We start from the raw sequence: 111997 nt of genomic DNA, 5'->3' as shown, positions 1-111997 counted from the left end.
AGGTGGTGTTGGTGGCGGGGTCCGTGACCTGGTCGACCCTCACGCTGTAGCCGGTTATCCTGCCTGTGCCCAGGCTTCCGTCCGAGGTATCCCATATCCCCTTGTAGTCGCTGGTGTCGCCGGGAGCCAGGTACCAGACCTCGTGGCTCTTCAGGTTAGCGGTGTACCACATGTTGGGCCACGCCTTATCCTGCTCGTAGATGTTAGTGAGGTCCTTATAGATGTCCAGGCTAAGGGCTATAGCTCTATGATAATCTGGTATATCCGTCCTGGCGCCCGCCAGGTCTCCCCCAACGTTCACAATAAGGTTGCCGAGGCTGAAGTTCTGGGGGTCTAGGCTGAGCTGCCTTATCATGCTGCACGGCGTGTACCGGGAGAACAGGTAGACGTTGGTTCCATTATCGTACGTAAGATACTGCTTGTAGGCCGCCAACAGGTTAGAGAGGAGGGTGGAGTCGTTGAGGTACACCGCTATCTGAGCCGCCTCCCCCTGCTCCGTGTTCCAGTACCAACACTGGCCCTCCGGGGTCCCCCAGGTCTCCCTGAACAGCCCCAGGCTGGGGTCGTAGAGCCTCTGCACCAGGGTCTCGGCCATCCTATACCAGAGGTGGGGGGAGGCGTCGATGACGTCCCAGGACACGGCTGAATCCCCCGCGCCAGCCGCAATAATAGCCGGGGCGAGGACTGTTGCAAGTGCTGCGAGCAGGATAAACCTAGGCTCCACGTCCCCACACCCTACCTCCTAGGCGGGCTTCGGAGCTTGGGGATCCCCCGGCTAATGGTGTGCCGCCCGTCCCCATCCACTATATATTAGGCCACGCAGGATTTGATATAGCAGTATGCCTTCTATCCCAAGTTCCATTAAACTGTTTCCCCGTACTCTAGCCTGGGTTTGAGGCCTGCTGTAAGTGTGAAAGCTTAAATTCTGCTGAGTATTACGTTCTAGGGTTGGCCTGTGTAGTATCGTGTGGTGGTTGGTGATGGAGCGCCAATACCTCTAGCTTCTCCGGACCTCTCGTCTCCTAGCCTCAGCGCAGTCTCCTCCCTCGTGGAGGCTGCCCGTAGGAGGCTCCATATCCTCGCCGGGCGCGGGCTCGGGTGGCACCTCCACTCGAGCCTCACGGCCCTGCCTATACTGGCCGTGCTATACGCATATTGGGTCCCCCGGGGCCGTGTGGAGGGTGTTGACAGGCAGGTGATACTCAGCAAAGGCCACGCCAGCCTAGGCTTCTACACCCTTCTCGAGGAGATGGGGGTGTTGGAGGAGGGCTCTGTTGAGGAGCTGTTCGCAAAGCCCGGCTCACCCCTCCAAGCCCACCCCGAGGCGGGGAGGACGCCGCTCACCATAGTGTCCAACGGCAGCCTGGGACAGGCGTTGAGCGTTTCCAACGGCCTCGTGATAGGGTCGAGGCTTAAGGGGAGGAGGGTTGAGGTGGCCGTGGTGCTTGGCGATGGGGAGCTTGATGAGGGGCAGGTGTGGGAGGCTGCCGCCACAGCCGCGGCCATGAGGCTCTGGGAGGTGGTGGCTATAGTGGATAGGAACAGGGTTCAGCATACTGGGGAGACGGAGGCTATCAAGCCTAAGGAGCCTCTGGAGGACAGGTGGAGGAGCTTCGGGTGGAAGGCTGTTACGGTTGGGGGGAGGGTGGAGGAGATAGCGGGGGCCCTAGACTCCAGGGCGGGGGACAGGCCCACCGCCATAATAGTTGAGGCTGTAGACGCCTAAAGGTAGCCCCCCGGGCCCTGTGGAGAGGGTGTGGTAGAGTGGCTGGCGCTCCCGCCCTCCAGATGGCGAGCTATAGGAGAGCCCTGGGCAGGCTCCTGGCTAGGCTCGCCTCCGAGCTGGAGGACCTGGTGGTGCTCGACGCTGACACGCTGCGGAGCACTGGGGCTATTGAGGTGTATGGGTCTGCGCCGGGGAGGGTTTTGAACATGGGTATCAGCGAGCAGGACCTTATTGGAACAGCCGCGGGGATAGCCCTAGCAGGCCTCAGGCCCGTGGTTACCGGTTTCGGCGCCTTCCTCATGAGGGGTTGGGAGCAGATAAGGAACACGGTGGACAGGGACGGGCTCAACGTTAAGATAGTGGCCACCCACACAGGCCTATCCCCCCACCTAGACGGGTCGAGCCACCAGGTACTCGAGGACCTAGCCCTCATGCGGAGCCTCGCGCGCACCGCCGTCTTCTCCCCAGCCGACGACGTGGCCACAGTCGAGACTGTGGAGTGGCTTGTTAGGAGGTATAGGGGGCCGGCCTACGTAAGGCTGGGGAGGGACAACGCCTTCAGAGTCTACGGAGAAGGAGGGTTCGCCTTCCGGCCTGGAGGGGGCGAGGTCCTCGTGGAGCCTGGGGAGGCGGTCACACTGCTGGCTACAGGGCCTATGGTGGGGGTCTCCCTGGCCGCGGCCGCCCTGCTGAGGTCTGAGGGGCTCAGGGTCGGCGTTGTGGACGTCTACAGCATAAAACCCGCGCCCAAGAGGCTGGTGCTCGAGGCTGCCGAGAGGTCTAGGCTGCTCGTGACTGTGGAGGAGCATAGAACGGCGGGCGGGCTTGGCGATGTGGTCTCATCAATCCTAGCCGAGGAGGGGGCCTGTGCCCGGCAGGCCAGGATAGGGGTGCCCCCGGGCGTCTACGGCTCCTCCTCCAGGGACTACATGTCGCTCCTCAAGCACCTGGGGCTCGACCCGGAGAGCGTGGCTAGGAGGGTTAGAAGGCTCGCGGCCGCCCTCTAGTGTGTGGAGGTGGACTCTCAGTGGCCGGTTTCAAGGGTGTAAAGCTAGCCCTCAAGAGTGAGGAGCGCAGGGAGACAGTTGTAGAGGTGGGGGGTGTAAGGATAGGCGGGGGCGCCAAGGCTGTTATAGCGGGGCCCTGCAGCGTCGAGTCCTGGGAGCAGGTTAGGGAGGCGGCGCTCGCCGTGAAGGAGGCTGGCGCCCACATGCTCAGGGGGGGCGCCTTCAAGCCGAGGACAAGCCCCTACAGCTTCCAGGGCCTCGGGGTGGAGGGCCTCAAGCTACTGAGGAGGGCCGGAGACGAGGCCGGGCTCCCGGTTGTGACCGAGGTCCTCGACCCGAGGCACGTCGAGACCGTCGCCCGCTACGCGGACATGCTGCAGATAGGGGCTAGGAACATGCAGAACTTCCCCCTACTCAGGGAGGTGGGCAGGTCTGGGAAGCCGGTGCTGCTGAAGAGGGGGTTCGGCAACACTCTCGAGGAGCTCCTGGCGGCTGCGGAGTACATCCTGCTCGAGGGCAACTGGCAGGTGGTCCTAGTCGAGAGGGGTATAAGGACGTTCGAGACGTCCACAAGGTTCACCCTAGACGTGGCCGCAGTAGCGGTGCTGAAGGAGGCCACCCACCTCCCCGTTATAGTGGATCCGAGCCACCCCGCCGGGAGGAGAAGCCTGGTGCCAGCCCTCGCCAAAGCCGGTCTGGCCGCCGGGGCTGACGGGCTGATAGTCGAGGTCCACCCGAACCCTGAGGAGGCTCTGAGCGACGCTAAACAGCAGCTCACGCCCGAGGAGTTAGCCAGGCTCATGGGTGAGCTTAGGTGGCACAGGCTGCTGTAGAGTGGAGGAGGTTCAGGCTCTCCACAGTGGAGGAGACCGCTGTGGCCGCGGGCGAGGGCGCCCTCGCCGAGGCCCCAAAGGCGGCGGAGGGGGCCACAGCCTACATAGTGCGCGAGGAGGCCCTCGCCGCGGAGGCGTCGAGGCTAGCCCGGATACTGGAGAGCGGGGGTGTCGAGGTCCTCGGCTCCACGGCGGGGGGCGGGGAGCCTGTCAAGAGTCTCGGCTGGGTGGAGAGGCTCTGGCTCAGCATGCTGGAGGCCGGGGTGGAGAGGTCCACCACGGTGTACATAATGGGCGGGGGCGCGCTGCTGGACGCCGCGGGCTTCGCCGCCTCAACGTTCATGAGAGGCCTCCCCACGGTCAACATACCGTCAACAACCCTCGCAGCCTTCGACGCGGCTGTGGGCGGCAAGACGGGGGTGAACCTGGTTGGCAAGAACATGGTGGGCACCTTCCACAACCCCAGGGCGGTTATAGTTGAGCCGGGCATAGTGGCGGGCCAGCCGGGCGAAGGCTATAGAGACGGCTTCGCAGAGCTGGTGAAGCACGTAGCCCTATCGGGTGAAAGGGAGCTGGCGGCGAGCCTCCTCATCCAAGCCCTCGACAGGAGGCCAGGCCCCCTAGCCAGGCTAGCCCTCTGGAGCCTCGGCTACAAGATGCAGGTGGTGGCCAGGGACCCCAGGGAGGGGGGTCTGAGGAGGATACTAAACCTCGGCCACACAATAGGCCACGCCCTGGAGGCGGCCTCACTCTACACGCTGAGCCACGGCAAGTCTGTGTCCATAGGACTAGCCGGGGAGCTGGAGCTCAGCAGGAGGCTGGCAGGCCTACCCCGCCGGGAGGCTGAGGAGGTCCTGGGCATGCTGTCCACCATAGGCCTACCGCTAGAGCCTCCCCCCGGCCTCGCCAGGGAGGCAGCGGGGCTAGTTGGGCTTGACAAGAAGAGGGAGGGGGGCGGCGTTATCATGCCCATCCTCGAGCGGCTCGGCAGGCCCAGACTCTCCAGGGTCCCCGTGGAGACGGTCTCGCGCCTCATGGTCGAGCTGTGGGGCGGGGGGTGAGAGGGGTGGCTGTGGACGGGAGGATATGCACCGTGGTCCCCGTGGAGAGCGTGGGGGAGGCCGCCAGGCTAGCCCTCTCACTCCCCACAGGCTGCGTAGAGCTGAGGCTCGACTTCTACCGGGGAGACCCTAGGGAGGCTTATATGGAGCTCTCCACCATTCTCAACAGGCCGGCAAGGGTGGTGGCCACACTCAGGAGCAGGGGCCACGGGGGGCTCGACAGGAGGCCGAGGGGGGAGAGGGCCTCCCTGCTCTCCAGGCTCGAGGACCTCGCCCCCAAGGGGTGGCTCGTGGATTTTGAGGTTGAGGACCTCGCCGCCTCCGGCGGCTGCTCGGGCTGCATAGCCAGCAGCCACCCCCAAAGGCCTCCAACCCCCTCCGAGGCTCTCGAAGCCTCTGCCGAGGCCGAGAGGCGGGGGGCCTCCATATACAAGCTGGTATACCCCGGCCTAGAGCCTTGGGAGCAGGCTGCGTCGGCCTGGATAGTGGCCGAGGCCCGGGGGTTCGCCACCTCCTTCACCCTAGGCCCGGGGACGCTGGCTTCGAGGCTCACAGCCCTCGCCCTCGGAGCCCCCCTAGTCTTCGGCTCCCACCCCCAGGCCCCCCTAGAGGGGGTGCCGCCGAGCCCGGAGATACTGGGGATGTACCTGAAGATGGGGTTGGGCGGGTCTTGATCAGGCTAGCTCTATTCGGCTCGGGAGTCGGCTCCAGCCTGAGCCCGGCTATCTACACCGGGTTCGCCAGGGGGAGGGGGCTCAGGCTGGAGTATAGGGTCTACGAGGCCGGCCCGGGGGGGCTAGCCCCAGCCCTAGAGGCCGCCGGAGACCTGCACGGCTTCAACGTTACAAAGCCCCTGAAGAGGGAGGCCCTCCGCCTCGCCGCCCGGCTAGACCAGCACGCCAGGGCTATAGGGGCTGTGAACACTATGGTCGCGGGGGAAGAGGGCTGGGAGGGGTTCAACACGGACTGGAGGGGCTTCCTAGACTCGCTCAGGCTATACACCGCCTCACCCCCCGACAAGGCCCTAGTCATAGGCGCCGGGGGCGCGGGCAGGGCCGCGGCCTACGCCCTCGCCACCTGGGGCGCGGGCAGGGTTCTCATAGCTAGCAGGACAGGGGCGACCGCCAGGAAGGCCGCCGAGGACCTGGGGGGGCTGGGGGCCGAGGTTGAGGCCGTCTCCCCGGGAGGCCTGGAGGCCGCTGCCTCTGAGGCGGAGGTGGTTGTGAACGCCACCCCCCTAGGCTGGGATGGAGTGTCCACACCTATTACCAGGGGGTTTAGGGAGGGTTGTATAGCCGTGGACATGGTCTACAGGCCCCTCACAACACCCTTCCTCAGGCTCGCGGCGGCAAGCGGCTGCACCCCCGTGGACGGCCTCTGGATGCTGGTGCTGCAGGCTAGGGAGAACATAGCCATATGGCTGGGCGCGGAGGCCGACCCCATGGAGCTCAGGATGCACGCCCTGGAGGCGCTGTCCCGGGGGTGAATGGTTTGCCGCGGGGGAGGGCCAGCGGGGGGCTCACCATAGTTAACGCGATAGGCCACGGCAGGCTCGGCGGCGCAGCCGGGCTGGGGCTGTGGGTTGAGAGCCGGGTCAGGGAGGCGCCCGGCCTCTGGACAGGTGTGAGCAGGACCCCGTGGGGGGAGAGGAGGCTGCCCCCGAGGGTGCTAGAGGCCGCCTCACAGGCCGCCTGCAGTCTGGGGGCGTGCGTGGAGGGGCTTGAGGCAGAGGTCCACACCGGCTTCCCACCAGGTGTGGGGCTGAAGGGGAGCGCCGCCCTCCTGGCGTCGCTGGTCGAGGCGGCGCTGGCCCTGAAGGGGGTTAGAGCGCCTGCCTGGAGGGTGGCCCTGGCCGCAGCCAAGGTCAGCAGGGGGGCCGGGCTCAGCCTGACCGGGGCTCTCGACGACCACGCGGCCAGCCTGCTGGAGGCTCCAGTGGTCACAGACAACAGGGGGATGGCTATACTAAGGCTTCTCCCACGCGGCGGCTGCCGCCTCACAGCCGTCGTAGGAGTGCCCGGCGGCGAGAACCCGGTTGAAGCTCTAGACCCCGCCCCATTCAGGAGGCACTCCAGGCTCTACGACGCTGCCGCTAGGCTGGCGCTCGCGGGCGATTGGCTCCCAGCCATGGCAGTCAGCGGGGCTGCGGGGGCTATGGCCCTCGGCGTCGCCAGCTTGGTGTCAAGGCTCTACGAGGCCGGGGCTGCGGCGGCCGGGGTAACCGGGAAGGGGCCTGCGGTCTTCGCCCTGGCAGAGAGGCGTGGCGAGGCTGCCGAGGTCCTCAGAGGCGCGGGTTATGGGGTGTTGGAGGCGAGGTTCAAATGGTGTGGCTGAAGGCTCCAGACAAGGTTGTCATCCACCCCTCCAGCGTCGACGGCAGGGTGGAGGCCCCGCCGTCTAAAAGCTACACCCACAGGATGCTATTCCTAGCCCTTCTCGCCCGGGGGAGGAGCGTGGTCAGGAGGCCCCTCATATCCAACGACACCCTAGCGACTCTGAACGCGGTCTCCCTACTCGGGGGCTCAACCCGGGTCAAGGGGGGTGTGGCCGAGGTTGAGGGCGGCGAGGTGAGGGGGGGTGCCGTGATTTATGCGGCGGGCAGCGGGACCACCATTAGGATAGCTATGGGGGTGGCGGCCCACAGCGGCGAGGCCACCCTGCTATACGGGGACGAGAGCCTGAACAGGAGGCCGGTGAAACCCCTCTCCCAGGCTCTGAGGAGCTTGGGAGCCCGGGTCTGCGACACCGGTGGTAGACCGCCTGTGAAGGTCTCGGGCCCCCTAAAGGGGGATAGCGTTGAGGTTGACGCGGCTCTGAGCAGCCAGTTCGCCACGAGCCTACTAATAGCCGGGGCCCTCCTAGGCGAGTTCCAGCTCTACGCGGCGAGGCTATCGAGCAGGGGTTATGTCGACATAACGCTGGAGAGCCTCTCCATATTCGGGGTTAGGGTGGAGAGGGAGGGCTACAGGCTCTTCAGGCTGAAGGGGGTCCCGAGGCCTGTGGAGGCGGAGGTCCCCGGCGACTACAGCTCCGCCTCCTTCATGCTCGCCGCCGGGGCCATAGCGGGTAGAGTGGCGGTGGGTGGTCTGAGGCCGGGCGACCCCCAGCCGGATAGGAGGATAGTCGAGGTCCTGATGGCCATGGGGGCCAGGGTGAGGGTTGGGGGCGGGGTTGTTGAGGTGGAGTCGCCTGGGCAGCTGGAGCCTGTGGACATAGATCTCGACGACTCCCCAGACCTGGCCCCCGTTGTCGCAGTCCTAGCCGCCTACGCCCGGGGGGTGAGCAGGCTGAGGGGCCTCGAGAGGCTAAGGTATAAGGAGAGCGACAGGCTCTCGGCCATAGCCTGGAACCTCTCAAGACTGGGGGTGGAGGCCAGGGTGGTGGGCGGTGGCCTAGAGATCAGGGGAGGGGGTGTGGAGGGCGGGGTCGCGAGGTCCTGGGGAGACCATAGGATAGCGATGGCCATGGCCGTCGCAGGCCTAGGCGCCAGGAGGCCTGTAGTGGTGGAGGGGTTCTCCAGGGTCCCAGACTCGTACCCGAGCTTCCTCGAGGACCTGGAGGGGATTGGGGCTAGGGTTGAGGTGGTGAATGGGGGTGGCGTCTAGGGATAGCCTGGGCGAGGTGTTCAGAGTCTCCATATTCGGCGAGAGCCACGGCCCCGGGGTGGGGGCGCTGGTCACAGGGGCCCCTCCGGGGCTCGAGGTGGACGAGGAGTATATAAACAGGGAGCTGGAGAGGAGGAGGCCAGGAGGCCCTTACGCCAGCCCGAGGAGGGAGGCGGATAGGGTTGAGATACTGAGCGGCGTCTTCAGGGGGAGGACCACCGGCGCCCCCATACTGCTGTTCATAAGGAACGTGGACGTTAAGCCCGGGTTCTACGAGGAGTTCAGGTACAAGCCTAGGCCCGGCCACGCAGACTACGTCGCCTACGAGAGGTACCTGGGCCACCAAGACTACCGGGGCGGCGGCGTATTCAGCGGGAGGAGGACCGCCGCCCTCGTAGCCGCGGGGGCGATAGCCAAGCTGGTGCTCTCAAAGTACGGGGTCAGGGTCTACGCTTACGTCAAGTCCATAGGGGGCGTGGAGGCCAGGGTGGAGCCCAGGGATAGTGAGGAGTTTAGGAGAGCCATAGACAGCGACCCCCTCAAGTGCCCAGACCCCGAGGCCTCGGAGAGGATGAGGAGGCTGGTGGAGGAGGCCAGGAGGGAGGGGGACAGCCTAGGCAGCGTTGTGGAGGCAGCCGCCTTCAACGTCCCCCCAGGCCTAGGGGACCCCCCTCTCGGCGGCGTCGACTCCCTCCTCGCGAGGGCCGTGATAGCCATACCCGCGGCGAAGGCTATAGAGTTCGGGGACGGATTCGCCCTCGCCAGGATGAGGGGGAGCGAGGCCCACGACAGCCCCAGGGCCGCCGGGGGTAGGATAGTGCACGAGTCTAACAGGAGCGGGGGTATAGTTGGGGGGCTCACCAACGGCATGCCCATAGTCTTCAGAGTCGCCTTCAAACCACCCTCGAGCATACCAAAGCCCCGCAGGACGGTCGACCTCAGGAGCCTACAAGACACCCTGGTCTCGGGCAGGGGGAGGCACGACCCGGTTATAGGCCCCAGGGCGGCGCCCGTGGTCGAGGCTGTCACAGCCATAGTCCTAGCAGACCTCCTCCTACTCCGGGAGGCCCTCCTCCCAGGCTGGGTCGAGGACCTCAGGCCGTGGAGGCGGGGTGTCTCCGGTGGGGAGGATTGACGAGGCGAGGAGGCGGATAGACGAGCTTGACTCAAGGATAGTCGAGCTGCTGGAGGAGAGGCTGGAGCTGTGCAGGAGGGTGGGTGAGGAGAAGAGGAGGGCTGGCATGGGGCTGAGGGACGAGGCCAGGGAGGCCGAGGTCCTGGCTAGGTTGCCCCACAGGTGGAGACCCCTATACAGGATGGTTATAGAGGAGTGTCTCAGAGAGCAGGCGAGGGGGGGTTAGCGGGGTTGGCGCTGTGTGGAATCGGGTTCGTGGGCGCGGGGAGCGTTGCAAGGGCCCTAGCAAGGGCTGCGGCGGCCCGTGGGTGGAGGGTCTGCTTCTACGACATAGACGGTGGTAAGGCCGTGGAGGCGGCCTCACACTACGGTGGTCTGAGCTTCGGCAGCATGGAGGGCCTGGCCGCGGAGAGCGAGGCCATAGTTGTCGCCGTCCCGGGCCCCACCGCCGGGAGGGTTATGGTGGAGGCCGCGGAGTCCTCGCGCCCGGGCACGCTAGTGGTGGACACGGCCACGTTCAAGAGGGATGTGGTGGCCGGGGCTAGAGGTATGCCTCCGGGGGCGCTTGCAGCGCTCACCCACCCCCTATTCGGGGGGAGGATGTCGAGGCCTGAGAAGCACTACGTGGCAGTCATGCCCTTCCCCGGGCGGGAGGGCGTCGAGGAGGCTGAGAGGCTCTACAGGGAGATGGGCTTCAACACCGTAAGGATCGGCAGCTGGGAGGAGCACGACAGGCTGGCGGGCTACTCTATAGGCCTGGTCTACGCCCTGGCCGAGGCGCTGCACGCCGCCCTCAAGGGTGAGGGGCTAGCCCTTGACTCGCCCCTACCCTCAACAACCTACAGGGTCTTGAGCATGCTTGCCGAGTCCGTCCTCTCCGACACCCCTGAGCTGAGGGGGGAGATACTTTCAAGCCCCCACACCAGGGAGGCGGCGGCCAGGCTAGCTTCGGCCCTCCTGGAGGTAGCCCGGGGGGCGGGGCCTAGGGGGCGGGGGAGACCGAGGTACAGCCTGCTCTACAGGCTGCTGGAGGAGTGCTAGAGGGCCCTCACCCTAACCATGCCCTCGCGGGGCGGCTTCACAATCCTCATCACAACCAGGCTGTCAGTGAGGTTCGAGGCGTCCACCCACCCCCCGCCCTCGACGACCTCGCGTCCGTACTTCACGGGGGCCTCGTCGGAGACCTCGTAGGCCTCGAGAGCTACACTACCCCCCCGCGGGTCGACATGGAGCTCCCTGTAGCCGTAGAGCGGTATCCCCCCGAAGACCCTATCACCCACCCAGCCCGGGTCAACTCTTATGCTGAGCGGCGGCGGCCTGCCAGCCAGGAGGGCGTCTTGGCTGAGCACGGCGACCCCCCGTACAGAGGCGTCCGCCGCTGTGGCGTCATACCTCTCGAAGTTGGGCTGCGTCGACCAGGCTAGGAGCACCTTGTCCCCCAGAGCCTCCATAGAGGTGACCCTAGCCCCGAGGCTCCCCACAATCCGCATGTCACTGGGGGTCACGTAGACCAGTAGTGTGGGCGCGGGGGAGCGCCTCGAGGACCTCTGCACACTGCTGTGCAGCTCGTCTGTACCCCTGACTGTCGCCGCCGTGGGCGTGTTGAAAGGCACGAGAACCCCTCCGCCGAGGTAGAGTGCGTTAGTCCTTGTGGGGCTGTAGGGGTTGTCCCCGAAGTCTAGAACCCTGTAGAACCGGGGCTCCCCGCCGCCCTCCGGGTCGAACACTGTAAAGCCTCCCTTGTGGGCCACGTAAACCCTCGTGTGGAGCTGGAACACAGCCCCCTCCCTATAATGGTCGAGACCTCCTCCGTCCAGCCCCGCCTCCTCCGGGACCGCCTCCCCGGTGTAGACGGTCTCGCCGCTCTCTAGGTCGACGCACGTGAGACCCGGGTTGCCGCCCCAGCCGTGGTGTATCGAGAAGCAGGCCATATCCATGAAAACCTCCCCCTTCAAGACCGGGGTTGGGGAGAGCTTCCTCACACCCCCACGCCTCCCCGCCTCGAACACCCCACAGTTTATATGGCCGTCGCCCCGGGCGAGCAGTAGGGTGTCGCGGAGCGGGTTGTAGAGGACCTCGGACACCTCGCAGGCCCAGAGCCTCCTATCCCCCGCCCCCTCCTTCCACAGGAGCTTCACCTCACCCGTGTCAACATCCATCTCGTGGAGTATGCTGTACTTGTTCGTGAAGAGGACCTCAGCCAGCCTCCCCCGGCCCTTCCTCTCGAGAACCGCGGGGGCGTGGGCCCAGCCGCCGAAGTAGATCTTGCCGTCGACTGCCTCCACCGCGTTGTAAGTGTCGCCCCCGCTCCTGGGGGGAGGCCCTACCAGGCTGTAGTCGTAGGAGTCCCAGCTGCAGTCGCCCCTGAGGAGGGTGGAGACGGCTTCGAAGGCTAGAGTGTAGAAGAGGCTCCCCCTGTGGAGCCTCAGGGAGTATATCCCCCCTCCACCCCACTCGGGCCCTCTCCCCGGCTTAACCCTCTCTAGCATTGACAGGAGGCACTCTAGCCGGCCCAGGCCTTATCACCAACCCTTTAATCTGGAGACTAACCATATTTTTAAGGGTGCACCGGCTTGGCAGCCCCTGCTAGGCTACCGGTCTCGCGGACTCTAGCAGTCGTGGCTGGCGCGGCGGCACTACTGGTACTAGGGGCAGCCGCCCTTCTTATAACGGGGCTGGGCGGCGGGGAGCCTGAGGAACTTTTGATCGGCGGCGTTTTCTCACTATCCAGTGGAACATCGGTAGAGACTTGCGAGCAGGCTCTGGCGGGCGCCATGGCTGCTGTGGAGTGGCTGAATAGCAATGGCGGCGTCAATGTAGGAGGGTCAAAAGTCACCGTAAAACTGCTCCAGGAGGACGACAAGGGGGATCCGGCCAACGCTGTGAGGCTAATCGAGTACATGGCGAGGCAAAGGGGTGTAGGGATCATGCTTGCACCATGCGATCCGGGCATCCTGGTTGATGCTGTGGAGGCTGCCAGGGAGTACGGGGTGGTCTCCGTAGTCTATGGCGATGCCCCAGCCGGCGTGGCGAATCCTGAGGGTAAGACACTGCTTGTGGGGGCTCCCGCGGAAGAATACTTTACCCCTGTCCTGGAGATGGTGAGCATACTCGACATTCAGTCGAGGAACCTGGCTATAGTTTATCAGGACACCGAGTTCGCGGCTGCAGTGGCTGAGGCCACGAGAAACAGGGCAGTCGAGCAGGGTTTTGTGGTAGTGCTCTACTCGGCATACCCACCCCAGGCTAGTGAGGAGGACCTGGGCGCCCTCGCCCTCAGGCTGCAGGCTTCTAATCCAGATGTGATAATAGCCATAGGCGGATTCAGGGATGGAGTAGAGCTAGTAAGGGCTATGAGCAGCTATGGAGTGGAGGCGAAGTTCATAGCAATGGCTGTAGCCCCCTCGGTACCCGAGTTCTACGACGAGCTAGGCGCCCTATCCCAAGCCATACTCTACCCCACGCTCTGGGAGCTCGCCTCGAAACCCTACACCGCCGCAGAAGGCTACGAATGGTTCGGCCCGAGCAGGGAGGAGTTCTATAGTCTCTTCAGGGAGGCGATGGAGAGCCTAGGACACCCAGTATCAGAGCCAGGCTACCATGCCGCCATGGCAGCGCTGGCAGTGCTTGCAGTGGCTAAGGCTGCAGAAGACGCTGGCAGCCTAGATCCAGACGCCATCTACGAGTCCCTGAAGAACATAAAGATAATGACGTTCGCAGGCCCCTTCGACCTAGACCCCCAGACGGGGCTCCAGAATGAGAGGGAGGTCCTCGTGGGCCAGTGGATAAACGGGAGGAGATTTACCGTCTGGCCCGTGGGCCAGGCGTATGCAACCCCCGTCTACCCGCATCCAGGGTGGCCAGGTTAGGGTCTCTGAGCCTTCCAAGACTCATGGTTTTTCCATGACGACGATGTCGACCCAGAGGTCCCCGTGCCTCACCCTCCTCACCCCAACTATCCTCATCCCCGAGGCCCTCGCCGCTGTGGAGAGGGCTTTTGTCTCAGCCGTTATTATAGCCGCCCTCCCACCCCTCCTGAGAACCCTGGCCGCCGAGGGCATGAACTCCCTGTAGAGTACCCTGACGTCAACAGGGTCCCCGAGCCTTATACCGTAGGGCGGGTTGCTCACTATCCTGTCGACGCTCTCCTCCCCAAGTATCTCGTGCACCCGCCGCGCGTCCCATGTGTAGACTTCAACCCTCCCGCCTACCCTAGCCGTCTCGGCGTTGAGCCGGGCTCCCCAGGTGTGGCGGGGGTTAAGGTCTACACAGTACACCTTGGAGTCCTCGAAGAGGAGGGCGGCCTCCACCGCCACCGTGCCGCCCCCGCACATGGGGTCGAGTATAACTTCTCCATCCCTAGCCCCGGCAAGCCTGAGCATAACGTACGCGAGGCTGGCCTTCAGGGCGGCCGGGTGGTCGTAGACCCTGTACCTCCTCCTGTGCCTGCTCCTCTCCCCCGTGACGAGGACGCCGAGCCTGAAAGTGGAGACGTCGACCTCGGCGTGTATCACCACCTGGGGGCTGTTAAGCCTAACCAGAGGCCTCCACCCCAGCTCCTCCTCAGCCGCCCTCTGGACGGCGTCGCCCACGGTTGAGGCTATCTCCACGCTCGTGTAGCCGTGGCCCTCCCCAATCCTCTCCCCCCTAACCGCGAATGTAGCCCCCGGGGGTATGTGGAGGTGGGCGCCGCTGCTGTATGCGGCCCTCCAGATTTCCCGGAGCCCCTCCCTACCCGTGGGCACCTCCGACTCGGCCAGGAGGAGGGAGGCTGAGTGGATGCTCCTCAGACCGTATAGCTGCTCCAATACCAGCCAGGGCTCCCCCGAGGTGCTGAAGACTATCCTCCCCCTATACTCGCCGACCTCCTCCACCTCCGCCGACTCAACCTCCTCCACTATCTCCCTGGCCACAACATCCTCAGTCCCCGGGTTGCAGGTAGCGAGGAACCTCATCCATACACCCCTCCACAGCCCTACACGCCTTGGAGAGGAGATATATCAGGTTTTCAACCTCCCTCCGCGCCATAACGCTCTTGGACGCCATCCTGACAAGGGAGACCGCCACCTCCGACGCCCTCTCCCTATGCACGAGCCTCGAGGCCAGCGCGGAGGCGTAGGCCCTGAGCAGCGCTAGAAGCCTCTCGTCAACCGCACCCCTTGCAACAGCCCCAGCCCTCCTAGCCCTGTAAACCTCGTACAGGTATATCGCGGCCGCGTTCGAGAGGTTGAGGGAGGGATATCTGGGGCTAGCGGGGATGGAGGAGTAGAGGCTGCAGAGAGCTATCTCGCCGCGGGTCAGGCCCACGCTCTCCCTGCCGAAAACGAGGGCCACGGTGCCTGGGGTGGCTGCTAGGACCTCAGCAGCCTCCCAGGGGGCTAGCGGGGCCCTGAGGGCGTCCCTCTCGCTCGTGTGCGAGCTGGTGCACAGGCTGGCTGAGACCCCCTTGAGAGCCTCCTCCAGGCTGCCGACAACCACTGCAGCGTCAAGCCTCCAGGCAGCCCTGGCCGCATACCTCCTCGCCTCCTCCAGGCTAGCCCGGGGGGAGACGAGGTAGAGCTCGTCGGCCTCGAAGTTCTCGGCCAGCCTAGCCACGAACCCCAGGTTAACCGCGCCCTCAGTCTCAACGAGGACTATCCTCAACCTCTCCAAGCGTGCACCACCTCAAGCCTCTCCATGAAGAACCTCTCTGAGGCGAGCACCCTGGAGGCGAAGCCCATGGCACCCAGGACCTCCTGGGGTGTGACGCCTGAGAGGCTGGAGTAGACGGCGAGGACCTCCCTTGCCAGCCTCCCAGCGGCCTCCAGCATCCCCCTCATAACACCCTCGCCAGCCCAGGCCTCCGCCAGTGTGGGGCTGCACCCTTGTCCACCGGGGAGAGGCGGCTTCTCGGGTAGGTACGGCGGGTTCACCAGGGCTATGTCGAAGCCGCCGCTGACGCAGGAGGCGTAGGGGCAGAGGGCCACTAGAGCCTGGGGGGGTAGCGTGGCCCTCGCAGCTAGGGCGGGGCAGGGATAGGCGTCTACCGCCACAACCCTCCACGCCCCTAGCACTCTGAGGGCTGCGAGGGCTAGGGCTCCGCTGCCCGTGCCGAGGTCTAGCGCGCTCCTATAGACTCTCCCCTCCCTCCTCAAGGCCTCCATAGCCTCCAGCGCCAGCACCGTGTCGTCGGAGGGCGGGTAGGTGCACCTGTTTATGTAGACCCTCATCGAGCCGCCGCTCCAGGACACCTCTACCCTCTGCAGGCCTCCGCAAGCCTCACGAAATCCCAGGGCTCCAGCATCCATACCCTAGCGTCACCCAGCGTCTCGAGCCACCGGGGCGGGGTGCACCCCGCCGCCTCCAAGCATCTTCTCAGCACCTTAGAGGCCTTCTTGTTTCTCTGGGTGAACGCGCAGCCCGCCAGCTCCATCGCCACGGAGTAGAGGCTCCTCCACCTCCTAAGCCTCCTGACGACCACCACGGCGGTGAGGACCTGGGGCCTGGGGTAGTAGGCCTGAGGCTTGACAACCCCCGTCAACTCCGCCTCGAACACTAGGGAGACTAGCACTGAGAGCCTGCTGTAGTCCCTGCTACCCGGCCTGGCCACCATCCTCCTCGCCACCTCGTACTGGACGCCCAGAACGGCCGCCGACACCCTGTTGTTGGAGGCCAGGGCCTCCACTATAGCGGGGGAGAGGTTGAAGGGCGTGTTGGAGTAGACCAGCGGCGCCCTCGATACGGCCGCATACTTCAACCCGTCGCCCACAACAACAGCCACGGAGGGGGGTGCCAGGGTGGAGAGGGCTGAGGCTAGCCTGCGGTCCAGCTCCACCGCGACTATCCTGTCGAGGACGCCGGCCGCTGGCAGGGTTATAGAGCCCGCCCCCGGCCCTATCTCAAGGGCTTCCCGGAGGCCTCCCTCCGCGGCCCGCGTTATAGGCTTTAGGAACTCGCCCACCGCCCTATCGTCTATTATGAAGTGCTGGCCCAGCCTGTCGCTGGGCCTGAGGCCGGCGAGCCCTAGGACCCTACGAACCAGACTCTCCGCCCGCCGCCTCCCTCCTCGCCCTAACCCTGGCTGCATAGGACTTCCACATCCTCTCAGTATAGCCTAGGTAGGGCTTGGAGGGGTCGCAGGGCTCCACGAAGAAGTAGTACTTGACGGTGTCCCTACACTCTATCTCCTCCAATATCTTCTCGGCGAGAGCCTCCGCAGGGTCTATCTTGAGAATCTTCTTAACCTCCTCAAAACTCGTGAACCTCCTCCTCTCCCTCTCGAGTAGGAGGTGCCTGGCCATCTTCTTGCCCACCCCCTTGAGGGCTTCGAGCGCGTGTATCCTGATGTTTATAGGCTCGGCCACGTTGAAGAACTCCACGAAAAACTCCTCCCTCTCCCTGACGAGCTTCCTAACAGCGTCCGGAAGGGTAGCCCTGGCCACGTCGGTGAGGTCCTGGTAGGATATGGGGTCCCTGGGCGTGCTCACAATCTTCCCCGAGAGCCCGTGGCCCCTGGCCACCTCCGACAGCTTGTCCGGCGAGTCGACCAGTATATACCTGTGCCTCTCATCCCCCTCACCCAGCAGCTGCTGCAGCGCCTCCAGCGTCGCCTGGTCCGCGTAGGAGAGTGGGTAGCAGTATATCTCCCTAACCCCGCCCTCCCGCGCCTGGCCCGGGAGGCATGTAACCGCGACGCTAACGCTCTTCACCCTCCTCTCCACCCCCCCGGGGAGGCGGGCTATTATGGGGACGTTGTACACCACCTCCCGCGCCAGGGTGACACGCTCCAGTATATCCACCTCGTGGAGAGGGACGCCGTCTACGAGGTGCAGCCTCCTAACGCCCAGCCCCTGGACAACGGGCTTGCTGCGATGCTCCCTATGGGGGTCCCTCGGATTGCCCTCCGGTATGTAGTCGAGAACTATAGCCTCGACCTCCAGGGCGGCTATATGTGGCTGCGGCCTCCCCTGGAGGGACGGCTTCCTGTCGCGGGGGCGGGGCTGTCTAGACACTTCTCAACACTCTCCATACAGCCGCTATCAACATAATATGGTTGAGACGCGGAGATTAAACTGTTAATCCCTGGCTAAAGAGGGGGCGGAGGCTACCCCCTGCAATACTTGGAGACTATGGGGTATAGCTTGCTCGCCATCTCGTGGACCGAGGTTATACTCCTGTCCATCTCGAGAATGCTCCTCAGCTCGCCCTCGGTCCTGGGGCAGATGCTCGCTATGTTCGCGGCGGCCTCCCGGCTTACACCCTCCCTCACGATCTCCTCGACTAGTTCGATGGCAGCCTCTGGATCGTCCCAGAGGACCACCCTCCTGAAGTACTCCCAGGTGGACTCCTGTATGGATATTATATCTCCCTCCTTAACCCTCTCGTACATATACTTCTTGGCAACCTGATAGGGGACGGCTTTAGACTCTAGAATCCTCCTCTCCAACGGCTACACCCCCACAGCGTTACCCCGGGGCGGGCCCGGCCAGCCTAGCCGCTGCCCTTCTCAGCCGCCGTGGTTAGGGGCTTTAGGTGGACGGGGGGTACGAATATCGTCTTCCTCTTCCTGCCCAGGTAGACCTCCACCTCGTATGCTTCGCCCCTCCTGCCGATGATTGTCCCTGTGAGGCCGTGGAACCTCCTATGGGGCATACCCCAGTCGGGGAAGGAGGGGTTTATGACTATAGCCACCTTATCGCCAGCTTCATACTCCCTCAGGTAGGTGCTGAGCCTTGGTACGCTACCCTTCTCCCTCACGGGCTTCCTCAGCAGCTTCCTAGTCCTGTTCCTATATCCTCTGGGCGCCTTGACCAACCTGCGCTCCCCCCGGTATTTTGCTCAGCGCGGCTTAATTTAGCTTTAGCCCGGCGCGCCGGGGGCCTCGTGCTCCACCCACACAACGTCGAGCTCTATGCACAGCGCCTCCCTGCCTAGGACCTCGGCGAAGCTGGGCCTGGTCCTGCCTCTGTCCCCGCTTACAAGCTCCTTGATATAGAGGCCCCCCTCCGCCTCTATGACGCACTCCATAAGCACCCCCTCCTCGAGGGGGCTGCAGTCCAGGCTGTAGAGCCTCCGCCTCCTCAGTATGTCTGGCCTCCTGTGGAGGACTCTAGACGGCGTCCTCTGCATTATAACCGCCCCCTCGAGAGCCCTCCTCAGCCTGTCCACATCGCCCACCCCCAAACCCCCCTCCACGGCGACGAGGGCTCGGTAGACCTTCCTGACCCTGGCAGCCTCTTCCTTGTAAAGGGCGACCTCGGCCCGCCTGGCCGCAGATTCGAACCTAAACCTAACAACACCCCTGCCCCCCTTGTTCGCCGCCTCCTCCAGCTTCTCTAGAGGTATCCTCCTACGCCGGGGGCTCTTCACCTCGACTATCATTGGCCTCCCGCTGCCCAGCATCCTCGCATCCACATCCTCCCTTCCAGCCGCATGGACAACAAGCCTCTCCCCCCCGGTCAGCTTGAGCATGGGCCATAGGGCCTGCTCGACGCTGAAGTACCTAGGCCCCTCTGGGGTGGGCCAGTAGGCCTGGCTTATGTTCCTGCCCAGCTTCCAATACCTACCCCTGTATAGAAGGCTGTTCACCTGTATCTCAACCCCGCCCCCCGGAAACTCCACCAGGAGCGTCGCCTCCGGGTTGTCAAAATCCACCTTAACACCCCCCCGGCCTAGCAGGAGCTTTCCAACCTCCCTCCTGATCTCAGCCTTTATAGACTCCCCGTACCCGGCTCCTGCTACACGCTTAACCTCCTCCTCAGCCCTAGCCACATCCCCCCCGAGCCTTACGCCGACGACAAACCTCTCCACGTCATAAGCCTTGAGCAGCCTGTAGCCCTCTTCCACGGCGGAGGCGATCGCATTCTCGAGCAGCCCCCCGCAGACTGCGCAGGGGCCGCCCTCCCTGTAGGACCCGGGGGATAGGCTCTCGACGACCCCCCTCGCCACTTCCCCTACGTTGGGCGCTATAGAGACTAGCTTCTCCAGAGCCCCCTCCTCACCCTCGAGGGCCATCCTGTGAAGCTCCATAACCAGAACTCTCTTGACAGCCTCACCCCGCTCCCTGTTGCTCCAGCCTCTCCCCAGCCTAGCGAACAGCCTACCCAGGCAGCGGTCGCAGAGCGGGTAGCGGGATAGGGCTTTCAAGGCTGAATCTAGAACCCTGCTATCCAAGACCCCCCGGCACCCAGGAGGCCATCCTGGAGTTTAACCCTCTTAAACTCCGGAGGCTCAACCACTACCTAGAGGTTGCTGTAGTGGCGGCCGTAAGGGTTCTCGGCGGCGAGACGCCCCTGGCACGCTACGTCCTAAGGGTTCTCAGGGATAGGTCTACCGGGTTTCCGGAGTTCAGGAGTTACGTCAGAATCGCCGGCTCAATACTTGCCGTCTACATAGCCGGGGAGCTCGGCTGGGTGGAGGAGGAGGTGGAGACGCCTCTCGGCGCTAAGGCAAGGGAGCTTGCCCCGGCTGGGCCTGTATACGTGGTGGGCATCCTCGGCGCCAGCCTGCCCATGGTTGAAGGTTTCGCCTCTATGATACCGGAGGCTAGGATAGCCCTAGTAGCCGCCAGGAGGGTTGAAGAGCCTGGGAGGCTCAAGATAGAGGTCTACTACTCTAGGCTGCCCCGCAGGTTCGACGGGCCGGCGGTGATACTCGACCCGATGCTGGCCACCGGGAAGACTGTGGCCGAGGCTGTACGGCTGGCCCGGGACAGGGGTGCTGTAAAGGTTATCATAGGCTCTATAATAGCGTCTAGGCAGGGCGTAGAGTACATATCATCCCTCTACGGCGACACGCCCATATACACGCTCGCCCTAGACCCTGAGCTGGACGACAACTACTTCATAGTCCCGGGGCTTGGCGACGCGGGGGACAGGGCCCTCGGTGTGGAGCCCTAGGAGAGTCTAGCGCCAGGAGCAGTGTTGAGGCTAGCATGAGGGCTATCGAGGCCAGCATCATCTCCCCAAACCTCCCGTCGATGAGAAGGGCTATAGCCAGGGTTGCAGCACCCCCCACGCTCTCGCTGGCGGATAGAAGCCCGGCCGCCGTAGCCTGCAGCCTCCTCTCCAGCCTGCTGCTCACAGCCACGGCTGCAGCAGCGTCCCTGAAGGGGTATAGCGGCAGGCTCCACGCCAGAGCCAGCAGCACCGGGCTGGTTGAGATCCCGAAAGCGAGGGCGAGGATAGAGTATGCAGAGTTAGTCAGGGCGAGGACGGCGACGGCCCCAACCCTGTCTACCAGCCTGCCCGCAGCAGGCCTGGCCAGGAAGCCTAGTAGCGCTGGCAGAGTGGTTAGAACAAGGCCATAGGCGACAGGGCTCTCAAGCGCCTCGCTCAGCCTTATGCTGGCCGCCCCGAAGAAGAAGCCGAGGGCCGCCCAGCCTGTTGAAAGGCTTGCGAAGATGCTTGCAACTCCTCTCAGCGCAGCTACAGTATCCCTAACCCCGGGAGCCGCTCCGCCGCGGGAGGGCGAGGCTGAGAGGGCTACGGTATATGAGAGGGCCATAAGGGCTGCAGCCACCGCCAGCCCAAGGGTTCCGAGGCGGGAGTAGACGGCCCCGCCGGCGAAGCCCCCTAGAGCCCAGCCCAGGCTGCCGAAGGCGGCTATGACGCTGTACCTAAAGCCGCTTCCCCCGCTCTCCCCGAGGACGAGGCCCATCAGGGCGGAATATGAGAGGGCGTAGACCAGGGATGCAGCCCCGGCCAGGAGGGGGTAGGCCTCTATAGGTGAGAAGGCCATTGACGCCACTATACCCGCCTCCAGGAGGCCTAGGGCTAGTGGTATGCGGTAGCCGGTCCTGTCCGCCAGGTAGCCTAGGACTATTGACGCCGCTAGAGGCGCTTCCTCAGCCCCAGACATGAGGACGCCGAGGAAGTAGGAGCCGCCGCCAGCCCCCTCCTCCACGGCGCGCCGAGTTATAGTGTAGTAGATCGAGTAGCCGGCCCAGAAGAGGAGGAGGGCGAGGGATAGTCTGGCGGCCCGCCCTCTTACAGCCTTCATCGGCCTTCTAAGCCTCCGGCGCCCCTGCCAGCTCTAATGTTATTTAGGCATCCTCGCGAGCTGCAGGAGATGGCCGAAGCTTGAGAGGAACTCCTCCTCCGCATCCTTTGAGATCCTATACCTGCTGGCGCTTCTCCCGCCGTCGACAACGTCGACAACACCGCTCTCCGCCAGCTCTCTGAGTATGCTGGAGACCATGCCCACAGTATACTCCTCCCTAGTGACCCCCCAGTCCACCCTGTCTCCAGTCCTCTCAAGTATCCTAAGCCCCTCCTCCCTAATCCTCTCTACTGTAGCCTCCTCACCCCTCTCCTCGAGCCTTCTAAGGGCTACTAGCGTTAGCACATAGCCCCTCCTCCTACCCTCAAGCCACTTTCCCAGCAGCCGCCTCACAGCCTCAACAGGCCCCGCCAAAGCCCATCCCCCCACGCCAGGCCAACTATAGTCTAGTCCTCGGTCTAGAGCCGGTTGAGGCTTAACTGGTTTTGGAGAGTTTCGAGGCGGGAGCCCGCGAGGATTATTGGCGCCGCGGCCGGGATTTGAACCCGGGTCACGGGCTCTCCGCAGGCCCGCCTCCGCCCCGGGAAGAGTATAAATTTCGTCGGGGTTAAAAACGTTTGCCCACCCGTTTATCCTCTAAGGCGCGTGCCGGAGGAAGAGGGGCGGAGGCGGGCCCTTGACAGGCCCGCATACTAGTCCAGGCTATACTACCGCGGCCCGCTTCACATATCTAACCACAGGGGGTATAAAGCTTTGCCTGTGGAGGTTGCCGGCGGCTCGGCGCTGATCCGGGGCCCGGGGAGGATAGAGGTTGTTGAAGGGGCCGCCGAGGTTTTGGGGGGGAGAGTGGATGAGGGGTCTGGGCTGGTGGTCCCGGCGGGTAGGGCGGTGCTGGCCAGGGTAGAGGGGAGGGCTCTACTCTCCGGCGCCGTCTCCACAGCGGGTGCTGATGCTTCGTACGAGAGGTTCGACTCTATAGCCAGAGAAGCTCTGCCGCTGGGGCGCGTTGCTATTGTGGGGCCGAGCGACTCGGGCAAGAGCACGCTGGCCGCCTGGATAGTTAACAAGAGTGGAGGGGGCTACAGGCTGCTCTCGACGGATATAGGCCAGAACGAGGTCTACGCCCCCGGGTTTGTGGCCCTCGCTTCCCCGCGGAGCATAGTCATCCCCGGTCTAGACGACTCGTTCTCGAGCGTGGAACCCTGCTTCGTAGGGAGCTTCACACCCCGGGGTGTTGAGTCCCGCTACCTAGCCTGTGCCTCGAGACTGGCGTCGATGGCAGGCCAGGTGGTCATCGACACGGACGGCTGGATATCCCTCTGGGAGGGGCTCGAGTCAAAGGCGGCCCTGGCCATAGCATCTAGAGCCAAGCTAGTCCTGGCGGTAGGCCTACCACCCCGGAGCGCCAGGCTGCTCGAGAGAGTTTGGGGGCTAGACGCGGTGGCGGTGGAGAGGCTGGCCAGCCAGGGAGGTAAAACCCGGGGTGAGAGGGCGCTCCATAGGGAGAGGCTCATCGCCCTGAGGACCTCGGGCGGTAGGGAGAGGCGAGTCAGGCCTGGGGAGGCCGAGATAGTTGGAGCCCCCATATTCAGGGGCGAGCCCCTCCCGCCCGACACACTTAGAACTCTACACCCCACCGCCATCTACGGGGAGAAGGTTGACGGGGATATAGTGGTCGTGGCTAGGAGGGGAGGGAGGCCCGGCGCCAGCCCGGGTCTGCGGGTTCTGAGGGAGGGCTGGGAGAAGGGGCTCATAGCCGCCGTGCACACGGGCAGCGGGACCTATGTTGGCGTGGTTACAAGGGCCTCGTACAGGGAGCCGTGGGTGAGCGTGTACACAAGGGCTGAGGGGGATATAGCTGTTCTGGAGGTGGGGAGGTCTAGGGTGGATGTGGACAGTTTAATGGGGAGGGCGAAGTGGTAGGAGGCTGGGCGAGCCTCCAGAAGGGTCCTAGACCTCTACCCCCGCCTCCCTAAGCCTCTCTAGATAGTTCTTGAGGGCCTCCACGTTCCACGGGTGGACAGTCTTCCTCCTCTTGTCAACGTGGAGGCCCAGTCTCATAGCCTTTTTAGCGTCTAGCCCCGCCTCCGCGAGCTCGCCGAGGCTGAAGCCCCTGCCCTTCCTGACACCGGGGTCTATGGGGCCGTGCTTCACGAGCCTCGGCTTCTTGACTATAGCCTTAGGCGGCTCCACACCCTCTGGCAGGCTTACCCTGGGCCTGGCCATTACTTAGTCACCCAGGCCTAGCGGTGGGGCTCTGGAGCCTTAATCTCTTGCCTCCGCCTGCTATGGCGTATATCGGCTCATAGAACCCCGCCTCCTCTAGGAGCTCGCAGAGTTTGCAGAGCCTCCTCTTCGGGCTGGTCGGCTCCCCGCACCTCTCGCACCTCCCGAGGGATGAGGGCTTCATGGCCTGGGCTAGCTGTTCCAGCGTCACGTCGAGCCTCTCCATCATCCTGAGCAGGGTGCCCGGCCTCTCCTCCTCCAGAACCCTCAGGGCGGCCCTCACCCTGGCCCTTAGGGTGGGGTTCATGTTTATGAAGGGGCACTCTGCCTCCTGCACCGGGTAGCGGTGGATGACAACGTAGCTTGCCGTCTCCCACTCGTACACCTTCCTGAGCGGCTTTATCCTCGGCACCAGGTCCTCCCCTCCACTCCTGTATAGCGGGTGGGTTTTCAGCATGCCGACCCAGTCGCCCCGGAGGAAGTTCACTATAGCCGTCTGAGCCTCGTCGTCGAGGTTGTGAGCTGTAGCCACCTTATGGGCTCCGTAGAGGCGAGCGTAGAGGGCTAGTATCCTCCTCCTGCTTATACCGCAGTACGTGCAGGCGGCGTGGGCCGCTCCCCGGGAGCGGGCCCTGGCGTACACCTCGTAGAGGCTGGCGCCAACGTACTCCCTTATGCTGGTGACTATCACGTCGACACCCCTAGCCGCGGCCACCCTCCTAATCTCATCCACGTCACCCTCCCTGTTATAGCCAGGTATACCCTCCACTATGGAGACAGCCACAAGCCTAGAGGGCCCCACTATCTCTGAGAGGGCGTCGAGCAGCACGTAGCTGTCCTTACCCCCGCTCAGCCCCAGGAGCACAGTCTCCCCAGGACCTATCATACCCCACCTCTCAACCTCCCTCCTAACCCTCCTAACAATATCCTCCCTGAAGCACTCCCTGCAGAGCCTCCTCCCAGTGTGGCGCTGCAGCACCACAGCCCTCCTAACACCGCAGGCATCGCAGACTACAGAAGCCAACCCCACGCCACCCTACAGACCCTCTACTAAGGACCTCAACACTCCCGCTACCATAACCCCATGCACGCCCCCAAAACAATATCCAGCCAACCCCTTAAAGCCTTAGACTGGAGAGCGGGAGGGGGCTGTCCAGAGGGGTGGTCATAAGCTCTAGGAAGAATCCGGTTGACGGCTCCTCAGACCCGTTATTCCTCACTGGCAGCAGGGCCTCGGGAATGCAGAGCCCAGTCACAGCCAGCCCGCTGGTTTATTCATAAGTGTTAAACCGTTTTAACCCTAAAAGCCAAACCTAATCACTACACGGTGCGGGGGTGCCCGAGCCTGGCCAAAGGGGTCGGGCTTAGGACCCGATGGCGTAGGCCTGCGTGGGTTCAAATCCCACCCCCCGCACCATAGGGCTCTCTATCCTGGTCTCCACCCATTCATATGCTATGCCCATGTATAGCATCTCCACAGTGAGGCGGTCCCCGGGAATTCCTGGTGTGTCATATGCCGGGGAGGCTTTCCATACGGGCTTTAAGTTCTAATGTGGGCTGGTTGGTTGACGCGCTCTGACAGCTTTAGGGATATGGTGGCTCCAGTTAGCGTTATATACGATCTCAGGGCAAGTATCTATCAGTATCTATCAATAAAAATTGGCTTATCGAATGGGGATGCTGGCCTAGATTAAATAGATTTGCCTAGTGTATGTGTGTTAGTCGGTAAAGGGAGTTGGGTTGGTGGCGGGTGTAAGATTCTATGTTATCATCATAATCTCTCTCTTCTTCTCTCTGCTGGCTGGGCATGCTGGCGGTGATTCAAGGCTAGTGTGCTTCTACTTCTACCCGTGGTACTCTGGCGATAGTAGGCACTGGGGGGACTCTCCTCAGACTCCGGTTGTTGACGTGCCGTTGCCTGGATACTACGACAGTAGGGACCCCATGGTTATTGACTGGCAGCTCGGGCTCATGGGGGAAGCGGGTATCGACTGCCTCCTAGTCTCATGGTGGGGTCCTGGGAGCTTTGAGGACTATGCTGCTAGGCTATTGTTCCAGAGGCTTGGGGATCACGGGCTGAAGGCTGCCATCCTGGTTGAGCCGTACCTGGGAGGCGATCCAGGCCTCTACGGGGAGGTTTGGTGGAGGGAGACGCTCGACTACATTTACGAGAACTTTGTCGAGAAGTATCCTGAGAGCTACCTAGCCTGGGAGGGCCGGCCGCTCGTTCTAGCCTTCAACCCGATAGGGATGAGCTACAGACCGCTCGATCCACGGTTCACGATTCGCATAGTAGGCAACGACATAGACAGGGCGGGCTACCAGGACTGGGATCTCTGGCCAGACTATCTATCCCCATGGGTGTCGGAGAAGGATGTTGAGTTAAAAGTCAGGAGCGACGGCTATGTAGCCATAACCCCCCGCTTCGACGACCGGGTATTCTGCGAGGCGGGTGTTAGGACGGGGTGTGGGGAGAGGCTTATAGACCCGGACTACTCCCTACAAGCCTACGCTACACAGTGGGAGTGGGTTCTTAACAACCTGGATAAAGTTCGTCTAGTCGCAGTTTACAGCTGGAACGAGTATCATGAACGGTCTATGGTAGAGCCTCATGTCGACGCTACCGCAGTCAACAGCGACCCGTACTACCTCTACAAACTGACCATGGATTATACCTCCAGGTTGGAAGCCGGAGGAGGTGACCGGGGCGTGCGATCTCTGCTTGTCCCCGGTGCTCTAGCTCTAGCGGCTCTCTTAACCCTAGCATTAATAGTTGGTAGGGGCTGGATGCGCCGTGGGGTCGGCGGCTAGACTATAGTGTGAGGCCCCGGACACGATGAACGCGGCATCCCAGGGGTCGGCGGCCTGGCTAGCGGTGTTTCGGGATCGATATGTATCTGGCCCCACACCCTAGGCTCTCCAGCTTTCTATGTAGCATGGCTATCCTCGCGCTGTCGCCCTCCACTATTATAGCCTCTATACAACTACTTCTGGTGTGGCTGTGTAGCCGCGCCGCCACTATGTCCCTGAACTTTTCGACGGCCCCGGCTATCTCAGCCTCTCCCCCCGTGTGGCAGGACACTATTATTATACCGCTGCAGCTGTGCCGGGAGAGCAGGTGTTTATAGTCGTCTAACAAGGCTTCCACGGCCTTCTCGACCAGCCTACTCCTCTCCACCCCCAGGCTGCGGCTGGCCTCGTCTAGCCTCCGGGCCAGGTCCTCATGCATGCTAACCCCGAACCTCCTCCTAGCCACGCCTCCACACCCCGCTGTAGACTAGTGTCGCCAGGTAGGCTGTCATGAGTAGGAGTCCCGAGGCCGCTGCGGGCGGCAGGCCCGCGAGCCCCCCGAGTATCAGGCCTCCGATGCCAACTGTGGAGCCTACGAGGCCTCCTGCCAGGGTCGCCGTGCGGGAGCCTCTGACTAGTGGTAGTATTAGGGCGCCAGGTATGAGGAGGAGCACGTGCTCTAGTATGAAGCCCACGACGGTTATGAGGCCTACTGTCGAGAGGGCTATCATAGTGTAGAGTATAAGGTCGTACACCCAAACCCTGGTTCCAGAGAGCATGGCGTCCTCCCTGTCCACGCCTATGTATGCTATCCTATCCCCTACGAGGAGGAGCACCGCTAGGAAGGCTATGCCGAGGGCTAGGACGCCCAGGGCTTCGGGTATAGACGCGAGTAGGGGGTCGCCTATGACTAGGGCGGATATGCTGGCCCCAGACCTCCCGGCGAGGTAGAGGCCTGCGACGCCTAGGCTGGCTGTGAACCCTGCGAGGAGGGCGGCTGCGGTGTCAGGGTCGACGCCCCTGTAGATCGAGTAGCCCGCCACGTAGATTAGGATGAGGCCGAGGACGATGCTGAGCCAGACCCCCTGGACTCCTGCCAGAGCGGCTGCGACCGCCCCGAGGCTAGCCGCCGCGAGGGCCGAGTGGGGGGCGGCTCCAGCCAGGAATAGTAGGCGGCGGGAGTAGAGGGTGGGGCTCAATGATCCGTAGGCTAGGCCCGCCCCGGCGACCGCGAGCACCCACTCGGCCGGGTATAGGGCTAAGCCCGCTGCAACTGTGGAGAGGGCTATGGCTGCAGCCACGTGCTCGGGCTTGAGCCTCACCCGTGGGCACCTCCCTCCCCCGTTAGGACGAGGCCTCGGGAAACGCTGCTGCCGTAGACCCTCCTCAGCACCTCCTCCCTATACACCTCGCTAGGCGGCCCCGAGGCCACTACCCCCCTGTTAACTATCACTATAGCCTTTGTATACCCCAGAAGCAAACCGGGCTCGTGGCTAGTCATCAGCACGAGCCTCTCCCTAGCGAGGCCGGCTATGAGGCCTGCTATCTCCCTCCTACCCGCGGGGTCGATGCTGGCTAGGGGCTCATCCATGACGAGTATTCGGGGGTTTGACGCTATCGCCCTGGCTATGAAAGCCCTCTGAAGCATGCCCATGCTAAGCTCCCATAGCCTGGCCTCGAGGACCTCTCCCTCCAGGCCCAGGGAGCCGAGGACTTCGAGAGCCCTCTCCTTAGCCCTTGCGACGCCTCGGAGCCTGAGGCTGGTTTCCACGAACTCCCTCACGGTAATCGGGGATAGCCTTGGGGCTGAGGGGTTCTGGGGCACGTACCCCGCGTACCGCCCCGCTACCTCGGGCCTCCCCGTGGCTTCAACGCCGTCCAGGAGAACCTTACCCCTCAAAGGCTTGACCAAGCCTAGTATAGTTTTGAGCAGGGTCGTCTTCCCCGCCCCGTTAGGCCCTATTATCTGGACCAGCCCTGGCCCCTGGAACTCGAGGTTGACGCCTGAGAGCACAGCCTCTCCGTTGTAGGCTACAGTGAGGTCCTCAACCCTAACCCTCAAAGGGGAAACCCTCTGTGCACATTAACCGCGTAGAACCCTTAAGTACTGTGCACACAATCTAGGTGCAGCCGGGGGGCCGGGCCTCTGTACCACTACCCAGACCCCCGGGGTCTTGCTGGTGGACGGTGTGGAGAGCGGTGTTAGCGTTAGGATTGCTTTGTACATAGCTGCGGCTGCATTGCTGGCCGCCGCAGCTGGCGCTGTGCTATACATGCTGGGAGGGGGAGGGGGCGATGCTGGCGGTGCCGGTCTTCTAGTCGTCGTCACGTTTCCAGGCCTTAAGAGCGACGTGGAGCTTTTAGCCTGCACAGGCGACACAGTTGTGGAGGTCTATAGCCCGGGTGTAGACCCCCATGAGGCGCAGCTAGACCCCAGGGCCGCTAGGATTGTAGCTGAGGCCGACATAGTGGTAACCGGGGGGCACACCCCGGCGGATTTGAAGGCGGCCCAGATCGCCTCTGGCAATGTGTTAGAGGTTACAAGCATACCCGGTATAACTATACTAGAGACGCCCGAGGGACGGCCTAACCTCCACTACCCCATCTACCATCCAGACAACTACAGGATATTCCTCCACAGGCTGGCGGAGGTTATGCAGGAGAAGAGGCCTGAGTGCAGCTACACCGAGAGACTTGGGGCAGCCCTAGGTAGACTAGAGGGTGTGGAGAGGCTGCGCGGCCTGCTTGACGGTCGGGAGGCTGTGGTGGACCACCCCGCTGCCCAGTATCCAGCCCACTGGCTGGGAGCCGATGTCGAGCTTATACTAGGCTCCGGGGAGGAGTGGGCCCCCAGAGTGCAGGAGATCGAGAAGGCTGAAAGCCTGTTGAGAGACGGTGCTGTGGCCTTCGTTACAGTCGGGGATGACGGGGCGCCTCTCTCGAAGGCGGGTGAATGGCTGCTGAGGGAGTCCAGGATGCTGGGGGCTGAGGTGGTCTTCGTGAAGGCGCCCTACACGTCGGGAAGCATAATAAATAAGCTATACTATATAGCAGCCCAGCTCGAGCCGGGCATATACGGCTGAAGCCGCACAGAATAACTGTAGCACAACTCCTACACTTTAACCGGCGGGACAACCGTGGTCACCAGAATAACTATAAACAGGGGCAAGAAGTGTGTGGACGAGGCTGATAGATGCCACAACAGATGGCACCCAGACATAGAGCCTGCGGCTGAGGTGGACCCCGGGGATATAGTGGTTATCGAGACCAGAGACGCCCTCGACGGGCAGATAACGCCCAACCCGGGGGTGGACGACGTTGCTGGTGCAGACCTCAACGTCGTCCACCCCCTAACCGGCCCGGTCTACGTTAGGGGCGCCAAGCCCGGCGACCTCCTGGTCGTGGAGGTCCTCGACATAAAGGCCGAGCCCTTCGGGTTCACGGTAGCCATACCCGGCTTCGGCTTCCTGAGAGACCTGTTCGAGAAGCCGTACAAGATAAGGTGGAAGATAGAGGGCGGCTACGCGGTGTCCGAGGACCTCCCCAACGTGAGGATACCCGGCGACCCCTTCCTAGGCGTCATGGGCGTGGCGCCCTCGAGGGAGCTTCTGAAGGAGATTAAGGAGAGGGAGGACAACCTGCTCAAGCGCGGGGGCTTCGTGCTACCCCCCACGCCTGACGGGGCAGTCCCTCCCAGGGAGCCTGTAGCGTCCGAGGGCCTCAGAACCATACCCCCCAGGGAGAACGGTGGAAACCTTGACGTGAGGCACTTCTCCCCAGGCTCCAAAATCTATTTCCCCGTGTTCGTGGAGGGTGCCCTATTCTCGGCGGGTGACGCCCACTTCGCCCAGGGCGACGGCGAGGTGTGCGGTACAGCGGTTGAGATGGGGGCTACAGCGACTCTAAGGTTCAGCATTATAAGCGAGGGGGCTAAGAAGTACGGCATAAGATTCCCCATATTCAAGCCCTCAGAATCCTCTGTCAGGCGGTTCAACCACTCTAAACACATAGCTGTAACGGGAGTGGGTGTTATAGATAGTCTAAACGAGTCCGAGAATGCGACGCTCTCTGCAAAGCACGCCCTACTAAACCTCATCAACCTACTGGAGAGAGCTGGATACACGCGGGAGCAGGCGTACCTGCTGGCCAGCGTGGCGGCCGACCTCAGGCTCAGCCAGCTTGTGGACGTGCCCAACTTCACAGTATCGGCGTTCCTCCCGCTGGACATATTCATAGACCCACCGGAGATACTGAAGAAGCTCGCAGAGTAGTCCGGAGCCGGGCTCCAGCCGCAGCCCCCAATCCATATTTTCCCCGGAGGGGACACGCGCTCGGGCTACCAGGCACCTCTAGCCCCCGACCCATACCACCAGCGGTAAACACGAAGGGGGCTGCTGGGGCTGGTTCCCGGCGGAGAATATGGGCGTGTTTAGAGTATACGTGCGAAGCTGGTGAGGACCTTGCGCCCCCGCCTTGTCACAAGCACCATATCCTCTATCCTGACTCCATACATGCCGGGAAGGTACACTCCCGGCTCTACAGTAACAACCATGCCCGGCTTCAGCTCCTCGCTGCTGCCGGGTCTCAGGTATGGTGCCTCGTGTATCTCAACTCCCACCCCGTGGCCGGTGCCGTGTATAAAGTATTTAGAGTACCCCTCCTTCGACAGCCTCAGCCTCGCCGCCTTATCGACCTCCCACGCCTCAGCCCCCGGTGCTACGGAGTCTATAGCCTCGCCCTGAGCCTCAGCCACAGCCTCCTCCAGCCTCCTGAACTCCCCTCCGCCAGGACCGCGCCAGAGGCTTCTCGTCATATCGCTCATGTACCCCTTATAGATCGCCCCCAGGTCGAAGAGGACTGGAGAGGCGTGGGGGAGTCTGGTATCGCCTGTATGGTGGTGGGGGAGGGCCGTGTTGGCCCCGAAGGCTACTATAACAGGGAATGAGGGGCCCCAGCCCCCACTCCTCATAATCTCGTCTACAACGGCCCCGGCAACCTCTCTCTCGGAAACACCCTCCTCCAGCGCGTCCAGGCCTCTTCTGAGGCCAGCCTCCGCTATCCTGGCCGCCTCAGCTATAAGACTTATCTCCCACTCCTCCTTCACAGACCTCACCTGTGATATTAGCTGAGACGCGTCGCCCGGGCTGCCGAGAACCTGGGAAAGTGCTGTGGCCGTCTCCCACCTGAGCCACTTGAAGTCTACCGCTGGCTTGCTACACCCCTCTAGAACCCTCCTGGCCGCCTCAGCTATGTTCTCGGAGCTTATGACATCGGATTTTGGTATATCCGGCTCTATGCCCGACTCGCCTCCCCTGTAGAAGGCCTTAACCTCGACGTCGGGATCAACGCTCCTAAGAGCCCTCTCATAGTCTAGGAGGGGGACAACCAGGGTGGACCCGCACTTGCCGCTGAGGACGAGAACGCCAGCCGGGTTTCCATAGCCAAGAGCGTAAACCAGGTTGGGCTCTCCGGCGAGCACCAAGGAGTCGAAACCAGCCTTCTCAGCGGCGGCCGCCAACCTACGCCTGCTAAGGTCGAACCTTACCTCCAAACCTTGCCCACCAGGCTAGAATTATCTACTGGTGGGAGGGATAAACGGGTGCTCAGGGAGGGGAAGACTCTGCAGGGACTGGGGGCGCGGGGATACCTAGAGTTCTTATACCACGCGCACCCTGTTCCACTTCTTATTCTGCCAGCTATACCGCCTCATCCTCCTGCTCCTTCCGAAGCCGCAGGCTGCGCAGTAGCCCTTGGCCACGTTGTAGGACCTCCTGCCGCACCTCCTACATACTATATGTGTCTTGCTCCTCCCGTGCTTACCCATACTCGGTGTTCCCTTACCCATGCCAGCACTACACCCCCACAGCTAGGGCGTCACGCGGCAGGGGTTATCACTACTACGCTGTCCCCCCTAACCAGGGTCAGCCCCAGCCTCCTGATAGAGGTCTCCCCTATCTCCTCTGCATCCCCCAGTATAATGTTCAGGTGTTGATCGTAAGTCTTCAGCACACCCTTTATCCTGAGCCCGCTCTTCAGCTTGACTAGCACGGGTGTGTCCAGGTAGTCCAGCATCATCCTCAGCGTGGGCAGGGTTATCGGACCGTTCACGCCTCTACACCTTGTGATTAGGCCTATGTAAAAGGGCTAGGTATCCACGCCTATAAGGCTATTGGAGAGTCTTTCAAATGTAGCGGGCTGCAGCGTTCTTCGGTGGCGTTGGGGACAGTGCCGCTGGCCTCCACAGCCCCCACGATCTCCACAGGGAGCCTGTATATCGGTGTGGGCGAGGCGGGAAGTCCCCGGCGGAACAAAATGGTGCGGCAGGGACAAATGGTTCTCCCTCCAGCTGCTTTATCACGTCTAAACCCCACTATCCAACGCAGGCCAATGCTGCTGGGAGGTTGGTAGTCTTGGGGAGGTTTGAAGCCAGGGTTTTGTCTAAGAGGGAGAGGCGCGGCCTTCTTGAGAGGCTGAAACCCTACTACGCCAGCATACCCTTCGGCGAGAAGGCTGACTGGCGGCTTGTCAAGGCCAGGACGGACTCGGGGGAGTACGAGATAGTTGTTGTAGACAGTGTCCCATGTTTCTTCGAGTGGGGCGATGGCAGGATCTACCCCACGCTCCATTGCCTCAAGGCGTTCGGGGTAGAGTGGCTGAAGGGGGTTGTCCTCGTTGACAAGGGGGCGGCGATAGCCCTGGCCAAGGGAGCACACCTCATGATCCCCGGTGTTGTCGACGTGGAGGGCAGCTTCAGTAGGGGCGACGTCGTTGCAGCGCTCTACCACGAGTCGAGGACGCCGGTTATGGTTGGCGTGGCTGAGGTTGACAGCGGCGCTTTGGAGAAGATGTCGAGGGAGAAAGCCAGGGGTAGGGCTGTGAGGAGGGTGCATAGGCTGGGCGATGTTATATGGGAGCTGTCTCAGGAGATAGGTAAGAGGCTTTCATAAAAGAGGGGAAATCGCTTGCCGAACCCTAGGAGTGCTGTAGAGCCAGCTTCATCTTAAGATTCCTCGGGTAGAGCCTCACGCCCTCCAGGTTCTCCGGGGCCTCTATTATGGGAGGCGACTCGAAGCCGAGCTTCGACCAACCCGTCTTCACGGTGTGGGCGAGAGCGGCTATGGCCGACGGCTCGCCGTGGTTTAACACTATGTTCCTAGGCTTCGGCTGGAGTCTTCTGAGGAACGAGAGCAGCTCCCCCCGGGTTGAGTGGCCTGTGAACCCCTCGATAGAGACTATATCCATGTTCACCCTTATCCTCCTTATCTCACCGTCAACCTCGAGCTCAATCTCCCTCTCACCGTTCTGCAGCCTCCTGCCTAGGGTGCCTGGGGCCTGGTAGCTGACGAAGGCTAGAGCGTTCCTAGGGTCGCCGGCCATGTATTTGAAGTACTCTACTATGGGCCCCCCGTTCATCATGCCGCTGGTTGACAGTATTATAGCGGGCTTGTCACTGTACATAGCTTCATCCCTCTTCTGGTGGTCGGTGACGTAAACTGTCGTCGGCCCCTCAAACGGGTTCTCCCCCTGCTTCAGTATCCTATCCCTAATAGGCTTCACAAGCAGCTCCGGGTAGTTTGTGTAGACTGCGGTGACTTCATACACCATGCCATCCACGTATATCGGCACCTCGGGTATCTTCCCGGACCTTAGAGCCTCGTTCAACACGACCAGTATCTCCTGCCCCCTACCCACAGCCATAACTGGTATCAGCAGCTTACCACCCCTCTTGTAGACCTTGTTCACCAGGTTCACAAGCTCCTCCTCAGCCTCGGCCCTGGGCTGCGTCTCCTTGGAGCCGTAGGTGGCCTCCATTATTAGAGCCTCAACGCGCTGGAAAGAGTATTCTGCCGGCGGGAGAAGCCTAGTGCTCCTATCGTTCTTTATCCTGTAGAACTTGAAGTCTGCGGTGTAAAGTATGTTGTAGAGCCCCTGGCCTATGTGTAGGTGGACCATCGAACTTCCAAGTATGTGGCCGGCGTTTACGAACGTCATCTTGATGTCCGGGGCCACGTCGGTCACCGTGTTATAGTTGACGGGTATAAGCCTGGTCAGCGCCTTCTCAACATCCCTAGGCTCAAAGGGTGGCTCGCCCTGCGCCCTCCTCATAAGGTTGATGAGGTCTCTCAAAACTATGATCATAATGTCCCTGGTTGGGGGGGTGGCGTAGACAGGCCCTCTGAAGCCGTATTTGAATAGGAGGGGTAGGGTGCCTACGTGGTCTAGGTGGGCGTGGCTAATTACAACTGCGTCCAGCTCGTCGACCCTAAACTCCGGGGACCAGTAGTACGGGTAGCTGTCCGGCCCGTAGCCAGAGGGCGATAGGCCGGCGTCGAGGAGGACCTTGCTCTCCCCAGTATCGACTAGTATGGCTGAACGGCCGACTTCTCCGAAGCTGCCCAGGCCCACAACCCTCACGTGCCTCGTCCCTATGAGGGTGTCCCGGAATATCCTCTCCCCTATATCCCTCAGAGCCCTCCTCCTCTCCTCGGCATGTCTCTGGAGGTGGCGGAGCACGCTGTCGAGGAGGCCGCTCTGGAGTAGGGGTTTCCTGTAGACCTCGAGCCTCCAGCCCGTCTCGGCCAGCACAAGGTTCCTAAACACCTTACCCCTGCCCATAAGCTTGCCAGGCTTCTCGGCGATAACCCGTACCTCTCCCAGCACGTCGTCGAACTGTATATCGACTATGCCGACGTCCGGCGGGACGTTCTCCCGGATAAACTTTATAGTATACTCTACGCTCTTCCTGGACTTTGGATGTGTCCTGACAACTATACGCTTCCTCAGCTTCCTTGCGAGATCCTTGACAACACCCTCGTTATCTACTATGAACTTGGGGTTTCTGATGTAAACCGCTATCTCCGGCCCCTCGAACTCGATGCCGGCTATATCGGCGGAGCGGAGCGTGTTATAAATCTCCATTATAAGCTGCTTCCTCTCCTCGAGCCTCCTCCTGCCGGGAGACTCCTGAGCCTTAGACTGGCTAGCCAAGGCTAAACCACCACATGCTCCCGAAGACGCTTAAACGCTCATGCTAAACCTCAGGCGGCATCACCTTCTCCCGCAAAACCCGGAAATCCACAAGGACCCGGGGGGACATTCCCGGGCGGTTAACACTCTGAAGACGTCCCTGATGCCCCTCGAGAGCACCCGTTAGACCGGCTGTCCTTATGCCCGGGATTGTATTTCAGGGGTAATATTTTGTTTATAAATGTTTGAATGGGGAGCCGGCTATACTAGGCTGTTGTAGGGTATAAACCTTTCCTCGTAGCCCTGCGGGCCTATCACAACCACGTCAGCTCCGTCCCCTGAGGCGGCGTCCCTGAGGACGGCGGAGCGTATGGCGGTGGTGGCTACTTTTACTGCCTCCTCCACGCTGAGGTCCTCCCTATACCTCTCCTCGAGGACGCCGTAGGCTATGGGCGAGCCTGAGCCTGTCGCCGTGTATTTATCCTCAGTTATGCTCCCGAAGAGGTCGAGAGTGTAGAGTCTGGGCTGGGTGTCGTAGCCTCCGACTATAAGCTGGACTATGTAGGGGAAGAATTTGCTGCTGAATAGTATGTTTGAGAGTAGGCTTGCTACGGCCTTCACGCTGGGCTTCGTCTTGTTAGTCATCTCGTACAGCCTTATCTCCTCTCTCAGCACGTCAGACAGTATCTGGGCGTCCGCCACCAGTCCGGAGACAGTCATGGCTACATAGTCAGAAAGCATGACTATCTTCTTAACCCGCCTGCTGGCGATCAAAAACCCTGCAGTAGCCCTCTTGTCCGCGGCTAGTATGACGTGCCCGGATGCTATGAGGCCTACAGTGGTTGTACCGCTCTTGACGATCCTCTCGCCCAGCCCTCTACCCGCGGGGCCTTCCAGCCCGCCTCTCACTATCCATTCAGCCACCTCTCAGCCCGCCTCCATAGCCAGTATACTTACTACCGGTGTAGCTAGTGGGGCTAGAGGACTATTAACGTTGCTTCCTATAAAGGCTCCTGGACGTAACTAGGGGCTTCTGGGAGCAGGCATCCGGGAAGCTGTGTGGATGGTCTAGCAGGGTACAGCGGGTGCGTCTGGGGTTGTATATGTCGTTCCACAGGATAGACCTTCCAAGGACCATAGTTGTGGGGGGAGGGGTTCTAGATAAGGCGGGGAGCTATATATCGGGTGTGGCGCAGCGCGGTAGCTATGTTCTAGTCGTCTCGGGCCACACGGTATCGTCCAGGTACTTCGAGAGGCTTAGGGCCAGCCTTGAGGCCGAGGGCCTCACTGTGGGGTTGAAGATTGTTAGGGACGCTTCGGTGGAGACTGCAGAGGAGGTTGCTAGGGAGGCTGCCGAGAGTAGGATAGATGTGGTTGCCGGTCTGGGGGGCGGGAAGTCGATTGACGTGGCTAAGTACGCCTCGAAGAGGTCTGGGGCGGTGTTCATCAGCATACCGACTGTGGCTAGCCACGACGGTATAACATCGCCTTTCTCGAGCCTGAAGGGGTTTGGCAAGCCAATATCGAGGCCTGCGAAAGCCCCTGACGCCATAATAATTGATGTTGACGTAATAGCTGAAGCTCCTAGGCGCTACAATATAGCTGGGTTCGGAGACCTCATAGGCAAGTACACGGCGGTCCTGGACTGGAGGCTTGCCCACAAGCTCAGGCTAGAGTACTATGGCGAGTACGCCGCCAGCCTGGCCCTCCTAAGCGCCAAGCACGTAAGCCAGTACGCCGAGGAGATAGCACTGGGCACGAGGGAGGGCTATAGGGTGCTCTTGGAAGCCCTCGTAAGCAGCGGCGTGTCCATGTGCATAGCAGGGAGCACGAGACCTGCCAGCGGCAGCGAGCACCTCTTCGCCCACGCGCTCCACATAGTGGCTAGGAACAAGCCGCTCCACGGGGAGGCCGTGGGGGTGGGAACCATAATGATGGCCTACCTGCACGGCAAGAACTGGAGGAGGATAAGGGGGTTGCTGAAGACTGTGGGAGCCCCCACTAACGCGAGAGAGCTGGGGGTGACCGAGGATGAGGTTGTCGAAGCGCTTACCATAGCCGCCAGGATCAGGCCGGAGAGATACACTATTCTCGGTGAAAAGGGCCTCACGCGGGAGGCCGCTGAGGCGTTGGCACGCAAAACAGGGGTTATATAGGCTTGCTAGTCCTGCTGCTCCCCCTCTTCCCCACCAGCCTCGGGAGCCTGCTTAGCCTGCTCCTCCCCGCTAGCCCCCTCTCCTTCCCCCTCGCCAGCTTCCTCCGGAGAGCTGGCCTGCTCCACCGTCTCCTCGGGGAACTCGATGGATATCGTTATGTCAACCTTCCTGGGTGCCAGGTACTCTCTAATATCGGACACAGCTTTTGCCAGGAGGGCGTCGAGGTCACTGAGCCCGAGGGCCTCTGGCGGTAGTTTGACTTTGACCTCCTTGCCCCCCTCCGAAACCTCGGCCTGGATCTTGTCCGGGTCCATACCTAGGGCTCTGGCCGCCAGTATCCTGGCTTTCTCCTCGGGGCTGTCGATCTTGCCCACCACCTCAACCTCTATCTTCAGCTTCTTCCCGGCTAGGGGGTGGTTAAAGTCGATGTAGGCGAACCTCTCTGTAACCCTTATTATCTTCCCTCTCCTACCCCCGGCTTCAACCTCCTCTCCGACCCTCACGGGTATGTTCATCCTCCTGAGACGCTTCACCGGGACCCTCACGATGAGCTCCTGCTTGTACTCTCCAAAAGCCTCCTCGGGGGGCACCTCGACCTCGCGCCTCTCCCCAACGTCAAGCTCCCTGAGGACCTTCTCGAGCGGCCCTAGGAGGCTAGTCCTCCCAACTATCACCGGGAACTCCTTGTACACACGCTTCGGATCGTATATCCCAGACTTCTTCGCCACCTCCTCTAGCGTGGTATCTATAACCCTTTCCGAGCCGTCCTCCACAACCTTGACAGTATAGTTGATTAGCACGAAGTCCCCATCCTTCAAGGGCATCCCTAGCCGCCCCTTCTAAGGTACCAGCCCAGGTCTCTTAAAGGCTTAACAACAAGCAGGCCCCTCCTTGACAAGCCCACTCCCCAGCCTAGGGGCTGGCCGTTGGCCCCGGCTACCAGGGCTACACCTGCCGTGTATGAGGCTATGCTATCGCCGTAGACTTCCCTGGCGTATAGGAAGAGCTTCTCGCCTCTAGGAGTGAGCTTGATGCACCTTACTGGGGCGCCGCAGAGGGGGGCTAGCTCCCTCGCTAGGTGTAGGCTGGGGGTGAACCCCCTCTCGCCTATGGCGCCTAGGTTTAGCCCGGCCGAGTAGTGTAGCGGAAGCCTCTCAACCGCCCCCCTTAGACCCCAGGGCAGGTAGAAGACCTCCTTAAACCTGCCTCCGGGGTCTAGAACGGCCATGCCGTCGGTGTAGGGGTTTGACCTGAAGCCTATAGATCTGAAGAAGCCTTCTACAAGCCTCTCCTCGCTAGGCGTGGGAGGCCGGAGCCTGTACCTGCTCAGCCCTTCCTCTTCAACCGGCATATGAAGAACCCCTCCGTCCCGTGCCTGTGAGGCCAGAGCCTTAGGCACTTTCTAACCTCGCCCTCCATCTCCATGCCGAGATAGGTTTCCACGCCGGGCGAGCCTATAGGCGCCTCTAGAGTCTCAACCTCCACATCGCTCCTAAGCCTCAGGAGCCTGGAGATGACGAGCTCTCCCTCCTCGGGCGAGGTGCTGCAGGCGGCGTATAGAATGGGGGCTCCGGGCCTAGCAAGGTCTACGGCGGTGTATAGGAGTTCTAGCTGGAGGTAGTGCACCTTAAGCACGTCAAGCTGGCTCCTCGAGCGCCTCCTCTCAGGGTCCTTCCTTATTATCCCTTCTCCAGTGCTCGGAGCGTCTAGGAGAACCTTGTCGGCCCATCCAGCCCCTGCGATGCTGGTTAGCATCCTAGAGTCGGCCCTCAGGGCTACGTAGCTCCGGAACCCCATCCTCTGCATATGGGAGCGCAGGGCTCTCATCCTCCTCCTCGATATGTCTACTGCCACCAGTGTTGTCGAGTCCCGGCTCAGCTGCTGTATATGGGTTGACTTGCCCCCAGGCGCTGCAGCCATGTCGAGAACTACCTCACCCGGCTCGGCGCCGAGGAGGTAGGCTACCAGCATGCTGCCCGGGTCTTGGATGTAGTAGAGCCCCTGCATGTACTCGTGGGTTGCCCCCACCCTTATAGGCTGCTCCAGGACCTCGATGCCGTGGGGTAGCCAGGGTATTCGTGAGAGGGTGAAGCCCTTCTGGCTTAACATGGACTCGAGCTCGCTGCAGGGGATGAGGAAGTCGTTGCACCTTATAGTCTCGGGTAGGGGCTTGTCATTCCATTTTATAATCTCCCTAGCCTCCTCCTCATCACCCAGGATCTGGATGTACTTCTCTACGAGGACGGGGCTGTAGCCAGCCTCCCGGGCCATACGCTCCGCTATCCTGGAGGGCTTTATAGAGGCTATGTACTTGTCCTCACCCATGAACTCTCTAGACGCTGTCGAGACGGCCTCAACCTTTAGACCGCTGTATATGCCTGGATCCACCGGGGGCCACCTGATGCCCTCCCTATATTATTTCGTTTAAGTGTAGACACGAATACCCGGGGTGGCTATATGCGGATGAAGCGTCTTCTAGTTGTCGGCAGGTTCCAGCCCCCCCACCTGGGGCACCTCCACACAATACGCTGGGCCCTCGATAACGCTGAGGAGGTTATAGTAGTCGTGGGCTCGGCTCAGGAGTCCTACACTCTGGATAACCCTATGACGGCGGGGGAGCGTGTGGAGGCTCTGAGGCTTATGCTGGAGGATCTTGGGGACTGGTGTGGGAGGATTATGATAGTCCCTGTGCCGGATATAGCTATGAACAAGGTTTGGGTCCAGTATTTGAAGATGCTTCTCCCCCCCTTTGACGGGGTGGTCAGCGGTAACGAGCTCGTGCTCATGCTCTTCGAGGACATGGGCCTCGCCGCTCTGAGGCCACCCATGTTCAAGAGGGGTGAGTGCAGCGGGACGAGGATAAGGCGGCTCATGGCCTCGGGAGAGCGCGGGTGGGAGGGCTGCCTCCACCCTGGCGTCAGAAGGTATGTTGAGGAGATAGGGCTTCCTGAGAGGCTGAGGAGGCTGCTGGCCATGGGGTAGCTCTGGGGTGCGTAGTTTGGGTGGGGGATGGATCGTTATAGACGGTTCCATGGGCGAGGGTGGAGGGCAGATACTCAGGACAGCGGTTGCACTGGCGGCGGTGATAGGTAGGCCTCTGAGGATTGTCAACATAAGGGCTAGGAGGAGGCCTCCAGGCCTCAGGCCCCAGCACCTAACCGCCGTCAGGGCAGTGGCGGCTATATCAGGTGGTAGGCTGCGTGGAGCCGAGGTCGGGTCAACGACTCTAGAGTTCATACCTGGCAGGATCAAGGGGGGTAGGTACAGGTTCGACGTAGGTACTGCGGGAAGCGTGGCCCTTATAATCCAGGCTCTAGCCCCTGTACTCGCCTACTCAGATTCGCCAGTAGAGGTGGAGCTTACCGGCGGGACCGACGTGCCCATGGCCCCCACTATAGATTACATGCGGGAGGTGTTCGCCCGCGTTCTCTCAATGCTCGGCTACGAGATCGAGATCGAGGTCCTCAGGCGGGGCCACTACCCCCGGGGTGGGGGGCGGGTTGTAGTGAGAGCTCCCGACCCACCCGAGGGGTTCAGGGCTAGGAGCTTCGTGGAGAGAGGCTACTTAAAGGGGGTCTATATTAGGAGCCATGCCGTGAGGCTCCCGGGGAGTATAGCGGAGAGGCAGGCTAGGAGCGCCGCGAGCCTAGTGAGGGAGAGGCTAGGAGTAGTCCCTGAAGTTGAGATTGAGGCCTACAAGCCGCACAGCGACCCCCACCTGGGGCCCGGCACCGGTATTCTAGTGTGGGCCGTCTTCGACGAGGCCGTGATGGGTGGGGACAGCATAGGGAGGAAGGGTAAACCGGCGGAGGTTGTGGGGAGAGAGGCTGCGGAGAGCCTGCTAGAGGATTTAGGAACAGGCGCCGCTCTAGATAGGCACATGTCCGACATGGCCCCCGTATACCTTGCCCTGGCTGAGGGAGACTCAACAATATTTGGGGCTAAGCTCACAAGCCATGCTTCCACGATACTCGAGCTGCTGAGTATCATGGTGGACGGCTTCGAGTACAGGATTCTGGAGGGCGGCTTAGACAGCCCGTTCAAAGCGGAGCTGAAAGGCGCTGCCGTGGCACCCCGGTAGAGGGAGTCGATATAAGCTGTAATCCGCCTCCCTCAAACGGCGCCGCCCTCTGCGGTTTTCCGTTGTTATTGCAGAGAGTTTCAACATACTCCCCACCCCAGCTAAGAGGACCCTCCGTCCTCCTGCTCCGAACCCTAGTGTATGAAGGCTGCGGGTCCCGGGTGTCCTGGATCCCCGCCGCAGCCTCCTCCCGGGGAATGATGCGGCTGTGGGTTATATGGGTACGTAATCCTCGGAGAAGCGTGTGAGGCGAGGGACAGCGGTTGTACACAGAGGGTCGCTGCCTTAGGCTTCGGCCCATCCCTCCATCGAGGCTATCCGGCTTACAAGCCGCCTGGCCCTCTCTCTTTCGATAGCCGATGTAGATCCTAGGAACCTTGCTCCAACGGCCTCCGCAGCCTCCCTGGCGGCCGTGAGGGCTTGCTCCAGCCTATCTCTCCCGACTGCGTCCTCCTTGTTAACTGCAACGTAGATCCTCTTGCCGGAGACAAGCTTGGCTATAGTGTTCTCCAGGAGTCCAGCCTGCTTGTCCAGCCCCATGTAGGCGTCCGGACTTGGGTCGAACAGGAAAAGTACTACGCCGTCGAGAAGCCTTAAAGCGGCGGCCGCCCTCTTCTCCACAGGGTTCATCTCCTCTAGACTCCTGTCTAGCACGCCTGGGGTGTCAACTATCTGCACCCGGCCATCACCGGCTTCGAAGTGGCCAATGTGTATACGCTTAGTGGTGAAGGGGTAGTCAGCAACCTTCGGCTTCGCCCTTGAGACGTTCTTGACTAGGGTAGACTTACCGCTGCTAGGCGGTCCCGAAACTATTATTGTGGGGCTGTCAGGGTCTATGGCTGGTAGCCTGTGCATGAAAACCATGAGGCTCCTGAGGACCTCGAGCCCCCGGGAGCATCTCTTGTAGAGGGATAGAATCCTTCCCCGGGCCTCCCTTGCAATAGCCCTAGCCTCCCTGGGGCTCTCGGAGGCCAGCAGGAGCACCTTATACCTCTCCAGAAGCCTGTCAGTCATCTTCCGGGCCCTGCTAACACAGCTCACGGCGCTGCCGACATCCCTCCTATTGAACTCTATCTCGATAAGCTCTCTGTGGAACGGGTGTAGGCTGTCTAGAAGCCTTGCAACTTCTCTCACGAAGTCGGTCTTAGAGATTACTATGTCCCTAACTCTAGTGAGGAGTTCAATCTCCTCCTCATAGACGGCGCGCCTCCTAGAAGGCCTCCTCGGCCTCCTACCGATCCTTTCAAGAATCTCGTCGTAGGTGGGCACGTGTATCTTCTTCGCCGCCGAGGCCGGGTCGCCCAGGAAACCGGCCTGCCTTCCATACCCTCCTGTCATAGCCTTCTCATCCGCCTGAACACGCCAGTCCCAGTAGTATATGGTCCTGTAGGGAGCTAAACCCTTTCGCCTCCATGACCTGGGGCCCACGCCATGTCCCATATTATACTCTCGATCTCCCTTCTGTAAGCCTTCTCCGCACGCTCAAGAGCGGTCAGAGACGCTCCAGAAGACCTGGCGGCGCTCCTCAACGCGGCGATTTTCGAGCGGCCGCGGAGCCTATGGCTTATGTAGATGGCTATACCCACAGCAACCCGGGGTCTCCTGCGGGCAAGGCCCGGTATGGATGATAGCCTGCTTAGTATAGCAGCCATAGCCTCGTCAGCACTGGCCAGCCTCAAGGCCTTTAGGTCGGTGTACGCCATAGACCTGCCTCCAGCGACAACATGGCCCCTGGTCAGAGCCCTCCTATAAGCCCTCCTCACGCCCCTCGGCAGCCTAGACCTCCTGATTGGAGGGCCCGCCAGCTCCTCCCCTTTATTTGCCGGGGGAGGCGGTGAATCGTCTATAAGGTTCTCCGCCAAAACCGCTCCGCAGCTGCTGCACACTATAGTACCCTCCATATGGAGGGTGACCAGCATCGTGGAGCCGCAGTAGCTGCAGGAGCCAGGCACAGTATCCATTAGCCCGGCACCCATTAGGGCGATGTACGCTGATCCCATGATTTAGGCTATAGTGGACGCCCGTTCACCGGACCCTCGGACCCTGGGGAGGCGGTTACTCCTGACCGGGCGAAAGTTTGGTGAGCTGGCGGGAGGAGCCTAAGGATATAATCCCCCGGGCCTAGACCTCTGGCAGTGGGTGCTGCTGTTTGTCGTTTGCAGGCGCCACTGCATTGGGCATAAGGGTTAATGAGGGCGTGGTCCTGGCCGCCGACAAGAGGATGAGCTATGGGGGCTTCATACTTAGTAGGAACTTCAAGAAGATATTCGTGATAAACGACAGGATAGGCATCGCCTTCGCAGGTCTCTACGGTGATATGGGTGGGCTCGTCAGGGTTGTCGAGGGGCAGATGCGCCTCGCCTCCCTTGAAACGGGAAGGCCGACTACAGTCAGGAACGTGGCTAAGTTCCTATCAGCCCTACTCTACTCGTACAAGTTCTTCCCCTTCAACGTTGAGGCCATAGTAGGGGGGATAGATCCTGGAGGCGAGCCTAAGCTCTACGTCCTCGACCCGCTGGGGTCTATAATAGAGGAGGACTACGTCGCGGCCGGGACGGGGGCGTCGACGGCGTTCGGTCTTCTAGAGCATGTTTACAAGCCAGATATGAGACTAGAGGAGGCGAAGAAGGCGGCTGTGGAGGCTCTTAGGGCTTCGATGGCTAGAGACGCAGGCACGGGCGATGGAATCGACGTACTTGTACTGCCAGTCTCGGGCAAGCCAAGACTGGAGACTATAAAGTTCAGGCTGGTGGAGGGTTGAAGGGGCACTGCCGCTTCTCCGCCTCCAAGGCTGTGAAGGCCCAGCTCCTCCTTAGGGGGAAGGTTAAGCTCGAGTCCCTCAATATAGATCCCAGGACTGCTTTGGGGTTAGACGCCTCCTACTCCGAAAGGGGGGGTGTTGGCATTGGAGCCGCTGTACTCACCTCCCTAGAGACGCTGGAGCCCGTCGACTGCAAGATCTACATCTCCAGGGTCTGCGTACCATACATACCAGGGCTGCTGGCCTTCAGGGAGCTGGCTGTAATGGCCCCCGCAGCATCGCCTCTATCACCCAAGGCGGACGTCGTCATGGTGGATGGCCACGGCATAGCCCATCCACGCCGCTTCGGCATAGCAAGCCACGTGGGAGTAATCCTGGAGAGGCCGAGCATAGGGGTGGCTAAGAGGAAGCTGACGGGCAGGCTTGTGGAGGAGGCTGGCGTGAGGTATGTGGTCCAGAACGGGGAGAAGCTTGCTGTTGTGGTAGGCGAGCCCCCCAGAGGGGTCTACGTGTCCCCAGGCCACATGATAACTCTTGAGGAGGCTGCCTCAGTGGCGAAGGCGGCGGTCAAGCCTGGAGGGTGGATGCCGGAGCCAACTAGGCTAGCCGACAGGATAAGCAGGGCTGTAAAGACTATCGTTAAAGGCCAGACGCTGATAAGCTACAGCCACACGAGCCTCTGCAGCGCAAGGCTAGGCCCCGGCGTCGAGGACCTGGAGAGGCCGCTGCTAAAAGCAGGGATAGAGGTCGAGTAGGCGGCTCGCCCCCATAGCTGGGTTGTCGAAGGTTAAACACTCGCGAGGCCCACCTATCTCACCGTAGGGCGTCTGGAGGTGTCAGCGAGATGGTCAGGTACTACCACTTGGAGATGCTGGCTTGCCCCGAGTGCAGGAATCCCAGGTTGATGCTTTATGTGGTGAGAGAGAGGAGAAGCGGGATGCCGCCGCAGCCTGAGAGGCTAAAGTGCAGGCGGTGGTGCTACCTATTCGATAGGCCAGCGTCAACAGTCCCCCTCTCAACCTGTGTCTCGAGCTGTATGGAGAAGGAGATTGAGGAGGGGGTTCTAGTGTGTCCGGTGTGCGGCAGGTGGTACCCCATCGTGGAGAGCATACCAGTTATGATGGATGATAAGTATAGGGATCCCGATCGTGATAGGGAGATCGCCTCTAGGCTGGCGGAGCGCGTGCCAGAATGGGTGAAGCTTAGGGCGTCAGCACCAGTCCCCCTCGAGCCCCGCGAGTCCGGGGAGGGCTAGATGATAGAATAAGAGACCCCAAAACCCACTATCATAGATGGTGAGGTGGCAGGGCTTGTCTAGACCTACCGATGTAACGGCCTTCACGAGGAGCCTGGAGCGCTGGGTGATGCTCCAGAAGGCTGTGCTAGAGAACTTTAAGAACATAGATAGCCAGGTTAGAAACTCCGACAGGCTAGACCTAATAATACACACAAGGCTTGCGTTCAACCACATGATAAAGACGCTCAAGGCCTTCGACGACTGGCTACAGGACCCCTTCATATCCAGCAATATACCCCGTGAGCTCCTGCTTGACGTCTGGGATACTACACTGAAGATGATGGAGCTGCTTATCGAGCTCGATATAAGGCACACCAGCCAGGTCAAGAATCTTATCGAGGAGGCCAGTAGGGAGGGGAGGCTGAACCCACTGCTATCACAGCTGAAGGACATTGGAGGCTGGAGGGAGGACAGGAGAGGAGAGAGCGGCTCAATGTCTATCTAGTAGGAGGCTCTATGGCGTCCCAACGTTCCGCCTCTATCTCGCCTCGCAACGGTCTACGCTAAGCGGGGAGGCCTTTAAGCCTCTCCAGCGCGTATACAATCCTCGAAGCGACCCCCCACGTTTTGAGAGGGGCTCCACCCATTATGGAGTAGGCTTCCGAGGCCTTCCTAAGCGTCGACCTCTTGAACTCGCCCCGGGGGAACGCCCCCACTCCTATAGGGAGGCCTGTGGATAGAGCCCTGGCTGCGACGAAAATGGCAGTGGAGGGTGCGCCTCTCTCCCACATGAGTATAGGCCCCCCCTCCTTCTCGACGAACTCCCTAAGGCTCGTCGAGTACAGGCGTATAAGAGGCTCTCCACCCTTCGGGGGAACCCGTTCCGTCTTGAGTAGCTGGGCTATGAGGCCTTTGAACCTCTCGTAGTTTTTAGGTATCCTGACGCCGCTTCTAACCTCGAAAACCCTGCCGTCGTAAACCTGGAAGTATATCCTCAGAAGCCCCTCTTGGTAGAGGGGGGTCTCGGTAGAGGTGAGGAGGGCTACGTGGAGTATGTCGGGCCTCCCCCTCTTCCACTTAGCGGGCAGCCCTGCCATGGCGTTGTAGTGCAGGCTCTTATCGAGGAGCAGGTCTTCAGGCTCTATACCGTACCTCCTAGCACTCCTGAGGACCTGCGGGTGGCTCCACAGGCTCCTGGGCACGAGCTCCACGCTGGACTCAAGGAACACTATCTTAACCGGGCCTAACCCTCCTCTCCCTTCCAAAGCTCCCTCCTCATAGTCTCAAGGGGTTCGAGCGGCAGCCCCATGTACTCCGCCGCCGTCAAAACCTCCACGCCCGTCCCGGCAGCCTTACCCCTGAGGCTCTGGAGGACCTCGCGGAACCCTGGGTCCCTCACTAGATGGTGGTCCACCACCAGATTCTTAGGCCTAAGCTTCTCTACAATCACCTCCAGGTTCCTTATCCCCAACTCCACCGAGGACCTCCCAACCCTGTATCCCCCGAGGTAGAGCGGGGGCCCGCTGATGATGAGTACTAGCGGCCTAGGCCTAGACCACTTCAGAAGCTCCTCCAGCGCCTCCCTGCTCCCAGGACCCTGGACGTCGCTGGCGAACACTACCGAGAGTCCCTCGCAGATAATCCTTGCCATAAGCACTTTACCGAGCTTCGTACCCTCCTCCCCATGCCAGACAGGCTTCGAGAACTCTATAGTCAGGCCTCCCTCAAACGTGAGAACCCTTGAGTCGGCGTACTCTACACGACCCCTCTCGAGGAGGCCGCTTTTCACTATAAACCTGTAACCCCTAATCCTCTGGCTCCTGTTTATAGACCTGTTTATATCCTTAGCAAGCAGGAGGCGGCCAGCGTATAGCTCCGGCTCGTCGCGTAGATAGTGGTCGTAGTGGTAGTGGGTTATAATTGCTATGCTACTCTCCTCCAGCCTCCTCCTAGCCATGTCTAAAGCCTGCTCCAGCCTCCTCAGCTCCCTGGGATGGGGGGGTAGAGAGAACCTTCTGGGAGCTATCGACGCCCCTAGGTCGACGCCTATGGAGTAGCCGCAGGCCTCAACGAAGGTCGCTAGACTCCTAACGCCCATGCTGTCCGCCGCTACAATCTCAACCCTCAACACAGACTAACCATCTACCCTATGAAGAGGCCGAGGACAATATTAGAGTTTAAGCCCTGAGCGTCAAACAGCATATGAGGGTTGCCAGGCCCTAGGAGCTGCGCACCATACCCTCAAACCCGGGCTGGCGGACGTTTCCGGCTTCAAAGCCGATGCCACATGCTCAATGACCCTCGACGACATGGAAGAGGGAGTATAGCCCGGGGGCAGGCTTTTATTGGACGGCGGGGGCTGAGGCGGGGTCTCGCGGTATTAGGTATTGTCCTTGGCTGGGCCGTCTTCTATTCTTGCTCTAGCCCTCTTGGCTGCTAGGAGGAAGTCCTCCGGTGTTATGGGGAGCCAGCTGGATAGCTCCTTGTATAGGCTCCACTTAACTGCCAGCCCGCTCCCCTCCCTCCTGCCCCTCTTTATTATCTCGCTGTAGAGGCGTGTTAGCATGTCCTTCTTTGTCATCGAGGTTATTATCGCCTTCTCAAGGTTTCCGGGGTATTTATAGCGGGCTTTCAGCAGTATCTCTATTATCCTGTTTATCCTTTCTGGAACCCCTGCTACAGATCCTCTAAGCTCGATCTTCCTTGGGACTCCCCAGGGCACCAGGTTATCGAGTATTCTGCTTACGCCGGGGCGGGGTATCCTGTCTACTATCCCCCCTATGAGGAACGCGTCGGCTGCGAGGACCTCGCTGCCGCTGAGAGGCTGGGGCGCGTCGGGCCTGAGTATAACGACCCTGTCTGCATCCATGCTCCAGAGGATCTCGCTGGGCTTGCTCTGGCTTATGGTGACCTTGTTCTCTCCCAGGACCTCGCCTATCCACCCGGAGGTCTGGGGGTCTATGTTAGTGAGCACCAGATGGGGATCCCAGAGGTACTTCCTGACCTCGCTTAGGGCGACGGCTATCTGGAGCCTGAGCTTCGAGAGCTCCTCCTCGGTGTGCATGAACTTGAGGCTCAGGTCCACGACGAAAGCTGGTAGTGGTGGTGAGGGGAGCAGCTCCTCAAGATGTCTCCACGAGAATAATAGCCTTTGTGACGTGTTCGGGTCGGCTAGAGAGGCGTCGGCCACCTCCTCGCCAGGGCCCAGCAGTATCTTATACTCCTTCCCACCGTACACCTTGCTGTACACCACTCCACCCCTGTATTCCCTCTCCGCCGCCAAGGCGTACTCCCTGACGAGAGCCTCCACCGCGAGGTACTGGAACCCCATCTCTCTGACCCGAGGCTTGTGCAGCCACACCTTAGAGCCCACCTTTAAGATGCCCGCCGCGTCAAGCAGGTGTAGCAGGGCCTCCTCAGGCCTCTCGAACTTCCTGAGCCTCCTCCTAGACAAGACTCTACCCTCCTAGAAACTCGTCCAGCCTCCTACTCCTACCCGTCTTCTTACCCCTCCAGGGCCCCCCCAGTTTTTTGACTGTAGACCAGGTGTATCTGATAAAACTCGGCGCCTCACCCCTAGCGAACACCTCCCTGACCCACTCCCTGGTTTCCGGATCGCTCGGGTAGCCGCTGCCCCTGACCCCGTACATACGCCTTAACACGCGGAGCCTAGCATCCCTTACAACCTTAGCCACTATACTGGCGGCCGACACCACGGGATACCTCGCGTCCGCCTTCTCCTCCACAACAAGGGACCAAGGCTCTATACCAAGCCTTCTCAGGGCAAGCCTGAGCCCTTGGACGTCGCCATACTTGTCTACAACCACCAGTGAGGGCTGGACCCCGAGATACGATATTATCCTGGAGAGTATCTCCTCGACGGCCCTGGTGACAAGCACATTAATATTCTCGCTATCGACCTCCCAGGGCCTAATGGCCTCCACAGTGAAGAAGCCGATTCCCGAGATCTCACGGTAAAGCTCCATCCTGGCCGCCGGGCTGAGTTCTTTACTGTCCCTAACGCCGAGACTAAGCAGCTCCTCCTCCCTAGACTCTTCAACCGCGAAGCCAGCCACCACAAGCTCCCCAACTAGGCTTCCCCTACCCGCCTCGTCCACGCCGACGACTATTCCCAAGGCCATAGATCCTCTCTCCGCCGCCAAAACATAATGTTAATATTTACCCGAGAATAAAGGATTATCTTTAGGTGTGTAACACTAGCTTATGAAACCTGGCAGGAGTGGTGTAATTAGGGTTGTGCGCGTTTTTCTTTAAAAGGACGCGGGACGACGTGGCCGGAGAGATAGCGAGGATTATAGAGGAGAGCCTGCCCAGAGGCCTCGACAATACCCTCGAGTCGATAGCGGAGTTTCTTGAAGGGAAAGTCAGGAGGGGTTTGAAGGATACCCGCGCCTCGGAGAGACTTGCAGCCAGCCTAAGGGAGGCTATGCAGAGGTTCACAACGCCAGGCCAGGTGTTCCACGCCCTTAGCCTGGCCCTGAAACTCCTGGAGTCAAACCCCGGGGGCGGTGTAGATGTTCGTGCAGTCTTCGAGAAGCTAATAGAGCTGGATAGGAGGAGCAGGCTTGAGGCCGCTGCGAAGGCGGTGGAGGAGGTTAGAAACGCTGACAAGATACTTATAGCAGGCTTCTCAGGTGTCCTGCTAGACTTTCTCTCAAAAACCCTCACCCTAGGGGGAATAGATGTTTACGTTCTCGAGGCGTCGCCTGCGAAGAGGGGACGGCTCCTGGTGAGGGCTGCGAGGAGGAGAAAGTTGAAGTCATACTACGTTCCAGACTCGTCAGTATACTGGATCGTGGAGGAATCCCACTCTGTAGTAACCTCACTCTACGGCTTCGCACGCGAGGGCATAGTAGTGGACGCGGGGGCTGCGGCGGCATTCGCCCTAGCTAGGGAGCACAGCGTTAAAACCGTGGTGTTGGGGAGTGAGCTGAGCGTCTCACCCCCCCTATTAAGCATAGAGGACGTGGCCAGCCTCCTCTCCCTGGAGGCGGTTGCTAGTAGTAGAAGGGTTAAGACGCCTATCATTGACCTGTGGATAGCTGAGATGGTGGACACCATAATACTTGGACGGACAGTGGAAGTCGGTAGGGTGCTCCAGGGAGAGAGGTTTAAGGAGTTTGGCGAGAGAATGTCGGCCTCGCTGCAGGAGTCTATAGTGAGAGAGCTTTTATCGAAGCCTCGTTAAACCCCTGGAGGCTTCTGCCTATCATCCCCTAGCTCCCACGGGGAACACCAGCATGGGCATTTCCCAGGGGCACTCGATACCGAGGAAGCTGCACATTTCCTCGTCGTAAAACGCCCCCACAGCCACTGTCGCCAGGCCTAGGGCCTCGCATACTAGGTAGAGGTTCTCCCCTGCAAAGCCTGTATCCCAGTGGACGTACCTGTAGCTGCGGTGCCCATACTTTGAGCCTGTCCTCGTGTAGACGGCTGTCAGGACGAGGGCTGCCGCAGCATCGGCAACATGATCCTGGCCTAGGCTCACATCGGCCAGCTCCCGGAGCAGCCTCCCTTCACGCAGCATCTCGAGACAGTGTCCAGCAGGGTTGTAATGGTAGAGCCCCGGCTTCAGACCCTCAACCCTCTCAACAACTAGATAGACCTCCACTGGCTGTAGCGCGCCCGCGCTTGGATAGGGCCTCTTCGGACCCCCCCACCATGCACGCCCTGTTATGCCTGCTACGTGGAATAGTAGGGTTGAAACCTCCTTTGCTGTGAGAGGCCTCTGCGAGTAGCTTCTCCTGCTCCTCCTCATGCGTATAGCCTCGAGCACGTCCACCCCCGAGGACCTGGCCGGCTCGGGCAGCCCCACGCACGGTGCGGAGCTGTAGGTCTTATAGTATCCTTCGCTTGCATAGGGTAGGGAGTCGCCGTAGTAGTCTCGGGCGAGAGTGGATAGGCTGTGGTATACTAGAGCAGGGTCTCCCCTCTCGACAGCGAGCCCGAGGCCTTTCAGGAGCCTCCTTCTAGCGGCCGACGAGAGTCTTCTGTACAGCGTGGACACAAGCCTGCACAGATCCTCCACGACACTCCACTCCCCGTAACTCCTGAGGCAAGGCCCATTGAAATCCTGTGGCACACCTATTTTAAAGCCCGGCGGTCCGGTTTCCAGGTGGTGGCCTGGAGTTGGCTAGAGTGCCTGTAAAGCTTGTGGACTGGAGCGAGATTGTCGAGTGGAGCCTGGGCCTCTCCAACTCCATCAGGGAGAGCGGGTATAAGCCAGACGTGATTATAGCTGTCTCTAGGGGGGGCTTCGTCCCCGCCCGGCTGCTCTGCGATTTCCTGGACGTGACCAACCTGCTTAGCATACAGAGCCAGCACTGGGTGGAGGCAGCCAGGATGGCTGAGAAGGCCATACTAAAGTTCCCCTACCGTGTCGACCTGGGTGGTATGAAGGCTCTCCTCGTTGACGATATAGTGGATACCGGGGATACTCTACTCCTAGCTAAAGAGTTTATAGAGAGGGAATGGAAGCCCTTGGAGCTGAGGGTTGCAGCCCTGCAGTGGATAAGCAGCGTTGCCAAGTTCAAGCCGGACTACTATTATATGGAGGTCAGGGAGTGGGCGTGGTTCCAGTACCCGTGGACGCGTCTCGAGGACACTATGCAGTTTATTACGAGGCTTTTCAGGGAGCACGAGGGTCTGAGGGGCCGGGCCGTGTCAGCCGGGGAGCTTGAGGAGGCTTTCAAGGAGTTCTATGGCATAGACCCCGGGAGCCTTGGTTTCTACTGGAGACTGGCTCTGGAGAGGCTGCTGGAGAAGGGAGTGCTCGAGAGGGTTGACGGCGGGTATAGGCTTTCTGGAGGGGGCGGCTAGAACTCTAGGTTCCTAACCCTGATAATATATATCCCCCTCTCGCTGCTCCAGGCCGCCTCAACCACGGTCTCGTCACCATGTATTATATTCTCGCTGCGGAGTTTCTCGTAGGTCCTGGCCAGGCCAGCCTCGTAGGGGTGGTCTCCAACAACAACGGGTTCAGCCCCCCAGAGGTGCCTCACGACCCTCTCAACTTCACGGCTGGGCACACCGACGTAGAACGTTTTGAGGGGTCTGAAGCTTGCGAGCCTCTCAGCGAACCTGCCAGTCTTGCTGTATACAACCAGGGGGGCGTCAAGGCTCTCGGCGAGCTCCACAAGGCCTAAGGCCAGCTTGTAGGGTGTTGACGTCGGCCTAGGCTTCTCGGGCGGGCTGGCAGCCAGCTTTCTATATGCCCTTGAGGATATCTTCGCCATCCACTGGACAGACTTGACTGGATACCTCCCTACCGCCGTCTCCCCTGTAAGCATAAGCGCGTCCGCCGTCTGAAGTACAGCCTGGTAGATGTCAACAACCTCGCTCCTTGTGGGCACAGGCTTCTCTATCATGCTTGAAAGGAATTCTGTGGCCAGAACCACCGTCTTATGCCTCCTCCTGGCCTCCATAACTATGAGCTCCTGTATCTCCGGGAGCTCCTCCAGACTGTAGTGCATGCCGAGGTCGCCCCTAGCTATTATAACGCCGTCGCTCGCCTCGGCAATCTCCCCTATCCTCCTGACCCCGCTGGGCCCCTCTATCTTGGCGAAGACTCTCGCATGCCTGAGGCCTAGCCTCCTTATGATGCTTCTAACCTTCTCAACGTGCTCGGCGCTCCGGGCGAAGCTGACGTAAACGTGGCTGACACCCTTGTCGGCGAAGAATTCGAGGGCGCTCCTGTCCCTGGCGGTGAGGGGCGGCAGGTCGGGCTCCTTACCCCTAACCACCACCCCCTTTCTAGGCCCCAGAACTCCCCCCTCTATAACTCTCGCTTTAACCTGGAACCCCTCTACCGACTCTACCTGGAGAGCTATCTTACCGTCGTCCAGCAAAACTATATCCCCCTCGTCCAGCGCTTCGAAGAACTGCTTAGAATCGACCGGTATATCCCCCTCCATGTAGCCGAGGGTTACTAGGTCACCCTTCTCCAGCTTGACTAGAGCGCTGTTACTGGTCCTAACCCTAGGGCCCTCAAGGTCTACAGCAACACCCACCCTCTTCCCCACGGCCTCCTCAGCTCTCCTCAGCGACTCCAGCATGCTGCTCCACTGATCCACGCTCCCATGGCTGGTGTTTATCCTGGCAACATCCACACCGAGGCTAAGCATCTGGGCTAGTATAGAGGCTGAGGCTGAGGAGGGGCCTACTGTAGCCACTATCTTGACAGGTCCCCTCATAGCAGGCCAGCCTCTCTAAGCCTCCTCAAGAGGACTGGGGCTTCATCACCGAAAAACTCTACAGCCTCCCGCACTAGACTGGCGCTAACCTGTAGACGACCCTTCCTCACATGCCTTCCTATCTCCTTAAGCCTCTCCATATCGCTCCCTCTACCTGCGTGGGCCTTCAAAACTATATGGTCCTCCAGGAGAACCATCTTAACCCTGACACCATCCAAAACCACCCTCTCAGCCCTCTCAAGCATAGGCTCGGGGACGTAGAAGTCGTGGACGTTGTCGAAGAACTCCAGAGGAACCTCCTCACCTCCAACCCTAGCTATGAGCCTGGGCGTCCCGAGCCACGTCTGGCCCGAGGACCATCCCAGCTCGTGGGCGACACTATAATACTCCTCCTCGAGAAGCGGGGAAGGCTCCTCACCAAACAGGTCTACATCATCCCCAAGATCCCTGCTTCCCAGGGCATGCTCCACCACGGTCCCGCCTATAATAGTAAACCTAAAACCCCTGTCAAGCAGAGCCCTCAGGGAAGAGGCAACGCCTCTCCTGGAAACCATTATCTTCACACCAAAACTAGGGAGGCAGGGCCAAGGGATTAAAACCCCAATTACATCATAGAGATTTTAAATGGGCCTCAGGCTAAGGTGCCGGGGTGGCCGAGCGGCCCAAGGCGGCGGGCTCGAGGTCGGCACAGGGGTTTCCGCGCCGCCGCACGAGAGACCCGTTGCCCCAGGAGGGGCGCGCGGGTTCGAATCCCGCCCCCGGCGCCAGCATTGTGGGGCCGTCGTCTAGCCTGGCTAGGATGCGGGGCTTGGGACCCCGTGGTCCGGGGTTCAAATCCCCGCGGCCCCACCACCGTTTAGGCTCGGCTTCCTAAGACTTATCCAGAGGGGGTCTAGATAATATTCCTACTTGGGTTATGGAGGGTGATTCTGTGTCCCGTGTTGTCGAGGAGTTGGAGAGGCTGTTAGGCCCTGAAAAGGTGATATCGGACCCGCATATAGTGAGGCTTTATTCGAGGGAGCCAAGCGGTCTTGAGGGCCGGGCTGAGGCCGTCGTATTACCCGAGTCAGCCCAGGATGTGTCTAGGCTTGTGAGGTACGCCTACCATAAGGAGATCTACATCTACCCCCAGGGCTCCTCGACTGACTTGGCTGGTGGGGCCTTCCCAGAGAGGCCTGGGGTTGTCGTATCTATGGAGAGGATGAGGCGTGTAAAGGAGGTTAGCGTCCTCGACTCTGTTGTGGTGGTGGAGCCTGGTGTCAGGCTTTGGGATCTAAACGTAGAACTCTCTAAGCACCGGTACATGTTCCCTATAGACCCGGGTAGTGTCAAGGTGGCAACCGTCGGCGGCGCTGTAAACACTGGAGCGGGAGGAATGAGGGGGGCCCGATACGGGACGATGAGAGACTGGGTTTTAGGCCTGGAGATAGTGCTGCCTGACGAGGAAGGCACTATACTTAGGGTTGGTTGTAGGACGCTCAAGTGCAGGCAGGGCTACGACCTTGCTAGGCTAATAGTTGGCAGTGAGGGGACGCTTGCGATAGTGACGGAGGCTATACTGAAGATAACTCCGATGCCCGAGAACGTAGTGGTGGTACTGGCCTTCTTCCCCACTATGAGGCAGCTGGTGGACGCTGTCATAGAGGTGAAGTCGAGGGCTATAGATACGCTTCTCATGGAGTTCATGGATGTAGACTCGGCGAGGCTTGCAGCAGAGACCCTCGGAGCGGCGATAAGGCCTGACGGCCACATGCTGCTTGTAGGAGTGCCCGTTAACAGGGAGGCCTCAGAGAGGGTTTTGGGCGAAGTGGTGTCCATAGCCAGGGCGGCAGGCGCCGCCTCCGTCTACACAGCTAGGAGTATGGAGGAGGCTGAGGAGAAGAAGCTTCTAGAGATAAGGAGGAGTCTATTCGCGACCCAGGCGCTCCTCACCCAGAAGCAGTTTAAAGGGAGGAAGGTTATGATGCTTATGGAGGACATAGCTGTCCCCCCCTCAAAGCTTCTCGATGCTGTCGAGAGGCTGAAGGAACTAGAGGCGAAGTACGGCTTCAAAACGGTTCTAGGAGGCCACATAGGCGACGGCAACCTCCACCCCACAATAAGCTATCCTGTAGACGACGAGAAGGCTAAGGAGGCCGCGCTTCAGTGGTACTACGACGTTATGAAGATGGCCATAGAACTAGGCGGCACGGTGAGTGCGGAGCACGGCATAGGGGTCCTAAAGAAGGAGGCTCTGAAGCTTGAGCTAGAGAGGGTGGGCTCCACGAAAGCCCTGGAGATCATGGCAGGCATAAAAAGGGTGTTTGACCCCAAAGGCATACTCAACCCTGGAAAGGTTGTCGGGCCCGGGTAACACTGGCTGCCTAAGTGCTATCTAGTAACATGGACCTCCGCTCGGGAAATAAAGAGGATGCAAAAAGGGGGTGGTGTTCTAAAGCCTAGCCAGCCTGGTCGGGTGGCATGGCTTCACCCGGCCTGTCTAGCCTAGCAGGCCGAACTTCTCCATCCAGCCTAAGGTTGCGAAGAAGCCCCAGTAGAGCATGGCCAAGACTAGTAGGAGGGGCACTATTGGGTGTGGCTTCATGGCGTTCCAAATCTCCTTTGGGACGCTCTTGCTGGCTACGAAGTAGATGAAGTACAGTGTTAGCGGTATCGATATTATCTGGAACAGTAGGTTAATGTTCGCTGGCAGCTGGAGGAGGAGCACCGGCTTGATGCCAGCCAGGTTTATTAGGGAAATCCATAGGCTGCTCCATATCACGAAGAGCGTTATCACGGCGAAATAGGCTGTCCTGATGTCGTTTCTGAAGATACGCCTGAACCCCTCTACGGCTACATAAGCCGAGTCTGCTATCTGCCTTGCAACACCCTCTGTGAGGCTGAGCTGTGTGCCGAAGAGGAGGACGGCAGCCACTATTAGGAAGATCCCGGATATCACTGTGGAGCCGAAGGCCTCAGCCACTATATTCGCCTGAAGCTCTATCACCTCAACCCCTCCAACCCCCTCCGTCTCTATACCCAGGTTCTTCTTGCCGGAGTAGACTAGGGCCACGAAGAATACTGCTGTCAGGAAGTTTAGAAGGAAGAATACTAGCCAGAAAACGCTCCTAACCCTCGACCACCACTCGCTGAGCCTGCTAAGATTCTCCTGGGTAGGCTCCGGCAGGTAGCCCACAATCTCGAGCTGGGTCGGCCTGCCCCGGAGGTAGCCTGGTATGCGGCCTATGTAGACACCCATCCCGTAGCCCGCATCCCTCACCCAGAAGCTATACCACATGTTGGTTGTTCCGCCGGCTCCGATAAAAGCTATTGCCGATGCTAGGGTGAAGTACGGCACCTTCTCCGGTATAGCCTCGGAGGGCCACGATGGTATGAAGGTGCCTCTTATCACGTCAGCCCACACGTCTAGGCTGCTCACGACGGCGAGGCTGACCAGCAGCATTATCCAGATTATCACCATCTTGAAGGTCAGTATGTACTCCACCCACTCCCTGACGACTCCTGCGAGCAGGGCTACAATCCAGACTATCAGGAACAGTATTATAGCCCAGAACACCGTGGCAAAACTCTCCTCGCCAGGGCCTCCTACGAGGACGTAGAGCGACCTACCGCCCGCCGCGGCCCATCCTCCGAAGCCCCACGCGAGGAACGTGAAGAGACCCCAAAGAACAGCGGCAGACACGAGGCCGTGGAGGCGCGCCATCTGCAGTACCCAGTGTTCTCCCGTCCATACTGTCCACCTTGCCATCTCAAGCGTCCATACAGTCTGGAATATGAGGGATATTAGGGCCGCCCAGAGGAGGACGGGGCCGATGTTGGCCGACATTATCGGCCAGAAGATCAGCTCCCCGCTTCCGATAGCTAAGCCTAGCGTGATTATGGCCGGGCCTATGATGAGGTTTTTGAGAGGGGGTGGCGGGGGGGCTTCGGGCTTGAAGCCTATGGGCAGTCTTCCCACTATAATAGTCTTCTCACTACTATTCAACACGCCCACCCTACGGGCCTATTATATAATAAGATAATCATATAATACATAATATAAGCGTTTTATTCTGTACAAGAGGGGATTAGGTATTAAGGGAGCCGCCCAAATGATACGTGCCCTGCTCAATAGACTTCTCCGCGGGAGAGTCATAGACCTCCCGCCGGGTAACACTATCGAGAGGCTCGAGGTCAGCGGGCTCACAATGCTGAGGGGAGAGCGGGGGAGCCGGATAAGATACAGCTTCTCCCTAGAGCTTGAGAGGCCTGCGGGCGTGCTGGCGTTCAACAGGGGACTTAGGGCCAGTATAGAGGGCGGCAGCTGGAGATATAGGAAGACCGTGGAGAAGGGTTTGGGGTGGGCTACCGTCAACACGGCATACAGGAGGGTAGGTTTCAGGGAGGCCGAGGGCATGCTGGAGGGATTTGTTGAGGACTTCACGCTGAGCATGTACGGTACGAGGGGGAACAGGGCTGTTCTAAAAGACGAGACGCTATGGCACCCAGTGCCGAGCGACAACCTGGTTGCGTGGGGCCTCAGAGGCAGGCTAGGCTTCTACAGTTACAGCGCCAGTCTAGAGGCTGGGCTGGCTCTAGTGGGGCCCGGTTATGAGGAGGACGAGGGCGTCTTTAGAGGCCGCTCTACCCACAGGTCACCCGGCCTATCCCTGGTTATAGGTAGGTTCAGGAGGATACGCCTCCCTAGGGTGGAGTTCTGGGTTAGGAGCGGAGCAGTGGCGCGTAGAGAGGCAGCCGCGGCATGGGATAACATAGAATCCCTGGCAACGGTCTTCGAGGACGCTGGAGCACCCCTAGGTGTTATTGACAGGGTAGTGGAGGTCTGGGACGAGACGGATCCCTTCGCACAGGACAATATGATTGCGCTTAGGAGCCAGGTCTTCAAGGGAGCCGCGAAGGGTGAGGGGCCGGCCCTATACGAGGTGCTGGTTACCCTGGGCTCTAGGGCTTTCGCGGACAGCGCTCCAAGAGACTTGGGCGCCTACTGGGTCTACGAGAACCTGCCCGAGGCGGCGGCGATCGCTGCATCCCTCAGCATAGGAGGACCTCTGGAGGAGGTCTTGAGGAGCAGGGCCATGCAGCTCAGGGAGTGTCTGGAAACGGGGGTCAAGGGGGGATACAGGATATTCGGGGTAGGAATGCCGAGGAGCCACAGGCAGAGGGTTATAATACGCTGCGGCGTCCCCCTAGCCTTCTACAGGCTCGCGACAGAGAACTCCCCGGAAGCTCTCTGGGATATAGTCAAATGCATAGGCGGGAAAGGAGTCTACAGTGAGGAGGACGCTGTCGAATGCGTCGTCAAGGTGCTCGGTGAGGAGGCGGGGGAAATCTTTACAGGCGAAAATAAGCCCGGCAAGAAACAAATATAGAAGATACTCTCTGGCTGGCGCGCTCGCCAAACCCGGGAGCCTGGGAGGCTGCATGTGCTGCATGTAGGGGTAGATGCCCGTTGGCCAGGGAAGGTTTAGACGGGACCCTCGAGTTCCTCAAGGTAGAGACGTCCAAGTGCATTTACTGCGGGTTCTGCGAGCCAGTGTGCCCCACCCTACCCTTCGGCAAGCACAGGGGCTACGGGCCTAGGGGCCGTGTCTTCTCAGCCCGCCTAGTAGCCCTCGACGGCAAGGCCACAGAGGGGGATCTGGAATCCCTATACTCATGCCTCCTCTGCGGGGCGTGCATGGAGGTGTGCCCAGCAAGGATAGACATTGTCTCCGTCGTTAGGGCAGCCAGAGCCCTAATCTCAGGCTTAGAAGGTGTTTAGAGGGGGAGGCCCGCTGGTGGACCAGCCGGAAAGCGAGAAGCTCTGAGGGCTGTGGTTTGAATGGAGATGTCTCAATCGACACTTGCACCGTCGTGGTTGGTGTAGAGCCGCTCTAAACCTCCTGCGAGTGATCTGCCCAGCTTCATAGAACGCTTGCGGTAGTACGCATAAGACGCGATTCAGTTAGAAGTATGCGATCTACTGGCCGTGCAGGTTGTGGGGCAGTGATGGTTATGTCGAGATACACATTAAACCATCCCCCTATACATAGGCGTAAGCTGCAGTTCTCAGCATTGACAGCAGCGTCTGGCCCTGCTACCGGAAGGAGCATGCTAACAATACGCATACAGGAACTAAACCTCATAGACTAATTAGGGGTTGCCGTAATGGTTCAGGATTCTTGCGAGGATTCCCTATCAGGGGCCGCAAACATCCATCCGACGCTGCTTCTCATCGCTAAAATTCTAAATGATCTAGGCATACGAGCCCTCCTTATAGGTGCTAGGAGCTTGATAATACATGGAATAAGGTTAGGGAGAGAGACGAAGGACTGGGACGTAACTATCGATAAACCGTTCACTACAGATTTGAGGGATGCAATAACGAGGGAGCTGAGGTCCAGAGACTTCAAGGTTCAGTGGCGTAAGTGGGGACTTCTCGTAGAGGACGATATACGTGTTGATATAAACTATGCCCCTCTGACCCTGGATAAAGAATTCGTTGAGAGAAGCAAGAAGCTCTCAGAGAACCTGCTCCTGCCAAGCCTAGAAGACATTATAGTGCTAAAGCTCATGTCGGGAGAAAAGAAAGACATAACCGACCTCAAGCGAATACTAAGCCAGGAATGGCACAAACTAGACAAAGACTATCTCTATAAGAGGGCGCGTCAGGCGGGCCTGGAGAAAGAGCTGGCCAGACTCGTCAGGAGGTTGAGTCTAAAATGAGGCGTGGACACCCCGTCAAGATGATAGAACTGGTCCCAGGCCTGGGGATACCGGAATATATGGACTTCCTACTAATCTACTGCCAGCCAATAAACCATACGAGGAAGGCAATAGAAGCTGGCCACCTCCTAAGCATAGACTATCATCCACCCTACCTGCAATTCAAATGTAACGATATAGAAAAAGTAGTAAGCGAGGCCAAGAGGCGGGGGCTACGGGTCTACAAAGCCAAGAAACACATAACAATAACAGATGGAATATACCAGGTCAGGATATATAATCATTGGTAACATCCTTAATCCGGAAACTACGATTCAAAAACGACATCTGATCAATTTAGACAACAATCAAAGGAGTCCCTACTATGTGATATTTCCGTATAATGACCGAGAATAAGTGGCTGTATAAGTTACATAGAATTCTAGCATAAAACCTGAGAGCTAGAAAGGGTTGTGTTAGCAGCCTCTCCTTCCAAATAACTTATAGACTAAAGTGAGGAAGAACGTGAACTCTATGGGCAGCTTAAGTATCCTGAAGGTTATAGCGAAGTAAATTTTTCTTGATGAAATACCGGCGAGGAACTCCGATGAATATAAAAACAAAACAATAGCAAACTAGCGTGTCCGAATTAATGCTAGGAGGGTGTTTAGAGGGGGAGGCCCGCTGGTGGACCGGCCGGGATTTGAACCCGGGGCCTCCGCCGTGCGAGGGCGGCGCTCTTCCAGGCTGAGCTACCGGCCCGCCAGCCTTAAGGAGTATTTAGGGGACGGTAGATAATAAGCCTTGCACGCCCCTAGTGCATTATCCGCTGTGTGAACTGCAAAATATTAATATATTTTAATACCTAGCCTAAGACTATAAGTTAACATTGGCATACGCCGGGCTCCATAGTGCGTTTATTTACCGGGGCCTGGGACTGGCGTCTGGTGGCGGTGGCGGGTGGTTGCCAACTGTCAGGGGTGTTTAAGGTTTGTCTCCAACACTAGCAGGTGGCCAAGAGGGGGCTGGGGTAGTCGATGCTTATGGAAGGCCCCTCAGGGACCTCCGCATAGCCATAACCCCCGAGTGCAACCTTGACTGCTTCTTCTGCCATATGGAGGGAGCAACGGAGTCCGGCCCCATGAGGCCTGGCAGCTGGAGCCCCGTGTTGAGTGTAGAGGATTACGATATAATCGGTGAGGCGGCTAGCAGGCTGGGTGTTGATAGTTTCAAGCTGACGGGCGGGGAGCCGCTTATCAGGGGTGATGTGGAGAAGATTGTTGCAGTTCTCGCCAAGTACGGTGAGGTCTCTATGACCACCAACGGGATACTCCTGCCTCTCAAGGCTTCTAGCCTCAGGAGGGCGGGCCTGGCGAGGGTTAATGTGTCTCTACACTCTATCAGCGAGGAGGTCTACGAGAAGATAACCAGGAGACGGGCGGTAAAGCTTGCCCTGAAGGGTGTGGAGGCTGCTTTGAAGGCTGGCTTGAGGGTAAAGGTAAACATGGTCCTCCTCAGGGGGCTTAACGAGGGGGAGTTCTGGAGGATACTTAGGCTGGCCGAGGACCTTGGCTTCGACCTCCAGGTTATAGAGGTCCACCCGGCTGGCAGGGGGAGGAGGGTCCTATCCAGCTTCAGGAGACCCATAGACGTTGTGGAGGAGAGGCTGTCTTCCATGGCTATGGCGGTAGAGACGGGGAGGCTCCACAACAGGAGGGTGTACAGGCTGCCCAGCGGCGTGAGAGTATACCTTGTGGACCCGGTGGAGAACCCTGTTTTCTGCATGGGCTGCTACAGGGTGAGGCTCACGTGGGACGGCAGGCTCCTCCCCTGCATCTACTGGAAGGGGCCTTACCCAAACGTGGCCGAGGCTCTGAGGAGGGGGGGCAGTAGGGGGGAAAAGGTGTGGAGGGTGATGAAGGTCCTGCTTGAGGCCAACGCCCTTAGGAGGCCCACATACCTCTTCCGCCTGGGCGACGGGCAGGAGCCCCCAAGAATCGGTAATAGGAGGGGGCTTAGGCTCGCGCTGCCCGGCAGAGCTAAGGCTGAGCGCCTCGCGTACTCCAGCCTGGAGGCACCCCTCATAGAAGGGTAGAAGGCGTTATATACTGATTTTCTGTGTTGAGCCGTGTGTTCTTCCGTCTTGCCACGGCTTGTACTCTCCCTGCCTAGCCTATATGGCTGTTTAGCTTGAGCTTTTGGGCTCGGCGGGGCTGGAGCCAGTAGGGAAACCCGCGCTGCAATAGAAGCAGGGAGATGCTGTGGGGGGAACGGCGGGTGTAATACGGGGGTTGAGACTGCATCTCCCCCGCTGCTCTAAATCCCCCAGGGTGCCCGGTATGGGTGGCATAAGGGTTGTGAGGGTTAGAGGGGGCGGTGTAGACTCTGTTCCGCCTATGCATCCCGTTGTCGAGGGTAGGGTCGGCAGGGATATAGAGTCTGTGGCGAGACACGCCAGATCCCTCGCCGCAATTATCTCCGGGTCAAGGGCGGCCTTGGACGGTATTGTCAGGGTTACGCTGGACTGGGAGGGTGCTCGCGTGGTTATGGTGGCTAGGGGCGGTGAGGTCCTCGCCATAGCTCTCTTCGAAGATGGGGACCTGGGGGTTGAAGGCAGCTACCCCCGCTTGAGGGCCTCAGAGGCCTCTGAGGCGGTGTAGTGAGCTATCCTCACCGGCTCGGGCTTCCTACCGTAGACCTGGGTTTCCACGGCGAGTCTAACGGCCTCGGGGGCCTCCATGCCCCAAGCCACTAGATAGACTGTCCCCCGGGGTGTCTCGGCCTCGACAGCACCCTCTACGAGGCTCAGAACCCTCATCCTCTCCCCCGCTAGGGGCAGGCCTGAGGACCTCAGCCCGGCTACAAGCCTCTCCATGGAAGGCCTGTAGTTGTAGACGGCTAGCACCGGGCTGCCTACAAGCCTCTCCAGGGCCGGCGGGGAGACTATGTTAAACCCCGCTATTGTCAAGCTGTCCAGTAGTACCGGCTTTCCTGCTGCACCCAGCTTCAAGACTAGACCGGCCAGCACGCTCGACGCGTCCACACCATCAACCCTAACGAGACCAAGAGCACCGTCCACTGGGGTGCGAAGCCTAGCGTCCCAGGAGATGCAGGCAACTATAGTGAAGCCCGCCTCTGGCCCCAGCTTTTCGACCCTGCCGTCATCACACCCCACGACGACCCCGGCCAAGCCACCTTGCCCCGTATGAGAGGGTCTGCGGGGCGGGGGGTTTTGCGTGTTACAGCAGCCTTGCCACGAAGGGGTCTTCCGAGAGGGCGTTCTCCACCGCTAGCCTGTCTGCGTCTAGGGAGACCTCCCTCGTCTTGCCGTAGCGTCCCCGGCTCACTACTCTGCTCTTCACGATGCCGAGCATGTCTAGCTCGCTTATTATCCCGCTTACCCTCCTCAGCGTGACGTGCTCTAGGCCTAGTGTGGAGGTGAGCTCTTTATAGCGCTCGTAGATCTCCCCGGTTGAGGCGGGCTTCCCGCCCTCCTCCAGCATCATTATGCTCAGTAGGACTAGCTTGGCGTGGAGGGGGAGGGTTCGCACCACCTCCGAGACCCTATCCCTCTCTATCTCTGCCCGCGCCGAGTAGACGTGCTCCCTCCTAACCCTATTCTCCCTCCTCCTCTCCGCAATCTCCCCGGCAACCCTCAGCAGGTCAAGCGCCCTCCTCGCATCCCCATGCTCCCTAGCCGCTAGGGCTGCGCAGAGGGGGACGACATCAGGGTCGAGCACGTCTGGGTTGAAGGCTTCAGCAGCCCTCGCGTCGAGAATGTCCCTCAGCTGGGGGGCTGTGTATGGTGGGAAGACGAGCTCCACCTCGCCGAGGCTGCTCTTAACCCTGGGCTCAAGGTTCTCTACGAAGCCGAGGCTGTTGGTTATGCCCACAAGGCTTACCCACACCCTCTCTCCTAGCTCCTGGTTTATCCTTGTTATCCTGTAGAGCAGGTCCTGCCCTCCGGGCCTCTTTGGGAGGAAGTCTATCTCGTCTAGGACTATAATGTGTATCCCCCTGAGCCGGGAGAGCCTCTTCACAAGCCTCTCATAAACCTCGCCCACGCTGAGCCCCGTGAAAGGCACCCTCACGCCTATGGCCTCGGCTATGGCTGATGCCACCCTGTAGGGCGTCTCCCTGTGCCTGGCATTGACGTAGATAGGCTTAACCATAACGCCCAGGCCGCTGGCCCTCGCCTCAAGCCTCCGCAGCACAAGCCTCGCAACAGCAGTCTTACCCGTCCCAGTGAGGCCGTATAGAAGGGCGTTGCTAGGCTTCTCACCCCTCAACGCCGGCGCCAGGACCTCGGCAAGCCTCCTGAGCTCAGCCTCCCTGTGGGGAAGCTCCTCCGGAACATAGTCGGGCAGCAGAACCCACCGCTTCCTGAATATCCTGCTCTCCAGCGCCGCCGTGAAAACCTCCTCAAGCGGGTCCGCCAGCTCCCTCCACCCCACACCATTGTTTTCCTGTGGATCCTGTAGGCGAGGGAGCCCCCGTAATACCCGGCCGCCCAAGCCTAGGCTCACCAGGCTCCAGCCATACTATAAATCTATATATACCGTCTTTACACGCAAATATTCTCGAGAGGGATTGGTCGTCTAGACGGGGTGTATTCCGTGAGTCTCAGTAGAGGGGGTGTGAGGAGGCTCCAGAAGCTCGGGTCAAGCAGCCTGGTAGTCACGCTCCCCAAAGAGTGGGTTAGGGAGATGGGTCTGAAGCAGGGTGACCCCGTCTACGTTGTCATAGAGGGCGGTAGCCTGAGGATAGTTCCGGCGGTCAACAGCGAGACCTACGCGGCCTCTAGGGTCAGGCTCACCGGGGTCGACCCCGGCGACGCCACTAGGGTGCTGTGGTGCGCCTACGTCCTTGGGCCTGAGGAGGTTGTGCTGGAGAATGTTGGCGACGACGTGTATAACATGCTCCGCGACGCCACATCAGGGTTTATAGGGGTGGACGTCGTCAGGGACGAGTATAGCGTGAGCATATCCATACTCGTAGACCCATCCAAGCTGGACCTAAGGGCTGTAATCAGGAGCGTGGCAAGTGATCTTAGAGACATTGCAGAGCTTCTGGCAGAGGCCGCCAGTGGCTCGGATGTTGAGGAGGAGGCTGAGAGGGCCAGGATAAGGCTCCAGAGGAGCATAACACTCGCCGAGAGATACCTCATGGGTGTTATAGGCTCCCACACAGGACAGCAGGATGCAAGAGCCACAGCCTCAAAACTCCTCGCAGTAAACTTCCTAGGCCTGGCAGCCTCGACGCTCCTAGACGCCGTCAAAACCCTTAGCAGGGGGGGAGGCGATGCCTCGAAGGACACTCTCGACGCTCTGACGGCGCTATCCACAGTAGCATCGGAGGCGGCGCTAAACGTGGCCAGCGAGAGCCTGAAGAGGAGCAGTGAGGTCCTCGCAAGCATAGCCAAGCTAAGGTCAAGGGTAGAAGAGCTAATATACAGCGACAAGACCAGCAAGACAGAGGCGGTAGCCCTAGCCCGGGTTTTAGAGAGCCTCCGGCACCTACACCTAGCCACAACACTCATATACTGCACGCTAAAAGTAGCCCAAAACCAGGGAGCCCAGAGAACAGCGTAAGCTATAAACCCACCACCAAGAATATAATCCAGCATATGGAGCCTGGGGCCCGTCGTCTAGCCTGGTTAGGACGCCGCCCTCACACGGCGGAGGTCCGGGGTTCAAATCCCCGCGGGCCCACCAAAAACGTATCAAACCAGCTTCTGCAATGCTACCAAGAATAGAGGTACAGCAGAGTAACTTGATTACCTTCTACCGTAGTATTAAACACGTGGTGCATTAAAGATGTCTGAGATAGAGGGTATTGTTAAAGGCGGCGTGATTATCCCACTCAAACCTTTAACGGAACTTGAGGGTAAGAAAGTCAAAATAAAGATAATAGATGTTGAGGGGATTGATGTAGAGAAGCTCTACTCATACCTTAGACTCTTAAGGGAGGGTGAAGATGCTGAAGAACTCTTCGAAGTATAAACAAGGAGACATTGTAGTCCTAGAGCTCCCGTTCACAGACTTGCTAGGCTCTAAACTAAGGCCTGTCTTAGTATTGAATGCGATAGACTTGGGAGACGATATGATAGTGGCAAAGATAACCAGCTCTCCAGGCCTGCATAGAATACCGATAACGCAATCAGACTTATCTATTGGCCGATTAAAGAAGGAGACAAGCTATATAGACTGTTCAAGCATTTTTACAGTGGAGAAGAAATTAGTTGTGAAGGTCGTCGGTAGGCTTACTGACGAGTCTCTACTAAAGGTTAAGAAGGAATTAAGTAGTATTTTTGGCTTAAAGTAATAAATCCTCTAACTACTGGGGATTAGAGCACGCTATTTTGCAATCATGCATATTGCATTGTTGTTAATATCAACACAGATATCCATATTGCTATTATGTTTGGATTACATGCATATTAGTGATATGCTTTTATGCATATCTTTGTGTTCTCACAGGGCGGAGGCCAGAGGGGTTCAAATCCCCCCGGGCCCACCAAGCCTAACTCTAAATAATCTTAAAGGTTGTTAAATAGCTAAGGGCTTTTAGGCTACAGCTCGCTTTAAATGATATGGGAGCCGGAAAATGTCTAGCTCAGAGATCCTTTCAGAAATCAGGGAGATAAAAGAGAGGCTCGCTAAATTAGAGTCTATGCTGCGTTTCATTATAGAGAGGAATATACAAGAGGTAGAACCTCTTCCAGATGAAATTGAGGCTATAGAGTCAAAAGATGAATTAATAGACATCAAAGAAATAAAAGAAAACTTATGAAAACTTATAGAGGAATCATAGAAGGGGATAATTTATCATGAATACTTTTAATATAAAAGTAAAACGCCGAGCTTTCAGGGCCTTAGAGCGCCTCCCCAGGGATTATAGACTTAGAGTATTAGAAGTTCTTGACGAACTATCCATTAACCCAATTCCGTTTAGAGAATATGATTTAAAGAAGCTCAAAGGATACGAAGATACATTTAGAATTCGCATAGGGGACATACGTATTGTTTACACTATAGATTGGGACGCTAGGAATATTACAGTACATTACGTAGGACATAGAGAACGTGCATATTAATAGAGAACTCGTTTCATGCATATTTTATGATGAGTGATATCTTTCTTGATATCGTTTATGTTATTCTTCTTGGATTACATTTATTTTGGTAATATGAGCTATTGCATATAATGTCGTTCTTGCAAGACGGAGGACGTGGGGGTTCAAATCCCCGCGGGCCCACCAAGCTGGATATTCTTCCCATAGCTTAGGTATCTAGTTTCTGAGTATATGAAGAGGCGTATCATATTAGAAGCTTGGGATGAGAGATTGTCGGAGACTATTAAGATGAAGAAGAGTATCTACGATATTCTAGTTAGATTGCTAAGCAACAGGGCGTATCCATACCAGAGAAGGTACTGGAAGAGATAATTCTGGAGAAAGCTGGTATCCCTAAAGACATGTTTGGCGTCGACAAAGGCAAGATTAAGCCTTACACGGAGAAGGACAGAATGGAGGATAGAGGCTAGTTAACTTGCCTGTATATGATACATACGCTTAGTTAGATTGAATATTTCAGAGGCAGCGAGAAGGGCGCTATAGTGAAGCAGCTTCTAGATACTCAAGAAGGACATACTCCGTCAATAGTCCTAGCCGAAATAGCTAGAAAGTATAGAAGAGAAGGCTTCGATACAGACGAGATTCTCATAAGACTATTATTTATTGAAAGTAAGACAGGAATAGTGTCTATTGATGTAAAGGTATCCTTGAAAGCTTCCGAAGTATATTTGGAATTACTAGAGCTATCTAAAAAGTGGAAGCTAAGAACACCTAGCCTAGCTGATGCAATAGTGTATTCTATCGCGATACTAAAGCAGGATAAACTAGTCACTGGAGACAAATTATTTAGAGATATAGAAAATGTTAATTTATATTGGAGATTAGAAATAGATGCCGCGTGTTCCTCATATAATATTTAGCTGGACTTACTAGGCCCTGTATATCTGATGTATTAATGATATTGTATTAATGATATCAACAATTGATATCTTTGCTGCTATGAAGTATTGCCCATCTTCTTGTTCTCACTAGGTGGAATCCTATAAACTAATGCAGGATACGCCTATATTATTATTCTTGCAGTTTCCATTTAGGGGTTTGGAGCTGGTTTTCCGGGTTTGGAGGCTTTTGGTTGGGTGTTTTCAGGTGGAGTCTGTTATTGAGGTTGAGAGGCTTGTTAAGAGGTATGGCTCTGTTGAGGCTTTGAGGGATGTTTCCTTCAGCGTGCTATCCGGGGAGGTTTTCGGCTATCTTGGGCCAAATGGGGCTGGGAAGACGACGACTATAAGGATTATAATGGGGCTTTCCAGGCCTACTAGCGGTTCTGCTAGGGTTTTCGGTGTGGAGCTTTACAAGCCTGGGGGGAGCGGTGTGAGAAGTAGGGTAGGCTATGTGCCCGGCGTGTTTGAGTTCTACGGTGGGGTGTCGGGCGGTAGGATACTGGATTACTGGTGCCAGCTAGCCGGGGGTTGTAGCCGGGGTGTTGTGAGGGAGCTTCTGGAGGCTTTCCCGCTGCCGCTGGAGAGTGCTGTGGGCACATACTCTAGGGGTATGAAGCAGATGCTTGCACTGGTTATGGCGTTCTCCCACGAGCCCGATCTGGTGGTCATGGATGAGCCTACTACGGGTCTCGATCCCCTAGCCCGGGGTAGGGTTCTGGATTTTGTGAGGAGTAAGGCTCGGGAGGGTGTAACCGTGTTCTTCTCCTCCCACGTGCTGAGCGAGGTTCAGAGGGTGGCTGATAGGGTGGGCCTGCTACGGAGTGGCGTGTTAGTGGCTCTTGAGGATGTCTCCTCCCTCCTCAGGAAATCGGGGAAGGTTGTATAAGGCTAGGGTGTCCGAGAATCTGTCTCCCGAAAGGCTGGCGGTTGACGGTGTTAGAGTTGTTAGGAGCAATGGTGAGGTGGAGCTGGTTGTCTCCTCTGGTAAGGCTCTCGAGAGCGTCCTAAGGATGCTGCTGGACGCTGGCCTCGAGGATTTGGAGGTTCGCGACGCCACCCTTGGGGAGGTTTTCATGCATTTCTACGAGAGGACCTCAGGCCCGGGTGGTAAAGGTTGATACCGTCTGTAGTGGCGTTTGAGGCTAGGCTCCGGCTGAGGGGGCTCATAATCCTCTCGATGGCTATCGCGGTCCTGGTTGTGCTGACTGTTTGGTCGTGGAAGCCTATCGGGGAGGACATTGAGACCCTTCAAGAGCTGTTGGCGCAGTTTCCCGAGGAGTTCATTAAGTTCTTCGCGAAAGGAGGGGTATACACGCTCAACTTCGACACCTACTATATAATGAACTTCCATGGCTTCTTCTACACTTGTACTAGGAGGCTACATAGCCTACTCCTCGGCTAACGCTATATCGGGCGAGGTGCAGGGGAGGACGTTTTGGATACTTCTCTCATCCCCCTATAGGAGGGGGCTCGTCCTCATCTCCAAATACCTGGTGGCGGTTGCTGCAGCCTCCTCGGCCTCCGCCTCGACACTAGCGGCCTTAGCCCTATCCGCAAGGGTGTACGGTGTTGAGGTCGATCTTGCAAGATACTTGATCCTCTACACGGCGGGCACTGTTTACCTCGCTTCCGTGGCCTCCCTGGGAATCCTATTAGGGGCTGTGACTCTCTCGCCAAGGGCCCCCTGGACCGCCGCAGGGATGGTTATTGCCATGTACTTCGTGGACACACTAACCCTCGACACAAGGCTAGAGCGCCTAGGAGCCATAGCCCTAACGAGGTACCACGACGCCCTGGGTATAGTACTTGGGGGGGAGTGCCAGGCCACGACCTGGCGGTGCTAGCTTTATCCGCGCTCGCCGTGCTGTTGACAGCCGTCGCCATATTCGAAAGGAGGGACATCAACATATAGTGCTAGACGAGTGGGGAGAGGGTGCTTGAATATACTAAACACCTAATACACTAAAGACGCTGCCAGAGGGGTGGTTAAACGAGCCTCTTGCTAAACGCTGGTTAAATGTATTCAACCCTTATCTCTCCGAATCCTATGCTCCTGCTTTTGCCTATGCCCATGTAGGAGGCAAAGTCTAAGAGTCTTGAGAAGTCATACTTGATACCGTCGTTTAGAGGCTCGTAGACAACGTAGCCTCTGACACCTCTAACCTTCCGGAGTTTGTCTCCATCCTCTCTACCATACACCACGGTCTCCGGCCTCAGCCAAAAGTCAACCTCAGCCACCATTATGTCGGCTAGCCTTCCAACCGCGTAGGGTATATGGTGTCCCCTGGGGTTCGACGCCGAGGCTAGTGCCACCCACACTCTCGCGGCCTGCGCAGCTATGTAGCCCGGGCTGGGAAGCAGCCTGTAGGCCTCCCTAGTCCTGGACAACAGCTTTTCTAGGAGGCGGGTGCTGGAGAGGGGCGGCGCCATAATCTTGGTGGTTATAGTTACTGGTGTGACGAACTCGATCTTCACTCTGCTGTAATCGCCTTTCCCAAGGGAGTCTAGCCTTCTAAAAGTCGCCTGCTCCGTTTCAACGTGGAATGCTGTATAGTCGATGTCAACGTCCTCGTTGCAGAGGGGAGGCGTGGCCAGGCTCTCTCTTGTGTAAAACGCGAGATATCCGAACAGTATATGCCCCCGTTTAACGATGAAGGGCCTATCATTTCCCTTCCTCTCAACCCTGTACATGGGCTTCATAGACGAGGTCCTCAGAACCCTTATGCTAACCGGCTTGTAGCTCGGCGCCGACTCGTATAGGGTCCAAACAGTCTCGAGGCACCTAGCCTTGGCGGCGATGCTCTTGAGGGTTCTAGAAGTGAAGGGGGGTAGTATACCGTCTTTAAGGACTGTAAGCCTCAGGACTACCAGTGCCACAGCCCCCTCGCCGTGGAGAGATTTGAACAGGGTTTTCCGAGAAGGCATGCGGCGTCACCCAACTATACTGATATACACTTCCCGACTAGGTCTTGTAAGGAGGCTTCAATAGACTGCCCCATAAACTCCGGATCCTCTCTAACAGCTTTCTCGAGTGCTTCACGAGCATTGAGCTCCCTTATCCAGCTTGCAGCATAGGCTTTAGCAGGCCTGTCCTCCTCACCCCGTTCTCTCCAGGCCACTAGTATGTCGCTAACTATGAGTGCCCCTGCTACAGCCTGCACCGCCGCGAGCAGCATAGCCTCGTTCACGGTGCTTATTCCAATTGCCCTAGCCTGCTTTATAATTCCCTCTGTCGTTGTGTAATATAGATGACTTCTCACAGCCTCAACACCCTTCGACCCGGCCTCTGCCGCCCTTATAAAGCCTTCTCTGGCTAGTTTCTCCAGCGTGCTTACCAGAACAGACGAGGGCGCCAGGTCTGGCGATAGTTTAGAAGAAGCTTCCACAATAGTTTTGACCGCTTTGCTACCTCCTCTCGCCACGTCATCAGGGTGCCTGCCCTTCATAGCCGTGTGGTGCCTGGCTAACGCCGATGCGGCTACGCGGGCCACGGTCGTGCAGCCTAAACTAGATTCTATGGAGATTTCTTCAAACCCCTTTAGTAGGGTTAGTGCTGAAACATGCTCGTGCATCGCGAAGCTAGCCTTCCCCCTTCCAGCCCATACCCTGTAGAGATTGGAGGACTTTCCTACATCGTGGAAAACCGCGGCAAGTAAGGCTGCCTGGAGGAGGGGCTTCTCTAGGCTCGTAAATGCTTCTAGCGACCTCGCTGTTGGGGTGAGGGCCGATAGTCTTTGTTCGAAGAGATGCTTCAGGATAAATGCTACCCTAAGGTTGTGGAGGTCGAGGGGGTGGCAGCGTCCTACTTTATCTATGAAGGAGCAGGGCCACTTGTCCAAGGCTGCTACACCCCGAGCCCTAACCCCCTCTTGTACACCCCCTTCTTCGCCTTGAGAGCCCATGATACTCGGGATCCAATCTCCCTGTCTCGGGCAGCACGGTGGAGGTCGCGGTAGAGGGCTGATAGAAGCCTCCTACAGCCCGTCCATCTCCCCATGGATTTCCACAGTCTCCATAGGTTCTCAGCTCGTGATTCAGCTAGCACCGAGCCCGACTCTGGGTCGATAAGGACTAGTGTCGGTGCTCTGCCATGGGTCTCAAGCACGGACTCTGCATTGCGAAGGGCCCAGTAAAGGTCTACAGTGACACTGTCCCTGTTGTCAACGAGAACCTCCACCATAACGCCTGTTCTGAGGAGGCTACACAACTCGGTGTTGTCTAGAACGCTAAGGAGGGCTGAGGGTCTGCCGTCGCTACTCAAGTAGGCTGCAAAGAGGTTTTCGTATATTCTTCTGCCCTTTGCTATGTACGTAGTGTGTGTGGTGTTAGCCTCGGATCTGATTAATAGCGAGATGTAGCTGCTTTCCCCGCATGGGTACCTCCAGTCTATATTGCCAGACATGGATTTAACGGCGTCTAGACTCGCTCTCACGGCCTCTGTACTGTAGATTGTGGCGTCACCCTCTCCTCCAACTATTACCACTTTCCCGCCATTCTCCATACACGATCCTAGGGCTCTACCCCTCCTACAGGCCCTTCCAGCCCTCTGAACAAGATTTTCCGCAGGAGCCACCTCGGTGTAGACGGCAGTGCTGTTAACGTCAACACCTGCCTCCACAAGCGGCGTGGCCACAACTATATGGCCTTCTCCATCAAATCCTAGGGAGTCCTCTGCGGAAGCCCGGTCACCTGCTGAGAGCCTTCCGTGTATAAGCGTTATTCTCATCCCTTCACCCACGGTCCGTTCCACAAGTTCTTTATAGATCTCCACTGCGCGTGAGACAGTGTTTAGGACAACTAGGACTTTGCCCTTCCTGGCGTCGCTGATTATTTCGTTAAACACTCGGCCAGTCCACTCCTCCCTGTATAGTGTTGTCCAGTGTATACGCGATGCCCCGTCTAGCCATTCCCGATCGTCCACCCCTCTATACTCTAGACCATCATTTTCCAGGTTTAGGGAACGCGCTATGCACGGTAGAGTATAAACCCTGGGCTCCATGCCCTGCCTCTCCACGAGCCGGGCGATACCGTTTAGTATGCTCCGGGGCATTGTGGCCGTCTCTATAACCAGCGGCGTCTTAGCCGCCGCCAGTAGCCTAACGGCGGCTTTTACACTCTCGACAACCAGTCCCTGGTCACCGGTTTCCCCAAGGAATATGTGTGCCTCGTCGAAAACGTTTACTGATGTGAAGATCGATGCCGCAGCCGGGTAGTAATGCCCTTCCGACAGTCCCCTCTCTATCGACGCCGCCTCCACAACGGGTATTCTGTAGAGGGTCCACAGGTAGCTGTCCAGAGAGACTGCTACCAGGGTTTTAAGGAGATAAGGGCTCTTCCGGTCTGGCTCCAAGCTAGCGGGGCTGTGGAACTGGTAGCCGCCGCCGCGTGCCTTGAACGCTGCCTCGTATATCTTTCTAACCAGGCTCCTGAGAGGGGCTATGTGTATAAGCCCTCCAGCAAGCCCCTCTTTAACAGCCCTTTCCGCCATCTCCGGGCTGGCCATAGTCTTGCCGTAGCCGGTGGGGGCCACAACAATGGGTGCAACTCCTTCCGCCAATCCCCTGTAAGCCTCGGCCATTAATGGCCTCAAACGGCCTCCACCCTAACGCACCTCGACTTCATTCTGGAGAGGTCTCTCTCTAGGGCTGTTGCCAGTTTTACGGCCGGTTCTCTAATGCTTGGGGGTAGTGGGCTGCTTGCTGTTGTGGCGTTGGCAAGGCCTACGAGCAGCCTGGCACAGTCTAGTGCAAAGCTTGTGGTACAGGGTTCTGATGCTTGTAGGAAGAGGGTTTCGATGCAGGTTCTCGCAACGTTTATATGGCTACCTGCCTGTTCACCTCTACCTCCCGCCTTCTCAACGGCTAGCCTGTAGAGCATGTACACAGTAGTCTTGCTATAGGCCTTGTAGTAGAGGTCGCTTATGCTAAGCCCTGATCTAACCATGGGCCTCCTCCCGGCGGCCACGGTATATATCCTCGCGTCGGACGCTGGCATGCCGCCTAGATTCCTGGCCACTTCTCCCGCCTCGTGTAGGAGGGTGGCCATGGCTAGGGAGAACGATAGTTCCAGGCTGGCTCCAGTGTTTGACACTATTCTTGAAGCTCTGGCCGCTATATTACCTCTGAGCCCGTTTAGGGAGAGGATCTCGCGTAGAATCTTATATCTCTCACTTACAGACCCGGGTATAAGGAACACCTCGGCGTAATCCTGGCCTCTGCTGGAGAAGTTATGTCTACCGAGGAAGGCAAGAGCTCCTCCCAGAAGTATGCTTCCTAGGACGTCCTTGTCGATGGTGAGCCTCTTAGCCTCGAGTGAGGTGCCCGGGGCTCTAAGTTTTGAGAATACTGTCGCTTTTGCTAGCATCGGCAGCTGGTACCCCCCTCCCCCCAGGGGGCCTCCCCTCCTTAGGACTTTAACAGCATAGCTTATGGCCGCCTGAGTCCAGCCCAGTGTTTCTCCTCCTTTTCTAGTTCTAGCCATACACTCGTCTAGCCCGGCGGAGGCCAGTATTTTTGAGTCGCTTGTTCCTGATGTATAGAGTTTGGGGCCGGGGTGCAGGTTGCAACAGTCTATGCCCTCCAGCCTCCTGCATTCAACTTGCCTATCATGCATGGCTAGGCTTGAGGCTATGGCTTCTACTGATGTCGCCACGGCCTCCAGGAACTCGTCACGATATATCTCGGCGTAGCCTCTTTCATAGTATACTACAGTCCTGGCAGGGTCTGCCATGCTTAGGAACGCGTACTGCAGGTTTCGTCCCAGCATGCTCTCCGGCAGCAGGGGAATTCTTATCGTCGCTTGGGCCATACGCATCACCTGTATGCAAGTGCAACACCCTCTACGCCCGGGTACAAGGCGGCCCTGCAGCCGCTCTTCAAGAAAAACCTCGCAGGCGTGGGAGGAGGTATTACGAAACTGCTCCCGCTCCCGTGGCTGGCTGGAACGAGGTAAGCCTTCTCCCTATACTGGGGAGGACTCGGGATGGGGATCTCGACTACGGGTGAGTCGGGCATTACACACCCGGAGTCCTGGTAGAGCACTGATTCGAAGGGCCCGGAATCGAGATGTCTAATCTTGGTATCGTCAACTGCTCCCCCATCCACGACACTCGCCAAACCCTCCCTACTCCCCAGCCTATATACGCCGCGGGAAGCTACCTCCACATCCTCAACGCCAACCGCGCCTACTCCAGAACACGATACGAGCCTGTCCAGATCGAATAGCCAAGCTAGAACAATCTCGGCATTAGGGGCAGAAGCTTGGCCCACCGCCTGCACGGGAAGCAGCTCTTGGGAGCCTATGTATATCGGGCTCTTAACTGCCTTAGCGAAAGAGCCCCCGCCTTTGTACGGAGAGCCCACGAGCCTGGAGGGCTCCTCGTATACTGCTACCCCGGTGGAGCCCGCAAGCCCAGCTGCCGCTGCAAGAGTCGATTTTAAAATGCAGCTCATAAACATGTTTGTCACAGGCAATGCCTCCCGCTTCTCTGGATAAGAGTCTATGATACCAAGAAGCCTGGCAAGGGGGTTAGCGAAAGCCCCTGCCACTGTGGTCGGAGGAGGTAGGGGGTATGCTGTCTGGGCCGCAGACGCGCCCGGCTGCCTGACTATGAACCCCCAATGTAGCCTTAGTCTTGCATAGGCAAAAACTCGTGTCAACCCTAGAAACACCTCAGCCCTATCTATCTCTACTTTCTATGGCTTCAGCTTTTCCAAGGCCCATTCGGCCACGGCTTTTAGAGCGTCCTCGATAGTCTTAGCCTCATCAGCACCGCTAGGCTTCTCTAAGTCTTGTGGAGCGTAGAATGAGGCCTTCCACTCCCTGATTATACCTGCCCTCGCCTGGCTATTTACCCTGTTGAGAGTGTCGACAATGTAGTTTCTGGAGTGCCCGGGTGAGGGAACGAAGGGTGCAAGCCCTTCGGCGGCGACCGCCACTAGGCTTTCAACACTCCAGTGTGGCATGCTCCTGCTCCTTTTAGCGCCGTAGGCCATGTTGCCGAGCATGGCGACAAGAGCCTTTACAGCGGCATCAAACCTCTTTATCCTCTCCTCCTCTCCCAGGCTAGACGGGCTTTTCCCTAGTGCTGAACACACGTCGAGCCTCGATATGGCGTCGGCCTCGAGCAGAAAACTCAGGGTGTAGAGGGCGCTTGCATTGTCAACATAGATCAGCGCTTGCTCGCCTTCTCTGGCCTGCGGTGTGTATCTTACGTGCAGCTGGGGGTATACGCCCGCCGCTCCACTGCGTATAGAGTCTAGGGTCGGCATCATGTAGCTGAAGGAGAATCTGCTCTGCCTTTTTATTGGGCCGTTTGTGTAGAGGAACCCGCCTACGTCGGCTACCGTGCACGCCTCTACAAGAACCTTCTCGTTGTGGCATAGATCCCCTTTCCTGAGCTTACCGTGAACCTCTGGGTAGTGGTTCTTTATGACGTCGTCATCACTGAACTTCAGGAAATAGCCTTCCAGGCTGAGTCTGGTGACGTTGAGCCCCGACTCGGCAGCCGCCCTAGCCAGGTGGAGCTGGTAGTGGTGGGCTAGGCTCATCCCGCTAACGACAGGCACATATATGAGCTTGTACTCTCCATCCTCCCCCTCAACAACCACAGGAGCCTTCCGATGCCTCGTGACGTTGCCCACAGACTCCGCCATGTTAAGACTCTCAAGGTTCACGAGGATCCTAGCCGATAAACCAAGGGAAACCGCCACGCCACACCACCCCTCTATCCAGGTACTTTAAAAACTTCAGACCTAGCCAGGGCCCTGAGGGCGAGGGTCCTTGTCAAGTCTAGTATCTTAGAGGGGCTCCTACTGCCCAGCTCCTTGTCGAGCCATCCAACTGCCGCTTCTAGAGTGGACGGATCAACCTTGGGGCATTTGACCTTCACTCCGTCACTCCTCTCCACATAGTCCGACTTGCTGCAAACCGACTTGTAGTCTCTGATAGCGTTTATGAGGGCTTCTTTAGCTGTTAGCGGGTCTAGAGCGTTTGCCAGTATGTCTACGTAGCCGTATTGGCGTGCTGCAGCGAAGAAGGCTAAAATATCCACTATCGGCTGGAGGAGCCCGCCCTTCTGTTTCTCCCCTCCACCCTCAGGCGAATCTTCCGTAGCGGTCTGGCGCAAGGTTTTGCACCGGTTAATGTTTATGCCGCTTCCTCTATTTAAATTTTTTGGACATTATGATAATCCTGCAAGCTATTCTACCCTCTATTCTATCCTTTTAAGGAAAAGAGGTTTGTATACATTTATTGTACATTCAGAGGAGTTTGTCTAATCCCTCCTCCAAAACCCACCGTCCTCGGGATATTTTCTTGGCAAGGCCCATCTTCTCCAAATCCTCGAGCTTCTTATAAAGGGTGCTTCTAGGCATATCAAGCGTTTCTATGAGGGATTTTACATTATCATTACCGCTGGCGATGGCCTTGAGTATAGTGAGTGACTGTTTGTCCAGCGACGATAGTATTTTAGCATGTATTAGTCTAAATTCTATGGATCCGGGGAACCCCTCGCCATAGGACACTACAACAATCTTGCTTGAAGTATTAATGTCTAGGCTGTAGGCGGCTAGCATTAGGGTTACTATGAGCATCCTAGGCCCGCCTGATAGGTAGAGCTCTACATCACCATCGAAGCTGGAGGCCTCGCGGTAGATGAGGTCCCTGGCTTGGGGAACTAGTCTAGGCCCCAGATGTAGCTTCTCCAGGGTAGAATCTATAGACATGCTGGCGAGATAGTGGTTCAGCAGGCTGTAGGTCTGCTCAACCCTAGACCAGCTCCCATCACCCACGTCTAGACCCACAGCTACTACTCTGGAGACGCTTTGACCTCCTCGCAGGTCTGCGAGCCTCCTTATGATAAAGTCGACTGTGAAGCCTATGGAAGCTACAAGCACTCTAGGAGTCTCGGCCAGCCTTCTGCACCCGTGTTAAACGATGGTACTTTATTAGGGAAAAACATGTAGCAGGCTATGTATGGTAAACCAGCTGCGCATACCCGGGCTCCTCCCTCTATGCCTCCTTCTTAGCTATTATCCTTATCCCGGCTAGGGTTCTGGTGTCGATGACGCCGTTCATTGTTCTTATGTTCTCCGTTACTATCCGCTGGATATCCCTTAGGCTTGGAGCCTCGATTTTCATTAGTATGTCATATTCGCCGGTTACGAGGTGCACCTCCGAAACGCCGTCGTACAGGATAGCCTTGGACGCGACATCAAGCTCCTTTCCAGGAGCGGTTTTGACGAGTATGAAGGCCGTCTCCTTCGGCGACCTCTTCGCGAGGATCTCCGCGGCCTCGAAGGCTAGGTCCGAGAGTGTGACGAAAGAGGGCTTGCCGTTAACGTCTACCAGTAGCCTTCTAACACCGTTTTCCAGCATTAGTTCGACAGCGCTTTTGGCGTCGAAAGTTGGACCCACCTTTATGACTTTGCCTGCTGCGTAGTCGCCTATCCTGGCGTCTAGCCCTCCTCTGGCGACTGCCCTGAGGAAGTCCTCCTCCCTAAGTATGGCTAGGTCCTCACCCCTCCTGACAAGAACCTCGGGCACGCCGTTCTCGTCCATAGCCTTGGCGGCCTCCCTTATGGTGAGGTCTGGGGCGAGGGCGACGAGCCTCCTGGCCCTGGAGCGTATGGTGGACACACCATAGTCTAGCAGGTTCCACAGCGTCTCAGCAGCGTGGCGGGGCTCCAACACTGCAACAGCCCTCATCCTATCGTCTACAACAGGGAGAAACCTAACAGCCTCCCTCCTCATTATCTTGAGCGCGCCGTCCACGCTCATATCTTTATGGACAACAACGGGATCGCTTATAGCATGTTCCGCGACACTGTCCTCCACGCTAGCCCCCTCTGCAACTACTTTAACAAGCCTCCTATACGTCAAAACAAGTGCTGGCCTTCTGGAGGCGTCGAGAGTCACGGCGCCTAGGCTGCCCGTGTTTAGCATAACCTCGGCAACTTTAGCTAGACTCTGGTCTGCGGAAACTATGGGGATGTTCCTGGACGCCACTTCTTCGACTCTAACGCCTACGGTCATACAGCATCACCTCTAATCCATCCCCATATTTATTATATATAATATATATAGTTGCAGGCTTAATATACACACAAACAAAACACATATCATGTTAGGACCTCACACAGCCTACTCCCACCATCGATTATCGAAGGGGCGCGGTAAAGCCTCCTATAAGCAAGGGGAAAACGTGAAGCGGGGCTACAGTTAGCTTCACATTATGGTCGGTGGTTGTTGGCGGGGAGAGTGTTCGCCTTCACTCTAGGGTTCCACGAGAACTTCGCCATAAGGACTCTAAGCAGCTATTCAGCAGATGCAGCGGATTCCATAGTCGCATTCACATATAAGCCCGTCAGCGGGGCCGTGAAAACAGCGTTCCACAACCTCGCCTCGATAGCGGCGAGGATAGGCGTTGGTGATCACAGGCTCGTCGGGCTCGATCCCGGCGACGGCCTGGCTGGCATGGCAGCTTCGATGCTTAGGCATGTAGGTGACTACCTAAAACTGGGTGCGTACACTAGGGTTGTGTTTGACGTGACTGGCGGCCCCAAAATGCTCTCCCTCTCAGCGTTCATAGCAGCTATGCTACTTTCCGGGATCAGGAGTGTGGAGATTACTGTGCAGAGCGAGACGGCCCAGGAGTATTTTGAGAAGGTTGCTGGCGCCCCGTTTGCCATGTTCAGGGTTAGCCTTGGGAGGGAGAAGGCTGCTATATTGAGGTATGTGGCGGAGAAGCCGGGGTCGAAGCCAGCGGCTATAGCAGCGGATATGGGTCTTTCACCGAAGACTGTGTACAATAAGGCTGGAGAGCTTAGGAGGCTCGGGCTGTTATACAGGAGGGGAAGAGGGGGTGGCCTGTTCCCCACTAGCTGGGGGAACTTGATTGCAGCTTATCTAGAGCTGGCGGAGTATTTTGGCGGCGGGCAGTGATAAACGATGCTGCCAAAACTTGACATATCTGTTTTATAGCGTATTACAACAAAGCAATCGTGCTTTCCCTTCACAATTGGCGACTGGACGGGTTGCCTCTTTTAACACGGTAATTAAATTTAAAAAGTATTACGCTCCAGGGGGCTGGAATTTTTGCCTCTCCACAGAACAATAAGACTCCAGCTCAGGAGGCTTCACGACATAGCAGCCTCCAACCCGGTTTCGCCCGAGCTCAGGGGGTGGAGATGGGACTCCCCACCTGTTAAGCCGAAAGCGTATCTCGGTCTCGGGGTGAGCGAGGTTGCCTACAGGTATTGCCCGACCTACAGGGACCTCTACTTAAGGCGTAGAGGCGTGAGGCCCGAGATTACCGCCCAGGTTGAGGCCGGCTCATCCATCCATGAGGCTTTCCATAGGGCCGCCCGGGGTGTTAGGGGTCTCCTGATGAAGGGTTACCCGCCTTGGAGGGCGGCTTACATACTTCTCTCAAGCTCGCGGGAGACGGGGCTCAGTGGGGCTGCGCTGGAACTCTACAGGCAGCTAGTTGTAATGTGGACTGGGGAGGCCGCGGCCTCCCAGCTTGAGGGTAGAGAATGGGGTGTTGGGTGGCTGCCCTGGCTTTCAGAGTATTTGGTTGACGGCTCTGCTATCGGGCTTTCTAGCCGGCTTAGGGTGGATGGCCTGGCTGAGGCTGGCGTCGTTGTCGAGATTAAGTATGGGTGGACGGGGGATAGGCACATGGTAGGCCTGGCTGGCTACGCTCTCGCACTGGAATCCCAGCTTGAGGTCCCTATAGACTATGGAATCCTCGTGTCGGTACGCAATGGTGGAGGAGGGCTTCGGGTGTCGTCGAGGCCTGTGTACATAGATGACGTGCTTAGAACGGAGTTCATAGACGCTAGGGATGAGGCTATAGAGGTCCTCCTCTCCGGCGGCGACCCTGGCATGCCGAGGGAGTGCCCATCATCATGCCTATTCTACAACCACTGTCGAGGTGGGAGGTGATCCCTCGGCTTGGCTAGGATACTGCATGTTGATGGTTATGGTGTAAAGCTCGGGGTTCAAAGGGGAAATCTAGTTGTCTCAGAGAACGGGGGTAGGAGGAGCGTTTCCCCCGGTGATGTCGATGTAGTCGTTATAGCTTCCAGCGGCGTCTCCGTTTCCAGCAGGGCTCTGAGGCTCCTAGCCCGGTCTGGCGTAGAGCTGGTAGTTATAGACTCTAATGGCGATCCCATAGGCATACTATACATGAGCTATTATACGAGGACGCCGTTCACTAGGAATGCCCAATACGAAGCGCTACTTGACGGTAGGGGAGGTGAGATAGCGGTCGAGATCGCTTATTCCAAAATTTACAACCAGGCCTGCCATGTAGCCGGGATCACCGGTCTTGACAAGGCTTTCAAGAGGGAGGTTCTAGAGGCTCTCGACCACTCGTTGGAGCGGCTGGAGTCCATGCGCTCCTGGGCTAGGGAGGCGGAGCTTGAGGTCGTTAGAAGGGAGGTTATGAGTGTCGAGGCGGCGGCTGCTAGGCATTACTGGGCTGCGGTTGCGGGTTCTCTCCCGGCTGGAGTAGGGTTTGAGGGTCGTGATAGGGGTGGTGCAGATCCTTTTAACAAGGCGTTGAACTACGGATACGGCATACTTTATAGCTTGGCTTGGAGGAGCCTTGTGCTGGCTGGGCTAGACCCCTATGCCGGATTCCTACATACGGACCGGAGCGGCCGTCCGGTGCTGTCCTTCGACTATGTCGAGATGTTTAGGGCTCACGCAGTCGACAAGCCACTGGCATCCGAGTTTAGGAGGGGCTGGCTCCCCTCTGTCGACGAGTCCAGGATAGACCCTGGCGATAGGAGGAGGATAGCACAGCTCGTGACTAGGGCTCTGGGGAGGAGGGTGGGTGGGGAGACCCTGGGCGAGGCTGTATCCAGGTATGCACAGAGGCTGGCCAGGAGCTTGAGGAGGGGATCTAGGTTCCAGGGCTTCAGGGGGTGCCGGGGATGGCGTTGAGGGTTGTGGTTGTCTACGATATCAGCGACGACGGTGTGAGACTCAGGGTTGCTAGGACTCTCGAGTCGTGGGGCCTGTATAGGATTCAGCGGAGCGCCTTTGTGGGTAGGATGCAGAGGGCCCGTATGAGGGATCTCGCCAGGCTGCTGGAAGGCATGATAGACCCCGGCACCGACACGGTGCACATTATACCACTGCCCTCCCACGAGTGGGAGAGGACTTTAGTCTTGGGAACGCCCTGGGGTGAGAGGAGGGTTGCATCGGCAGCCCTACTGCAGGGGTGACCACCCCTGCGGCGCCGTGGTGACGCCATCCCTGGTAAAGCAGTATGTTTACTGTCCCACGCTGCCCTGGCTGGAGGTTAGGGTTGGGAGGCTTGAGCCTCCTACGCCTAGCATGGAGAGCGCTATTCTCACTGCTGACGAGAAAGAGGAGATAGCAAGGGAGGCCGGTATACCCCCGCCCTACAGGGTGGAGATACCGCTAGAGTATCCCAGGCTCAGGCTCCGCGGAGTGATCGATCTTGTAGCAGGCCCCCACGGCAGGAGGGGCTACTGGATAATGGAGGCTAAGAAGCACCCGAGAAGGCCCAGGGCCTCTAAACACTTCCAGGCACAGCTTCTAGCCTACGCTCTGCTAGCGACGAAAACCCTAGGTCCCGTGTACAGAGCAACACTCTACATAGGGGGCACAACGAGAACGCTAGAGATAAACCAGAGACACCTACAGACAGCTGAAAAGCTAGTAAAGAAAACCCTAAAAATAGTCGAAGAAGAGGAACCACCCCTCACAAGACAGCCACCACAAAAATGCATGTACTGCTTTTACAGAAAACTATGCCCCAACGCAAACCCACACTTATAGCTTGCAAATTAACGAACACCTGGACTCTCTGCAATCTCGGAAAACTAACACCCAGTTTTTAACTATATCCCCTAGGCCTGTATCCTGTCCTGCAACACCCATCTCCGAGATTCCATCAAGCTAAACCTAATCAGAGTTAGGCAACCTGGGCATATTCCTGCAATATCTATCTCATAGATTCGATTCCATACTGTAGAGCTTGCAATTCTATCTCGAAGATTCTGTAGGCGTAGCCGAGTATCGACAGGCTCGCCAGGCTGCTTGCAATTCTATCGCGAAGATTCCTCTTCAACCCCCAAGTCCCAGCCCCCAAAACAGTCAAAACCTACTCGCAATTCTATCGCGAAGATTCTCAAGCTCCCTAACCTGCCTGCGCAGCTGCTTCTCGCCCCTGCCTCGCAATTCTATCGCGAAGATTCCCACGTTGCCGTATTCATCTATTGCTTCGAGCTGGACCGCTCGCAATTCTATCGCGAAGATTCTGAGGCGGGCGGGGGTCGAGATCACCCCCACTAAGAATCTCGCAATTCTATCGCGAAGATTCCTCTCGGGCAAGTCTGGGGCTGGTCTTACCAATGTCGCCTCGCAATTCTATCGCGAAGATTCGGGCCCTTTGCCTTAAGCAGGGCTAGGGCCCTTATCTCACGCCTCGCAATTCTATCGCGAAGATTCGCGTCTGGCCAGCACTAGCCTGTCTAGGTAGTGTGTCGCTCTCGCAATTCTATCGCGAAGATTCGGATTGGTTCTCCGGCTCAGACGATTAGACGTCTACGTAAATACTCGCAATTCTATCGCGAAGATTCTTTTAGTTAAGTATATAAAGAGAAACAACTTAAAGCCAACTCGCAATTCTATCGCGAAGATTCTTGAGAGCGTTTACGCCGAGACAGCGAGGCCCAGGAAGACTCGCAATTCTATCGCGAAGATTCGGGACAGGTGGGCCTCCAGCCTCCAAGCGGAGAGAGACCTCGCAATTCTATCGCGAAGATTCGAGACAGCACATAATTATAGCAGAGTTGATGAACGATATAAAGGCTCGCAATTCTATCGCGAAGATTCAACTCGATATAGTACCTGGTCGTCCCATCATTGGCTATGTACTCGCAATTCTATCGCGAAGATTCAAGATTCTAGCCGTCTAACCTCGGCCCTAAGCCCCTCAAGCTCCCTCGCAATTCTATCGCGAAGATTCACGCGTGAGCGGACCGAGAGGCAGCTCGAAGATCTGGGGCACTCGCAATTCTATCGCGAAGATTCCTATGGCTTACGTAGCGACAGTTAGAGGCGCCTCCTACACCTCGCAATTCTATCGCGAAGATTCTCGATTCGCCGGACACCGAATCGGTTAAACACGGGCCGAATACGTTAAGTAAGCTCGCAATTCTATCGCGAAGATTCTGCACATGGTTTTGTTGGTGTGCGTTGTAGTGTCTACAGCCGATACTATATTCTATTTTCCACCCTGCCATCCCGGGGGCGGGAGGCTAGTCAACTCTATCACATAGATAAACCCCCGGCCCCCGGGGGTTTATTGCACGGCCCCCAGCCCTAGCCCGGGGGCCTCGCCATATGGGGGGTCCACACGGAGCCTAATAACCCTTACCAACGAGATAAGAGTATATACTCCCCCAGCCGGAGGGGAAAACATTGAGGTACAAAAACAACCACACACAAAAATATATACAAACAAGGAGGGAGGTCCAACCAAACCTAATAAACATAACCCCAATCTAAACGTATATACATCCCTCCAGAAAAGGGGAATAGTTTTGGGTTATAGTTTTTCTAGGAGGTCTTTGAGGGTGACTTTGACTGTTTCTAGTTTTTTCTTTGTTTCTTCGCATTCTGGTGTTGGCATTGTTATCTTTAGTTTGCCGGTTTTTATCATGTCGTAAGTCTCTCTGACTAGCTGTCCCGCTTTTGTCTTGCCTTGTAGGTGGTTTCTTATTGTTGTTTCCGATCTTCCTAGCTCCTCCGCTATTTTTGGTATGGGGTATCCTGCTTTGTCTCTGGCTAGTGCTCCCGCCGCTACCGCGAGGCTGTCTACCCAGGTTGTGAATTCTCTTGGGTGGAGTATCTCTTGTATGACGTCTGGCCTTAGGAGTGTGCCTATTATGAGTGCGATCTCGAGTTCTCTAACCTCCTTCGCGCTTGTGGGCTTTACGGGTATTGAGGTAACGTCGACCTCCATGTGGTTCCCAGCTGACACGGCTCGTCACCATGGTGTTTGTTATTGTGGTGTGGAGATTATATAGTTTGGTCTGTCAAAGTTATTGTTAGTTGTTGGTTTTGTAGAGATGCTAGACAAGTATTATCCTAACTCTAGATCCCTCCTCCCTCAACATGTACACTTGCCTCCTCCCTATAGTGAAGAGGGCGGCGAGGTCGGGGGAGATGGTGGCGTAATTGTAGAGCGCCCCCGGGGGAGGGTAGACTGTTATGTAGGCTGAGGAGGGCTCGAGGGAGGTGTAGCTGAGGCCATAGCTTCCCAGAGGGACATCAGCCCTCCCAGCATACACACCCCCCCGGGGCTCGGGGACGCCTCGCGCGGGGAAGGCGAAGTCTATATAGACGGTCTTCCTATCCCCCCGGGGTGTTGTGTACTCGCGGTAGCCCTCGAACACGCCCTCGACAACAACCTCCCTGAGCCCGAACTCCAGAATTAAGTTGGAGAACCTGAGCCTAACACCGTCGGACGTAGCCTCAGCCACCACATAGCCCTCCAGCCATTTGAAGGAGACAACCCTAACCAACCCCTACGTCACCCCCCCACGCTCCAGCGCCCACCCGGCAGTATTAACCCGGGTGGTGGAGACACTATTGTAGTGGACGGGGTATCCCCTGGGGTGTGCTCTTTGGAGTATAATGTGGTGCTTGTTAGGTATAGCGAGATTGCGGTGAAGGGGGGCTACACTAGGTCTAGGATGGAGAGGCTCCTGCTCAGGGCCCTCCAGGAGTCCTTGGCCGCTGCTGGCGTTGATGCTTTTGTGGAGAGGCTCCAGGGTAGGGTTATTGTGAGGCTAGCCAGCCCCAGCTCGGCAGCCACCGCCGTTAGGGCTTCAGCTAGGGTGTTTGGGGTTAAGAGTGTGAGCCCGGCTGTCGAGGTGGCGTACCGGGGTCTAGAGGAGCTTGTAGAGAAGGCTGCCGAGTTCTTTGGAGACAGGGTTAGGGGTAGGGTGTTTAGGGTAAGGGCCAGGAGGAGCGGTGTCGAGGGGTTTACGAGCAAGGATGTTGAGAGGCTCCTGGGGAGGCTACTCCTAGAGCGTGGTGCTCGCGGTGTTGACCTTGAGAATCCAGAGTACACGGCGTACGTAGAGGTGAGGGGGGGCAGGGCCTACCTCTTCGACACCATACACCCCGGCCCCGGGGGGCTTCCCGTGGGGAGTGAGGAGCCGAGCCTAGCCCTCTACAGCGGAGGCTTCGACTCGGGGGTGGCGGCGTGGATGATAATGCGCAGGGGCTCGCCAGTCCACCTGGCATTCTACGACTTCGGCGTCCCCGAGGCTCTTGAGGTTGCCGTGGAGGGTGCCAAGACCCTAGCCGGGGAATGGGCCTGGGGTTACAGGCCTAGGCTCTACGTGGTCAACTTCCGGGGCGCCGCCCTGGTGGTAAACGGTCTCGTGAAGCCGAGCTACAGAACGCTGGTGCTGAGGAGGCTGATGATGCTCCACGCTCAGGACCTCGCCTCGAGGGAGGGTTACGAGGCCCTAGTCACGGGGGAGAGCGTGGGCCAGGTGGCTAGCCAGACAGTTAGGAACCTCAGGCTGATAAGCAGCGGCCTCGACCTGCCCGTCCTCAGACCCCTGGCCGGCATGGATAAGGATGAGATAGTTGAGAAGAGCAGAGAGATAGGCCTCTACGACATAGCAAGCAGGCAGGTCGAGGTCTGCGGAGTAGACCAGCCTCCAAACCCCAGGGCCTCGCCCCAAGGGTTTAGAAGCGAGTTCGAGAAGGCGCGAGACGTATTCATACCACCCCCCAGGGTTTTCGATCTTAAGGGTGAAAGCCTCCACTCAATACTCAAGACACTAGGGCTCAGGGGATGAGCGGTCTAGGAGGTCCGAAGCCCCCGGGGGTGTATGTGGAGGTCCTCGATCGGCGACCTCACAGCATCCCAGCCAGCCTGGAGGCGAGGCTGTAGGCGTCGCCGAACTGCTTATCCACTATGTATAGATGCTCGCCCCCGTCAACCAGTATGTCGCCGCCCGATACGAGGGACTCTACAGGCAGCCCCAGCCTATAGAGAGCGTCGAGATCCAGTTCATACTTCTCAAGCAGCATACCCGGGGGGCGGGAGGCGTTGAACACTGCTATCTCGGCGGCCACACCTTCCTTGACGACGCCCTCACCAATTCCAGCCGTCCTCCGTAGCTCCTCGGAGAGGCTCCAGGGCTTCTCCAGGGCCGCGGGCCTATAGACAGGCAGCCCCTCCAAAGCCCAGTCTGGCATCCCATCCTCCCCACTGCAGCCTCGGCTCACGACGCCAACGATGTTGGGGGGCCTCGCCTCAGGCTCTACCACCCCGGGGCACCTGGGCAGGAGGAGGCCGAACCTCCCCCCCACAGCCTCGGCAAGCCTTGCTGGCAGGTCTGGTGCTGTGTATTCTACGAACACCGTGGTAACCCCGTGGATGTGGAGCTCGTACACGGCCGGGAGGGAGCTTGTGAAGGCGGCGTCTAGACCCAGGGCCCTGTACAGCTCCACCCTCCTCGCCACCCCAGGCCTTAGGAATCTGAGTAGGTAGGCCGGTGTGTCGGCTGCTAGGGCAAGGCCGGGAGCGGCTATCCTACCTCTCCCCCCCAGCGTTATGGTGGGGTATGTGAGGTCCTCCGGGGGCACCCCCTCACCCAGGGCGGCTACGACCCCATCTCTAACGTATATGTAGCCCTCTCCGATGACCTCCCTGCCAGTGTATATTTTGGAGGCTGTGACCAGTATGTCAACCACTCCACATGGACACCCAGCTACCAGGTTGTAGGCCGTGCGGGTTGAAAGCGTTATCCCTACCCGCCGGCCCATGTAGAATAGTGGGCTTGGGCGGCCCTAGGTGGGGCGGCCTCGGCTCGCCGAGTGTTTGAGCGGGGATAGCAGCATGTCCGAGCTTGGCGGCGGTGGGGTATACCTGTTGGATCTAGACAGTGTTGTAGACGGCAGTGCCCTCAGGATGATAAGCTCGGGGAGCCTCAGGGGCCGGGTGCTGGTGCACTCAGCCCTAGTGGACTACCTCTACGGCGAGGCGAAGAAGGGTAGGAGCGCGGGCTACGCCGGCCTCGCCGAGCTCTCAAGGCTTATGGAGGCTCGGGTTGGGGATGTTGAGATTGTTGTTGTGGAGGACGATTCTAGGGTACAGCCTAGGGACGAGGGCGAGCTCAAGTCGATCCTCAGAAGGTACGCTCTAAGGGTTGGAGCCACCCTTGTCACAAGCGACCCGGTCCAGGCTAGGGCTGCCAGAGCCCTGGGGGTCAGCGTTCTCTTCACCGGCAGGAGCCGGACCGGGAGGATTAGGATCGAGGAGTTTTTCGACGGGAGGACTATGAGCGTCCATCTCAAAGAGGGCGTGCCCCCCCTGGCGAAGGTTGGGAAGCCGGGTAGCTGGATGTTCGTCAGCCTCTCGGACAAGCCTTTGACGAGGGTTGAGATAGAGGAGATAGCCAGGGAGATTATAGAGGCCTCGGCGCTCGAGGAGGAGGGGTTTTTAGAGATTGATAGGAGCGGCTCTACTATAGTGCAGCTTAAGGACTATAGGATAGTCATAACCAGGCCGCCCCTCAGCGACGGCTGGGAGATAACGGCCGTCAAGCCGGTGGCGAAGCTGAGGCTCGAGGACTACAGTCTGCCGGAGAAGCTGTATAATAGGCTTCTCGAGAGGGCTGAGGGCATACTGATAGCGGGGGCTCCTGGCATGGGGAAGACGACGTTCGCCCAGGCTCTGGCCACGTTCTACGCGGAGCAGGGTAAGGTGGTCAAGACTATAGAGTCTCCCCGGGACATGAGGCTCCCCGCGAACGTCACCCAGTACTCCAAGAACTATGCCGACCTTGGGGAGCTGCACGATATCCTCCTGCTCTCGAGGCCTGACTACACGGTCTACGACGAGCTGAGGAGCGACGAGGACTTCCAGCTCTATGTCGACCTGAGGCTCGCGGGCATCGGCATGATAGGGGTTGTACACGCGACCACCCCGATAGACGCTGTGCAGAGGTTCCTCAGGCGGGTTGAGCTGGGGATGATACCCAGCATAATAGACACGGTAATATTCATAGACTCCGGCGAGGTGTCTAAGGTTTACGAGCTCTCCATAACTGTCAAGCTGCCCACAGGCCTGAGGGAGGCGGAGCTGTCGAGGCCTGTGGTTGAGGTGAAGGACTTCATCACCGGGGAGCTAGAGTACGAGATCTACACGTTCGGCGAGCAGACTATGGTAGTCCCCGTCAGGGAGAGGCGGGGTAGGGGGGAGGCCGCTATACTGGGTGCTATAAGGAAGCTACTCCCCGACGCCGAGGTTGAGGTTAGGGATGAGACTCTGATAGTCAGGCTACCGCCCAGGTCCTCAAGGGTGACGGCTAGGAGGCTGAAGAGGGCTAAGAAGCTTGCAGAGAAGCACGGCTACGACATTCGCTTCATGCCGCTCTAGCCCTCGATATACTCGTCAATCCTCCTAACCTCCCCCCCGTAGAGGTTGAGGAGGTCCCTCAGCTTAAGTCCCCCACCGGGCTTAGAGATCTTGAATCCCCCCCTCCTAGTATGCTCTAGAGAATCCGCCCGGTGGAATCTCCAGCCCTTCCCAGTCAGCCTGAGGGCTATCCAGGCATCCCCCCCAGCCCTCCGAGCCCACTCCAGAAGCCCCAGGACCTGGCCGGGGTCAAGATAGATGGTCCCCTCCCTAGCCTTCTTAATCTCGAACACGAGGACGATGCCGCCCCTCACGGCGACCAGGTCTGGCTGGACTCTGGTACGAGAGCCTCCGCCGCTGGCTGGCCCCCTTACTACAGCCCAGCCCCTATCCCAGAGTATCTTAGCGAGCTCCCTCTCGTAACCCACGCCCCTCCTTGGCATGACGACCAGCCGCCGGACAGGAGACCCCCGGGACGCCATTTAGAAATTCGTGGTTCAACACGGCTTAATTACGGTTAGCCATCCTCCAACAGAGGAAAAGAGAGTGTATGCCGCGCGGCAGCCCTAAACCCCTGTGCGGGTTAGAAAGACGTGGCGTAGAGGATCTCTGGGGAGACGCAGCTATAGCCACATGGGGGTCCTGGAGCTCCGAGCCCCAGGGTGTACTTTAGCCCGTCTGCTGTAGCTTGCTCCTGAGCCTCAGGAGGAGCCTCTCGCTCACAGTTATCCCGCTCTCGCCTAGGGCGGCTAGGAGCTTCTCGGCGAACTCCCCCAGGGTGAGGGACTCTCTCGTTGCCCCTAGGTCCACCAGGGCTATCTTGCCGGAGGCGGGGTCCTGCACTCTTATCACGTCGACAGGCTTACCCTCGCGCAGCACGCGGTAGACGTCTAGCTGCTTGAGACCCAGAGACTCGACCAGCATCTTATACTTGTTTAGAACCCTCCTCGAGGCCAACTTCACCAATCCCCCCACACTTACGCCGCCCCCCGGGCTCAAAAAGCTTTCGAAGGCTTACAGCGGGTGGCGGCCGTGCCGGGCGGTGAGATGAAGGTCAAGGTTAGGCTCGCCGTAGTCGCCGCCATACTGAGGGGTTCTGGGAGGAGATATGTTAGTGTTAGGGAGGTGGGAGAGCTCCTCGGGGTTACCAACAGGACGGCGGGGAGGATACTGGCGAGGCTTGAGAGGGAGGGTGTGGTATCTAGGTATAGCAAGAGGACCTACAGGGTGCTACATCCTGAAAGCCCTCGAAGCCTCGGATAGAGCCCAGGCAAGCACGGCGGCCCAGAGAGCCGCCATAAGGAGGTATCTCCTGCCGTAGCCTAGGCTGTAGACGTACATGCTCCCTGCCACCGAAGCTAGGGCGACGAGAACGACAGCGGCCGAGAGGATCTTGTAAGCCAGCCTAAGCCTATCCCCGGCCAGAAGCCACCACCCGCTAACACATTAGCCCCAGCATCCTCAGGGTTTAAATGTGGCTATGGAGGCGCGAGGTGTCCTTCGGCCTTGGAGGAGGGGGAGCTTGAGGCTAGGATACTGAAGGTTCTCAGCGAGGGCGGGGGGCTGACTATGGAGGAGCTTGTTGAGAGGCTGGGCTGGAGGGGGGATAGGAGGGCTGTGCGGAGGGCTGTGGCGAGCCTGGTGAGGAAGGGTCTTGTAGTGAAGGTGCCGGACTATGGGAGGGGTAAGGTTGTGTTGAGGGCGGCTGGCTCTAGCCCTGGGAGAAGCGGCGGTCAGCCTCCCTGAGGACCTCGACCAGTATCTCCAGGCCCCGGTCGAAGAGCTCCTCCTCTATAGTGAGGGGCGGGGCTATCCTTACGGCGGAAACGCCGGCCCCTATAACGAGGAGGCCCCTCTTGAAGGACCTCTCCAGCACCCATGCTAGAGCCTCCCTGTGCGGCTCCCTCGTGTTCTCGTCCTTGACAAGCTCCACCCCTATCATGAGCCCCTTACCCCTCACGTGCCCCACTATGCCCAGCTCCTCGGCGGCCTCGCCCAAAAGCCTCAGGGCCTTGGCCCCTAGCCTCTCAGACCTCTCCCAAAGCCTCTCCTCCTCGATGACGTCCATCACCGCGTTGAACGCAGCCAGGGCTAGAGGGTTTCCTCCGAAGGTGTTGGCGTGGCTCCCACGGGGCAGGCTCATCACCTCGCTCCTCCCCACGGCAGCCCCCAGCGGTAGGCCGCCTCCCATTGCCTTGGCGAGGGCCATGACGTCGGGCTCCACCCCCCAATGCTCTACTGCGAACATCCTGCCAGTCCTGGCGAAGCCTGTTTGAACCTCGTCCGCGACGAGCAGTATGCCGTGCTTCCTGGCTAGTTTCTGGAGGGATGGGAAGAAGCTGTCTGGCGGGACCACGTAGCCGCCCTCCCCCTGGATGGGCTCGAAGAGGAAGGCCGCCACCTCTCCCGGGTCCACCAGCTTCGAGAACACGTAGTCCTCTATATACCCTATGGCCGCGTCTCCACAGGCCTCTCCCTCTAGGCCGGGGAAGGGGCAGCGGTAGGGGTCTGGGTAGGGGGCGTGTATGAAGCCGGGGACCAGGGGGTAGAACCTGGCCCTGTGTATGGGCTTGCTGGCGGAGGCGCTCATGGCTCCGTAGGTCCTGCCGTGGAAGCCGCCGAGGAAGCTCACTATGTAGGGCCTCCTCCCCTGGAAGAACCCTCTAACAACCTTTATCGAGGCCTCTATGCTCTCGGCCCCGCTGTTTGTGAAGAACGTCTTAACCCCCCCGCCGATGGGCACCGTCCGGGCCAGCCTCTCAGCCGCCGCCACAGCCTCCTCATAGTAGAAGTCAGTGAGGCTGTAGTGGAGGAACTTGTCCAGCTGGCTCTTGATAGCCTCGACAACACGAGGGTGCCTGTGGCCTACGTTCAACACAGCTATGCCAGCGTTAAAGTCGATATACCTGTTGCCGTCCACATCCTCAACTATAGCTCCGTGGCCGCGTTTAATCACCAGCGGGTACCAGCGGCTAAAGGACTGCATTATAACGTTCTCGTCACGCTCGAGAACCTCCCTGGCCTTGGGGCCTGGGGGCTCTACGGCTATATAGGGCGCTTCAAGCTCCACGGGACACACACCTATATTGGACGGTGAGGTTTAGAGGCTTTTACCACGGCCAGTTGGAAGCGTCTAAACACCGGGGCTGAGCTGCTGTGGAGCTTAGCTACGACGAGGAGGCCGTGTTCCTTCGGAGAGTGAACAGGTTTGTGGTGGAGGTTAGGAGTAGCCGCGGGGTCGTGCGATGCCACCTCATGGACACGGGCAGGATAGACCACCTAGCCACACCCGGCGGGCGGGGGGTTTTGATAGAGTGGCTGCGCAGGCTCGGGGGTAAGACGGTCTGCAGGGTTCAGGCTTTCAAGACGGGGGAGGGTGTCGTAGCGGTCGTAGACTCTAGGGTGCCCAACAGGGTGTTCGCCGAGGCGGTGCCCACGGTTTTCGGGGGCGATGCGGTGGTGGAGGCTGAGAGGGAGGTACTCGGCTCCCGGCTAGACTTCCTCATAGCCACAGGAAGGGGGCTCTGGGCTGTGGAGGTGAAGGGAGTCAACCTGTCCGTAGGGGGGGTGGGTCTGTTCCCCAACGCCCCTAGCGCGAGGGCGGTGAAGCACCTAGAGGTCCTAGCTAGGCTGGCTAGGGAGGGGGTTAAGCCTCTTATGGCCTTCGTAGCCCTCAGGCCCGACATAGAGGCCTTCGCACCCAACTACAGGGTGGATAGAAGGTTCGCCAGCCTTGCCTGCTCTCTCCTTAAACAGGGGCTAGTAAACATGCTTGGCATAAGGGTTTTGATCGACCTGGAGCCCGGGCTAGTGAGGATAAGGCCTGCAGGAGTAGCTCCAGTATCATGCCTCCCACACCGGGATGGGCGATAACAATATGAATCCCAAATGATAAAACCCCATGGGGGTTAGGGAGGTTAGCAGAGCCTTGTCCACGGTAGTGTCTAGGCTGGAGGAGCTGCTGGACGCCGCCCCCAAGACGGGGCTGAAGGCCTCCATGTACCTGGGCGTGGTGTCGTCGCTGTCCAGACTGGCGGAGGACGCTGTCTCCGCCGCTAGGCTGGCAGAGTGTATAGCCACCGCAAACCAGGCGTGCAAGCAGAGGGGCGGGCTGCTGCACTGCACCACGGGATGCGCCTCCATAGAGGCCGCCAAGACGGGCGTGGAAACCCTGGTGTGGAAGTACTCGAGCAACGCGGGCTCTATCCGCGTCGCCGAGGGCAGGGTGGAGATTAACACTGAGGAGGCTAAGCTGGCTATAGAGCCGGGTAGGGCCGAGGTTAGCCTGCCCAGCGGGGAGGGGTGGATGACGATAGAGGTCGACCTCAGGAGCATTGACGACAGCATAGGGAAATCGTATTTCATAAAGTATGCTATAAGAAAGGTAGGTAAGCTCCTGCGAACCCTGCAGTGGGACCTCAGGAACTGCGCCAGAGCAAGGGCAATAACCTGCTAGCCCATGCGAAGCACCGTAAAAATCTACGCTCTCCATACAGCTCTCCAGCCTCTCCTCGACCCCCCATCCACGTCCTCCAGGTCCTCATCCAGCCGAACTTCGGTCTGGCTGAGGCTCCGGATCCACAGTCGCTCCATAATAGCTTTTTAGAAGCAGGTTCTTCTTGACAGTACATGAACCCGGTTAACATTTATATTTCCTCCGCAACCTAATTTATTGTGGAACTGGAAAAGGAGGTGGCTAGGGTATGAGCCAGAAGCAACTACCACCCGTGAAGGTTAGAGACCCCACCACAGGTAAGGAGGTAGAGCTGACGCCGATCAAAGTGTGGAAGCTATCGCCGAGGGGGAGGAGGGGCGTTAAGATAGGCCTCTTCAAGAGCCAAGAGACTGGCAAGTACTTCAGGGCTAAGGTGCCCGACGACTACCCGGAGACTGGGTGAAGGTGGAGGCCGCTAAGCCTCCGGACACAACTCCATACACTGGAATACTGTGTTTTTAATCCTCAAGCCCCGTCTCCACCCCTGGCCAGGTATATTCTAGCCTTTGTCTCCACCACTCTCTCCAGGCTGGGCGGTGCTAGACCCTCTAGGGTGGCTGCCCCACATGTGTAGCCGAGGGCTGCTAGCCTGGCCGAGGCTTGGACGTTGTCCACGTAGAGTATCTCGGCCCCCAGACTCGCTGCTGCTCTCGAGAGCCACTCGCTACCCTCCAGAACCCTGGGTGCTGCTATGAGGCTGTTTCTACACCTGTTGTTGACAGCGACAACTATGCTCCTCTCCACCTGCTCCAGAGCCTCATGGGGCCACCCGGCCTCCACCATCTCTCCAGCCGCCTCCTCGGTAACAGCAGCCTCAAGCCTAGGACACTGTGATAGAGCCTCCGCCACAGCTCTACCGTGGGGTGGCTTGGCTAGCGTCACCGTGTACCCCCTCCCTGCAAGGCCTCCCGTGTAGTCTATGGACAGCCTAGTCTTAACACCCCTGACTATCGTGACTGTAGCCTCCTCACCCGGCTCCAAAGACTTCCCCGGCTCCACGGTAACATACCCGTCTGCAGCTGCCCACGAGACGGTCATGTAGCTCTCTCTTGATACGGGCACAGCCAAGAGGCGGCCGCCGCAATATACTGCTGCAACCGGGATATAGGAGAGCCTCCTACCAGGCTTTACACCCGCGAGCAGAACGGCCTTCATCCTGGGCAGAACAGGGGTTACGGGGAGGCCTGCGGCTGCTAGGGTGGGTAGGAGGAAGAGGTCTATAGAGGACCCGGCGCTCCGGGGGTTCCCGGGGAGGCTGAAGACCGGTAGGCCGGAGGCTATGGAGAGCGTCGTCGGCCTGCCCGGCCTTATGGAGAGGCCCCTGACAACCACGTCCTCCGGCCCGGCGAGGGCGTAGTCTGAGAGTCCCACGCTGCTGCCTCCGCTCGTCACGAGTATATGGCAGCCCGAGGCTCTCGCGGCCTCCGCCAGTTTAGCCAGGGTATCGGGCCTGTCGGGGTGGATGCCGAGGTCGACAACCTCGACGCCGGCGGCCTCGAGCCTAGCGCGGGCCAGGATCCTGTTAGTCTCGCACACGCCACCACCTCTCCCACACTCCTCGAGGCTCTTCAGCTCGTCACCCACGCTGGCCACACACGCTCTAAGCCTTGAGCCAGCCTCTACCTCGTGGACCCCGGCGGATGCAAGCGACGCCACGGCCTCGGCTGTTACAGCCTCCCCCTCATCCAGCACCACACCACCCTCCAGGACGTCGCTACAGGGGTCTGCAACCCCTAGCCACCTCTTCGGCTCGGCCTCAAGCCTCACAACACCCTCGCCCGGCATGGTGAGGTCCTCTAGGGGTACAACGGCGTCGGCCCCGATGGGTAGTGGGGCTCCCGTATCTACCCACACACACCCTCCCACTGGGTCGGAGAGATCAACAGGCTCCATGCCGGGCCTCAGCCTACCCTCAACCTTGAGCACGTTGCCCCGGGAGACCCTGCTGCTATCCACGGCACACCCGTCTAGGTTGACCCTGGGGTACTGGGGGTGGCAGTCTCTCGCCAACACTCTCTCGGCCAGAGGACGACCGAGAGAGGCCGCCAGGCCGAGCTTCTCCCGCCTCTCCAGCAGGGCGCCGCGGATGGGCTCAAGCCTCTCAGCCGCCCTCGCTAACGCCTCGTCGATGGTGTAGAGACGGGTGAGTATCTTCCTCCTGTCCACGCCCTCCTCCATAACTTAGGGCCCGATAGAGATTTCTCGTTGGCCTGTGGAGGGGTTAAACGCTTATCAGCCCTGAGATGTATTGGGGGTTAAGCGGGTGTCAACATGCCCCTCAGGCCAGCTAGATGCTACACCCACTTCAGCGGCCCCCCATACACCAGGAGGGAGTATATACACGGGGTTCCACCGCCGAAGATAACAAGGTTCGAGATGGGTAACAGGGAGATGATGGAGAAGTGGGGGATTAAGGGCGAGCTGGTTATGCTGGAGGCTGGCCAGATAAGGCACAACGCCCTCGAGGCCGCTAGGATAGCCGTCAACAAGTACCTGGCTACAACGATTGGCGACAGGAACTTCTACTTCAGGATAAGAGTGTATCCCCACCACGTGATAAGGGAGAACAAGATGATGGCTTTCGCAGGGGCAGACAGGCTCCAGGATGGTATGAGACAGGCTTTCGGCAAGCCTGTGGGCACGGCTGCAAGGGTCTACCCTGGCACCGTGGTGCTCGAGGTCTGGGCTAGGGAAGGCGACGAGGATGGCGTGAGGGAGGCTCTCAGGAGGGGCGCCAGCAAGTTCCCGCTGCCCTCGAGAATAGTGATTAGGAAGCGTGGAGGAGAAGGCTCCTAACACACCCCAGCCTCCACGCGAACCCAGCCCTCCTCCAAACTTTACCCTCAGACCCCATACTATTCCTTGAGGGGAGTAGAGGGTCTTGTCTAAAGGCTTCTGCGCGCTGCTTAGAGACATACCATACATGGTGGACATAGACTCTGCTGTGGAGGCTGCTAGACGTCGGGGGGCTAGGAGGGTTGTACTGCAGCTGCCTGAGGGTATGCTGCAGTACGGTCTTTACATAGCGAAGTGTATGGAGGAGATGCTCGAGGGCGCCGCCAGCGTGTATCTCCACGCCGACCCCACCTACGGGGCCTGCGACCTCCACTACGGGGAGCTCGACACTACGGTTAAACCCGACCTCATAGTCCACGTAGGCCACTCACCATACCCTGCTGAGCTTGCCCACGAGGCTCTGGAGCCGCGGGGGAGGGTCGTCTACGTGAGGGCGCTGAGCAAGGCCGAGCTGCCTCTCGACGCGCTGAGAGAGGCCGCTTCGATACTGGCGGGCCGATACAGCGTTAGGAGGGTTGGCATAGCTACTACAGCACAGCATACGCACATAGCCAGGAAGGCTGCAGAGGTCCTCAGGGGCGAGGGCCTCGAGGTGGCCGTCCCCCCGGGGCTGAGGCCCTACTTCGGCGAGGCCCAGGTTCTTGGCTGCGACTATAGGCTGGCTAGGAGCGTGAGGGCCGAGGGCTTCATATACGTGGGGGGAGGCGTGTTCCACCCTCTGGGCCTCTACCTGGCAACCCTCAAGCCGGTGGTGCAGGTTGACCCCTACAGGGGGGCTAGCGAGGACCTCACCCTCCAGGGCGAGAAGCTGTATAGAAGCAGGCTGTACAAGGTGTCCCAGAGTATAGGCGCCCGCAGGTGGGGCGTGATAGTGGGGCTGAAGACCGGCCAGTACAGGCCATGGCTGGTGGAGAAGCTGGCCCGGGCTATAGAGTCTGCAGGTGGAGAGTACCTGTTGATCGCCTCTGAAGTCACCACGCTAAGCCAGCTGGTGGCCATAGACAACTCGTGGTTCGAAGCCTTCACAGTGACCAGCTGCCCCCGGCTGCCGACAGACGACTTCTGGAGCTACGAGAAGCCCGTTCTAACTCCGGGAGAGGCAATTATGGCTCTTGAAGGCAGGCTAGAGCCATACAGGTTCCCATGGTAGACCCGCCGGGGGCCTCTGGCTGTGAACACCGGGGCGGAGGCCGGCGGGTATCCCCCCGTTGGCAGGGCTAAGGTAGCCCTGGAGACGGCAGTAACCCCCATCCCCAGCCCCCGCAGGGAGCTGGAGCAGTATACCACGCCGGCTGACATCGCGGTTAGGATAGCTGTAGATGCCCTTCTACGGGGCCTCTTAGAAGGTGCTAGGGCTGCGGACCTCGCCGCTGGCACCTGCAGGCTTGGCCTAGCCCTCCTACTATACGGCGCCTTCTCCGTCGCCGCTGTGGAGGCCGACGAGAGGCTGGGCCGCCTCTGTCTCGAGGCGGCGGAGAGGCTTGGACTCGGGGGGAGGCTGTTCTTCGTCGCCTCCAGAGTGTCCCGCCGCGGGGGCCCGCTGTGCGTGGGGTGCGTTGACATCGTAGTCACTAACCCGCCGTTCGGGGTGTGGAGGAGGGGTGCAGACTGGGAGGTCCTCGAGCACGCCCTCCTCCTGAAGCCGAAGGCCGTCTACGCCATAGTGAAGTCGGGAAACCTTAGGTACCACGGGTTGAGGGCTGCGAGGCTCGGCTACTCCACTTTATTAATCTCAAAAGAGCAATTCCCCATACCGGCCAGCATGCCTGGACATAGAAGCAGGGTTAGAAGGGTGTCCGTGGATGTCATACTCTTCAGCAGGGTTGGTTGAGAAGGGCAGGGTTATGCCTGGCGATGTGCTGGCGACGATCGAGGAGTTCCTGCCGGGCGAGGGGGTCTACGTCGACGGGGAGAGGGGCCTTATAAGGGCCGCCGCCCCCGGGGTCGCATACCTTGACATGTCCAGGAGGGTGGCCTACGTCAAACCCCATAAGAAACCCCAGACCCCTGGCCTCGGTTCAGAGGTGGCGGCTCTGGTGACGGGCGTCAGGGGGGACCTGGTGGTGGCCGAGGTCTACGGCGTCGTACGCCTCTCCCCCAAGCCCTCGTGGCTCTACGAGCTCCCATCCCCCTACTCGGCAGCCATCCCCATATCGCAGATAGCGGACGAGTATATCAAGAATATTGAGGACTACTACCGCGTGAGCGACTGGATACTGGCCAAGATAGTGTCGCGCACACCCCCCTTCACACTCAGCACTGTTGAGCCGAAGTACGGCGTGGTATACGCTATGTGCAGCCGCTGCGGCGCCGTCATGGAGTTCCAGAGCGAAAGGAGTATGAAATGCCCCAGATGCGGGAACGTCGAGAAGAGGAAGGTTTCTATACACGCTAGGAGCAGGCTCCTGAGAATAAGGCTCGTCAGAAACCTTGTTGTATACAGGAGGTAAAGGGCCATACCCCAAGGGGCATCGGCGGGGTGTTGCTGCCGTTGAGAGGCCGCCGCAGGAGGGTTGTGGCCGTCAACCTGAGGCTGCTTGATATAGACGATTACGAGAGGTTTCTGGAGCGGCTCTCCAGGGCGATAAAGGTCGACTACTCGTCGTGGAGGAGGGAGGGGGATAAGCTGCTCATAGAGATGGTGGGCGGAGAGTCTAGCATAAGGGAGTCTATAGTAAGGCTGAAGACACTGCTTAGGGAGTACCGTCGGGGGGCGAGTAGCGGGGGTCTAGTGGCCTATAGCCTCCGCAGGGTGTCGAGGGAAGCAGGCCTGGCGGTGCCGCCCGACCTCCTCTCCACAGTGCTCTCTGCCATGGGTTACCGTGCTGAGGCTAGGGGTGGTGAGGGGGTGCTGGCGACAGACGCCCCATGGGGTCTCGTACTGGAGGTTGCAAGGGAGGTGGGTGAGAGGCTTAGGGAGGTGGCCGCCCAGCCGCTGGCAACGTCTAGCAGGAAGCTGGTGGTGGCTGCCTCTATACTCGCCGGCTCCACCCTCGACGACGCGGTTAGGGCGGCTGTTGAGGCGGGGCTTCTGGAGGAGGATGAGAAGGGGAGGCTGCTGGTCAGGGGGAGCTGGAGGGAGTCTCTTAAAAACCTTCTCAAGGCTCTCCAGGAGAGGTAGGGGGTGCTGCGTTTGGAGCGTGTAAGGATTATCAGGGAGTCCCGCGGCTCGTACGTGATACAGGTTTACGGAGAGGACCATACCCTCGGCACACTTCTGGTAGAGGCTATAAAGAAGGTGTCGAACCCCGAGCTCGCCTACTACGAGACAGTCCACCCCATGGAGGATATAATACAGGTTTACGTTAAGTACGATGACGACGTGGATATAAAGGAGGTTCTACGAAAGGCCTCGGAATACCTCCTTGAGACTATAGAGGACTTCAGGAAACGCTATCTAGAGGCTCTCGAGTCGGGAGGAGGCCGGGGTTGAAGCCTGAGGCGAGGGTACTCGCCTCAGCATGCGCCCGGGAAGCGTGCTTCGCCTACATAGTAAGGGGGCGTGGGGTAGACGGCGCCGTCTCGAGCCTCAGCGGATGCAGCAGCCTCTGCCAGAGGGCCTGGGATAGGGGGTATATGGGCGAGCTTAGATACGGCTGCGGCAGCTGCAGCTGCGGCCTCCCAAGCCCCCCCTCCAGGGGGCAGGGGGCTTGGGAGGCCTACAGCAGGCTTGCCGCCGCTATAGCTGCGGGGATGCTTGAGATCCTGGAGGGGCTCGGCGGGGCGGGAGGCCCCTTTTATCACCGCTAGAGCCCATAATACTGGGATCAAGCTAGTGGGGGTGCCAAGTGGGGTTGTCAGGGAGGATAAGATTCTGTCCCAGATGCGGCTCCATCATGTATCCCAGGAGAGAGGGGGCTAGATATCTACTAGTGTGCAAATCGTGCGGCTACAGCGAGGAAGGCTCGAGCGAGGACCAGCAGGCTTATAGGATGCGGGTGACAGTCGAGAAGGGGCCGAGGGATAAGATTGTGGTTATAGATGACGAGACTCCTATGGGGGCTCAGGTTCTGAAGGGGAGTGTGAGCTGCCCCAAGTGCGGCCACGACGAGGTGTACTTCTGGATGATGCAGACTAGGAGCGCCGACGAGCCCATGACCAGGTTCTACCGGTGCAAGAGGTGCAGGTATACTTGGAGGGAGTACGCGTAGATGGAGCCAAATGTATGCACGAGGAGATAGTGGAGAGGGCGCTCTACAGGATTGTCGAGGACCTCGCTGAAGCCCTCGACAGAACCCCGCCGACAGTGTCGTCGAGAGCCCTGGTAGAGGGGGCCCTCAAGCTAGCCCTGGGAGCCTATAACAGCGCCCGGGCGCTGAGGGAAGAGTGCCGGAGGGGGCGCCGTGGTGGTTATGGGAGGGTGGAAGCTTGAAGCCGGCTTATAGGGTTTGCCTCACGTCCTCCCCCTTATAATCCGCGGCACCAGCTTTAGCTCTATGGGGTGGCGGTTGTTTGGCCGACGCTAGGTTCTACTTCAGCGACGCCAGGACGTGGAGGTACATGGTGGCTTCTATAGAGAAGATTATTGAGGAGGGGGTATTCGTCGCGACTAGCGAGGGCCTCTCCCTAAGGGCTCTAGACACAAGCCACGTCGCCATGGTCGACCTCTTCTACCCTAGCACGGCTTTCATCGAGTACGAGATAGGCGGCGACTCCATAGAGTTTGGCGTGTCCTTCGATCTACTCTCCAAGGTGCTGAGGAGGGCCAGGAAGGAGGACGAGCTGGTTCTCGAGGTTGAGGGCAGCAGGCTGGCTGTTAAGCTCAAGAGCAGGGGTGAGAGGACGTTCAGGATACCCCAAGTCGTCATGACGTACGAGAAGCTCCCGGAGCCAAAGGTCTCGTTCACAGTCAGGGCTAGAATGCTCGGCTCGACATTCAGGGAGGCGATAAGGGATTTAGAGCCTCACAGCGAGACCCTCACGCTGAGGTCTCTCGAGGAGGCACTGCTCCTAGTGGGTAGGAGTGAGATGGCTGCTGTGGAGATAGAACTCTCCCCCTCCCGCGGCTCGCTCCTTGACTATGAGGCTGAGTCCCAGGATAAGGCGAGTTATAGCATAGAGTATTTCAGCGAGATGCTGAGCGCTGCACAGGCTGCCGACGCCGTGGTGGTGAGCTTTTCCGAGGACGCTCCGGTAAGGGTTGACATGGAGTATCTTGGCGGGGGTAGGCTGACGTTCTATGTATCCCCGAAGATCGAGTAGGAGGGAGGTCGTGGTAGAGGCCCGGGGGGGCGTCGAGCCTAGGAGGCTGTTCAGAGCCTACTACTCGCTCGAGCCTCCGCTGGAGGAGCCTAGGGATATAGCCTACAGGGAGTTCGCCTTCCAGCTTTTCGAGGGCGACGCTTACGTCCGCCACCTGGGCTTCGATAGTGTGGGGGAGCTCCTCTCCTACATGGCCAGGGAGGCCCCGAAGAACGCCTACTACTCTGTAGCTAGGTACAGCCTCCCGACAGCGAGGAGTATGGAGGAGAAGGGGTGGCTCGGCAGCGAGCTTATGTTCGACATAGACGTTGACATCCTTGAGGGGTGTGGCGAGGGTATAGGGGACGAATGCCTCCACAAAGGCTACAGGCAGGCTTCAAGGCTGGTGGAGATACTCTACAGGGATTTCGGGGTAGCCTCCACCCTCTACTTCACCGGAAACAGGGGCTTCCACGTTCTTGCGGACTGCGAGTGGTGCAGAGCCCTGGGTAGGGGGGAGAGGAGGGAGGTTGCGAGATACTTCACGCTGGAGGGCCTTAAGCTAGAGCTTGTAATACCGCGGCCCGGCAGGAGGGGCGTAAAGCCGGCTCCCCCATCGCCCGATGACCCCGGGCTGAGGGGGTGGATAGCCAGGGCCGCTATCGAGAGGGGGCTGGACCCCTCTGAAATTGTCGATGCCGCGGAGGAGATTCTAGATGACGTCAGGATTGCTATCGACGTGAAGGTTACTCAGGATATCTCGAGGCTTGCGAGGATAGTGGGGAGCCTAAACGGAAAGGCAGGCCTTTTCGTAGCTAGACTTGGGCTGGAGGGCTTCCACCCCGGAGACTGGCTCTCGCCCTTCAGGGGGGAGGTCGAGTTCAGGTCTGAGGGTAGGCTTGAGGAGGCGAGGATAATGGGTAGCACCGTGTCTCTGGAGCCCAGGAGAGTCTACAGCATGCCGGCCCATATAGCGGTGCTGCTGCAACTGAGGGGGTATGGTGCCATAGTGGGGGGTGAGATTGTTGTCAGAGCGGGTTCCGGCCGGGGGCCCTTATAAGGCCGTCTCCGGCTCCCACGAGGTTCTCGGCAGCGAGTCCCTCCGGGAGGCGAGGGAGGCGCTGGCCAACTACTGCTCAGCCAGCAGGGACTACTGCAGCGCCTACCTCGAGAGGCTCCTAAGGCTATCCCGCGGGATAGCGCTGAAGAGGCTGGTGGACCTCTACGGCGACTCCGGCTATAAGGGTGTTGACAAGCCTGTTCTAGAGGTGCTCGGGAGCCTCGTGGAGTTCTACGCCTCCTACATCTCAGGCCTCCTCCCCCTCCACGGCGAGGAGGTTCTGGTCAGGTCTGAGGCTACTATAATGGAGGGTGGCGTGAGGCTTCTCAAGGGGGAGGTGACAGCGGCTAGCCCCGGGCTGGCGGCTAGGCTATATGTTGCTGGGCTGGCTAGCCTCGTGGAGAGCAACGCTAAAACCCTACGCTTAAAACCCTCTAACCCCTGAGACTACCAGAGAGGGGTGTGGAGCTGGATTGAAGTTCCCAAAGAGGATAAGGACGTACTGCCCCAGGTGTAACACGCATACCGAGCACAGGGTAGCCCAGTACAGGGCTGGCAAGAGAAGGGCCATGGCCCTGGGCGAGAGGAGGTACAGGAGGAAGCAGGAGGGTTACGGCAGCCAGAGGAGGCCGGAGCAGAAAAGGTTCGCGAAGGTGACTAAGAAGCAGGTCCTGGTTATAACATGCACAGTCTGCGGGAGGAAGAGGCCTTTCCTGGGAATAAGGCTGAAGAGGCTCGAACTCGTTGATGTAGTCAGATAGGGGGTGTCACGGGATGGCGTTTGCACCACCCCTACCTATAAAGAGGAGGAGGGTTCTCATACCCAGGCCTCGGAGCAGGTTCCTCCTCGTCACCTGTCCTAAGTGTGGCAACAGGCAGGTGGTCTTCAGCCACTCCACCTTCAGAGCCCGCTGCCTCAACTGCGGCGAGGTCCTCGTGGAGCCGACGGGCGGTAAGGCTAAGATACTAGGCAAGATAGAGAGGATATACGGCTAGCCGCACCAGCCTCCGGGAGCCCTCCTCAGGCGCCCTGGCCCCCCCCGCCTATTTATCACTCCTCCCCCGGAATACTCTTCCCGGGGGTGCTAGGCAGGCTTGAGCGAAGGCGGTGCTGCTGAGGTTAAGCTCCTAAAGCCCAGGAAGCCTCTCCCAGACGTTGGGGAGATTGTGGTCGGAACTGTTCAGGAGGTCCACGATTATGGGGCCTACCTCATTCTAGACGAGTACGGCGGTGTAAGGGCGTTCCTGCCCTGGAGCGAGATAGCTAGCAGGGCTGTGAGGAACATACACGCCGTCCTCAAGCCCCGCCAGAAGGTTGTAGTCAAGGTGATCAGGGTTTACAGGAACAGGGGTCAGGTCGATGTTAGCCTGAAGAGGGTTATGGATAGTGAGAAGAAGAGGAAGATGATGTTCTACAAGAGGTACCTCAAGGCGGCGACCCTTGTCGAGCTTATTGCGGATAAGCTTGGGAAGAGCGTTGACGAGGCTTACAGGGAGGTCCTGTGGAGGCTGGAGGACACTTATGGCGACCCCATGAAGGGTCTGGAGGCCGCGGTCCTCCAGGGTAGGGAGGCATTGGAGAAGGCTGGTGTTCCGGAGGAGTGGATAGAACCGCTGCTTGAGGCGGCGAAGACCCATGTGAGGGTTAAGACGGTCAAGATAACCTTCTACCTCACCCTCAGGAGCATGGCTGGGGACGGTGTGGAGAGGGTGAGGAAGGTCCTCGAGGCGGCCAAGTCGGAGATCGAGAGCTTCAAGGACTCCAAGGTTGTTGCTAGGATATACGCTGTAGGAGCCCCCAAGTACAGGGTGGAGCTGCAGGGTTACAACTACAAGACTCTCGAGAAGGCTCTGGAGAGGATGGTGGAGGCCGCCAGGAAGACGGCTTCTAAGCTGGGCGTCGAGTTCTCCTTCGAGAGGGAGGACTAGGCGGTTGGCGGGGAAGCGGGTTGCAGTGGCTACTCAGGAAGTGTAGGAAGTGCGGTAGGTATACTCTACGTAGGGACGCTTGCCCTGTTTGTGGAGGGCCTGTAGCTGTACCCCATCCACCGAGATTCTCGCCTGACAATAGGTTTATAAAGTATAGGTATGAGCTCCAGAAGAAGCTGGGCCTCATACCCCCCTAGAGCACCCGCTAGCCGTCCGAACACTAGGACATAGGTTTTAGATTCTACCCCGCCTGGGTCTCCCTCGGGGGCGTTACCAAGGCACCTTCTTGAGCCCCAGGAGGTATGCAGCGGCGTTCGCGGCTATATGTAGCAGCAGCACGGCCACAGCAGCCTCAACAGCCACTATAGGAGACCATGTGTAGCCGAGGGCTATGGAGGCGGTGAGGGCGCCGATGTAGAAGTCTAGCTGGTCCAGCAGGGGGGCTGGCCCCCCCCTATCTATGCCGAGCCTCCTTTTCACGAAGGAGCCAGCAATGTCGCCGGTGAGGGCGCCGATGGCTATGATGGGGGAGTGGAGGGCCAGTAGCGTGTTCCCGGTAGTGAGGGCGCTGGCTAGGCCCACTGCGCTTCCCGCTGCGAATCCTGCTAGGAATCCCTCTACCGTTTTTCCATCCCCTAGGAGCCTCTTACCGTCTGGGAGTATAATGCCCATGTCAATAGGTATCCTGCCCCCGGCCACTACCGGTGTGGCGTTGGCTATCATCGCTGGCAGCATGAGTATAAGTGCTTCCACTATGTTGTCGACCACCATGTCCACGGCAAGCTCTAGAGCCACTCAACACCCCCTCTAGCCGAGCGTCTCAGGTAGAATATTTTTCTGTAGGGCTTTTGGAGCTCTAGGGCGAACCCTCCCCCCAGCCTGTAAACCCTGCCTATGAAGTGGAAGTACGGCTCGAGTATGCTGTACCCCGGGGTAGACTCATCGCCATCCCTTGCTGAGGCAACTCCAGTTGCAACACCACCGGACGAACGCACGGCTGAGGCTGCCATAGCGAGCATGGACGCCGACTCCATGGATGGCTCGAGCCTGTATAGCTCGTTAATAGTATCTACTATAAGAAAGCTGCACAAGCCCAGGGATGCGGATAGCAGGTTGGACGCCAGCCCGGCTATATCCAGGACCTCACGGTAGATAACCCCCTCCACTACAGCCCTAGGCTTGTTCGGTGGCGTGTAGAAGTGGCACACGCTGAGGCCCTTCTCCACAGCCTTAGACCCCATGTAGAGGGCTATGAGGCTCTTGCCACTACCTGGCGGGCCGTAGAGAAGGAGGGAAAGCCTTTGCTCAACGACGCTGCTCAAAACCCAGGGAACCCTGCCGCTATTCACGCTGGCGCACCAAAATAAGGCCCCCCGGGTTTGCCCCCCGGGGCTGTTTAGAATCCTAGCCCGCTGAAGGGCTCTCTCCTCCTGGCTCCTCTCAGCTGCTTTATGGTCTTTAGGTGCTCGTCGACCTTCCAGTCCTCCAGCGATGCTATGTTCCTAAGCTCCTCATAGTGCTTCTCGAGTACTTCGATAACACCCTTTGGTGCACCGTGCTTCTCCAGAGCCTCTTTACCGTCGTTGGTTGTCTGAAGCCTCCTGTTCCTCCTGGGGTTGACCTCCACGAAGCCTACGTAGGCTAGCGCTATGAGGTCGTTCTTAAACTCGGGGCTGTATGGGACGCCCGCGACGATCTTGAAATCGTAGCCGAGCTGCGCTCCCCTCTGCTGGAGCTCATAGGCCACTATCTGCAGCGTCCTCTCGTGTATGGGTCCGAGCCTGTCTATAAGGTAGAGGAGCGCCATCTGCCTCGGGTTCTTAACAACCTTATCCCGGGTCACCACCTCAACGCTTATTATCTTCAGGTCCTTGCTCTTCTCGCCGCCCTCGCCCTCCTTCTTCGACTCCCTTCTCTTACGGGCCACTCTGCTCCTCACCTCAACTATAAGGGTTTGTGAGCCCCTAGGTAATATTATTAATCCGAGGCCAGTCCCATAACTAACTGTAGGATATAGACCAGCTCTGCTGGCTATATCGGCAGTGTGCTTGGAGGCTTTGAGATACGCTGGGGTGTGCTATGCTGAGGGTCGCAGCATTATCTAGGGCGGCCGTGCTGGCCTGGGCATGGCTAGTGCTCTCCCTTCTACTGGCTTCCACCGCCGCACCGGCGGCTGTAGCCTCGGACGGCGTTAGAACTATCCATTACATGCTACCCGCGGTTGAAGGCGAGAATGACACTCAGGGGAGGCTTATCGAGGCTACGCTGGAGCTTAGGGCATCTCCGGGAGGCGGTTTCAGGGTGGTCGCTGGTGGCGAGGTTGACGCCACCACCGAGCTGAGCATGAAGATGGCCGTCCTAAACGCACTACTCCTCGCTGGAGTGTCCTGGAGGAGCGTGGAGGTATCGATAGAGATAAGAAGCCAGGGCCCTGTGGCGGGGCCTAGCGGAAGTCTTGCAACAGCCATAGCCGCTGTGATGGCGGCCGCTGGCTACAACGAGACATCTATCCACAGAAGCTATGGCTACGTGGTGACGGGGGCTATAACCCCTGGCGGGCTTGCAGCAAAGGTTGGGGGCATTCCAGCAAAGTGTGCCGCAGCCAACAGGGATGGCTACACTCTGGTCGTACCGCTTTCCAATAAGGGTGATGCACCGCAGGGCTGCAGCTATGTTGCAGTCGCCGGCGTGCTCGACGCCCTAAGCCTCATGGGCTGGCCCCGGCCTGCTGTCAGCTACCGGGGCGACCTGCCCAGTGCTTTCAACGAGTCTATGCTCAGCATAGCCGAGTCTATGAGGAGCAACGCCCTGAAGGCTCTTGAGGATGCCCGGGGACGCGTCCCGGAGGGCGACTTCTCCAGGGAGAGCGAGACCATCAGGGGGCTCATAGAGAGGAGTGTCGAGGCGGAGGAGTCGTCGCCCTACGCCGCAGCCAGCCTCGCCTTCACAGCGCTAACCCGGGCCTACACCCTCAGCTACCTTGCCGAGATCCAGGAGGGCCTGAACCCTGGCGATGCGATTGGAGAGCTGGAGGCCGAGCTGGCGGCTCTCAAGGCTAGGCTAGACGGTATGGAGAAGGAGGGCAGCATGCTCTACATAGAGATGCTCGCGGTGGCATACACACGCCTAGCTGACGCGGAGGCGTCGATAGAATCGCTCAAGACAGCGACGCCTGAAGAACCCTCGAGCACCGCCTCTCAGCTGGGCTATATAAAGGCTAGGCTGGAGAGCGTGGAGGGCTGGCTTAGGACTGCTGAAGCTGTTAGGGATGTTGGCAGGGAGATCAGCAGGGAGGACCTCAGGGTTGTATACCAGTTTTTCAGGGGGTATGGCTACACGTCGGCCGACTACGGCAGGAGCCTCGTAGAATACATGATAAAAGCTTACAACCTACCGGAGGCCAGGTTCGCACCCTACCTGGCAGCGCTGTCGAAGCTAGTCTCGGAGGCGAAGGCGTACGAGGGGGAGGGCAACTATGTGGCGGCCATAGGATTCCTCAGGGACGCCGTGAGCATGACACTCCAGGTTATCTCAGCCGCCCCCGAGGAGCCGCCCCCACCCGAGGACCTGGATCTATACCGCAGCGAGATGGAGGCTATAATCTCCGTGCTCCTAGCCCGGGCCTCATCCCTGGGCTTCCAGAGCGGCCTGACCGAGGCCTACATACAGTACGCTGAGATACTGGCAAGGGATGATCCCCAGCTCGCTATATCTATGATGGAGGAGGCCACAGCCTCGGCTATACTCTGGAGCATAGCTGCCGAGGCTATGGAGTCGCAGCTAGAAGCAGCAGTCCAGGAGACATCTGGAGGCCAAGAGGCCGCGGCTTCGCGTATCGAGGCGGGCGCCCTCGTAGCCCTGTCTCTTGCCGCTGCGAGCCTCCTATTCACCCTGGGAGTCTACATCACCGCCCGCTCCTTCGCCAGGTCCTCCAGGATCTGGTGAGAGCCACCTGTCAAGCCCACCCCCGATTCTCCCCCTCCCGCCGCCCCTGGATAGGGCCTCGCCCACAATCCTCCTTATTACATCTGAGAAGTCTTTCTCAAGCTCACCCCTTAAACCAGGATTGTAGAGGGCAGCTGCAGGGTGGTAGGTCACAGCTATAGACACCTCCACACCCCCGATTCTCCCCCTCCAGGCCCTCCCCCGGGCCTTGGCCAGGCCAGGCCACCTCAAGCTGGCCAGCCTGAATATAGTCCTGCCAGCGTGCCTTCCAACAGCTATCACAAGCTTCGGCCTGATTAGGCTGATCTGCTCTACAAGATACGGGAGGCAGGCTTCAATTTCCTCCTCTCTAGGGTCCCTGTTGCCTGGGGGCCTACACTTGACCACATTCGTGATATAAACCTCGCTCCTAGAGAGGCCAGCAAGCTCCAGCAGGCTGTCCAGAAGCTTCCCAGCAGGGCCGACGAAAGGGCGGCCGAGCTTGTCCTCCATCCTCCCCGGGGCCTCGCCCACCACCATGACACCAGCTTCCTCAGGACCCTCGCCAGGGACTGCGTGAGTCCTGGTAGCGTGGAGGGGGCACCTGGTGCACCTTCTGACCTCCTCCTCGAGTATCCTGAGCCTGCTCCCAGCCACGGCTCGACACCTACTTCCAGATATACCTTGAGGCTAGGGTGAAGTTCACTATAAAACCAGCCCCTATCCCGAGCGCCTGGGATAGTAGGGGGTGGAGGCCTGCGATGCTGTAGAGTAGCGTGGATACGGCGACTCCAATAGCTATGCCGGCGGCGCTGGTGGCGTGGTATTTGGCTAGCCTCCTCGGGAAGCTGTGGCTTCTCCAGAGGCTCCTGTTTCTGAACGTCACCTTATCGTGCAGCAGCGCGTTGTGTATGAGCCCGGCCTCGAAACCCAGCAGGCTACTCAGCAAATGTATCCCTGTCGCTGTGAAGGCCAGCGTATAGACGACAAGGTTGACCAGGGAGCCTAGGGCGCCGACGGCCATGAAGCGAGGCATGCTAGAGAGCTGGAGGACCTGGAGTAGGTAGTCGAGAATTGTTGAGGGGCCGAGCTTGCTGCTGCCCCGACGCCTACCGCGGAAAGTGAAGGGGACGTCAACAACTCTAGCGTAGGGGTTAGTATATATTATCTCCAGGAGTATCTTGAAGCCCCTGCCACTGACGATGTCTGGCTTGACTCTCCCGAGGTTCAACGCGAAGAAGCCGGAGACAGGGTCGCTCGTCTTCCTGGACTCGGGTATGAGGAGCCAAGCCAGCAGCACGGCGCCCCTGCTTATGATCCTGCGAAACACGCTCCACCCCTCCACCCCGCCGCCTGGAGCGTAGCGTGAGGCCACAGCCACTTCGGCTCCGCCCCCGGCAACCTTCTCGACAAGCAGGGGCACCGTCTCAGGGGGATGCTGTAGGTCCGCGTCCATCACAACAGCAATCCTACTCCTAGCTCTGCGAAGCCCTTCCAGCACCGCCCTGGAGAGCCCCTTCTCTCCCCTCCTAACTATAAGCCTAACCCTAGGGTCAGCGCGTGAAAGGCGCTCCACCTCCTCTATTGTCCCGTCTGTGGAGGAGTCGTCGACAAAAACTATTTCGAAGCAATCGAGGCCAGCCCCCTCCAGGCTTCTCCTCAGCCCCTCGTAGAGGGGGCGTATGTTGTCCCTCTCGTTGAGGGTAGGTACTATAATGGAGACTTCCGGTTCTCCACAGGGGGTTTTAGACAAGATAGAGGGCCCTCCTAGCCTCCTCCGGCAGGTCCTCCTCCTCGAGGACTTGGAAGGTTATGGGCGCCTCCCTCCTCTTCGGCCCGACAACGAGGTACTTCTCAGGACTATCCTGGGGCCTGTTCTTGAACACCCTGACCTTCACATACCAGCCGTCTCCCCTCTTGACGTACACGTACTTGCCGTGCTTTCCGCCCATGCCGTCGAGCACCCCAGGGTGAATCGGGTTCGGAGACGAGGCTTTATATTAAACGCGCCCACGCCTCACTCGCAGCCAGAGCCTGAGGACCTCGAAGGTGGCCACGAACCACAGCAGAGTTGCCACTGAGACCTCGGCCACCCACCAGAGACCCTCCTCCCCGGGGACAACGGCCAGGAGCCTCCACTGGATGAAGCCAAGGCTCCCCAGCATGAAAGGGTAGAGCCCCCACACCCTCCCTCCCGCTACAGCGACGGCACCCCCCAACCAGAGGGCCGATATAGCCAGGGGGAGTAGAGTAACACCGCCTGCCGCCAGGTAGGACTCTATATTTAGGTAGACTGACAGACTGGCCACAAGGGCTAGACTGAGAATAGCCCCCCTTCCAGCCACCCTCAACACAGATTCCCACACACTCTGTACCAGCCAGCCGTTAAACCCGTCCTACCCTAACACTCATGCCCGGGGGAGGCATGTTGAGGGTCTACGATATGCACGTCCACCTACACGAGTTTAGCTTGGGGGAGGTTGAGGAGATTCTCGAGGCTGATAAGAGTCTTGTGGTTGTTGCTGTTTCTGACGATCTCGAGTCGGCGTGGAGGACGCTGGACCTGTGGCACGCGTTCGGGAGGAGGGTTGTCCCCTGCATGGGCTTCCACCCCTGGAACGTTAGGGAGGGTAGGGTGTGGGAGGCCTGGGAGGTCCTGAGGCTGGCTTACAGGTATGGGGCCCCCTGTCTGGGGGAGGTGGGGC

The 111997-nt window shown here is 58.9% G+C and carries 135 protein-coding genes, 6 tRNA genes and 1 CRISPR repeat array (2 of these 142 cut by a window edge); of the genes, 78 read left to right on the top strand and 63 right to left on the bottom strand.

Annotated elements, in window-relative coordinates:
• Positions 1-724, bottom strand: the start of a protein-coding gene (locus ACAM_RS02245; RefSeq protein ID WP_022541185.1) for a hypothetical protein. Its footprint begins 1997 nt before the window's first position; only the first 724 of its 2721 coding nucleotides appear in the window; its start codon is at positions 722-724; its stop codon lies off the left edge, out of view.
• A 246-nt stretch (positions 725-970) separates the two neighbouring features.
• Between ACAM_RS02245 and ACAM_RS02240 the strand changes: the two genes are divergently transcribed.
• The 11 genes from ACAM_RS02240 to ACAM_RS02190 are packed head-to-tail and all read left to right on the top strand — an operon-like array spanning position 971 to position 10408.
• The gene (locus ACAM_RS02240) at positions 971-1726 is read left to right on the top strand and encodes a 1-deoxy-D-xylulose-5-phosphate synthase N-terminal domain-containing protein (RefSeq protein WP_198407780.1); all 756 of its coding nucleotides are present in this window, start codon (positions 971-973) and stop codon (positions 1724-1726) included.
• A gap of 38 nt (positions 1727-1764) precedes the next feature.
• On the top strand, positions 1765-2733 hold the full coding sequence (locus ACAM_RS02235) for a transketolase family protein (RefSeq protein ID WP_022541183.1): 969 nt from the start codon (positions 1765-1767) through the stop codon (positions 2731-2733).
• Between the two features lie 20 nt (positions 2734-2753).
• Positions 2754-3566 carry a 3-deoxy-7-phosphoheptulonate synthase gene (gene aroF, locus ACAM_RS02230; protein WP_022541182.1) on the top strand — a complete coding sequence of 271 codons (813 nt, stop codon included), beginning with the start codon at positions 2754-2756 and terminating at the stop codon, positions 3564-3566.
• Entirely contained in the window at positions 3548-4627 is a 1080-nt protein-coding gene (locus ACAM_RS02225; protein WP_022541181.1) for a 3-dehydroquinate synthase family protein, read from the top strand. Before aroF ends, ACAM_RS02225 begins: the two co-directional genes overlap by 19 nt.
• A gap of 5 nt (positions 4628-4632) precedes the next feature.
• Complete coding sequence (locus ACAM_RS02220) at positions 4633-5301, top strand: type I 3-dehydroquinate dehydratase (RefSeq protein WP_022541180.1); 669 nt, start codon at positions 4633-4635, stop codon at positions 5299-5301.
• Complete coding sequence (locus ACAM_RS02215; RefSeq protein ID WP_022541179.1) at positions 5298-6113, top strand: shikimate dehydrogenase family protein; 816 nt, start codon at positions 5298-5300, stop codon at positions 6111-6113. The genes ACAM_RS02220 and ACAM_RS02215 overlap by 4 nt, the downstream gene beginning before the upstream one ends.
• Before the next feature lie 5 nt (positions 6114-6118).
• Positions 6119-6961, top strand: a complete 843-nt coding sequence (locus ACAM_RS02210) for a shikimate kinase (RefSeq protein ID WP_022541178.1) — start codon at positions 6119-6121, stop codon at positions 6959-6961.
• Positions 6952-8232 (top strand): 3-phosphoshikimate 1-carboxyvinyltransferase, encoded by a 1281-nt coding sequence (aroA, locus tag ACAM_RS02205; protein WP_158318579.1) that lies wholly within the window; start codon positions 6952-6954, stop codon positions 8230-8232. The genes ACAM_RS02210 and aroA overlap by 10 nt, the downstream gene beginning before the upstream one ends.
• Positions 8222-9367 (top strand): chorismate synthase, encoded by a 1146-nt coding sequence (gene aroC / locus ACAM_RS02200; protein WP_022541176.1) that lies wholly within the window; start codon positions 8222-8224, stop codon positions 9365-9367. Before aroA ends, aroC begins: the two co-directional genes overlap by 11 nt.
• Complete coding sequence (locus ACAM_RS02195; RefSeq protein ID WP_022541175.1) at positions 9354-9593, top strand: chorismate mutase; 240 nt, start codon at positions 9354-9356, stop codon at positions 9591-9593. Before aroC ends, ACAM_RS02195 begins: the two co-directional genes overlap by 14 nt.
• A 5-nt stretch (positions 9594-9598) precedes the next feature.
• Complete coding sequence (locus tag ACAM_RS02190; protein WP_022541174.1) at positions 9599-10408, top strand: NAD(P)-binding domain-containing protein; 810 nt, start codon at positions 9599-9601, stop codon at positions 10406-10408.
• Here ACAM_RS02190 and ACAM_RS02185 read toward each other — a convergent pair.
• A complete protein-coding gene (locus tag ACAM_RS02185) occupies positions 10405-11856 on the bottom strand; it encodes a DUF2139 domain-containing protein (protein WP_022541173.1) in 1452 nt (483 codons plus the stop codon). The genes ACAM_RS02190 and ACAM_RS02185 overlap by 4 nt on opposite strands.
• Positions 11857-11940: 84 nt before the next feature.
• Between ACAM_RS02185 and ACAM_RS02180 the strand changes: the two genes are divergently transcribed.
• The gene (locus ACAM_RS02180; protein ID WP_022541172.1) at positions 11941-13236 is read left to right on the top strand and encodes an ABC transporter substrate-binding protein; all 1296 of its coding nucleotides are present in this window, start codon (positions 11941-11943) and stop codon (positions 13234-13236) included.
• Between the two features lie 21 nt (positions 13237-13257).
• Here the strand turns inward: ACAM_RS02180 and ACAM_RS02175 are convergent, their stop codons facing one another.
• The 8 genes from ACAM_RS02175 to ACAM_RS02140 form a co-directional block, all read right to left on the bottom strand.
• Entirely contained in the window at positions 13258-14322 is a 1065-nt protein-coding gene (locus ACAM_RS02175) for a THUMP domain-containing class I SAM-dependent RNA methyltransferase (RefSeq protein WP_022541171.1), read from the bottom strand.
• Positions 14288-15019 carry an RNA methyltransferase gene (locus tag ACAM_RS02170; protein WP_022541170.1) on the bottom strand — a complete coding sequence of 244 codons (732 nt, stop codon included), beginning with the start codon at positions 15017-15019 and terminating at the stop codon, positions 14288-14290. The genes ACAM_RS02175 and ACAM_RS02170 overlap by 35 nt, the downstream gene beginning before the upstream one ends.
• Positions 15007-15654, bottom strand: coding sequence for a 50S ribosomal protein L11 methyltransferase (locus tag ACAM_RS02165; RefSeq protein ID WP_082398404.1), 648 nt, complete (start codon positions 15652-15654; stop codon positions 15007-15009). The genes ACAM_RS02170 and ACAM_RS02165 overlap by 13 nt, the downstream gene beginning before the upstream one ends.
• Complete coding sequence (gene rsmA / locus ACAM_RS02160) at positions 15600-16433, bottom strand: 16S rRNA (adenine(1518)-N(6)/adenine(1519)-N(6))-dimethyltransferase RsmA (protein WP_022541168.1); 834 nt, start codon at positions 16431-16433, stop codon at positions 15600-15602. Before rsmA ends, ACAM_RS02165 begins: the two co-directional genes overlap by 55 nt.
• On the bottom strand, positions 16378-17358 hold the full coding sequence (locus ACAM_RS02155) for a DUF655 domain-containing protein (protein WP_022541167.1): 981 nt from the start codon (positions 17356-17358) through the stop codon (positions 16378-16380). Before ACAM_RS02155 ends, rsmA begins: the two co-directional genes overlap by 56 nt.
• Positions 17359-17450: 92 nt before the next feature.
• A complete protein-coding gene (locus ACAM_RS02150) occupies positions 17451-17792 on the bottom strand; it encodes a DNA-directed RNA polymerase subunit F (RefSeq protein WP_022541166.1) in 342 nt (113 codons plus the stop codon).
• A 44-nt stretch (positions 17793-17836) separates the two neighbouring features.
• A complete protein-coding gene (locus tag ACAM_RS02145) occupies positions 17837-18160 on the bottom strand; it encodes a 50S ribosomal protein L21e (RefSeq protein WP_022541165.1) in 324 nt (107 codons plus the stop codon).
• A 45-nt stretch (positions 18161-18205) separates the two neighbouring features.
• Positions 18206-19519: a tRNA pseudouridine(54/55) synthase Pus10 gene (locus ACAM_RS02140; protein ID WP_022541164.1), complete on the bottom strand. Its 1314-nt coding sequence runs from the start codon at positions 19517-19519 to the stop codon at positions 18206-18208.
• An 83-nt stretch (positions 19520-19602) separates the two neighbouring features.
• Here ACAM_RS02140 and upp point away from each other — a divergent pair, with 83 nt between their 5' ends.
• Positions 19603-20244 carry a uracil phosphoribosyltransferase gene (gene upp, locus ACAM_RS02135; protein ID WP_022541163.1) on the top strand — a complete coding sequence of 214 codons (642 nt, stop codon included), beginning with the start codon at positions 19603-19605 and terminating at the stop codon, positions 20242-20244.
• Here the strand turns inward: upp and ACAM_RS02130 are convergent.
• The 3 genes from ACAM_RS02130 to ACAM_RS02120 all read right to left on the bottom strand — a co-directional run bounded on the left by ACAM_RS02130 (position 20189) and on the right by ACAM_RS02120 (position 22063).
• Positions 20189-21346, bottom strand: coding sequence for an MFS transporter (locus ACAM_RS02130; RefSeq protein ID WP_022541162.1), 1158 nt, complete (start codon positions 21344-21346; stop codon positions 20189-20191). The genes upp and ACAM_RS02130 overlap by 56 nt on opposite strands.
• 39 nt (positions 21347-21385) lie before the next feature.
• Complete coding sequence (locus tag ACAM_RS02125; RefSeq protein ID WP_022541161.1) at positions 21386-21760, bottom strand: hypothetical protein; 375 nt, start codon at positions 21758-21760, stop codon at positions 21386-21388.
• A gap of 107 nt (positions 21761-21867) precedes the next feature.
• Positions 21868-22063 (bottom strand) — tRNA-Asp (locus ACAM_RS02120).
• Positions 22064-22105: 42 nt separating this feature from the next.
• Between ACAM_RS02120 and ACAM_RS02115 the strand changes: the two genes are divergently transcribed.
• The gene (locus tag ACAM_RS02115; protein ID WP_232502317.1) at positions 22106-23269 is read left to right on the top strand and encodes a Clp1/GlmU family protein; all 1164 of its coding nucleotides are present in this window, start codon (positions 22106-22108) and stop codon (positions 23267-23269) included.
• A 27-nt stretch (positions 23270-23296) separates the two neighbouring features.
• Here the strand turns inward: ACAM_RS02115 and ACAM_RS02110 are convergent, their stop codons facing one another.
• The 3 genes from ACAM_RS02110 to ACAM_RS08325 form a co-directional block, all read right to left on the bottom strand.
• The gene (locus ACAM_RS02110; protein WP_022541159.1) at positions 23297-23572 is read right to left on the bottom strand and encodes a 50S ribosomal protein L13e; all 276 of its coding nucleotides are present in this window, start codon (positions 23570-23572) and stop codon (positions 23297-23299) included.
• Between the two features lie 7 nt (positions 23573-23579).
• Complete coding sequence (locus tag ACAM_RS02105) at positions 23580-24602, bottom strand: TIGR00269 family protein (protein WP_232502304.1); 1023 nt, start codon at positions 24600-24602, stop codon at positions 23580-23582.
• An 88-nt stretch (positions 24603-24690) separates the two neighbouring features.
• Positions 24691-24828 carry a hypothetical protein gene (locus ACAM_RS08325; RefSeq protein WP_156315851.1) on the bottom strand — a complete coding sequence of 46 codons (138 nt, stop codon included), beginning with the start codon at positions 24826-24828 and terminating at the stop codon, positions 24691-24693.
• Positions 24829-24901: 73 nt separating this feature from the next.
• Between ACAM_RS08325 and ACAM_RS02100 the strand changes: the two genes are divergently transcribed.
• Both ACAM_RS02100 and ACAM_RS02095 read left to right on the top strand, forming a co-directional pair.
• Positions 24902-24989, top strand: a tRNA-Leu gene (locus ACAM_RS02100).
• Between the two features lie 326 nt (positions 24990-25315).
• Positions 25316-26383, top strand: coding sequence for a glycoside hydrolase family 71/99 protein (locus ACAM_RS02095; protein WP_232502303.1), 1068 nt, complete (start codon positions 25316-25318; stop codon positions 26381-26383).
• A gap of 58 nt (positions 26384-26441) precedes the next feature.
• Here ACAM_RS02095 and ACAM_RS02090 read toward each other — a convergent pair whose 3' ends face one another.
• From ACAM_RS02090 to ACAM_RS02080, 3 genes are read right to left on the bottom strand one after another with little or no spacing between them, the layout of a single operon-like run.
• Positions 26442-26828 carry a CopG family ribbon-helix-helix protein gene (locus tag ACAM_RS02090; RefSeq protein WP_022541156.1) on the bottom strand — a complete coding sequence of 129 codons (387 nt, stop codon included), beginning with the start codon at positions 26826-26828 and terminating at the stop codon, positions 26442-26444.
• On the bottom strand, positions 26821-27684 hold the full coding sequence (locus tag ACAM_RS02085) for a metal ABC transporter permease (RefSeq protein ID WP_022541155.1): 864 nt from the start codon (positions 27682-27684) through the stop codon (positions 26821-26823). The genes ACAM_RS02090 and ACAM_RS02085 overlap by 8 nt, the downstream gene beginning before the upstream one ends.
• On the bottom strand, positions 27681-28424 hold the full coding sequence (locus ACAM_RS02080) for a metal ABC transporter ATP-binding protein (protein WP_022541154.1): 744 nt from the start codon (positions 28422-28424) through the stop codon (positions 27681-27683). Before ACAM_RS02080 ends, ACAM_RS02085 begins: the two co-directional genes overlap by 4 nt.
• 127 nt (positions 28425-28551) lie before the next feature.
• Here ACAM_RS02080 and ACAM_RS02075 point away from each other — a divergent pair, with 127 nt between their 5' ends.
• Complete coding sequence (locus tag ACAM_RS02075) at positions 28552-29445, top strand: metal ABC transporter solute-binding protein, Zn/Mn family (protein ID WP_062662490.1); 894 nt, start codon at positions 28552-28554, stop codon at positions 29443-29445.
• A gap of 54 nt (positions 29446-29499) precedes the next feature.
• Positions 29500-30633 carry an acetamidase/formamidase family protein gene (locus tag ACAM_RS02070; protein WP_022541152.1) on the top strand — a complete coding sequence of 378 codons (1134 nt, stop codon included), beginning with the start codon at positions 29500-29502 and terminating at the stop codon, positions 30631-30633.
• 158 nt (positions 30634-30791) lie between these two features.
• Here the strand turns inward: ACAM_RS02070 and ACAM_RS02065 are convergent, their stop codons facing one another.
• The 3 genes from ACAM_RS02065 to ACAM_RS02055 form a co-directional block, all read right to left on the bottom strand.
• Positions 30792-31913, bottom strand: a complete 1122-nt coding sequence (locus ACAM_RS02065; protein WP_022541151.1) for an aminopeptidase P family protein — start codon at positions 31911-31913, stop codon at positions 30792-30794.
• 105 nt (positions 31914-32018) lie between these two features.
• Complete coding sequence (locus ACAM_RS02060) at positions 32019-32207, bottom strand: 50S ribosomal protein L37e (protein ID WP_010865812.1); 189 nt, start codon at positions 32205-32207, stop codon at positions 32019-32021.
• A gap of 29 nt (positions 32208-32236) precedes the next feature.
• Positions 32237-32470, bottom strand: coding sequence for an LSm family protein (locus ACAM_RS02055; RefSeq protein WP_022541150.1), 234 nt, complete (start codon positions 32468-32470; stop codon positions 32237-32239).
• A gap of 302 nt (positions 32471-32772) precedes the next feature.
• Between ACAM_RS02055 and ACAM_RS02050 the strand changes: the two genes are divergently transcribed.
• Entirely contained in the window at positions 32773-33309 is a 537-nt protein-coding gene (locus ACAM_RS02050) for a DUF1947 domain-containing protein (RefSeq protein WP_022541149.1), read from the top strand.
• A gap of 25 nt (positions 33310-33334) precedes the next feature.
• On the opposite strand, the gene ACAM_RS02045 is transcribed toward ACAM_RS02050, so the two are convergent.
• Together ACAM_RS02045 and psmB (ACAM_RS02040) are read right to left on the bottom strand one after the other, a co-directional pair.
• Positions 33335-35350 carry a beta-CASP ribonuclease aCPSF1 gene (locus tag ACAM_RS02045; RefSeq protein ID WP_022541148.1) on the bottom strand — a complete coding sequence of 672 codons (2016 nt, stop codon included), beginning with the start codon at positions 35348-35350 and terminating at the stop codon, positions 33335-33337.
• A 240-nt stretch (positions 35351-35590) separates the two neighbouring features.
• Positions 35591-36253 carry an archaeal proteasome endopeptidase complex subunit beta gene (psmB, locus tag ACAM_RS02040; RefSeq protein ID WP_022541147.1) on the bottom strand — a complete coding sequence of 221 codons (663 nt, stop codon included), beginning with the start codon at positions 36251-36253 and terminating at the stop codon, positions 35591-35593.
• A gap of 173 nt (positions 36254-36426) precedes the next feature.
• On the opposite strand from psmB (ACAM_RS02040), the gene ACAM_RS02035 reads away from it, so the two are divergent.
• Positions 36427-37485, top strand: a complete 1059-nt coding sequence (locus ACAM_RS02035) for an NAD(P)-dependent glycerol-1-phosphate dehydrogenase (RefSeq protein ID WP_082398326.1) — start codon at positions 36427-36429, stop codon at positions 37483-37485.
• 5 nt (positions 37486-37490) lie between these two features.
• On the opposite strand, the gene ACAM_RS02030 is transcribed toward ACAM_RS02035, so the two are convergent.
• From ACAM_RS02030 to ACAM_RS02020, 3 genes are read right to left on the bottom strand one after another with little or no spacing between them, the layout of a single operon-like run.
• Complete coding sequence (locus ACAM_RS02030; protein WP_022541145.1) at positions 37491-38309, bottom strand: FKBP-type peptidyl-prolyl cis-trans isomerase; 819 nt, start codon at positions 38307-38309, stop codon at positions 37491-37493.
• Positions 38310-38311: 2 nt separating this feature from the next.
• A complete protein-coding gene (locus ACAM_RS02025; RefSeq protein WP_022541144.1) occupies positions 38312-38836 on the bottom strand; it encodes a PUA domain-containing protein in 525 nt (174 codons plus the stop codon).
• The gene (locus ACAM_RS02020) at positions 38812-39873 is read right to left on the bottom strand and encodes an RsmB/NOP family class I SAM-dependent RNA methyltransferase (RefSeq protein ID WP_022541143.1); all 1062 of its coding nucleotides are present in this window, start codon (positions 39871-39873) and stop codon (positions 38812-38814) included. Before ACAM_RS02020 ends, ACAM_RS02025 begins: the two co-directional genes overlap by 25 nt.
• 75 nt (positions 39874-39948) lie before the next feature.
• On the opposite strand from ACAM_RS02020, the gene ACAM_RS02015 reads away from it, so the two are divergent.
• Positions 39949-40467, top strand: a complete 519-nt coding sequence (locus ACAM_RS02015; protein WP_062662483.1) for a nicotinamide-nucleotide adenylyltransferase — start codon at positions 39949-39951, stop codon at positions 40465-40467.
• 16 nt (positions 40468-40483) lie between these two features.
• Positions 40484-41566, top strand: a complete 1083-nt coding sequence (gene rtcA / locus ACAM_RS02010) for an RNA 3'-terminal phosphate cyclase (RefSeq protein ID WP_022541141.1) — start codon at positions 40484-40486, stop codon at positions 41564-41566.
• A 285-nt stretch (positions 41567-41851) separates the two neighbouring features.
• Here rtcA and ACAM_RS02005 read toward each other — a convergent pair whose 3' ends face one another.
• Positions 41852-42994, bottom strand: coding sequence for an NOG1 family protein (locus ACAM_RS02005; RefSeq protein ID WP_062662481.1), 1143 nt, complete (start codon positions 42992-42994; stop codon positions 41852-41854).
• The gene (locus tag ACAM_RS02000) at positions 42961-43527 is read right to left on the bottom strand and encodes a TFIIB-type zinc ribbon-containing protein (protein ID WP_062662479.1); all 567 of its coding nucleotides are present in this window, start codon (positions 43525-43527) and stop codon (positions 42961-42963) included. The genes ACAM_RS02005 and ACAM_RS02000 overlap by 34 nt, the downstream gene beginning before the upstream one ends.
• 188 nt (positions 43528-43715) lie before the next feature.
• Here ACAM_RS02000 and psmB (ACAM_RS01995) point away from each other — a divergent pair, with 188 nt between their 5' ends.
• The 4 genes from psmB (ACAM_RS01995) (at position 43716) to ACAM_RS01980 (ending at position 46069) form a co-directional block, all read left to right on the top strand.
• Entirely contained in the window at positions 43716-44327 is a 612-nt protein-coding gene (gene psmB, locus ACAM_RS01995; protein WP_022541138.1) for an archaeal proteasome endopeptidase complex subunit beta, read from the top strand.
• Positions 44324-45082: an endonuclease V gene (locus ACAM_RS01990; protein ID WP_022541137.1), complete on the top strand. Its 759-nt coding sequence runs from the start codon at positions 44324-44326 to the stop codon at positions 45080-45082. Before psmB (ACAM_RS01995) ends, ACAM_RS01990 begins: the two co-directional genes overlap by 4 nt.
• A gap of 89 nt (positions 45083-45171) precedes the next feature.
• A complete protein-coding gene (locus ACAM_RS01985) occupies positions 45172-45582 on the top strand; it encodes a Trm112 family protein (protein ID WP_022541136.1) in 411 nt (136 codons plus the stop codon).
• A 55-nt stretch (positions 45583-45637) separates the two neighbouring features.
• Positions 45638-46069 carry a DUF2153 family protein gene (locus ACAM_RS01980; RefSeq protein WP_022541135.1) on the top strand — a complete coding sequence of 144 codons (432 nt, stop codon included), beginning with the start codon at positions 45638-45640 and terminating at the stop codon, positions 46067-46069.
• A gap of 58 nt (positions 46070-46127) precedes the next feature.
• Here the strand turns inward: ACAM_RS01980 and ACAM_RS01975 are convergent, their stop codons facing one another.
• The 4 genes from ACAM_RS01975 to rnhB form a co-directional block, all read right to left on the bottom strand.
• The gene (locus ACAM_RS01975; protein ID WP_022541134.1) at positions 46128-46829 is read right to left on the bottom strand and encodes a ribosome biogenesis protein; all 702 of its coding nucleotides are present in this window, start codon (positions 46827-46829) and stop codon (positions 46128-46130) included.
• On the bottom strand, positions 46808-47695 hold the full coding sequence (locus ACAM_RS01970; RefSeq protein WP_232502302.1) for a hypothetical protein: 888 nt from the start codon (positions 47693-47695) through the stop codon (positions 46808-46810). The genes ACAM_RS01975 and ACAM_RS01970 overlap by 22 nt, the downstream gene beginning before the upstream one ends.
• Positions 47696-47944: 249 nt before the next feature.
• Positions 47945-49018 (bottom strand): hypothetical protein, encoded by a 1074-nt coding sequence (locus tag ACAM_RS01965; protein WP_022541132.1) that lies wholly within the window; start codon positions 49016-49018, stop codon positions 47945-47947.
• A gap of 4 nt (positions 49019-49022) precedes the next feature.
• Positions 49023-49706 carry a ribonuclease HII gene (gene rnhB / locus ACAM_RS01960; RefSeq protein WP_148706338.1) on the bottom strand — a complete coding sequence of 228 codons (684 nt, stop codon included), beginning with the start codon at positions 49704-49706 and terminating at the stop codon, positions 49023-49025.
• Between the two features lie 113 nt (positions 49707-49819).
• Between rnhB and ACAM_RS01955 the strand changes: the two genes are divergently transcribed.
• Positions 49820-50773: an IF-2B domain-containing protein gene (locus tag ACAM_RS01955; RefSeq protein WP_022541130.1), complete on the top strand. Its 954-nt coding sequence runs from the start codon at positions 49820-49822 to the stop codon at positions 50771-50773.
• A gap of 21 nt (positions 50774-50794) precedes the next feature.
• Here the strand turns inward: ACAM_RS01955 and ACAM_RS01950 are convergent, their stop codons facing one another.
• Positions 50795-51613, bottom strand: coding sequence for a SagB/ThcOx family dehydrogenase (locus ACAM_RS01950; protein ID WP_022541129.1), 819 nt, complete (start codon positions 51611-51613; stop codon positions 50795-50797).
• Positions 51614-51714: 101 nt separating this feature from the next.
• Here ACAM_RS01950 and ACAM_RS01945 point away from each other — a divergent pair, with 101 nt between their 5' ends.
• Positions 51715-52404, top strand: coding sequence for a phosphoribosyltransferase (locus ACAM_RS01945; RefSeq protein WP_022541128.1), 690 nt, complete (start codon positions 51715-51717; stop codon positions 52402-52404).
• On the opposite strand, the gene pyk is transcribed toward ACAM_RS01945, so the two are convergent.
• Complete coding sequence (pyk, locus tag ACAM_RS01940; RefSeq protein WP_022541127.1) at positions 52401-53777, bottom strand: pyruvate kinase; 1377 nt, start codon at positions 53775-53777, stop codon at positions 52401-52403. The two genes, ACAM_RS01945 and pyk, sit on opposite strands and share 4 nt — an antisense overlap.
• On the bottom strand, positions 53774-54331 hold the full coding sequence (locus ACAM_RS01935; RefSeq protein ID WP_022541126.1) for a nucleotidyltransferase: 558 nt from the start codon (positions 54329-54331) through the stop codon (positions 53774-53776). Before ACAM_RS01935 ends, pyk begins: the two co-directional genes overlap by 4 nt.
• 89 nt (positions 54332-54420) lie before the next feature.
• On the opposite strand from ACAM_RS01935, the gene ACAM_RS01930 reads away from it, so the two are divergent.
• The 3 genes from ACAM_RS01930 (at position 54421) to ACAM_RS01920 (ending at position 56130) form a co-directional block, all read left to right on the top strand.
• Positions 54421-54544 (top strand) — tRNA-Ser (locus ACAM_RS01930).
• Between the two features lie 7 nt (positions 54545-54551).
• A tRNA-Pro gene (locus ACAM_RS01925) sits at positions 54552-54629 on the top strand.
• Between the two features lie 64 nt (positions 54630-54693).
• Positions 54694-56130: an FAD-binding oxidoreductase gene (locus ACAM_RS01920; protein ID WP_232502301.1), complete on the top strand. Its 1437-nt coding sequence runs from the start codon at positions 54694-54696 to the stop codon at positions 56128-56130.
• Positions 56131-56256: 126 nt separating this feature from the next.
• On the opposite strand, the gene ACAM_RS01915 is transcribed toward ACAM_RS01920, so the two are convergent.
• Positions 56257-57762 carry an Nramp family divalent metal transporter gene (locus tag ACAM_RS01915; RefSeq protein WP_148706337.1) on the bottom strand — a complete coding sequence of 502 codons (1506 nt, stop codon included), beginning with the start codon at positions 57760-57762 and terminating at the stop codon, positions 56257-56259.
• A 106-nt stretch (positions 57763-57868) separates the two neighbouring features.
• Between ACAM_RS01915 and ACAM_RS01910 the strand changes: the two genes are divergently transcribed.
• The 4 genes from ACAM_RS01910 (at position 57869) to ACAM_RS01895 (ending at position 60772) form a co-directional block, all read left to right on the top strand.
• Positions 57869-59146, top strand: coding sequence for a hypothetical protein (locus ACAM_RS01910; RefSeq protein WP_022541122.1), 1278 nt, complete (start codon positions 57869-57871; stop codon positions 59144-59146).
• Between the two features lie 80 nt (positions 59147-59226).
• Positions 59227-59538 carry a 4Fe-4S dicluster domain-containing protein gene (locus ACAM_RS01905; protein ID WP_022541121.1) on the top strand — a complete coding sequence of 104 codons (312 nt, stop codon included), beginning with the start codon at positions 59227-59229 and terminating at the stop codon, positions 59536-59538.
• Positions 59539-59924: 386 nt separating this feature from the next.
• Entirely contained in the window at positions 59925-60482 is a 558-nt protein-coding gene (locus ACAM_RS01900; protein ID WP_022541120.1) for a DUF6036 family nucleotidyltransferase, read from the top strand.
• A complete protein-coding gene (locus ACAM_RS01895; RefSeq protein WP_022541119.1) occupies positions 60479-60772 on the top strand; it encodes a hypothetical protein in 294 nt (97 codons plus the stop codon). Before ACAM_RS01900 ends, ACAM_RS01895 begins: the two co-directional genes overlap by 4 nt.
• Before the next feature lie 374 nt (positions 60773-61146).
• On the opposite strand, the gene ACAM_RS01890 is transcribed toward ACAM_RS01895, so the two are convergent.
• Positions 61147-61223, bottom strand: a tRNA-Ala gene (locus ACAM_RS01890).
• A gap of 229 nt (positions 61224-61452) precedes the next feature.
• Between ACAM_RS01890 and moaA the strand changes: the two genes are divergently transcribed.
• Both moaA and ACAM_RS01880 read left to right on the top strand, forming a co-directional pair.
• Positions 61453-62556, top strand: coding sequence for a GTP 3',8-cyclase MoaA (moaA, locus tag ACAM_RS01885; protein WP_022541118.1), 1104 nt, complete (start codon positions 61453-61455; stop codon positions 62554-62556).
• A gap of 244 nt (positions 62557-62800) precedes the next feature.
• A complete protein-coding gene (locus ACAM_RS01880) occupies positions 62801-63121 on the top strand; it encodes a hypothetical protein (RefSeq protein ID WP_022541116.1) in 321 nt (106 codons plus the stop codon).
• Here ACAM_RS01880 and ACAM_RS01875 read toward each other — a convergent pair.
• Positions 63079-63651 (bottom strand): endonuclease dU, encoded by a 573-nt coding sequence (locus ACAM_RS01875; protein ID WP_148706336.1) that lies wholly within the window; start codon positions 63649-63651, stop codon positions 63079-63081. The genes ACAM_RS01880 and ACAM_RS01875 overlap by 43 nt on opposite strands.
• 49 nt (positions 63652-63700) lie before the next feature.
• Positions 63701-64900, bottom strand: coding sequence for a Cdc6/Cdc18 family protein (locus ACAM_RS01870; RefSeq protein WP_062662497.1), 1200 nt, complete (start codon positions 64898-64900; stop codon positions 63701-63703).
• 177 nt (positions 64901-65077) lie between these two features.
• On the opposite strand from ACAM_RS01870, the gene ACAM_RS01865 reads away from it, so the two are divergent.
• From ACAM_RS01865 to ACAM_RS01815, 11 genes are all read left to right on the top strand, one after another.
• Entirely contained in the window at positions 65078-66052 is a 975-nt protein-coding gene (locus tag ACAM_RS01865) for an AbrB/MazE/SpoVT family DNA-binding domain-containing protein (protein ID WP_158318578.1), read from the top strand.
• A gap of 45 nt (positions 66053-66097) precedes the next feature.
• Positions 66098-66175, top strand: a tRNA-Val gene (locus ACAM_RS01860).
• 102 nt (positions 66176-66277) lie between these two features.
• Positions 66278-66463 (top strand): antitoxin AF2212-like protein, encoded by a 186-nt coding sequence (locus ACAM_RS01855; protein WP_022541112.1) that lies wholly within the window; start codon positions 66278-66280, stop codon positions 66461-66463.
• Entirely contained in the window at positions 66438-66785 is a 348-nt protein-coding gene (locus tag ACAM_RS01850) for a type II toxin-antitoxin system PemK/MazF family toxin (protein ID WP_022541111.1), read from the top strand. The genes ACAM_RS01855 and ACAM_RS01850 overlap by 26 nt, the downstream gene beginning before the upstream one ends.
• Before the next feature lie 282 nt (positions 66786-67067).
• Positions 67068-67253 carry a hypothetical protein gene (locus tag ACAM_RS01845; protein ID WP_022541110.1) on the top strand — a complete coding sequence of 62 codons (186 nt, stop codon included), beginning with the start codon at positions 67068-67070 and terminating at the stop codon, positions 67251-67253.
• Positions 67254-67290: 37 nt separating this feature from the next.
• The gene (locus ACAM_RS08545; RefSeq protein WP_022541109.1) at positions 67291-67557 is read left to right on the top strand and encodes a type II toxin-antitoxin system RelE family toxin; all 267 of its coding nucleotides are present in this window, start codon (positions 67291-67293) and stop codon (positions 67555-67557) included.
• A gap of 485 nt (positions 67558-68042) precedes the next feature.
• Positions 68043-68456, top strand: a complete 414-nt coding sequence (locus ACAM_RS01835; protein ID WP_082398321.1) for a PIN domain-containing protein — start codon at positions 68043-68045, stop codon at positions 68454-68456.
• Between the two features lie 226 nt (positions 68457-68682).
• The gene (locus ACAM_RS01830) at positions 68683-69363 is read left to right on the top strand and encodes an ABC transporter ATP-binding protein (protein WP_022541107.1); all 681 of its coding nucleotides are present in this window, start codon (positions 68683-68685) and stop codon (positions 69361-69363) included.
• Positions 69364-69370: 7 nt separating this feature from the next.
• The gene (locus ACAM_RS01825; protein WP_148706333.1) at positions 69371-69595 is read left to right on the top strand and encodes a hypothetical protein; all 225 of its coding nucleotides are present in this window, start codon (positions 69371-69373) and stop codon (positions 69593-69595) included.
• On the top strand, positions 69592-69879 hold the full coding sequence (locus tag ACAM_RS01820) for a hypothetical protein (protein WP_022541105.1): 288 nt from the start codon (positions 69592-69594) through the stop codon (positions 69877-69879). Before ACAM_RS01825 ends, ACAM_RS01820 begins: the two co-directional genes overlap by 4 nt.
• On the top strand, positions 69827-70321 hold the full coding sequence (locus tag ACAM_RS01815; protein ID WP_022541104.1) for an ABC transporter permease subunit: 495 nt from the start codon (positions 69827-69829) through the stop codon (positions 70319-70321). The genes ACAM_RS01820 and ACAM_RS01815 overlap by 53 nt, the downstream gene beginning before the upstream one ends.
• A 169-nt stretch (positions 70322-70490) precedes the next feature.
• On the opposite strand, the gene cas6 is transcribed toward ACAM_RS01815, so the two are convergent.
• From cas6 to ACAM_RS01770, 9 genes are all read right to left on the bottom strand, one after another.
• A complete protein-coding gene (cas6, locus tag ACAM_RS01810) occupies positions 70491-71402 on the bottom strand; it encodes a CRISPR system precrRNA processing endoribonuclease RAMP protein Cas6 (RefSeq protein WP_022541103.1) in 912 nt (303 codons plus the stop codon).
• A gap of 14 nt (positions 71403-71416) precedes the next feature.
• Positions 71417-72316: an HD domain-containing protein gene (locus ACAM_RS01805; RefSeq protein ID WP_022541102.1), complete on the bottom strand. Its 900-nt coding sequence runs from the start codon at positions 72314-72316 to the stop codon at positions 71417-71419.
• A gap of 5 nt (positions 72317-72321) precedes the next feature.
• Positions 72322-74067, bottom strand: a complete 1746-nt coding sequence (cas3, locus tag ACAM_RS01800; RefSeq protein WP_022541101.1) for a CRISPR-associated helicase Cas3' — start codon at positions 74065-74067, stop codon at positions 72322-72324.
• Positions 74064-75284, bottom strand: a complete 1221-nt coding sequence (locus ACAM_RS01795) for a hypothetical protein (RefSeq protein ID WP_022541100.1) — start codon at positions 75282-75284, stop codon at positions 74064-74066. The genes cas3 and ACAM_RS01795 overlap by 4 nt, the downstream gene beginning before the upstream one ends.
• A gap of 5 nt (positions 75285-75289) precedes the next feature.
• Positions 75290-76135 carry a CRISPR-associated protein Cas5 gene (cas5, locus tag ACAM_RS01790; RefSeq protein WP_022541099.1) on the bottom strand — a complete coding sequence of 282 codons (846 nt, stop codon included), beginning with the start codon at positions 76133-76135 and terminating at the stop codon, positions 75290-75292.
• A 36-nt stretch (positions 76136-76171) separates the two neighbouring features.
• Positions 76172-77188, bottom strand: coding sequence for a type I-A CRISPR-associated protein Cas7/Csa2 (gene cas7a, locus ACAM_RS01785; protein ID WP_022541098.1), 1017 nt, complete (start codon positions 77186-77188; stop codon positions 76172-76174).
• 14 nt (positions 77189-77202) lie between these two features.
• Entirely contained in the window at positions 77203-77604 is a 402-nt protein-coding gene (locus ACAM_RS01780) for a hypothetical protein (protein WP_022541097.1), read from the bottom strand.
• 133 nt (positions 77605-77737) lie between these two features.
• Positions 77738-78373, bottom strand: a complete 636-nt coding sequence (gene csa3 / locus ACAM_RS01775) for a CRISPR-associated CARF protein Csa3 (RefSeq protein WP_022541096.1) — start codon at positions 78371-78373, stop codon at positions 77738-77740.
• 115 nt (positions 78374-78488) lie between these two features.
• Entirely contained in the window at positions 78489-79511 is a 1023-nt protein-coding gene (locus tag ACAM_RS01770; protein WP_022541095.1) for a CBS domain-containing protein, read from the bottom strand.
• 213 nt (positions 79512-79724) lie between these two features.
• Between ACAM_RS01770 and csa3 (ACAM_RS01765) the strand changes: the two genes are divergently transcribed.
• From csa3 (ACAM_RS01765) to cas4, 5 genes are all read left to right on the top strand, one after another.
• Positions 79725-80420 (top strand): CRISPR-associated CARF protein Csa3, encoded by a 696-nt coding sequence (gene csa3 / locus ACAM_RS01765; RefSeq protein ID WP_022541094.1) that lies wholly within the window; start codon positions 79725-79727, stop codon positions 80418-80420.
• Positions 80421-80573: 153 nt separating this feature from the next.
• Positions 80574-81425, top strand: coding sequence for a type I-A CRISPR-associated protein Cas4/Csa1 (gene cas4a, locus ACAM_RS01760; RefSeq protein WP_022541093.1), 852 nt, complete (start codon positions 80574-80576; stop codon positions 81423-81425).
• A 9-nt stretch (positions 81426-81434) separates the two neighbouring features.
• The gene (cas1, locus tag ACAM_RS01755; RefSeq protein WP_022541092.1) at positions 81435-82430 is read left to right on the top strand and encodes a CRISPR-associated endonuclease Cas1; all 996 of its coding nucleotides are present in this window, start codon (positions 81435-81437) and stop codon (positions 82428-82430) included.
• On the top strand, positions 82421-82714 hold the full coding sequence (gene cas2, locus ACAM_RS01750) for a CRISPR-associated endonuclease Cas2 (RefSeq protein WP_022541091.1): 294 nt from the start codon (positions 82421-82423) through the stop codon (positions 82712-82714). Before cas1 ends, cas2 begins: the two co-directional genes overlap by 10 nt.
• On the top strand, positions 82686-83294 hold the full coding sequence (cas4, locus tag ACAM_RS01745) for a CRISPR-associated protein Cas4 (RefSeq protein WP_158318577.1): 609 nt from the start codon (positions 82686-82688) through the stop codon (positions 83292-83294). Before cas2 ends, cas4 begins: the two co-directional genes overlap by 29 nt.
• 198 nt (positions 83295-83492) lie before the next feature.
• Positions 83493-84692: direct repeats of the CRISPR family, unit length 24 nt; unit sequence CTCGCAATTCTATCGCGAAGATTC.
• Positions 84693-85068: 376 nt separating this feature from the next.
• Here the strand turns inward: cas4 and ACAM_RS01740 are convergent.
• Complete coding sequence (locus tag ACAM_RS01740) at positions 85069-85485, bottom strand: transcriptional regulator (protein WP_148706330.1); 417 nt, start codon at positions 85483-85485, stop codon at positions 85069-85071.
• Positions 85486-85594: 109 nt separating this feature from the next.
• A complete protein-coding gene (locus tag ACAM_RS01735; RefSeq protein ID WP_022541087.1) occupies positions 85595-86047 on the bottom strand; it encodes a hypothetical protein in 453 nt (150 codons plus the stop codon).
• Between the two features lie 102 nt (positions 86048-86149).
• Between ACAM_RS01735 and ACAM_RS01730 the strand changes: the two genes are divergently transcribed.
• Positions 86150-87340: a tRNA sulfurtransferase gene (locus ACAM_RS01730; protein WP_022541086.1), complete on the top strand. Its 1191-nt coding sequence runs from the start codon at positions 86150-86152 to the stop codon at positions 87338-87340.
• 58 nt (positions 87341-87398) lie between these two features.
• On the opposite strand, the gene ACAM_RS01725 is transcribed toward ACAM_RS01730, so the two are convergent.
• Positions 87399-88241, bottom strand: a complete 843-nt coding sequence (locus ACAM_RS01725) for an amidohydrolase family protein (protein ID WP_022541085.1) — start codon at positions 88239-88241, stop codon at positions 87399-87401.
• A gap of 145 nt (positions 88242-88386) precedes the next feature.
• Here ACAM_RS01725 and ACAM_RS01720 point away from each other — a divergent pair, with 145 nt between their 5' ends.
• On the top strand, positions 88387-89928 hold the full coding sequence (locus ACAM_RS01720; protein WP_148706512.1) for a PINc/VapC family ATPase: 1542 nt from the start codon (positions 88387-88389) through the stop codon (positions 89926-89928).
• Here the strand turns inward: ACAM_RS01720 and hjc are convergent.
• Positions 89925-90350: a Holliday junction resolvase Hjc gene (hjc, locus tag ACAM_RS01715; RefSeq protein ID WP_022541083.1), complete on the bottom strand. Its 426-nt coding sequence runs from the start codon at positions 90348-90350 to the stop codon at positions 89925-89927. The two genes, ACAM_RS01720 and hjc, sit on opposite strands and share 4 nt — an antisense overlap.
• A 226-nt stretch (positions 90351-90576) precedes the next feature.
• Entirely contained in the window at positions 90577-90864 is a 288-nt protein-coding gene (locus tag ACAM_RS01710) for a hypothetical protein (protein ID WP_022541082.1), read from the bottom strand.
• 75 nt (positions 90865-90939) lie between these two features.
• Here ACAM_RS01710 and ACAM_RS01705 point away from each other — a divergent pair, with 75 nt between their 5' ends.
• A complete protein-coding gene (locus tag ACAM_RS01705; RefSeq protein ID WP_062661648.1) occupies positions 90940-91170 on the top strand; it encodes a helix-turn-helix domain-containing protein in 231 nt (76 codons plus the stop codon).
• Positions 91171-91413: 243 nt separating this feature from the next.
• Positions 91414-91653 (top strand): MarR family transcriptional regulator, encoded by a 240-nt coding sequence (locus ACAM_RS01700; RefSeq protein WP_022541080.1) that lies wholly within the window; start codon positions 91414-91416, stop codon positions 91651-91653.
• Here the strand turns inward: ACAM_RS01700 and ACAM_RS01695 are convergent.
• Positions 91619-92977: an acetyl ornithine aminotransferase family protein gene (locus ACAM_RS01695; RefSeq protein WP_022541079.1), complete on the bottom strand. Its 1359-nt coding sequence runs from the start codon at positions 92975-92977 to the stop codon at positions 91619-91621. The two genes, ACAM_RS01700 and ACAM_RS01695, sit on opposite strands and share 35 nt — an antisense overlap.
• 86 nt (positions 92978-93063) lie before the next feature.
• Between ACAM_RS01695 and ACAM_RS01690 the strand changes: the two genes are divergently transcribed.
• The 3 genes from ACAM_RS01690 (at position 93064) to ACAM_RS01680 (ending at position 94805) form a co-directional block, all read left to right on the top strand.
• The gene (locus tag ACAM_RS01690) at positions 93064-93780 is read left to right on the top strand and encodes a DNA/RNA nuclease SfsA (RefSeq protein ID WP_022541078.1); all 717 of its coding nucleotides are present in this window, start codon (positions 93064-93066) and stop codon (positions 93778-93780) included.
• 55 nt (positions 93781-93835) lie between these two features.
• Positions 93836-94363: a hypothetical protein gene (locus ACAM_RS01685; protein ID WP_022541077.1), complete on the top strand. Its 528-nt coding sequence runs from the start codon at positions 93836-93838 to the stop codon at positions 94361-94363.
• A 247-nt stretch (positions 94364-94610) separates the two neighbouring features.
• The gene (locus ACAM_RS01680; protein ID WP_022541076.1) at positions 94611-94805 is read left to right on the top strand and encodes a chromatin protein Cren7; all 195 of its coding nucleotides are present in this window, start codon (positions 94611-94613) and stop codon (positions 94803-94805) included.
• A 62-nt stretch (positions 94806-94867) separates the two neighbouring features.
• Here ACAM_RS01680 and ACAM_RS01675 read toward each other — a convergent pair whose 3' ends face one another.
• Positions 94868-96580 (bottom strand): molybdopterin molybdotransferase MoeA, encoded by a 1713-nt coding sequence (locus ACAM_RS01675; protein ID WP_148706329.1) that lies wholly within the window; start codon positions 96578-96580, stop codon positions 94868-94870.
• Between the two features lie 93 nt (positions 96581-96673).
• Between ACAM_RS01675 and ACAM_RS01670 the strand changes: the two genes are divergently transcribed.
• From ACAM_RS01670 to ACAM_RS01595, 16 genes are all read left to right on the top strand, one after another.
• The gene (locus ACAM_RS01670; protein WP_022541074.1) at positions 96674-97198 is read left to right on the top strand and encodes a 50S ribosomal protein L16; all 525 of its coding nucleotides are present in this window, start codon (positions 96674-96676) and stop codon (positions 97196-97198) included.
• Positions 97199-97283: 85 nt separating this feature from the next.
• Positions 97284-98348 carry a diphthamide biosynthesis enzyme Dph2 gene (dph2, locus tag ACAM_RS01665; protein WP_022541073.1) on the top strand — a complete coding sequence of 355 codons (1065 nt, stop codon included), beginning with the start codon at positions 97284-97286 and terminating at the stop codon, positions 98346-98348.
• Positions 98349-98369: 21 nt separating this feature from the next.
• Positions 98370-99029 (top strand): METTL5 family protein, encoded by a 660-nt coding sequence (locus ACAM_RS01660; protein ID WP_022541072.1) that lies wholly within the window; start codon positions 98370-98372, stop codon positions 99027-99029.
• Complete coding sequence (locus tag ACAM_RS01655) at positions 99001-99648, top strand: exosome complex RNA-binding protein Csl4 (RefSeq protein WP_082398184.1); 648 nt, start codon at positions 99001-99003, stop codon at positions 99646-99648. The genes ACAM_RS01660 and ACAM_RS01655 overlap by 29 nt, the downstream gene beginning before the upstream one ends.
• 32 nt (positions 99649-99680) lie before the next feature.
• Positions 99681-100319, top strand: coding sequence for a DUF2067 family protein (locus ACAM_RS01650; RefSeq protein ID WP_158318576.1), 639 nt, complete (start codon positions 99681-99683; stop codon positions 100317-100319).
• A 12-nt stretch (positions 100320-100331) separates the two neighbouring features.
• Entirely contained in the window at positions 100332-100631 is a 300-nt protein-coding gene (locus tag ACAM_RS01645; RefSeq protein WP_022541069.1) for an RpoL/Rpb11 RNA polymerase subunit family protein, read from the top strand.
• Positions 100628-100948, top strand: coding sequence for a hypothetical protein (locus tag ACAM_RS01640; RefSeq protein ID WP_022541068.1), 321 nt, complete (start codon positions 100628-100630; stop codon positions 100946-100948). Before ACAM_RS01645 ends, ACAM_RS01640 begins: the two co-directional genes overlap by 4 nt.
• A gap of 44 nt (positions 100949-100992) precedes the next feature.
• Positions 100993-101349: a transcription factor S gene (locus tag ACAM_RS01635; protein ID WP_062661634.1), complete on the top strand. Its 357-nt coding sequence runs from the start codon at positions 100993-100995 to the stop codon at positions 101347-101349.
• Positions 101331-101570: a hypothetical protein gene (locus tag ACAM_RS01630; RefSeq protein ID WP_062661632.1), complete on the top strand. Its 240-nt coding sequence runs from the start codon at positions 101331-101333 to the stop codon at positions 101568-101570. Before ACAM_RS01635 ends, ACAM_RS01630 begins: the two co-directional genes overlap by 19 nt.
• A gap of 80 nt (positions 101571-101650) precedes the next feature.
• On the top strand, positions 101651-102400 hold the full coding sequence (locus ACAM_RS01625) for a DNA polymerase sliding clamp (RefSeq protein WP_022541065.1): 750 nt from the start codon (positions 101651-101653) through the stop codon (positions 102398-102400).
• Positions 102378-103439: a DNA primase small subunit PriS gene (gene priS / locus ACAM_RS01620; protein WP_148706327.1), complete on the top strand. Its 1062-nt coding sequence runs from the start codon at positions 102378-102380 to the stop codon at positions 103437-103439. The genes ACAM_RS01625 and priS overlap by 23 nt, the downstream gene beginning before the upstream one ends.
• Positions 103405-103884, top strand: coding sequence for a hypothetical protein (locus tag ACAM_RS01615; RefSeq protein ID WP_022541063.1), 480 nt, complete (start codon positions 103405-103407; stop codon positions 103882-103884). Before priS ends, ACAM_RS01615 begins: the two co-directional genes overlap by 35 nt.
• A 28-nt stretch (positions 103885-103912) precedes the next feature.
• Positions 103913-104200, top strand: coding sequence for a 50S ribosomal protein L44e (locus tag ACAM_RS01610; protein ID WP_010865742.1), 288 nt, complete (start codon positions 103913-103915; stop codon positions 104198-104200).
• Positions 104201-104213: 13 nt separating this feature from the next.
• Positions 104214-104435 carry a 30S ribosomal protein S27e gene (locus ACAM_RS01605; RefSeq protein WP_022541062.1) on the top strand — a complete coding sequence of 74 codons (222 nt, stop codon included), beginning with the start codon at positions 104214-104216 and terminating at the stop codon, positions 104433-104435.
• 99 nt (positions 104436-104534) lie between these two features.
• Positions 104535-105368: a translation initiation factor IF-2 subunit alpha gene (locus ACAM_RS01600; protein WP_022541061.1), complete on the top strand. Its 834-nt coding sequence runs from the start codon at positions 104535-104537 to the stop codon at positions 105366-105368.
• 20 nt (positions 105369-105388) lie between these two features.
• Positions 105389-105565: an RNA-protein complex protein Nop10 gene (locus ACAM_RS01595; RefSeq protein WP_062661630.1), complete on the top strand. Its 177-nt coding sequence runs from the start codon at positions 105389-105391 to the stop codon at positions 105563-105565.
• Positions 105566-105638: 73 nt separating this feature from the next.
• Here ACAM_RS01595 and ACAM_RS01590 read toward each other — a convergent pair whose 3' ends face one another.
• From ACAM_RS01590 to ACAM_RS01580, 3 genes are read right to left on the bottom strand one after another with little or no spacing between them, the layout of a single operon-like run.
• Positions 105639-106163, bottom strand: coding sequence for a CDP-2,3-bis-(O-geranylgeranyl)-sn-glycerol synthase (locus ACAM_RS01590; RefSeq protein ID WP_022541060.1), 525 nt, complete (start codon positions 106161-106163; stop codon positions 105639-105641).
• Positions 106154-106717 carry a DEAD/DEAH box helicase family protein gene (locus ACAM_RS01585; RefSeq protein WP_022541059.1) on the bottom strand — a complete coding sequence of 188 codons (564 nt, stop codon included), beginning with the start codon at positions 106715-106717 and terminating at the stop codon, positions 106154-106156. The genes ACAM_RS01590 and ACAM_RS01585 overlap by 10 nt, the downstream gene beginning before the upstream one ends.
• Before the next feature lie 47 nt (positions 106718-106764).
• Positions 106765-107295: a hypothetical protein gene (locus ACAM_RS01580; protein WP_022541058.1), complete on the bottom strand. Its 531-nt coding sequence runs from the start codon at positions 107293-107295 to the stop codon at positions 106765-106767.
• A 152-nt stretch (positions 107296-107447) separates the two neighbouring features.
• Between ACAM_RS01580 and ACAM_RS01575 the strand changes: the two genes are divergently transcribed.
• A complete protein-coding gene (locus ACAM_RS01575) occupies positions 107448-109313 on the top strand; it encodes a serine protease (protein ID WP_022541057.1) in 1866 nt (621 codons plus the stop codon).
• Here the strand turns inward: ACAM_RS01575 and udg are convergent.
• Genes udg through ACAM_RS01555 form a run of 4 tightly spaced genes read right to left on the bottom strand, consistent with a single transcriptional unit; the run spans position 109251 to position 111643 of the window.
• Positions 109251-109949, bottom strand: a complete 699-nt coding sequence (gene udg / locus ACAM_RS01570; RefSeq protein WP_022541056.1) for a type-4 uracil-DNA glycosylase — start codon at positions 109947-109949, stop codon at positions 109251-109253. The two genes, ACAM_RS01575 and udg, sit on opposite strands and share 63 nt — an antisense overlap.
• A gap of 10 nt (positions 109950-109959) precedes the next feature.
• Complete coding sequence (locus ACAM_RS01565; RefSeq protein ID WP_022541055.1) at positions 109960-111045, bottom strand: glycosyltransferase family 2 protein; 1086 nt, start codon at positions 111043-111045, stop codon at positions 109960-109962.
• Positions 111038-111244 (bottom strand): DUF5622 domain-containing protein, encoded by a 207-nt coding sequence (locus ACAM_RS01560; protein WP_022541054.1) that lies wholly within the window; start codon positions 111242-111244, stop codon positions 111038-111040. Before ACAM_RS01560 ends, ACAM_RS01565 begins: the two co-directional genes overlap by 8 nt.
• A gap of 48 nt (positions 111245-111292) precedes the next feature.
• Positions 111293-111643 (bottom strand): hypothetical protein, encoded by a 351-nt coding sequence (locus ACAM_RS01555; RefSeq protein WP_062661622.1) that lies wholly within the window; start codon positions 111641-111643, stop codon positions 111293-111295.
• Positions 111644-111720: 77 nt separating this feature from the next.
• Here ACAM_RS01555 and ACAM_RS01550 point away from each other — a divergent pair, with 77 nt between their 5' ends.
• Positions 111721-111997, top strand: partial view of a TatD family hydrolase gene (locus ACAM_RS01550; RefSeq protein ID WP_022541052.1) — the start only. The gene runs 464 nt beyond the window's last position; 277 of the gene's 741 nt are visible here — the first part of the coding sequence; it begins with the start codon at positions 111721-111723; its stop codon lies beyond the right edge, outside the window.

Source organism: Aeropyrum camini SY1 = JCM 12091 (assembly GCF_000591035.1).
Taxonomy (GTDB): Archaea; Thermoproteota; Thermoprotei_A; order Sulfolobales; family Acidilobaceae; genus Aeropyrum; species Aeropyrum camini.
Note: the sequence above shows the minus strand (reverse complement) of the source record. Positions and strands in the feature narration are given on the sequence as shown.

Coding starts and splice junctions, on each gene's coding strand:
- ACAM_RS02185 (WP_022541173.1), bottom strand. CDS start 11,856: ATGCTAGAGAGGGTTAAGCCGGGGAGAGGGCCCGAGTGGGGTGGAGGG.
- ACAM_RS02175 (WP_022541171.1), bottom strand. CDS start 14,322: ATGAGGTTCCTCGCTACCTGCAACCCGGGGACTGAGGATGTTGTGGCC.
- ACAM_RS02165 (WP_082398404.1), bottom strand. CDS start 15,654: ATGGATGCTGGAGCCCTGGGATTTCGTGAGGCTTGCGGAGGCCTGCAG.
- rsmA (WP_022541168.1), bottom strand. CDS start 16,433: ATGCAGCCAGGGTTAGGGCGAGGAGGGAGGCGGCGGGCGGAGAGTCTG.
- ACAM_RS02130 (WP_022541162.1), bottom strand. CDS start 21,346: ATGAAGGCTGTAAGAGGGCGGGCCGCCAGACTATCCCTCGCCCTCCTC.
- ACAM_RS02110 (WP_022541159.1), bottom strand. CDS start 23,572: ATGGCCAGGCCCAGGGTAAGCCTGCCAGAGGGTGTGGAGCCGCCTAAG.
- ACAM_RS02060 (WP_010865812.1), bottom strand. CDS start 32,207: ATGGGTAAGGGAACACCGAGTATGGGTAAGCACGGGAGGAGCAAGACA.
- ACAM_RS02030 (WP_022541145.1), bottom strand. CDS start 38,309: ATGCCCTTGAAGGATGGGGACTTCGTGCTAATCAACTATACTGTCAAG.
- ACAM_RS02025 (WP_022541144.1), bottom strand. CDS start 38,836: ATGCCGGTTGAAGAGGAAGGGCTGAGCAGGTACAGGCTCCGGCCTCCC.
- ACAM_RS02015 (WP_062662483.1), top strand. CDS start 39,949: ATGAAGCGTCTTCTAGTTGTCGGCAGGTTCCAGCCCCCCCACCTGGGG.
- ACAM_RS02000 (WP_062662479.1), bottom strand. CDS start 43,527: ATGGATACTGTGCCTGGCTCCTGCAGCTACTGCGGCTCCACGATGCTG.
- ACAM_RS01985 (WP_022541136.1), top strand. CDS start 45,172: ATGGTCAGGTACTACCACTTGGAGATGCTGGCTTGCCCCGAGTGCAGG.
- rnhB (WP_148706338.1), bottom strand. CDS start 49,706: ATGGCCTTGGGAATAGTCGTCGGCGTGGACGAGGCGGGTAGGGGAAGC.
- pyk (WP_022541127.1), bottom strand. CDS start 53,777: ATGAGGGGACCTGTCAAGATAGTGGCTACAGTAGGCCCCTCCTCAGCC.
- ACAM_RS01935 (WP_022541126.1), bottom strand. CDS start 54,331: ATGGTTTCCAGGAGAGGCGTTGCCTCTTCCCTGAGGGCTCTGCTTGAC.
- ACAM_RS01920 (WP_232502301.1), top strand. CDS start 54,694: ATGGAGGGTGATTCTGTGTCCCGTGTTGTCGAGGAGTTGGAGAGGCTG.
- ACAM_RS01910 (WP_022541122.1), top strand. CDS start 57,869: ATGATACGTGCCCTGCTCAATAGACTTCTCCGCGGGAGAGTCATAGAC.
- ACAM_RS01900 (WP_022541120.1), top strand. CDS start 59,925: ATGGTTCAGGATTCTTGCGAGGATTCCCTATCAGGGGCCGCAAACATC.
- ACAM_RS01895 (WP_022541119.1), top strand. CDS start 60,479: ATGAGGCGTGGACACCCCGTCAAGATGATAGAACTGGTCCCAGGCCTG.
- ACAM_RS01880 (WP_022541116.1), top strand. CDS start 62,801: ATGGGTGGCATAAGGGTTGTGAGGGTTAGAGGGGGCGGTGTAGACTCT.
- ACAM_RS01855 (WP_022541112.1), top strand. CDS start 66,278: ATGTCTGAGATAGAGGGTATTGTTAAAGGCGGCGTGATTATCCCACTC.
- ACAM_RS01850 (WP_022541111.1), top strand. CDS start 66,438: ATGCTGAAGAACTCTTCGAAGTATAAACAAGGAGACATTGTAGTCCTA.
- ACAM_RS01845 (WP_022541110.1), top strand. CDS start 67,068: ATGTCTAGCTCAGAGATCCTTTCAGAAATCAGGGAGATAAAAGAGAGG.
- ACAM_RS08545 (WP_022541109.1), top strand. CDS start 67,291: ATGAATACTTTTAATATAAAAGTAAAACGCCGAGCTTTCAGGGCCTTA.
- ACAM_RS01815 (WP_022541104.1), top strand. CDS start 69,827: ATGGCTTCTTCTACACTTGTACTAGGAGGCTACATAGCCTACTCCTCG.
- cas6 (WP_022541103.1), bottom strand. CDS start 71,402: ATGCCTTCTCGGAAAACCCTGTTCAAATCTCTCCACGGCGAGGGGGCT.
- ACAM_RS01795 (WP_022541100.1), bottom strand. CDS start 75,284: ATGGCCCAAGCGACGATAAGAATTCCCCTGCTGCCGGAGAGCATGCTG.
- ACAM_RS01770 (WP_022541095.1), bottom strand. CDS start 79,511: ATGACCGTAGGCGTTAGAGTCGAAGAAGTGGCGTCCAGGAACATCCCC.
- cas2 (WP_022541091.1), top strand. CDS start 82,421: ATGGCGTTGAGGGTTGTGGTTGTCTACGATATCAGCGACGACGGTGTG.
- ACAM_RS01740 (WP_148706330.1), bottom strand. CDS start 85,485: ATGGAGGTCGACGTTACCTCAATACCCGTAAAGCCCACAAGCGCGAAG.
- ACAM_RS01720 (WP_148706512.1), top strand. CDS start 88,387: ATGTCCGAGCTTGGCGGCGGTGGGGTATACCTGTTGGATCTAGACAGT.
- hjc (WP_022541083.1), bottom strand. CDS start 90,350: ATGCCAAGGAGGGGCGTGGGTTACGAGAGGGAGCTCGCTAAGATACTC.
- ACAM_RS01680 (WP_022541076.1), top strand. CDS start 94,611: ATGAGCCAGAAGCAACTACCACCCGTGAAGGTTAGAGACCCCACCACA.
- ACAM_RS01675 (WP_148706329.1), bottom strand. CDS start 96,580: ATGGAGGAGGGCGTGGACAGGAGGAAGATACTCACCCGTCTCTACACC.
- ACAM_RS01670 (WP_022541074.1), top strand. CDS start 96,674: ATGCCCCTCAGGCCAGCTAGATGCTACACCCACTTCAGCGGCCCCCCA.
- ACAM_RS01655 (WP_082398184.1), top strand. CDS start 99,001: ATGTCATACTCTTCAGCAGGGTTGGTTGAGAAGGGCAGGGTTATGCCT.
- priS (WP_148706327.1), top strand. CDS start 102,378: ATGTATCCCCGAAGATCGAGTAGGAGGGAGGTCGTGGTAGAGGCCCGG.
- ACAM_RS01605 (WP_022541062.1), top strand. CDS start 104,214: ATGGCGTTTGCACCACCCCTACCTATAAAGAGGAGGAGGGTTCTCATA.
- ACAM_RS01575 (WP_022541057.1), top strand. CDS start 107,448: ATGCTGAGGGTCGCAGCATTATCTAGGGCGGCCGTGCTGGCCTGGGCA.
- ACAM_RS01560 (WP_022541054.1), bottom strand. CDS start 111,244: ATGGGCGGAAAGCACGGCAAGTACGTGTACGTCAAGAGGGGAGACGGC.